The sequence below is a fragment of the Pseudohongiella sp. genome (assembly GCF_040877505.1).
Classification (GTDB): Bacteria; Pseudomonadota; Gammaproteobacteria; order Pseudomonadales; family Pseudohongiellaceae; genus Pseudohongiella.
On record NZ_JBBDNQ010000016.1, the window covers coordinates 1 to 105,696 of the forward strand.

Here is a 105,696-nt window from a genome sequence, read left to right on the forward strand (position 1 = left end):
CGCAGCACAATCCAGGCGATGAAGCTGATCAGCAACAACACGATGCTCACCAGTGCGTCGATCCGGAACCAGCCCAGCACGGATGCCGATGCGCCTGTGATCACCGTGGTAATACTCGCTGCCAGGGCTGCCACGAAGGTGAGCGCCATGACAGCCTGGGCCACCCGCCAGCGCCACGAAAATGCACACATGATCAAACCAATAAACGGTGCCAGTAGAATGCCCGCCGCCAGCAGTACTATGCCATTCGCTATCATTTACCCTGCCCCTCAGTTGAAGTGCGGCGATTCTCAGGCATGAGTTAGATTCTGTAAAACATATATATATTTACAAAACATTCTGTATTATAGAACTATCTATATTAACTACCGGCAGCACAGCCATGAGCAGACTCAATTACCACCATCTGTATTATTTCTGGCGGGTCGCCAAACAGGGCAACCTCACGCAGTGTGCACAGCAGCTGCACGTGTCGCAGTCTGCACTGTCGTCGCAGATCAAACAGCTTGAGCAGAGCCTGGACCTGGAGCTGTTCACGCGCGAAGGACGCAAACTGGTGCTGACCGAGTCGGGCCACAAGGCTTATGTTTACGCTGAGGAGATCTTCCGGAAAGGCGACGAACTGCAGTCCTTCCTTCGCAAGGGGGAACGGCAATCAGGCGCAGTACTGCGTATCGGGATGCTGGCGACCATGTCGCGTAATTTTATCGAGAACCTGATTCAGCCTCTGGTCGGTCGGCCACACGTCAAGTACAGTCTGGAGGCCCGCGAGCAGGGCAATCTGCTGGCGGCGCTGGGTAATCATCAGTTGGATCTGGCACTGACCAATATCGCCGTGATCGGCGACGATAAACAGTTATGGCAATGCCAGCTGCTGGCACGTCAGCCCATCGCCATCGTTGGTCCGCCGGGCCTGAAGCTGGGCGAGCGCCTGAATGCAGGTTACAAAAAACAGCGCTGGGTATTGCCCGTGCATGACAGCCCGATACGCTCGGCGTTCGAAGGCATCTGTGCGCAACACCGGTTCAGCCCGGACGTGATAGCCGAGGCCAATGATATGGCCATGTTGCGACTGCTGGCCCGCGATACCGGGGCCATTTCCGTGCTGCCGCTGGTGGTGGTCAAAGATGAGCTGGACACCGGCAAACTGGTGCACTATCTGACGCTGGAAAACGTCTTCGAAAATTTCTATGCGGTGACCATCGCCCGACAGTTTCCCAACGACATGGTCAATGAACTGCTCACCTTGTCGCGTGAGCAGTTCCCTTGATCAGCCATGATTTTATTGGGCGCTGGTCTGCAGCTTGCCACCACCGGCAGACACCATGAGTTGCAGAATGCGCCGGGTGACTTCCGGCTCCAGCCCCTCGGTATGGCCTTTGTCCAGTCTCACCACGTCTGCCACCACGCGGTTATTGGCACACGCAGGATACTCGTAGACATCGGCGGTGCCGGGTGCCACTTCGCGACCCCAGACCGGATAACCGGCGCGCGCACTGTCATACACCCAGCCCGGACGGGTATCAACAACCTGACTGTGGGTACGCGCTTCGCACTGATAACGCTCAGCCCACGGCGAGGTGTCAGGCAAGGACTCAATTTCATATTCGCCAATGGCAAAAATATGCGAAAAGTCACAACCGGGCAGGGTTTCTTCGGCATTGCCACGCGGTCGTGACGGCGGCGGTGAACCATCGGCCAGGGGTGGCCCAAAGTTATCAACAAAGGGCGCCTGCCCGATGCGACCACCGGACAGACTCAACATGCCGTCGACTTTGTCGGCAAAAAACCCGGTGCACACCAGGCGGCGCGATGTCATGCCGCCCTGACTGTGGCCGGCCAGCCAGAACGCACGGATATTGTCCTGGCCAAAGGCATCAATCACCTGACGGGTAATGGCCTGTAAATAGGCATCATCGGTTTGTGGTGCCCACACGCGTACACCATCGCCGGAACCCATGGAGGCAGAACCCTCTGCTGTTGGGGTTGCAACGACGAGCCGATACTCCTCCTTGTGGTCCATGGCCGGAAAATAGTGTCGCTGCCAGTTGCCAATAGAGCCCGCTCCATGGATATTGAGAACAAACACAAGGTCTTCGCCTGGCTGCAGATCACAGGGATAGTCCAGAAAGTACTGTCGGCCGCTTTCCGGCTCCGTGACATTGCCCGGCATGGCAGTCTTGGCGGCGCAATCACCGTCTGCGCAATGCATGGGCGGCGGCGTTTGACAGGCAACACCCAGCACCTCTGCAGCCAACACGAGCTGTCCCGCACACAACATGAACAGGGCCGTCACGCTGAGGCCCAACCGACGTGCTCCAACTATCCAGTCCATAGTATATTCCCCTGAAGTTTATTTATGGTCAGCATTCGGGTTCCACTTTACATAGCTGAGTGCCCGCGTGGCACCAGGAAAACGTCAAACAGGTCATGTTTTGCGACCAGTATAGGAATTGGCCGAATGCTGATTCAGGGTTGGCGGGCAGCAGCAGAATCCTTGCGCACGATGAAACTCCCGATGACCAGGGCATCCAGACCGGTCGAGTAAAAGCAACGGATGGCCTGCTCCGGGGACTCAACAACCGGTTCCCCCATTACGTTAAAACTGGTGTTCAACAGTACCTCGACGCCTGATAAGGTGCCAAATTCGGTCAACAGTTGATGATACAACGGGTTAGTCTCGCGGTTGACAGTCTGAAGCCGGGCGCTGCCATCAACATGCGTTATTGCCGCAAGTCGCTCGCGCCATTCCGGGCGGACATTGCCAACCTTCAGCATGAAGGGATCTTCAACCGGCACTTCGAAATAGTCCCTGAAAGCTTCGGCCGTCGACGACGGTGCAAACGGCCGGTAAGGTTCCCGATACTTGACCTCGGCGTTGATCTTTTGCTTCATGTGAGCCGAGGTCGGATCGGCGAGAATACTCCGACTGCCCAGCGCACGCGGTCCAATTTCCATACGCCCCTGAAACCAGCCGATGATCTGTCCGGAATACAGGATTTTTGCGGCGTCGGCGCACACGTCGCCTGATTTTACGTAGTCGAGTTTGAATACTTTCAGCAAGGCCTCAATCTGTTCATCGCCATACCCGGTACCCAGAAAGGGGTTATCCAGACTGTATCGCGTACGCTTTCCCAGCACTTCGTTCCAGACAACGTATGCCGCGCCGATGGAGGTACCATTGTCTCCGGCAGCCGGCATCACATAGACATCCTTGAAACGTGTCTCACGCAAAATGCGACCGTTCATGACGCTGTTCAGGGAAACGCCACCCGCAATCACAAGGTATTCGGCGGTGGATTTACGCTCGAGCAATCGACACATCTCCAACACTTTTTCCTCCAGCACTTTCTGGAAGGACGCTGCTACATTCTCATGATACTTTTCGAACGGGGCCGTTGGCAGCATCTGTCTCGGCTCGCCCAATACTTCAACAAATTTACGGCTTGTTCTGCGGGGTACAAAAGTCTGATACTCAAACCAGCTGAGATCCATTCGGATCTCACCGTTTGGCAGAATGTCGACCATTTTGTTCACGGTATCAAAAAATGGCTCCGGATCACCAAAAGGCGCCAGCCCCATGGTTTTGCCTTCGTCGTAATTGGTACGAAAACCACAGAATTCGGTTGCCGCCTCATAAAACGCCCCCAGTGAATGCGGAAAGAAGCTTTCGCTGAATTTTACAAACCGGGTGCCATCATACTCGCCCATCCAGTGGGTCGACCACTCGCCTGAACCATCGATGGAAAGCAACGCTGCCTTCTCATAGGGCGAGACAAAAAAACTCCCTGCAATATGCGAGCGGTGGTGGTCGATAAAATGAACTGTCGGCTTGCGGTCCGCATCAGGCCAGTTTTCAGCATACCAGCGCCAGAAGATCTTTTGCTGTCGGTGCGGACGAAGAAACTCGCACTTGAGTAACTCGATGCCCTGCAAGCCAAGCTTCGCGGCATAGACAAGTCTTTTACCAGCATGCAAGCGAGGATCAAACGAGACTGCGATGTGATCAACGTCGGCTGCCTGCACATCTGCAACCTCGAAACAACGGTCAATCGCGTTTCTGGGAAAGTCGGATGTGTGTTTCGATCTGGTAAATCGCTCTTCCTCCAACGCCACCAACAAATTACCATCACTTACGATACAGGCTGATGTGTCGTGATAAACGTAGTTCAGGCCCAGAATTATCATGAAGTCAGATCTACTCGTTTTGAGTTTGGCCCCGGTGTGCGTTTTGAAGCCACATGTCAATTGCGCACCGTTACAATCTGATTTTTACGGCGCCTGTATATTCATAAGCATGAATTAGACGAGAGGCACTGTATGTGCGCTAGCCCTCATAACTTGCGGCGATTCGGGCTATTACCACACGGTCGTGTTAGGCTCCTGACCTGATTGATTGCCCCCCTGGTATACATTGGAGAAAACGGAAAACACATGCGACTCGCAGACTTTATCCTCGCGAATATAGAACCCATCCTTGCTGACTGGGTGAGCTTCGCCCGCACCATCACGCCGGAAAAAGACATTACCATCCTTCGCGATCATGCTGCGGAGATTCTGCAGGCGGCGGCGCTGGATATGAAAACGACTCAAACCAGCGATGAGCGCTCAGAGAAATCCAAAGGTCATGATGACGACGATCCGGAAAGTCAACTCCTGGACTCCGCGTCCGTGGAGCATGCGATCGGTCGGGCGAATACAGGGTTCGACACAATAGAGCTGCTGTCTGAGTACCGTGCGCTGCGGGCTAGCGTGATTCGGTTATGGCGAGAAAGTTTACCGGACACGTTATCGCACGACCTGGACGATCTGACCCGATTCAATGAAGCCATCGATCAGTCGGCGGCAACGGCGGTAGAATCCTACACGGAGCGGGTTGACGAGACCCGGGAAATATTTCTCGCCATACTGGGGCACGACCTGCGCAACCCACTGGCGGCACTGAAACTAGGGGCACAAGTGTTGTCACAGACAGACTATCTCAACACCAACCTGGCAAAGACCGCCGACAAAATGATCGACACCGCCAACCAGATGGATGGTCTGATTCTGGACCTTCTGGATTTTGCCGTCACCCGCATGGGTCATGGCATCCCGATAGTGACAGCAAAAATGAATCTCTCGGATCTGTGTCAGAACGGCGTCACGGAAATTCAGGCGGCACATCCCGAGCGCACAATCCGCTGCGCGTCACACGGCGACCTTGACGGGACCTGGGATGCGCGACGTCTGCGGCAGGTGATATCCAACCTGCTGGGCAATGCAATCCAGTATGGCGCCGTTGACATGCCTGTCGACCTGACCATCACTGGCGAGGCATCCGAGGTGGTGATCAATGTGCACAATGACGGCGAACCCATCCCGCCAGACAGAGTCCTTACGCTGTTTCATCCGATGTCCCGCTGGCTGTATCGTGGCCTGGTGCATCGACCCGGCAATATCGGCCTGGGCTTGTATATCGTGCGCGAAATTGCGACCGCTCACGACGGCTCGGTGCAAGTGACATCCTCACGTGCGGCCGGAACCGATTTCACAGTACGACTGCCGCGCGAACCTGTTTCTGCCTTGCCTGCCTGAGGGTCATGCCATGCCAGCAAGACACAGCTCGAACGCCGAATCTTTCAGCCGCCTGATGGACACATCTGTGCGTTTGCCCGGCGGGTTTCGTATCGGCCTCGACGGGATAATCGGCCTGATCCCGGGGGTCGGGGACACCGCGACTGGCCTGGTGTCTTTGTGGCTGCTCAGAGAAGCACACCGGGAAGGTTTACCCAAAAGTGCTTTGCTTCGCATGGGTGGCAACATTCTGATCGACACCACACTTGGCTCTATTCCACTGGTCGGCGATGTTTTCGATTTCTTCTGGAAGTCCAATATGCGCAATTTGCGTATTATTGACAAATATCGGGAGAAAATGGCTGACGCTGCTGCCGGGACAGGGCAGTAAGTTCAATCTGACTTGAACCGATGGGCACATTTTACTTGACCCATCGTTTAACCTTATCAGATCATACGAATTGATGCTTTGTCGCACAGGCGCCCTTGCGACGCATCCACCCCCCGACAGCTCCTCACATCTGCCTATGGCAGGGAGACTCTGAAAATGAAAATTAGTTATCCGGCGGCGGCGATTCTGGTTTGTGCCGCACTCGTCTCGCTCGGCAGCCAGGCTCAGCAACAGTCAAGAATCATCAACGGCAAACCCGCATCAACTTCAACTTACCCGTGGATGGCCAGCATTTTTATACTTGGCGGAAAAGACAGTGACAACGGCGGTGGCTGCGGCGGCAGCCTGATCGCGCCCAACTGGGTGCTGACCGCAGCGCACTGTTTTCTCAACGAGGCCGGCGATGCGATCGCCGACGATCCGGCCTCACTGACCACAATTACCCTGAATACGGACAATATTGCTGATGTCGGGACTGGCGCCATAGAACGCAGCGCCAGCCGGGTGCTGATTCACCCCAGCTACCAACCCGACCCTGACACCAGCGACAACACTCATGACTTTGACATTGCACTGGTTGAGCTGGAGTCAGCGGTAAGTCTGACCCCGGTCAGGCTCTACACCGGCGCCATGCCCGCGCACCTGCCGACCCTTGGCGCTGGCTGGGGTGCAACTGTCGGCGATGGCACAGCCACATCAGACACCCTGCTGCAGACCCAGTTACTCAGCACAACAACCGACGTATGCGACGCGGCACACGAGGGACTGATCACCTCAAACATGTTCTGCGCCGGCAGTTACACCGATACTGATACGTCGGACACCTGCCAGGGAGACAGTGGCGGCCCGTTATTTGTTAACCTTCTGCAGGGTGCCATGCAGGTCGGTATCACCAGTTTCGGCGGCAGTGAAACCGCCAATTGTGGTACGCCGGGGTCACCCGGGGTTTATGCCAGCATTGCCGCGCTGTTCAGTTTCATCAATGATCACGCGGAAGGTGTCACGGTTGTTAATTCGCTGGGGGATATCCGTTCACTTAAAAATACCTTTGACGGCGCGACTGATCTGGTCACCATACCGAAGGTTTATGTCGACAGTCAGAATTATTCTGTCACGCTGAAACATACCGGCGATCTGAATTTTTTCCTGGCCACAGCCGATGAAAATATGTCGGATGACCCTGATGCCATCCCTGCGTTTTTTGATGGTATCAACAATGTATTGATATTGCCGCAGATAAGAGTCGGACTTGAAACGTTTAATGTCAGGCTAACGCACCAGGGAGACTTCAAGTTCGCAGTCGAGAGCGCAGAGGCGATCCAGGTCAGTCACTGACCTGTCGCTCTGACTGTGTGCAAGGCATAAAAAAAACGGCGACGTTGTTAGCGTCGCCGTTTTTTTAGTCCAGATCCAATCTGACAACTCAGATATCAAAACGATCCAGCGTCATCACTTTGGTCCAGGCGTTAATGAAGTCCTGTACGAACTTCTGCTCACTGCCGTTGACCGCATACACTTCAGCCACTGCGCGCAGCTCGGAGTTGGAACCAAAGATCAGATCTACCGGCGTCGCCGTCCACATCAGATCACCGGTGTCGCGATCGCGACCTTCGTAGATACCCTCGGCCGCATCGGACTGTGACCATACTGTGGACATGTCTACCAGGTTCACAAAGTAGTCATTGCTCAGCGTGCCAGGTCGCTCGGTAAACACACCGTGATCAACGCCGCCAACATTGGCATCCAGCACACGCATGCCACCGACCAGCACCGTCATTTCCGGCACGGTAAGATCCAGCAATGCGGCGCGCTCGATCAAGGCCTCAGTGGGTGAACGTGGGTGACCGGCTTCGATGTAGTTCCGGAAGCCATCAGCGGTTGGCTCCAGCGGCGCAAATGACTCTGCGTCGGTCTGCTCTGCTGTCGCATCGGTACGACCGGCAACAAAAGGCACCTCCACATCATGCCCGGCGCGCTCTGCAGCCTGCTCGATGGCAGCTGCACCACCCAGCACAATCAGATCGGCCAGTGATACCCGCTTGTCACCTGACTGGGCACTGTTGAAATCACTTTGTACGCCTTCCAGCGCATCCAGTACCCGCGCCAGTTCATCGGGCTGGTTAACCGCCCACTGGTTTTGCGGTGCCAGGCGGAGTCGGGCACCGTTGGCACCACCACGCATGTCAGTGCCGCGGTAGGTCGCAGCCGAAGCCCAGGCTGTTCTGATCAACTCGCCGGTTGTCAGGCCGGTCGCAAGAATGTCCGCTTTCAGCGCGGCCACATCGGCATCATTAACCAACGTATGGTCTACCGCGGGAACCGGATCCTGCCAGATCATTTCTTCCTGGGGCGCCAGGTTGCCTAGATAGCGTGACGCTGGTCCCATGTCACGGTGAGTCAACTTGAACCAGGCCTTGGCAAATGCGACTTCAAACTCTTCCGGGTTCTCCAGCCAGCGCATGGTGATCTCGCGATAGGCCGGGTCTTCTTTCAGTGCCAGGTCAGTGGTGAACATGATAGGTGCATGTCGCTTGGACGGGTCATGAGCATCTGGCACCAGGTTGGACGCTTCGCCGTCCGCCGGGATCCACTGTATGGCACCGGCAGGGCTTCGGGTCTGTACCCATTCGTAGCCGTACAGGTTTTCCAGATAATTGTGCGTCCAGGCCGCCGGGTTGACCGTCCAGGCACCCTCAAGACCACTGGTGATGGTGTCAGCACCACTGCCGCTGCCATAGCTGTTTTGCCAGCCCAGACCCTGTTCTTCGATGCCGGCGGCTGCCGGCTCACGACCGACATTGCCCTCGGGACGGGCGGCGCCGTGCGCCTTGCCAAAGGTGTGACCACCGGCGATCAGCGCAACTGTTTCTTCATCGTTCATCGCCATGCGACCAAATGTGCGACGAATCTCCTCAGCCGCCGCCAATGGATCAGGGTTGCCGCCCGGGCCTTCCGGGTTGACGTAGATCAGACCCATCTGGCTTGCGCCCACCGGGCCTGCCAGATCGCCATCTTCTGTGCGGCGATTATCCGCCAGCCACTCGCCTTCCGGTCCCCAGTTGACGGCTTCGGGCTGCCAGGCGTCAACACGACCGCCGGCAAAACCGTAAGTTTCAAAGCCCATGGATTCCATGGCAACAGTACCTGCCAGCACCATCAGATCCGCCCACGAAACGCTGGCGCCATATTTTTCTTTCAGTGGCCACAACAGACGCTGTGCCTTGTCCAGGTTGGCGTTGTCAGGCCAGCTGTTTAATGGTGCAAAGCGTTGCATGCCGCCGTCGGCACCGCCACGACCGTCGGTAATACGATAGGTGCCGGCGCTATGCCAGGCCATACGGATAAAGAATGGGCCATAATGACCGTAGTCCGCTGGCCACCAGTCCTGGGATGTGGTCATCAGTTCTTCCAGGTCGGCTTTCAGCGCTTCAAGATCGACGCTGGCAAACGCTTCAGCGTAGTCAAAATCCGCTCCCAGTGGATTGGCTTGAGCATCGTTGTAGCGCAAGGGCTCCAGGCTCAATTGATCCGGCCACCAGTATTCATTGGTGGGCGGGCCATCCTGGGCTGATGCGGATGTGGTCAGGGCCGCTGACGATACAGCGACGGCCATGACTATCGCGAGAGAGAGTGATTTTTTACGCATTCTAATTTTCCTTTTTGTATGTGAACAGTTTACCCTCCATATACTAAAACGAATATAGATTAAGTTTTAATTGAAATAAATTATGACGGTGATTCGAAAAATGAATACCTGCCCAAACCGGGCATCAGGGGGCTGATTAGCTGGCTGTTGATTCCCGCTGTTGGTGTTGCCAGTACGGCGCCTGCCAGGTCGACGCCTTACTCGGCGGCAACACGGGTTTGCCCAGGATATGATCGGCGGCTTTCTCACCAATCATGATGGTAGGTGCATTGATATTGCCATTGGTCAGCACTGGCATCACTGATGAATCTACCACCCGCAGATTCGCTACCCCATGCACACGGCACTCATTGTCGACCACGGCCAGCGCATCTTTGCCCATACGGCAGCTGCCGCACGGATGATAGGCAGTCGCGGCAGTTTCGGCCACCCAGGCATCAATCTCTGCATCTGTCTGCACCGCAGCGCCGGGTGACACTTCTTCACCCAGGTAATCAGCGAACGCTGGTTGCGCAAATATCTCCCGGGTCAGTCGCAGACCATCACGGTAAGCCTGTCTGTCCGCCTCTTCATGCAGATAATTAAACACAATATCCGGTGGTGCCAGCGGGTCGCTGGACGATAATTGTACGCGCCCGCGACTCAGGGGTTTGTTGGCACCCAGGTGGACCTGGAACCCATGTCCTTCTAACGCGCTTGAGCCATCGTAGGCGATGGCGCCCGCCAGGAAATGGTATTGCAGATCCGGATACTGCAAACCAGCCCGGCTGCGGATGTAGGCATTGGATTCGAAATGGTTGGTTGCGCCCAGACCGCTTTTGAACAGCAGCCAGCGCGCGCCGATAAGCAGCTTGCCCAGCGGGTTCAACCAGCCATTAAGTGTGCCTGCCTTGCGACTGGCATGTTGTACCCACACCTCAAGATGATCCTGCAGATTCTGACCCACGCCGGGCAGATCATGCACAACATCAATGCCCATGTCCTGCAGATGTGCCTTGGGCCCGATGCCCGAGAGCATCAACAGTTTCGGTGAATTGAAGGCACTGGCACACAGAATGACCTCGCGCCGCGCCCTCACTTTAATCACGCGATCCTGATAGCGGTATTCCACGCCCACTGCCCGCTTGCCTTCCAGCAGAATTCGCGTGGTCAGCGCATGAGTCTGCAAGGTCAGGTTGACGCGATTCTTCAGCGCCGGCTTTAGGTAAGCATTGGCGGTGGAACATCGCACGCCATTGCGCACCGTCATGTCCATGCGACCAAAGCCTTCCTGACGAAAACCGTTGTAGTCGTCAGTGACACCATAACCCGCTTCGCGCCCGGCCTCGATAAAAACCCGGTACAGGGGGTTACGCATGTTGTTGCCATTACAAATGCCAACTGGCCCGTCAATACCACGATAGTCATCGGCGCCATACAGACAGTCTTCGGCACGCTGAAAATACGGCAACACATCAGCGTAGCTCCAGCCCTCGGCGCCCATTGCTGACCATTGCTCAAAATCACCGGCACTTCCGCGCACATAGACCATGCCATTGATCGAGGAGGAACCTCCGATGACTTTGCCGCGCGCCTGATGCACGCAGCGGCCACCCAGCCCGGGCTCGGCCTGTGTATGCAGGCCCCAGTCGTACTTTTCGCTGCTCATCGGAATCGACAGCGCCGTCGGCATCTGGATAAAGATGGAGTTGTCCATGCCGCCAAACTCCAGCACCAACACCTCGTGCTGCCCGTCGGCACTGAGCCTGTCGGCCAGCACACAACCAGCCGAACCGGCGCCAACGATAACAAAATCGGCACTGCGGTCGAACTCTGATTCGCTCATGTTTCTATTTCCTGCTTTAAAGCCTTGTACAAAGAAAACATCATCAGGAACAGGACAATGGCAAAAGGCAGCCCCATGATCACCACCGCGCCCTGCAAGGTCGTCAGCCCATCGGCCAGCAGCAATGACAGGGTCAGCACACCAATGACAATCGCCCAGAAAATACGCAGCCAGGACGCCGGGTCCGGCTGTCGCACTTTACCTGCCAGGCCGCGACCATCAATGACCGGATGCCTGACAGTGAGATTGGACAGCACCAGGGAACCCGAATCTCCCGAGGTCACAAAAAACACAATGGCCAGTATACTGACAACGATGGTGGTGATGTCCGCCCAGGGCAGGGTTTCCAGAAACAGATAGATGGAGGAGCCCGGGTGGTCGATGGCCTGCTCGGCAAACTCACTGCCAGCTGCCCCGGTCATGGCCAGATCAATGGCGCTGTTGCCGATGACCGACATCCATACCATCATGAAACACAGCGGCAGTATCAAGGTACCGGCGACGAACTCACGAATAGTGCGGTCACGGGAGATACGCGCCAGAAACAGCCCCACAAACGGCCCCCAGGCAATCCACCAGGCCCAGAAAAACACCGTCCAGGCATTCAGCCAGTCGACCGGACGATCAAAGGCGTAGGTATCGGTGGAGAGCTGGAAAAAATCGCCCAGGTAATCGCCAACGTTGGTGACCATCACGTTGAGCAGGAAAATGGTTTTGCCACTGAACAGCACAAACAACACCAGCAACAAAGCCAGTGCCATATTGAACTCGGACAGGCGGCGTATACCACGGTCAACACCGGTGACGGCAGAGATCGCGGCAAACACCACAATCAGCACCGCCAGCGACGCCTGCACAACCAGCCCTTCGGGCAGGTCAAACATGTAATTCAGACCGAAGTTGAGCTGAATGATACCAATACCCAGGCTGGTAGCGATGCCAAACACCGTGCCCAGTACAGCGGCGATATCCACCGTATGCCCCACCATACCATTGATGTGTCTACCAAAAATCGGGTACAGGGCAGAACGGATGGTCAGCGGCAGACCAAGCCGGTAGCAGAAGAATGCCAGCGACATGCCGACCAGGGTATAAACCCCCCAACCTGACAGCCCCCAGTGCAGAAAGGTCAGCTCCATGGCATGGCGCGCCGCTTCGACACTGCCGGGCGTCTGCTCCAGCGGCATCAGAAAGTGAAACAGGGGCTCGGACACACTGAAGAACAACAGATCGATACCAATGTCGGCCGCAAACAGCATGCTGGCCCAGCTCAGCAAGGAAAATTCAGGCCTGGAGCCGTCCGGTCCCAGCCTGATATCGCCGAAGCGTGATACAGCAATGGCGATGACAAACAGCAGATAGACCAGCACCGCGAGGAAATAGAACCAGCCAAAGCTGCGTGAGACCTGCTCTAACACGGCGTTGATTACACCGGTGGCCTGCTCGGCGAACAGCAGCGCCCACAATGCAAACAGCAGAATACCGACGGCAGAGCCGACCATCACCACCGGATTTACCTGCGTGGCAGAGCGTCGGCCTGCACTATCTTCCTGAGTTTGCGGGATGTCGTCTTGCTGTCGTGACGAATCAGACAAAACAGCCTCCTCCGGACTTTATCGAGGGGCTATTAAAGGCAGCTGGCGCTGCGAAGTCAACCGGTGCAGACTCTTTCGACGTGAGCGCCGTCGATCCGCACCGGTCAGATTATCGCGGAACTATCGCACTACTACCGCAGTGCCCTTGAAACAGCACTCAACGCTTGACGCGTGACTTGTACTCGCCGGTGCGTGTGTCGATTTCCACGGAGTCGCCAATTTCACAGAACGATGATACCGACAGTTCATAACCGCTGTTCAGGCGGGCAGTTTTCATCACTTTGCCGGAGGTATCGCCACGCGCCGACGGTTCAGTATAGGCGATTTCCCGGACGATCGAGTTAGGCAGATCAATGGAGATCACTTTGCCGTTGTAGAACACGGCCTGGCAGATATCTTCCATGCCATCTTCGATATAATCGATGACGTTGTCCAGGTCGTCCTTTTCGATTTCGATCTGTTCATAGTCCGTGTCAACAAACACATACATGGGGTCGGCAAAGTAGGAGTAAGTCACTTCCTTTTGCTCCAGCACCACGTTCTCGAGTTTGTCATCGGCCTTGAAAACCGTCTCAGTCGCCACGCCGTTCAGCAGGTTCTTCAGCTTCATTTTACAGACGGCGGAGTTACGGCCGGATTTGTTAAACTCGGTCTTCTGCACTTTCCAGGGCGACCCGCCGACCATGATGACCTGACCGGCACGGATTTCTTGTGCGATTTTCATGAATGAGTACTCAATATAATAGGGTAACGGCTATGGCCGGTTACGGTAGAACTGCATCAGACTGCTTGCCAGATCAGGCAATTCAGCCAGTTTTTGCTGCCAGTTCCGGGCCCCGTGGATCAGGTCCGGGAGTTGCGGGCGCAGATCATGCCACAATTTTCCGCAGTCTGCATCAAGATTCCAGAACCGGTTGAATTCAAGCAGCACTTCACGGCTATCTGCGCCCCCGTTGGTATCACCATAACGGGCCAGAAAAGCGTCCAGTTTCACCCTGTGGGCATCGTCCTGCTGCGGGTAGATATGCCAGACCAGAGGTTTGGCTGCCCACTGGGCACGAACAAAAGAATCCTCGCCGCGCACCAGATTAAGATCACACACGCTGAGCAGACGATCGTAATCATCCATTGGCAAAAACGGGATGACAACAACACTCAGCGACCCCATGGTCATCACATCTCCGACGGATGGAATCAGCGTTCGCCCTAGGGCACCTGCGACATCAGCCAACAGATCTCCCGCTGGCACCAGGCACAAGGCCGGTTCGCCGCCTTCCGCCATGGCTGCGAACCAGCTGCTCAGGGCACGGCTTCCGGCAGGCCGGGTATAGGCAAACAGCGACACCAGCAAATTCGCACTGTGCCACCCTTCGGCCAGATCTTGTGCGTTAATGCCCAGCGCCTGCAGCAATTCGGCCCGGGTCTGCCGCTGATCCGTCTGCCAGTGTTGATGTTGTGCCAGCAGATTGCACTCTCGCAACAACCCACCCGTCGCGGCCGTAAAGCCGGGAAAGAAGAAGGTTTTGCTCAGGGCTGTGGAGGTAAGCGATGACTGTCGGTGATAGCTCTCCACCCAGGGTTCAGCGCTGAGGTACTCCAGGTTCAGCCAGCATGGCCCGGCGTTTCCTGTGCCGGTTTTGGTTGCCATGCCGGTGATCGCGGTATCGGGCAGCGCACAGCCAAAGGCTTCGATAACAAGTGACGAGCCCGACAATTCCGCCTGCCAGTCTACGGCATCATGCCAATGACATAACCGGACACCCTGCTCCTGGGTTTGTGACAACAAACCGGCATCCAGCCGGCCCAGGAAGCTCAGCGTCTTTTCCCAATCATCAACAAACAGGTTTACCGACAGACCATGCTCGTGAACCAGCTGCCTGGCCAGTCGCCAGCACACACCGATATCACCATAATTGTCCACCGCGGCACAGAATATCGTCCACTCGTCGTGGTCAGGCCATGCTGGCAGGGTGACCCCGGATGTTGATGGTTTTGACACTTATATGACCGACGCGCCACCGGCGCTGCAAAGCAAAACAGATACTCCAGCATACCCCAAGTTCTGCGCCGCCACCAAACCGGACGCAGATCACATTTTAATCTCTCAGGTCATTGAGATAGCCATTCAGGTACTGTTGTGTGGCACATAATTATGGGACGATTAGGCAAGGTGCAGACTCAGGACAAAACACGTTCAAATGCCAAAGTCGCCGGATTCAATGATTCAGGGTCAAACGAAACGCAGATTCCGTCGTTCCCGACTGCAATCGCGGGCCTGGCGTATTGCTGGCGTGTACGCAATCATTGCCACACTGTGGATCGTGTTCTCCGATCAGGTCATGGCCTTTTTTGTGTCCGACCCGGCCCTGCTGGTACGCTGGAGCTCTTACAAGGGCCTTGCGTTTGTTGCCTTCACATCCCTGCTGCTGCTGCTCATGATGCGACGCGCATTTGGTGCCATTGAAGCCGGTTACGCCACCCTTAAAGCCCACAAGCGTGAGATTGAGCGCGGCAACCGACTGTACAGCGCACTCAGTCAGATCAATCAGTCCATCGTGATGGCTGCCAACCGTGACGAGTTATTCAAAAAGGTAAGCCAGTCGCTGGTTAATCACGGCGGCTTCCGTATGGCCTGGATAGGCTGGCACCAGCCCGAGCAGCCAACACTGGAACCGCTGGCGTGGTACGGCAACGGAACCGACTACATCGATCATATTATCCAGCAAACTGAGGGAGACCTGCACGGCCATGGCCCCTGGGATACTGTCATTACGGACGGGCTGCCCTACGTTTGCAATGACGTGCTTTTTGACCCGCTGTCGCAGCGCTGGCGGCACGAAGCCATCAAACACGACCTGCAGGCCTTCGCTGCACTGCCGCTGCGGGTCAACGGCAAGGTCTGCGGCGTGCTCAGTGTTTACGCCAGCGAGCCGGACTTCTTTCGCGAGCGTGAGATAAACCTGCTGGAAGAAGCTGCACTGGATGTCTCATTTGCACTGGACAGCTTTACCCTGGCTGACGAACGGCGCGTAGCCGAATCCGCGGCGCACGAAGAGAGTCTGTTCTCGCAGGCCATGATCGACAGCATGCCCGGCATTGTCTATTTTTATGACGATCAGGGGCGATTTCTGCGCTGGAACAAAAACTTTGAAATTGTGTCCGGTTACAGCCACGAAGAAGTTGCCGGCATGCACCCTCTGCAGTTTTTCGACGATACGCATCAACCCTTGCTGGAGGACAGTATCGCCCGCGTTTTCAGCGATGGCGAAGCATCTGTCGAGGCGCCTTTTGTGTCCAAAGATGGCACCAGGACGCCACACTTCTTTACTGGCCGCAGTGTGATTTACGAAGGCAGGACATGCCTGGTTGGCGTCGGCATCGACGTTTCGGATCGCAGAAAGGCCGAAGATGCCCTACGCGAGATGAACGAGAATCTGGAACAGATGATATCGGAGCGTACCTCGGAGCTGCAGGCAGCGGTGATCCGGGCAGAGGCCGCCGATCGTATCAAATCCGCCTTCCTGGCCACGATGTCGCACGAACTGCGCACACCCCTGAACTCCATAATCGGTTTCACCGGTATTGTGCTGCAGGAACTGGCGGGACCATTGACCACTGAGCAGAGCAAGCAACTGGGCATGGTTCAGGGCAGCGCACGGCATCTGCTGGAGCTGATCAATGATGTACTGGATCTGTCCAAAATTGAAGCAGGGCAACTGGAAGTACGGTCTGAAATCTTCGACATCAGACATTCTGTGTCGCAAATCATGGAATCGCTGAAACCCATGGCCGACAAAAAACAACTCGACCTGAGCTGCACTATCGAACCCGATGTACCCGATCGGATGCTGGGTGACAAGCGACGTACGGAGCAGATCCTGATCAATCTGCTCAACAACGCTATCAAATTTACTGACACAGGTTCCGTTACATTGACCGTCTCCGTTTCTGCCACACCCGGATTGTCCGGCAACGCTGATAACGGCCCCGCTGTAAGCTTGAGTGTTAACGACACCGGGATAGGAATCAAGCCGGAAGACCTTTCCAGCCTGTTCCAGCCATTCCGGCAGCTTGATTCGGGCCTGACCCGACAACACGATGGCACTGGCCTGGGCCTCACCATTTGCCGACGACTGACCGACCTGATGGGCGGCCGCATGACTGCCACCAGTGAGTGGTCTGTCGGCAGTTGTTTCACCGCTATCATTCCGATACGCAGCCCGGACCAACCATGAACAAGACCATACTTTTGATTGAAGACAATGAGCAGAATCGATACCTGACCACCTTTCTGCTGGAACGGCACGGATATAAGGTCATTTCAGCGGCAGATGGCATGCGTGGCCTCGAACTTGCACGCAACGAAGCCCCGGCCATCATTCTGCTGGATATTCAGCTCCCAACCATGGACGGCTACGCCGTAGCGCAGGCACTGCGCGCATTTGATCACTTGAGCCAGGTACCGATCGTCGCCGTCACGTCCTACGCCATGGTAGGCGATCGGGAGAAAACCCTGTCTGCCGGCTGCAACGGTTATATCGAAAAACCCATTAATCCCGATACTTTTGTCAGCGAAATCGAACAGTTTCTGCCCGATGCGCACAAAACCGGCGACGTTTCATAAGGATGCCATGAAACAGATACTGCTTGTTGATGACAACGAAGACAATCTGTACTACCTGGAAACCCTGCTAGGCGGCCACGGGTATCAGACCATCACCGCCCGGCACGGTGCCGAGGCGCTGGTCAAGGCCCGCAAGCGAGCACCGGACATACTGATATCGGATCTGCTGATGCCGGTGATGGACGGGTATACCCTGCTGCGCCACTGGAAGCATGACCCGGCATTGAGCGGAATACCATTCATTGTCTACACCGCGACCTACACCGAACCGGAGGATGAGGAACTGGCTGTCAGCCTGGGTGCTGACGCCTTTGTCCTGAAACCGGCAGAGCCCGACGTTTTTATGAGCAAGCTGCACGCCGTTGAAAAACGCGTTGTCGAAGATTGCCTGAATACACCGGCACAACCTGCGGGCGACCAGCAGGAGTTGCTCAAGGTCTACAGTGAAACGCTGATCCGCAAGCTGGAAGAAAAGATGTTGCAACTTGAGGAGGCCAACCGTGAGCTACAGTTGGACATTGCCCGGCGCAAAGAAGCGGAAGACAAGATCGAGCAACTGGCCTTTTACGACCCCCTGACCGGCCTGCCCAATCGCCGCCTGATGCAGGATCGCCTGCAGCACAGTATCGCCGCCAGCTCGCGATTGCAGCGCTATGGTGCGCTACTGTTCATTGACCTGGACGATTTCAAAACCCTGAACGATACCCGAGGACACAATGTTGGCGACAAATTGCTGATGATGGCCGCTCAGCGCCTGGACGGCTGTGTTCGCGAGGGCGACACTGTGGCGCGTTTTGGCGGTGACGAATTTGTCGTCATTCTGGAGGCGCTCAGCGAGCACGTTGATCAGGCTGCTACCAGGGCAGAAGTGGCCGGCGAAAAAATCCTGCGCGCCATGAGCCAGCCCTACCCACTGCAGGGGGAGGATTACCACGGCAGCGCCAGCGTTGGTGTCAGTCTGTTCTGTGACCGGGATATCAGTGCCGAGGAATTAATCCGGCGCGCCGATACTGCCATGTACCAGGCCAAACGCAGCGGCCGGAACACCCTCTATTTTTACGATCCAGCGATGCAGGCAGCCCTGGAAGCACGCTTGCAAATGGAAACCGACCTGCGCCGTGCACTGGAGGAAAAACAATTCTGCCTGTATTACCAATCCCAGGTAGACAGCGACGTCAATGTGATCGGTGCGGAGGCATTGATCCGCTGGATCTCACCACAGAAAGGCCTGATCTCGCCCGGCGATTTTATTTCACTGGCCGAGGAGACAGGACTGATAGTGCCCATCGGCAACTGGGTGCTAAACGCGGCCTGCCGTAAGCTCAAGATCTGGGAAAACAGCGCACAAACTGCGGGCCTGCAGTTAGCGGTCAACGTCAGTGCCAGACAATTTCATCAGGACGACTTTGTTGATCAGGTGCTCAACGCCGTCAACAGCAACAGGATCCGTCCTGACCGTCTGAAACTGGAATTGACAGAGAGCCTGATCATGGACAATGTCGATTCAGCGGTCGAAAAAATGAATGCTCTGGGCGACGCCGGGGTGCGTTTTTCCATGGATGATTTTGGCACTGGCTACTCATCACTGTCGTACCTGACTCAACTGCCACTGCATCAGTTAAAGATTGATCAATCGTTTGTACACAAGATGCACGATAAGCCAGTCAACGCCGTCATTGTGCAGACCATCATCGGCATGGCCGGGAACCTGGATATAGAAGTGATTGCCGAGGGTGTAGAAACACACAAACAGTTTCAGTTTTTGAAAGACCATGGCTGCCCGCTGTTTCAGGGTTTCCATTTTGGCAAGCCGGTTCCTGAAACAGCGTTTGAGAAGGCATTGAACAAGTAATATCTGATTTACTATAAGGCTGTTGAAAAACGTTATCAAGGCAGCCAGTGCGAGGCAAAAACGGGCGAATAAGCGGAGTTTACACGGAGTAAATGAGCATTATGAGCCAGTTTTTAACGAAGCAATGGCAACGTAGATAGTTTTTCATCGGCCTGCTAGTTAGACGCGGCGCTGCTGATCGTATGCCCAAAAAATACCGCGTTCATGAACAGCCGCGTGGTGCCGAACCAGAATGCACGGAAGTTGGGGTTATCAGTCATCGCAATGACTCGGCCCGAGCCGTGCGCACTGACCACTATCGCCGCCGTGCCCGCCATCCTGTCAATATTTTCCTGCGACACGTAACCACTCGCCAAGGGTTCGCTGGTGTACTGCAAGGGCGTTGCATAAGGATTCTCTGCACGTTCCATGAACAGTGTGCTGTCGCGGAACACTCGCAACAGGGAATTGTTGTAGCCATAACCCAGAGGGTGAGTCAGATCCAGTGTGGTATTGAATATGCTGCCACCGATGAGCTGCTCACCACGATCACGTGTCATCTCCGCGTAGGCCAATGTGGTCTCACTTTCGAGCTCGGTGTTGTCGAGCAATGTAATATTGGCCAGTTCGTTCTCAGCAGCCCAGTTCAGCGCAGTTTTATAAACGATCAAGGTACCACCGGCCTCGACCCACTGCCTGATCCTGTCGGTCTGCAGCTCTGAATAACTGCCGCTGGCCATGATCAGGACGTTGTAGCGGTTAAGATCTGCCTGCCGCATACGCGATTGCGTCAGCAGGGTAATGGGTATGTGGAACTTCTGGTCAAAGGTATGCCAGGCCTCGCCGACCTCGGACGAGCGCGTGCCTTCACCGGCAACCAGGGCGATACTGGGACGGCGCAGATCACTGAAGCTCGGACTGCCCAGATCGATACCCGCTGATGACAAACCGGTGCCCATGGCGTAAACCGTGATGGCATCTTCCTCGCTGGCCTGCCGCATCAGGGCGCGGATCTCTTCTGCCGACACTTCCTGTGGGCCAACCGGCACCATAATCGTGCCGTAGTCGAATTCCCGCGGCCCGTCCGCAGTGAGCGCAGTAAACGGTTCGGTGGCTACCTTGGCGCGTATGCCTGCGTCCAGTAGACGGTACATGGCGCGTGAGGCATAGAACTCATCCCATTCAAACAGGTAGGCATAGGCATTGTCTCCACCTACAAACTCGCCCGCCGGGAATTCACCATACTCAACCATTGCGCCGAGCAGGCCGGTGCCAAACTGACGGCTATCGAGCTCTGCAAACGGCGTGTTGAACGCGTACGGGAAGGTCCAGGTGGACACGTCATAAAACAGGGTGTCGGGAAACTCGGTGCGACGTTCAAAAATCGATTCTATCAGACGATGTTGCCCCTGGTTGCCGGGAACAACATAAGCCTGCCCGCGCTGAAAGCTCTGCTCACCAATCTCCAGATCTTCATCCAGCACATGCACTGCAATCTGGTGCTGACGCAGAATCTCGGCCATACGAAACGCGCTGCCGCTATCGTCCGCATCACCAAACACGTAAGCCTTGGTATCTGCGTCATCGGCCATCTCAAGCGCCTGCTGATAGAACTCGCGCTGATAGTCCAGCAACTCCGTACGCAGTGACAAGGCGCCTTCCAGCGTTGACAGTGAACTCAGGAACTGATTCTGGATGGTGAACGGGAATCGCAGTACACCGTGTGCCGTGTCACGGGCATGACCGCGTGAACTGGCCTGCTCGAAAAGAATGCCTATGGCGCCATTGATGTCCGGGTAGGTAGAGCCTTTGCCGTAGTAGAAATCATCAAAACTTTCGCGCGCATAATACAGTCGCTGATCCGAATCCAGCGCCCGTGCATGAAACTGCGCAATATTTTCGGTCAAGGTCTGATTGCGCTCCGGTGTCATGGGATGCGTGCGCGAGGGAATGCCGGGCTGGAAGAAAAATGTGTTATCCGATCCCATTTCATGATGATCGGTTAGCACATTCGGGCGCCAGCGATAGAAATTCTGCAACCGGGCCCGGCTCTCCGGGTGTCGAAGAGGCAACCAGTCACGGTTCAGGTCAAACCAGTAGTGGTTGGTGCGACCGCCGGGCCAGGGTTCATTGTGTTCCATGTTATTGGGATCAGTAGACAGCGTCATGGCACGACGGCTGTTGGCCCATTGCGCAAACCGGTCCAGACCGTCCGGGTTGAACGATGGATCGACCTGAATGATGGCATTGGCCAATGCTTCTTCTATCTCCGGTCCCTGCGCAGCCGCCAGGTGATACACGTACAACAAGGCAGCATTGGCGCCACTGGGTTCGTTGCCGTGTACGCTATAACCCTGATACAGAACCACCGGCATATCGTCAGTTGTCAGCTCACCGGCACGCGCAGGATCACTTAGCGCCAGGTGCTGCTGACGAATCTCCTCAAGGCGACTGTGGTTCTCAGGCGAGGTGATGGTCAGTACCAGTAAAGGCCGGTTTTCATAGGAGCTGCCAAAGCGTTCAATGCTGACGCGATCAGACGCTTCCGCGACCGCATACATGTAGTTGACCAGTTGATCGTGACGCACATGCCACTCACCTGGCACCGTACCCAACACCTGCTCCGGTGTGGGAATCGCCGGGTCATAACTGACGCCTGCGGGCAAATAGTAATCCATACTTGCGACGGCATCGGCCGGGTTTTGCGCACGGGTCAGCGGTGCGTGCAGCCCCGCCAGTAATGTCAGCAGCAGAAAAAAACTGGGCAGCTTGGATCGGACAGTAGTCATAATTGGGCCAGCCTCATCATGGTTGAATGGTTGGTTTCCGAACATTGCATCAATATCCTCAGAATATAGGCTTGCGCCAGCGATGGCTATACGGAGTTTGTCCCCTGTTGACGACGGGTATCCCGGATCAGATCATAGGCACTGGCGATATCACGCGTCTTGCGTTCAGCGATTTCACGCATGCTGTCCGGCAAGCCCTGGCTGGCCAGTTTGTCCGGATGATTCTCGTTCATCAGCTTGCGATAGGTTCGCTTAAGTTCGGTGTCACTGACGCTCGCGGGCACGCCCAGTACCTGATAGGCATCAGCCAGTTGTTGATCCGTTGAGCGTGCACTGCCGCCGCGCTGGCCACCGCGCAGCATGGCCTCCAGTTGTTCCACCTGTGATTCCGGCAGGCCCAGGCCGCGCGCGATATGCAGCAACATTTTGTGCTCGGCAGGGTGGATCTGGCCATCAGCGGCCACCGCACTGATCTGGATCTGCAGGAACATGCGCATCATGGCCGGGTGACCACGACTGACCTGCCGAAAACGAAGCAGTTCGGCGTCCAGATCAAAATCATCGGTCTTGCCGCGATTAAAGGCAGCGATGGCCATCTCGCGCTGCTGGCCCGACAACCGCAACTGGGCAAAGACAGTTTCTGCAGCCTGCACTTCATTTTTACTGACAACGCCATCGGCTTTGCACAAGGCACCCATGACGGCAAACATGGAGTCCAGAAAACCGGACTGCACCCTGGCCAGGCCTGAGACCGCCTGCTTTTTAAGGTAGCCTGACAGAAACCAGCCAGCCAGCGCACCGAGCACAAACCCCAGCGGGCCACCCATAAGAGAGCCTACAAAACCACCCAGCAATACTGCAAACAAAATGTCACTCCTGTGGCCTGCCCGGCCATCACAATGTAATCAGTTCAGACTTTTACCAGCCGCCGTGAGCGCTCATCAAACCACAAGCGTCCGACCGGTACCGCAGCCTCATGCACACGGTTATTGACGATATCAAATACGTCACCATTTTTCCCCTGCAAACACACCGGCACCCCGGCAGCCTGCGCAATATTGGCATTGCAACGCATATGTCGCGCTTCCCCATGCACAGGAATCGCAATCCGCGGCTTTACCCACTGGTACATCTGCGTCAATTCATCCGCATAAGGATGCCCCGATGCATGCAGGTCCCGGGTACTCAGATCCGCATGGGTCACTTTGATGTTGCGTGCCTCAAACCCCGCGATCAGGCGCTCAACATCGGCCTCATTGCCGGGAATGGTTTTGGCACTGAAAATAATGTGATCACCGGCAGCCAGATTGACGTCAGGATGACTGTCCATTGCCAACCGGTGCAGCGCGGCGCCGGCTTCGCCCTGACTGCCGGTAGCAAGCAGCAGCATTTCCTGCGGCTGCAGGTAACCCAGATCGGCATTCGCTACCAAGGTAAAATTATCCTGCAGATAACCAGCCGCACGCGCGCAGGCGGTCATATTGTGCAGCGAGCGCCCGATCACGCCCAGATAGCGTTTTGACATAAACGCCACGTTGCCCAGCGTCTGCAGGCGCGCAATATTGCTGGCAAAACAGGCAACAACAACACGCCCTTCGCTTTCCCTGACCGTTGTCAGCAGGTCTTCAAACAACGCTGACTCCGACAGGGAACTGCCCGCGTGGGTTGCATTGGTCGAGTCACAAACAATGGCGTCGATACGTGATTTTCCGACGGACTGAAACAAACCAGGGTCAATGGCATCACCCACCACCGGCGCCGAATCGATCTTCCAGTCTGCGGTATGCAATACCCGTGCAACCGGTGTCGTGATCAGCAGGGCGTTGGTTTCCGGTGTTGAGTGCGTGATCGGCAGCCAGCGCAGGGTGAACGGCCCCAGCGCCAGCGCCTCGCCCGGATGAACGGTGACCAGCGGCGCATCGATACCGGCCTGACTCAACTTGCGCTGTAAAACCTGGCGGGTGAACGGTGTGGTGTAAATCGGGCAACGAAACTGCTCCCAGAGGTGGGGAATGGCACCTATGTGATCTTCATGCGCATGGGTCGCCACGATTCCCAGCAGGGCTTCATTGCGATTGGCGATAAAAACCGGATCCGGCATTTCCACCCGGTTACCGGACAGGGGCTGGTCATCCACTTTCCCGAACGTCACGCCACAGTCGACCATCAACCACTGCCCGGCATGTCCGTACATGTTCAGGTTCATGCCAATTTCGCCACAACCGCCGAGCGGCACAAACCAGAAATCTTTGTGGCCCGGACTGTTAAACGAACTGGTGGCTGACACAAATACCAAGCCTTGAATATCTATTGAATCGGAAAATCAAAATACTGATCCGGAAAAGGTTCGTCACGCAGGGTGTAATGCCACCACTCCTGGTCATAGTTCACAAACCCGGCAGCCTCCATCAGCCCGCGCAGCAGGTGACGATTGACCAATACCTCTTCACCCACAGCGGGGTTATCGGTATGCGAGCGGGCATCAAAACAATCGTAGCTGGTCCCCATGTCAATGCTGTTATCCGGGAACCGCTGTTCTTCGCTGCCACGACAATCGTAGCGCCCCATCGGGTCCGCCTGTGGCTGCGTGGACCCCAGTCGCACCAGAGTCAGATCAACCGTGCTGCCCCGGCTGTGCCCGGAGCGCTCGGCAATGTAGCCACGCGAGAACAGCTCGTCTTTGGGCACATCGGGATAGAATGCGGCTTTCATTTTTTCATCATCCGCATCGGCTGCCCAGGCGACAAAATGGTCAACAGCGCGTTGCGGACGGAAGCAATCGTAAACCTTGAGAGAATAGCCCTGCAGATTGGCTTGTGCCTGCACCTGTGCCAGCGCTGATGCAGCGGGTGTCGTCAGCACGCAGGCCGATTCCTCGTAACCGGTGATGGGCTCACCAACAAAATTATTGCTGCCGGTATAACGCATGTCCAGTTCAATGGAATCGTCCACCAGCGCCAGGGTACTGAATCCGGTCGGCAGGTTCTGATCAACAGTTGTTGCCGTGCAATGCCCAAGCAGCAAAGTGGCTGTCGCTAAAAACAGTGTCGATCTAAAGTTCATTGGGGGGCTCCGCGGCCGTGCTTTGTCCGCGACGCTGCAGCTGAACGGCTTTCAGAAAATTGCGCAGAATCTGGTCTTTGCATTCCCGATAGTGTTTGTGTCCGGGCTTTCGAAACAGGGCCGTCAGCTCATGCTGGCTCAGACTCATGCCCACACTCTCCAGCATGGCCAGCACATCGTCTGACTTCAGATTCAGGGCAATGCGCAGCTTCATGAAAATCATGTTATTGCTCAGCTCCTGTTCCGGCTCTGGCTGCGGGCCATCTTTTTTGCCGCGCAGGGCATTAATCAGTCCGTTCAGGAAAATAGCCAGTGTGGTGTCATCACAAAATACAAAATCGGGGTCTTCATCGGCTTTCAGCCAGTTGCACACCTGGTCCCGTGTCACGCTGCAGTCAGCCCGGGCAAAAACATCCATCATCTGCTGGTCGCTGTAGTCAAAGGCATAACGCAGGCGCCGCAGCACATCATTATTGATCATGAGTCACCCCCGGCAAATACGATACGCATTCTGTGACCGGCAAATTCAATCACATCACCGGTCACAATTTTTTTGCGCTTCTGCGTCTCTATCACATCATTGACCAGCACCATGCCGTCGGCGACCACCGACTTGGCTTCAGCGCCACTGCCGACCAGGCCTTCGAATTTAAGAATTTTGTATAACTCAACGGGTACCGTATTGACTTCAACATCAGCCGTCACCTGTTCGGATTGCTCTTGCCTGGACATAATTTTCCACTTCAATGAATTGTTTGCTTCAAGCCTCTGTGCACAGTTGAATGCCATCCGGACGAAGGTCTATCACACCCTGTTTGTACAAACGGCCGATACTTTTTTTGAACGCTGCTTTGCTGATGCCAAACACCCTGAATATATCTTCAGGCGATGACTTGTCATGAACCGGTGCAAAGCCACCCTGTTTTTTCAGGTAGGCGACAATCACTGCACCATGCTCATCCACTACCTCAACCGCCGGACGCAGTGAAAGGTCAATACGACCATCGGGCCTGACATGGCGGATATAACCTTTGATGCTTTGCCCGAAACTCAGGCGCTGGGAAACGTCCGCACTGTGCAGCACGCCCCAGTGGCTGTGATTGACAATAGCCTTGAAGCCCAGATCAGTGCTGTTGGCGATAATCAGATCAACCGGTTGCCCGGTGTTGAAGCGATGAGGTTTATCGTCATCGAGAAATTTGTCGATTTTGGACGATGCCACGATACGGCTGTGTACTTTGTCCACATAGATATAAACCAGATAGGAACGTCCTTCTTCCATCGGCCGGTGCTGCTCCATGAAAGGCACCAGCAGGTCTTTCTCCAGGCCCCAGTCCAGAAACGCACCCACCGCATTGCGATCCACCACCGGCAGAAAAGCAAATTGCCCCACCGTGGCTGTCGGCATCCTGGTGGTTGCCACGGGCCGGTCCTCACTGTCGAGATACAAAAACACCCGCAGGCTATCACCAATGGCCGCACCCTCGGGTACATGCCGCCGGGGCAACAACACCCGCTCCGCATCACTGGCACTGGGACTGGCACCCAGATACACACCAAAATCAGCAAATTCAATAACTTGTAAGGTATAAACCTTGCCCAACTGCAACATGTCACGCTCAAATAATCAGGTTTTGGCAATTATACAGAGAAATGCCCGGCAAACCTTGTTCATTTCCGCGACTCGCTCACCGATCAGTTGCCGGTATAGTAAGTCGCAGCGCCGGGCCCGACCGGCAAACCCAGCAGGAAAACCCAGACATAAAACAGCATGACCCAGAAGATGAAAAAGAAGATCGAAAACGGCAACATGGTTGCGATCATGGTGCCAATACCCATATCTTTGTTGTAGCGCGTAGCCCAGGCCAGAATCAGGCCAAAATAACTCATCATCGGGGTGATGATATTGGTCGTTGAATCACCTATGCGGTACGCCGCCTGTATCAACTCAGGCGCATATCCCACCAGCATCAGCATGGGCACAAACACCGGCGCAGTTACCGCCCACTGCGCTGACGCCGACCCCAGCATCAGATTAACAAAACAACACATGATGATGAAAAACACGAACACCACGGGTCCGGTCAGCTCCGCGCTGATCAGAAACTCGGCACCGGTCACGGCTGTTATGACACCCAGGTTGGTCCAGCCAAAGAACGCGACAAACTGCGCGGCAAAAAACACCAGTACGACATAAAGACCCAGGGTCGACACTGCCGAGGCCATGGCATCAATCACATCGCGGTCATTCCGCATGCTGCCAGTGACACGGCCATACGCAAAGCCAGTGACCAGGAAAAACAGAAAGATGAAGGCCACGATACTGCGGAAAAAAGGCCCGGCGCCGCCATCAACCGGATCGCGCAAAGGCGCGCCCTGAGGCACTGCCAGCAGCGCTATCAAACCCAGCACCAGAACAGCGGCCACACCCGCAATCAGCAGGCCCCTGCGCTCAACCGGTTTCAGCCTTTCCATGCTTTTTCCATCAAGCACGCTCGGGTCGGCGTTGCTGTCGTCGTACTCGCCCAGCTTGGGCTCAACGATATAAATTGTCACCAGAGACCCGACGATCGTAATCATGAAGGTGCTGACTGCCATGAGATACCAGTTGGCGGTGGCGTAAACTTCATATGACGGATCGATCAATCGCGCCGCTTCCTGGGTAATGCCAGCCAACAGCGGATCCACTGTCCCTATTAGCAGATTGGCACTGTAACCACCTGATACGCCAGCAAAAGCCGCTGCCATACCAGCCAGGGGATGGCGTCCCAGCGCCAGAAAGATGGCACCTGCAAGCGGGACCAGCACAACGTAACCCATTTCCGAAGCGGTGTTGGAAATGACGCCGGCGAACACGATCGCCACCGTTACCACATGGCGAGGCGCACTCAATACAATGCCGCGCACCATCGCAGACAGCAACCCGGATTTCTCGGCGATACCAACTCCAAGCATGGCAACGAGCACCACGCCCAATGGCGCGAAGTTGACAAAGTTGCTGACCAGGTTGCCCAGAATCAGTCGCAGCCCCTCCGCATTGAGCAGACTGACCGCCTCAATCATGGTGCCTTCGGCTGCCGATGGGCGAGGATCCGGCACCGACACGCCAAGCGCACCAAACAATCCGGACAGCAGCACCATGCCGAAGGCCAGCAATGCAAATAGAGTAACCGGATGCGGCAGCAGGTTGCCAAGCCACTCAACACTGTCCAGAAAGCGGGTAAACCACCCGCGCCGGCCAGAGGTCCCTGTGCTGCCGTTAGTCATTGCAGATCCTCGTTTTACGTTTTTCTCTGAACGGAGCTGTTACCAATTGACACAAAACAGAAAAGTTTTTTCTAAAGCTTTCGGATTTGCTGCCGTTTACTGTCTTGCAGCGCCCCCCTTATGCCTGGACCCGGCAGTGCAGCTGTAATCTGCCGACAGGCGACATTAACAAATATTTATATTTAGAGAAAGCTCATGAAAACGATTTTGACTCCTACACTGATACGCCGATGTCTGATGATCGGTTTACTGTCGGCCGTTGCCGCGACTTCGGCCCAGGCACAACAAGGCCAGATCGCCAAAAGCGATGGTGGCAGTGACGCCATCGCCCGCTTCGTAATGAATTTCGGGCGTTTCATCGACTGGCCAGATGCTGCATTCGCCAGTGCGGACGGTGATCTGCGTGTCTGCGTCCTGGGCGAAAACGAGCTCGGCAACTCTCTTAACCAGATCGTCAACGGCAAACGTGCTGGCGATCGCACCATTGCTGTCAGCAACCTGGCCGGCAGTGATGTGGCTGCTGCCCGCGATTGCCATATCGTTTACGTCAGCTCCAGCGAAACCGGCCGCACCGCCGAAATCACCGGCGCAGTTGCCGGTTCGCACGCATTGACTGTCAGTGAAATTGTCAATTTCCCGGAAGACGGTGGCATGATCGGCCTGAGTGGTGAGCGCGGTGACCGTATCGCGATCCGCATGAACCGGGCTCTCATTGAGCAGACCGGCCTGAACGTTCGCGAACAATTGATGCGCGCCATTCAGTGATGGTGTAAACCACACTACTGCCGCCGGAGGACCAAACCGTGTTAAATATGAACTGGACCCTGAAATGGAAAGTGCTGACGGGTGTCACGCTGACCAGCACTGTGGCGGTAGTGATATCGACTGCTATTTTTGTCGCCGTTGAATTGCAGCGCCTTGATCAGCGACTGGCAACCCAGGCACTGACCACCGCGCGCCTGATTGGTGCCAACACCACCGGGGCGCTGGCGTTTTTTGATGACGCCTCGGCCACCGAAACGCTCAGCGCACTGGACCTGAACGAAAGCATCATGGCTGCTGTCCTGTTCGACGATAGCGGCAGCAATTTCGCTGAGTTTGTCGCCGATGGCCAGAGCAGTGGTCCGCTGCCGCAGAGTCCGGGCACGCAGGACGTGGTGCAACGACCAGAGCTTGGGTACCTTGAACTGTTTGAGCCGGTTACCATGGATGGCGATGTGATCGGTACTCTGTACATGCGCGTCAGCCTGGCCGAGCGCCAGCAGGTTGTCAGCACTTACACTCTGTCGTTTATTCTCATCGTTCTTGGCGTGGCAGCACTGGCTCTGGCCATTTCTTTTCTGATCCAGCGCTCTATCGTGCGGCCGGTCACCGAAGTGGTCAATGCGCTTCGCGACATGGCGGAAGGAGACGGCGACCTGACCAAGCGCATCCACGTGTCCAGCAAGGATGAAGTGGGCGAACTGGCACACTGGTTCAATCTGTTTGCTGCACGCGTCCACGATGTGGTCGGCAAATTCAAGGAATCGGCCATCAACCTCAGCGCCGCCGCAGAACAGTTGTCGGGCACGATTACCAAAACCTCAGCGGGCGCCCTGCGTCAGCAGAGCGAAATCGAGCACGTGGCCAAAGCCATGTCCGAAATGTCGAGCACGGTTGAAGAAGTCGCGCGCAACGTCGGCATGGCTGCCAATGATGCGCAACAGGCCGATGACGAATCCACCAAGGGCGCGGACGTTGTTACCCAGACCATGGGCGCCATCAATGCCCTGGCTCGCGATATTGACCAGGCTTCCGAGGTCATCACCAACCTGCAGAAAGAAACCGACAGTATCGGTTCGGTACTTGACGTGATTCGTGGCATCGCCGAGCAGACCAACCTGCTGGCATTGAACGCGGCGATTGAAGCAGCGCGCGCCGGCGAGCAGGGCCGGGGCTTTGCGGTTGTTGCCGACGAGGTTCGTACCCTGGCCAGTCGCACCCAGGCATCAACTGAAGAAATCCAGAACATGATCACCAAGCTGCAGACTGGCGCCAACCAGGCCGTACAGGTCATGGTCAAAGGCAAGGATCAGGCAGCAACCAGCGTGGATCACGCCAGCCGCGCCGGACAATCTCTGCAGAACATCACGCGCGCGGTGTCAGTGATCAAGGATATGAGCAATCAGATCGCCAGCGCATCGGAAGAGCAATCTGCGGTGAGCCTGGAGATCAACCGCAATATCAACAACATCTCCGATGTTGCCAACGAAACCGCAACTGGCTCACGCGAAATCAGTACCGGTGCCAGCGAACTGGCCAGGCTTGCCGCCGAGCTGCAAACGCTGGTCGGTCACTTCAAGTGTGATATGCCAGGCCAGCACCGGGCCTGACCGGTCACGGAGCCGCAGTCGCGAACTGCGGCTGCTGATAGGCATCCAGTTCACGCTCAAGCTCGGCCGCCAGGCCGAGCAGCGTGGGTTCGGACCAGGGCAGCCCCACCACACTGATCCCCAATGGCAAGATTCCGCTGAACGTCCCCGGTAGTGTAATAGAAGGGTAACCGGAAATCGCTGCCGGCCCGGACGTACCAAAACCGAAACCGTCTCCGCTGTCAGGGTCTATTGGCCAGGCTTTGCCATAAGAGGGCAGGATAATGGCATCGGCGCCCTGCGCCTGCAGATATTCATTCAACATGGCTTCGGCCAGCGCCCGGCTGCTTGCCAGTGCCTGTTGATAGGATGCACGATCCTCTACCAGATCAACCGCCGCAGCCTGTTCCAGATATTCCTGCCCGAATGCCCCCAACGCCTCCTCCCCGCGCGCTGCATTAAATGCAACCAGCTCGGCAAAACTGTTCACCTCTTCGGCCACACCGTAGTCCAGTAACCACTGTTCCAGGTCGCGCCGGAACTCGTAGATCAACACCTCAAATTCGGCAGCACCCATCTCCCGCGGCGCCTGCCACTCGGCAAGTTCCACCACTTCGACGCCGCGAGACTCGAACATCTCGGCCAGTTGCTCAAACAACGGCACCAGCGCCGGCTCCCGCTCATCGTAGGCCCTGACCAGAACCACCTTCTGCAGATCCGGCGCCTGATCTATGCTGTAGGTCAACGGCTCATCAAAGCGACTGCGGGCTTCCGGTGTCAACATGCCGTCCAGCAGCAGTGCCGCATCAAACACATTGCGCGCCATGGGTCCGGCGATATCCTGAGCACTGGCTATCGGTATGATACCTTCGCCTGACACACTGCCGCGTGTGGGTTTGATACCAACGATGCCATTGATCGCGGCAGGGCACATGATCGACCCGTCAGTCTCGGTGCCGACCGCCAGCAGGGTCATGTCGGCCGCCACGGCGACCGCGGAACCCGCGCTGGAACCACAGGGTGTATGCGTCAGCAAATGGGGATTGCGGGTCTGCCCGCCCAGCGCCGACCAGCCGCTGATTGAATCCTCACCACGAAAATTCGCCCATTCTGACAGATTGGCCTTGGCCAGGATGATGGCACCGGCGTCACGCAACTGGGTCACAAAGGCGGCATCCCTGTCAGTCAGATGCCCCTGCAGCGCCAACGCGCCCGCCGTTGTTGGCATGTTATCGGCAGTCGCGATGTTGGCTTTTAATACCACCGGCATGCCGTGCAGGGCGGACCTGACGGTGCCTGCCGCACGCTCCGCGTCCAGGGCCTGTGCTTGCGACAAGGCATCCTGGTTGACATCGATAATGGCATTCAGGCCATGTCCCTGCCGGTTGTGCTGTGCAATTCTGTCCAGGTAATAACTCACCAGCGTGGCACTGCTCAGTTCGCCACCAGCCATGCTACTCAGGGCAGTGCGCGCATCCATCCACGTCGGCTGATCTGCCGGTTCTTCGCTGCATGCCGACAGCGCGGCCAGGGTCAACACCAAGGGAAAACTCGCAGACATTAATCGTCGGGACAACAACATTCCGTCACTCCTGTTAGAGCAGATTGATAAAAGAGGGTAGCGCAGCAATATGTGTTTGATCATAGAGAGCTTTTGCGATTGTTGCCAGCTCGTTTCCCATTCCTGCCCTCATACGTTATCCTCGACCGTATAAAAATAAGGCAGGTAACCAGGTAAGTAGCTATGCGGTTAACGACCAATGCAGTTGACAGCAAAGACAGGCCAGTGAATCCGTTGTTTGCGACCAACCCAATGTTTGCTGCTCAGCGTCTGCCCCGCCGACACCGGGTACTCCTGGTCTTGCTGCTATTTGGCTGTCTGCTCAGCGTTTCACGACAGACTCATGCTCATGGCAGCGTGGTCGACGAAGGTGATGCCTGTGTCATTCAGTTCGGTTTCTACAGCGCCCATTTCTCCATTTTCCAACCCGGCACCTCGGACCACGACAGCTTTTGCGAAGACATACCCAGCGCAGGAGAAAGTGTTTTTATCATGGAGTACCGGCACGACTCCATGCGTCAGGTTCCACTTGAGTTTCGCATCATGCACAACACCAGCGAACTCGGCCGGTTTGTGCGCTGGCAGGACATTGAGGCCATGTCGACGGAGCAACTGAGGGCCGATACCGTATTTTTGCAATCCCTTCCCCCTCAAACTGATGGCGTCACCCGGGTCATGCACAACTTTGACGCAACAGGGGACTACATTGGCGTTGTCAGCATACCCCACCCCAGCGAAGAAATTCTCTATCACGCGGTCTTCCCGTTCAGGGTCGGCACTTCTGCGTGGTCTAACTGGTTCTGGGGTTTGCCGGTACTGGCGCTGATCCTGTTCGTTATTCGTCGGACGCGCGGCAATGCCTTGAAAAGCGGAGCGAGCCATGAAAATGCCTGATTATTTTCACGCTATCGGCGCAAGTCTGGGTTTAGCGGCCATGTTCGTGACAGCCATCTCAACGACCAGCGCAGCAACAGAAGCTCTGTCGGCAATGAGCCAGCCAGCCGGTTTACACGTACAAATGCAAAGCGAGCTGGAACCTCTGGCCATCAATCAGATGCACAGCTGGGTTATTCGTGTGCAGGACTCGCAAGGCGATCCGGTTACTGATGCCCGGATCAGCGTAGACGGTGGCATGCCCGCGCACAACCATGGTCTGGCAACCAGCCCCCAGGTCACCGAGAACCTCGGCGAGGGTCGCTACCGTCTTGAGGGTGTACGATTTCACATGAATGGCGAGTGGGAGCTCAGACTGCAGATCGAATCAGCCGACGTGCCCTACCGGGCCATATTTACCTTGACGCTGTAACCACTATTTATGCACTGGATCAGATCAACAGCACTGATATTTGCCCTGAGCCTGCTTTCAATACTGGGATACCTGGCCTGGCAGCACGTGCCCGCGCCCTTGCCGGCCCAATGGAATCAGCAGGAACTGGCGCTACTGGAATCTTTATCACTGCAGAATCTACCGCCGCTGCCCGATGATCCGGGCAATGCGGTGGCAGATGATCCGGACGCTGCCGAGTTCGGTCATCATCTGTTTTTCGACACACGGCTGAGTGCAGATGGCAGCGTCTCCTGCGCCAAATGTCATCAGCCTGAGCATCATTTTACTGATCAGTTGCCGGTGGGTGTCGGCGTGGCCGCCGGTGACCGCAACACCATGAGCCTGGTGGGCGCGGCATACAGCCCGTGGCTGTTCTGGGACGGGCGCAAGGACAGTTTGTGGGCGCAGGCACTGGAGCCTCTGGAGAACCCCCTGGAACACGGTTTCGAGCGCAGTGAAATTGCTGCTTTGATCAAATCCGACAAAGACTATCAACAGCGCTATGCACAGGTTTTTGGTCCGCTTCCGGACCAGCACTCAACCGATCAGATTTTTGCCAATGTCGGCAAAGCGCTGTCAGCGTACCAGCGTCATTTGTTGCCGGGACCAACCCGGTTTGATGACTATGTGGCAAGCCTGGACGACAGTGGCGACCTGACCCCAGGCGTGACAACAGGCGACGCAATGACCAACGAAGAACTCGCCGGATTAAGACTGTTCATCGACAAGGCGGAATGCGTGGACTGCCACAACGGACCTTTATTTACCAATAATTCGTTCCATAACACCGCCATCCTGTCTGCTCCCGGCATGCTGCCGGCGCTGGGCCGGGCAGAAGGCCTGAGACGGGCGCAGGCAGATCCGTTTAACTGCCTTGGCAGGTTCAGCGACGCTGATCCGGGTGACTGCGCCGAGCTGCGCTTTGCCCGGGGCGGCGATGAGATGATAGGTGCTCAGCGCACAGGCAGTCTGCGGGATCTGAGCAAAACAGCACCCTATATGCATGCAGGTCAAATGACAAACCTTGCTGAAGTCATTGAGCACTACAACAAGGCCGAGCTGTCGATGATAGGCCACAACGAAGCCAAGCCCCTGGGCTTGCGCGCCGTCGAGAAGAAACAACTGGAAAGTTTTTTAAGAACGCTTAATGGCCCGATGGCGACTGCGCCGCACTGGCTAAAACCTCCGGCAACGCTGCCTCCGCACGCAGTGCTTATGTCGACCACTGACAACAGGCGAGAACAGAAATAGACACTTTTATCCTGGCGTGGCTGGAACGCAATCGCGAATTTGCCATTTTTCTCATTCCTGTTTTTGCCTTTGCCGAAGCCTGCATCGGCATCGGGCTGCTGATCTCCGGCGCCTTTCTGGTAGCCGTGGGTTCGGTACTGCTCGCCAATGAGATCGCCACTCTCGCCCAGATCGTCCCGCTCGCCCTGGGCGGCGCGTTGCTTGGCGATCATGTTGGTTTTTACAGCGGACGCTGGATAGTTCCGCGCTTTCATCACTTCGCGTTCGCACAGAAACACCGGGCAAAACTGCAAAAATCTGAGCTCATGATAATCAAATACGGCCCTTACGCCATTTTCATCGGTCGTTTTATACCGGCCATCCGTAGCCTTGTTCCGGCACTGCTGGGCATCAGTGGCTTCAACGCCAGACGCTATTCCCTGCTTGATCTGGCCGCGTGCCTGCTGTGGTCTGTTTGTCTCGGCCTGATACTTTGGGCGATACAAAACGTGGTAGGCTAAGCGTCAACAGAATGTCAGAATTGAGCACATGGACCATCCCAAACGCATATTGATCATTTATACCGGTGGTACCATCGGTATGCAGCAGACGCCCGAAGGGCTGGCACCTGCGGCTGACCTGGCGGCAGATATCAGGCATATGCCGGAGCTTGGACAGGCATTCCAGACCCACCCGCCCGTCATCGAAACCCTGAGTTACGATCCGCTGCTGGACAGTTCCGACATGACGCCCGGCCACTGGGTACGCATAGCCAGCGACATCCTGCAGCGCTACCAGCGCTTTGATGGTTTTGTAGTACTGCACGGCACCGACACGCTGGCATACACTGCCTCTGCGCTGAGCTTTTTCCTTGAACGCTCCGACAAACCTGTCGTTATTACCGGCGCCCAGCTGCCCTATGCCTACCCGCGCAGCGATGCGCGCAATAACCTGATCTCGGCGCTGGAAGTGGCGGCCAATATGCCGGAAGCCATGACGCAGGTCTGTGTGGTATTCGGATCCCGGATCCTGCGTGGCAACCGTGCCACCAAAGTATCGGCCAAGGCCTATGATGCATTTGATTCGCCGCGCTACCCGCATCTGGGGGCCATCGGCATTGATGTCGAATACAATCGAAGGCGTCGTTTTCCGTTGGCGTTTGGCAACTTCACCAAACACGGACAGTTGCCACCCGATGATGCCGTGGCACTGGTGCGACTGTTCCCAGGTTTCAGTGCTGAGACGTTGCGCGCCGTTTGTAGCAGCAGCCAGCTTCGCGGCATTGTTCTGGAAGCCTATGGTGCCGGCAATGGCCCCAGCAAGAACCAGGCATTCCAGGATGCGATTCGCGATGCCGTACGCAATGGCATTGTCGTGGTTGTGGTGTCGCAGCCGCTTGACGGCATTGTCCGCATGAGCAGTTACGCTGCCGGCAGCGCTCTGGCCCGGGCCGGCGCTATCAGCGGCCGGGACCTGACCACGGAGGCGGCGGTAGCCAAACTGTACTACCTGATCGCGCTGGGATACAGTGCTGACATGATTGCCAAAAAGATCAAAACACCCATCGCGGGTGAAATGCGCCGCTAGCGGCCACACTGACTTATCGAGGTGTTTATGAAGAACAAACTGAGTACTGCGAATCCTCTTAGGTTGTTGGTCCCGGGACTGTTACTCCTGACCCTGGGCTGTTCGCCGGCCGATGAAGCAGCGCCGACACCGGTCACCGACACCCCGCCGACAGCCACAACCGGGGCGGAGGCACAGACAGCACAAGCGCCAGCATCAATAGATGCGTTCTTCTCCGAATTCACCGCTGACTGGGTACGCGCCAATCCCAATCAGGCTATCAGTGCCGGGTTTTTCGAAGGGGAAGAACAGAATCAACTGGAACAACAGGTCACTCCACTGACGCTGGAACAAGAGCAGCGCATCATCACCCTGGCACGCGAGGGACTGGCGCAACTGGATAACTACGACCTGGATCAGGAAAGCGACACGACCCGTATTTCAGCCGATGTCATGCGCTGGTCCTTGCAACGCGTCGTTGACAATGAGCCCTTTCTCGATTTCGATTTTCCGCTGCAGCAGATGAACGGGGCCAACGTCGGTCTGGTTAACCAACTGACAGTCGTGCACCCTCTGCGCTCAGCCAATGACACCGACAACTACCTGACCCGTCTGCAATTAATGGATGAGCGCATGCGCGAAGCAACCGCAGAGGCGGCACGACGCTCTGCAACCGGCATTCGTCCGCCTACATTCATTCTACAGACCACCATTGATCAGATGGACCGTTTCATCTCCGACGAGCCGCGCGACAACCCGCTGGCTACGACTTTGTTCAACAAAACCGAAGACGTTGACGGCCTGACTGAAGACCAGCGTATCCAGCTACTCGAGCGCGCGGCAGGCATCGTTGCCGACGAAGTGTATCCGGCCTGGCGCGATGCCATTGCCGAACTGCAGGCGCAGTTGCCACTGTCTACAAATGATGCCGGCCTGTGGAGTCTGGAAGGCGGCGATGCGTACTACGAAGCCCAGCTGCGACGCTTCACCACCACTGACCTGAGCGCCGATGAAATCCATGAGATCGGTCTGCGCGAGGTGGCACGTATCGAAGCGCAGATGGATACCCTGATGCGCCAGATCGGACTTGAAGAAGGCAGCGTGGAAGAGCGCTCTGCCATTTTGCACGAACGTCTCGCCTATGAAGACTCCGATGCAGGCCGAGCTGCCCTGATGGCCGATATCGAAACCTACCTGCGTGATGCCGAAGCCCGCGCTGAAAGCCTGTTTGATAACCGCCCCACGACGCCAGTCATTGCCCAGCCCTACCCCGAGTTCCGCTGGGCGAATGCGGCCGCATCTTACACCTCGCCACCGCTGGACGGATCCCGTCCCGGCATTTTCCAGATGCCGCTGCGCCTGGACAGGCTAAGCAACTTCACGCTGCGCACCCTGGTTTATCATGAAACCGTGCCAGGTCATCATTTTCAGATTGCGCTGATTACCGAAAATACAGAACTGCCCCGTTTCATGCAGATTCGCGCCTTCGGCGGCATCTCGGCCAGCTCTGAAGGCTGGGCGCTGTACGCCGAACGACTGGCCGCCGAAGAAGGCTGGTACGAAGATGATATCGAAGGCCTGCTGGGGCAGCTGGACTCCGAGTTGTTCCGCGCCCGCCGCCTGGTGGTCGATACGGGTTTGCACGCCAAGCAGTGGACGCGCCAGCAGGCCATCGACTACGGCATTCCGCCCAGCGAAGTTGACCGCTACGTTGTATTCCCCGGCCAGGCAACGTCATACATGATTGGTCAATTGCGCATCATCGAACTGCGGGACCGGGCGCGCGAAGCGCTGGGTGACGATTTTTCCATGCAGGAATTCCATAACGTTGTGCTCAACCTGGGCGTGGTACCGTTGACGGTGCTGGAGCGCGAAGTTGATGCTTACATTGCTGCTAAAACAGAGGTCTGACTATGAAACTCATTACCCCGGGCATGATCGTCGGCACGATCGTCGGTACTGCCGCCGGCACCCTGCTGTCGGCAGCGAACGCCGATGAACAGGCGCTGCATGACATTGCAACGGCCACATCGGCGCAACGACTGCAGCAGGACATCACCACGCTGGCCGGCTTTGGTACGCGTCACACGCTGTCTGAAACGGACTCCGATACCCGTGGCATCGGTGCTGCCCGGCGCTGGATCAAGGCCGAATTTGACAAGATTTCAGCGGAATGTGGCGGCTGTCTTGACGTGTTTTACGTCAGCGACATAGTCTCCGGCACGGCTCGCGTGCCAGACCCGGTCGAGGTGGTCAATGTCATCGCCATCCAGCGCGGCAGCGACAACCCTGACCGATTTGTGATGATGAGCGGTGATATCGACAGCCGTGTCAGCGACATCATGAATTCGACCAGCGACTCGCCCGGCGCCAATGACAATGCAACAGGAATGGCAGGCACCATAGAGGCGGCCCGCGTGCTGAGCCAGTACACCTTCCCCGGTTCCATCATCTATGCCGGGCTGTCAGGCGAAGAGCAGGGGTTGAACGGCGGCGCCATCCTCGCTGCCCATGCTCGCCAAAACAACTGGGACATCAAGGCCGTCATCAATAATGACATGATCGGCAATATCCGTGGTATCAACGGCGTCATCAACAACACCACAGCGCGGGTTTTCTCTGAAGGCACACGCTATGTGGAAACCGAAGAGGAAGCGCGGCAACGACGCTTCCAGGGCGGTGAGGTCGATTCTGCGTCACGCAATATGGCACGTTATATTGACGACATCGCCGACCAGTATATCCCCAACCTTGATGTGATGATGGTCTACCGACTGGATCGATTCGGCCGTGGCGGTCATCACCGCCCGTTCAACGAAGCCGGATTCCCGGCGGTGCGCATCATGGAAACCAACGAGAACTATAACTGGCAGCATCAGGATATCCGGGTCGAAGACGGCATCGCCTACGGTGATGTGCTGGAACATGTCGACTTTGATTATGCTGCCAAACTTACCGCCCTGAATGCGGTGACCATGGCCGCCATGTCATGGGCGCCGGCACCACCCGACAATGTCAGTATCAGCGGTCAGGTCAGCCCTGACACCACGCTGAGCTGGGACAAGGTGCCTGGTGCAACGCAATACAGACTGCACTGGCGTCTGACTACCGATGCCCAGTGGACGCACTCCCGCACCGTAGGTGATGTAGATGAGTTCACGCTGGAGAATGTTGTCATCGACAACTACTACTTTGGTGTCTCCAGCGTTTCTGCCACTGGCGTGCAGAGCCCGGTCGTATTTCCCGGCCCTGCTGGCGCCTTCTGACATGGCTGTTTTATGAAGCTTACTCACCCGGGTGGTAGGTGCGCACCGCCCGGGCGTCGACATCCTCACGGTAATAGGCGACATCCTTGAATTCACGGTCCACGTAGCGCTGCGCCTGGTCATCAAAGTGTGGCGAAGCCGGATCGGAGCTTTGTCCGCCGGCGAGCAGGCTTTTGGCACGGACCCGTTCACCGAACTCAACCACCGCAATAAAACTGTTGCCGGATGACCCGTAAATGCGATTGGTGCCCGGATAGGCGCGCGCACCGAAGGAGGCCAGCGCCCCCCAGCGCGAAGACGCCATGCCTACCGGCAGGCTTGGGGCGTTGTCGCTGTAAGGATGATCAATGTCCCCGGTGATACGCTGATACCGGTTAACGTCTCCCCAGGGCGTATTCCAGGTGCCAAATGCCTCATTCAACTGTAGCAAGGTGGCGCTGAACACTGACAGTCTGTCTACCGCGTCACTGTCCGTGCCCAGCCAGTTGATCTGTTCCATCTGGCTCAGCCCGTCCGGCGTGTCAATTTCCTGCGCGGCATTCATCCCGTAGAAGTGTGCCAGGGTCATACCCACCGAATCCGTGCTGACCCGATAGTCCCAACTGCGCAGCGCTTCGATGGCCTGCTCCAGATCGGGCCAGTCCGGCTCCAGCGCTTCCCAGGCACTGATCAAACCCGGCACCAGGTATTCAAAGCCGTTGATGTAGGGATCGTAGGCCAGCTCAATCAGGGAGTCGATGGTCATATCCGATGTATCCTGCAACAGCCTGACTGCCTGCAGACCACGGAAATTTTCCGCATCTGGCGCCATATACACCGGATAATCCTCGCGCAGAGGGCTGTTGGCGCCCGCCATGGTAAATGGCGTAGCGTTGGTATTCTGCAACCAGCCGTTGGGCGGATTCACCATCATCACAGTTTCATCCACCTCGTGCACGCCCTGCCAGTCTGTCGCGGGATTGCTGCCGTCTACTGGTCGAGAATAATCAAACTGCGAGTCACGACGGGGCATAAAGTTGCCATGAAAGTAGGCGATATTTCCTTCAGCATCCGCGAACACAGTATTGTTTGAAGAGTTGGTGCGAATATCCATCATCTCCATGAACTCATCGTAGTTCGCCGTTTTCATACGCAGGTAGGACTGCCGCAGCGCATCGACCGAGTTCCAGTTGATGCGGGTTACCGCCCACTGATCGCCCACCATGTGTGTCACCGGCCCCTGATGCGTCATGTAGCGGGGAAAGCTGCGCTCCTGCATGGCGCCACTGTCATCGCGGTAACTGAGTGTGATATTTGATACCGCAATGGGTCGCAGGTCATCACCATAGCGATAGAACAGGTCATCACCCTCCTGCACCACGTCATGCAAGAACTCATCCATAAAGTCAGCGCCGGTGGATGTATGCATCCAGCCCGTGGTTTCATTAAAGCCCTGATAGATAAAAAACTGGCCCCAGGTGGCAGCACCATAAGCATTCAGGCCCTCATCGCTGACAATATGATATTCGCCTCGGAAAAAGAAACTGGTATGCGGATTGATCAACAGCATGGCATCACCAGAGGCTGTGCGTGAACCCGCCAGCGCGAAACCGTTGGATCCGACGGGCTCATCGTGAATCGACTGCGCCAGCGTTTCCGGCTCAACACTGGCGAGCGCGACCGGTTCGGCCCCCGAATAAAATGCCTCAATGCCGCGCAGGGGTATTTGTTCTATGTCACCACCAATGGAGCCTTCAAAAAAATAGAACGGCATCCAGGACTCAAAGCGCGTCAGCAATTTTGGTTGCACCTCTGGATGGGTCGCCAGGTAGTAATTCAATCCATCCGCAAACGCATCGCTCAGTTCCCGCAGCCAGCCAGGTGCAGATGCATAGGCAGCACGCGCCTCTTCCTCGCTCATGTAGAGCTTTGCTCGCAGATCACTGAACAGGGCTGACTCGCCTTCGACTTCCGCCAGCCGACCAATGGCCCAGGTATAATTACGTTCGATACGCGGAAAGTCATCCTCCGCCTGGGCATACAGAAAACCGAACACCGCATCAGCATCGGTTTCTGCGTAGATGTGCGCCACGCCGTAGTCATCACGCTTGATGGTCACCCGCTCAGCAATGTTCTGCAGCCGCTGCAGCTCGGAACCAACGGTATCGGATTCCGGCGCCGAGCAGGCAGTGAGCACCACAAACAGGATGAGCAGCAGATATTGATGTGTCGAGCGCATACAACCAGTGAAGCGGAACATGATGTATCTCCGTTATTCTTGTTTTGCAACAGGATCAATAGTGGGGGCCGAAAATTTTTCGGTAAACAAATAACTGACAAAACCCAGCGCGATAATCACCGCAGCCACACCTGCCTCTTGTGGCCGATTGAAGGCAATGAAACTCAGCGTCCAGATCATGATGGCACTGTAGATCAACGGTGGCAACGGGAACAGCCAGGTGCGGTAGCTGCCAGCTTGTTTGTCTACTCCTTTTCTGAAGCGCAATACAAATACGCCCAGTACTGTAGCCAGAGAACTCAGGCCCAGAATAAAACCGGAGAAAACCAGTACCGACTCAAATGTCGACGTGACAATAAACAGAATGGTCAGACCACCCTGCGTGTAGACTGCTGCTCTCGGCACACCGCTGCTGTTACGCATGGCGAGCCGACGGAACAGTCGAAAGTCTTCACCCATCACCTGCAGTACACGAGGGCCCGCCATCAACATGGCGCTGACCGTTGAAATCAACAGCAGGGACAACACTCCCCCCATTACCAACGCGCCGGTACTGCCAAAAGTCGCCTGCGCCACGACGACGCCTACCTCCAGCCGACCTTCCAGCTCAGCCATTGGCACCGCATACAGAAACGCAGCATTAAGTGCCAGATACAACAGTATCACGATTGACGTACCGCCAATCAGCACCAGCGGTACTGATCGCGCCGGATTCTCTATTTCACCGGTAATATAGGTGGCAGCGTTCCAGCCCGTATAGGCATAATTCACGTAGATCAGGGAAATGGCAAAGGCACTGCTCATCAGTAGCGTGCCATCACCGTCGCGTGGCAGAACATGCACCTGCTGTGGCGCATCCACGGTTGTACCTACCAGCAAGACAAAACCGATAATCAACAACACCTTGAGGACGGTAAACCAGTTCTGCAACCCCCCGCTGGCTTTGTGATTCTGCCCGTGCACAAAGGTTACCACGGCAACCAGGGCGAGTGCTGCCGTCATTCTGTTGATGGAAAACAGGTGGCTGACCGACGAATCAAGGTAGGCGGCAAAGGTCATCGCGGCAAGCGCGGTCGGAGCCGCAAAGCCTACGGTCAGCGAAACCCAGCCCGAGACAAAACCAAGCGAAGGGTGGTACAGCTGACTCAGGAAATTGTATTCGCCACCAGAGCGCGGCAGACGACTGGCCAGCTCGGCATAGGTCAGTGCGCCGCACAGTGCAGCTAATCCACCGACCAGCCATAACATCAGCAGCACGAAGGTCGATTTGATATCGATGATCTGATAACCCAGACTGGTAAAGACGCCGGTGCCAACCATATTCGCTACCACCACCGCAATGGCAGTCGCCGGTGTATACTTGGCGGACGTTTGCGTCCGTGGGTCCACAGACGTGTCTGGTTGAGCATTCGGCTGAACACGTGTTTTTATCAACAGTCGGACCTCGTTGGCGATTTTCGGGCAAAATTCCCGTCAAAGCCTCATAATATGACTGAAGCCTGCGCAGGGAAAGCTGAAATTGTACGCGACTGTCCTGCGCACCATAAGGATGGATTGAATGATAGAAAACATACAAACGTCGCTGGCAAATTTTGTAGTCCCCGATTCCATGTTGAGCCTGCTGATCAGCACTGGCTTGCTGATTTTAAGTATTCTGGTAATCCGGGCACTGGTGTCGCGCTTTATCAAGCGCCAGGTCGATTCGCTGGAACTGCGTCGACGCTGGCTGGTGCAATCACGCAACGGCCTCATCCTGCTGATGCTGCTGGGCCTGGTACTGATCTGGGGCGAAGAGCTGCGCACACTGGCCCTGTCGATCGTCGCTATTGCTGTTGCGTTTGTGGTCGCTACCAAAGAGCTCATCATGTGTATTACCGGGTCCATTCTCAAAGCCGGTGCGGGGTCTTTCAGTATTGGCGACCGGATTCAGATCAAGGAGTTCCGCGGTGATGTCATCGACCAGAATCTGCTGGCAACAACCATTCTGGAAGTGGGTCCGGGCAAACTGACGCACCAGCGCACAGGGCGCATGGCGGTGATACCGAACGCGCTGTTTGTATCCGAACCCGTCATTAATGAAAGCTTTACCCATGACTATGTACTGCACGTGTTCACCGTGCCATTCAGGCGCGACGATGACTGGCGCGGAGCGCAGCAGGCCATTGTGGAGTCGGCCCGCAAGCAGTGCGCGCCCTTTCTGGAGGAGGTCCGTCGTTACATGAACCGCATCAGCGTTACCCGCGGTCTTGAACCACCGTCGGTCGATCCACGGGTGACCCTGCAAGTACCGGTGGCTGGCGAAATTCATTTGATTGTGCGCGTGCCCGCCAAATCCGGACAACGCGGCTTTATTGAACAGGCTATCATGGCGGAGGTGTTCCAGAATAACGACTATCTGCCCAGGCATCCGGCGGCTGTCACCCCTGATACCCGCGATGCCGGGCACTCCGATGCCAGCCCTTCATGAGGCTGGCGGTGAAGCCGGAGACACCTTCTCGGCCGCCTCGCCCACCAGAATGGACAGAGCACCATCGCAGGTGACGTTGCAGGCAGTACCAAAGCTGTCCTGCGCCATGTACAGCGCTATCATCAGCGCGACAGCGGTTTCGCTGAAGCCGAGCATGCTTCCCAACAGTCCTACCGCCGCCACGACCGCGCCACCAGGCACGCCGGGGGCTGCCAGCATGACAATGCCTAGGGTCAGAATAAACGGTACTATGATAGTCAGTGACGGTATGTCCAGACCATTGTAAATTGACATCACTGCCACCGCGCAACTGACTATGGTGATGGTTGAACCTGACAGGTGAACCGTGGCAAACAGCGGCACTGTGAAATCAGCCACATCCGGCTTGACCCCGTTATTTTTGCTCGCCTGCAGCGACACCGGGATGGTGGCCGCGCTCGACATGGTGCCCAAGGCGGTAAAATACGCCGGCAGCATGTTCTTGATCAGGCTGATGGGTGACTTGCCAACCTTGATACCTGCCAGGGTGAACAACACCACGATCCAGGCCCAATGCAACACCAGGGCCATGACTAAAACCACACCGAAGGTGCGCAAGGTGCCGAACACCGTGCCGGCCGCCGCCAGTTCAGCAAATACACCCGCGATATAGAGTGGCAGCAACGGAATAATAATTTTTACCAGCAAACGCTGAATGATATCGCGGCCCTGATCAGACAGCTCTTTCAGCTGCATTGACCGGGTAGCGGCGATACCAACGCCGAAGATGAAGGCCAGCGCCAGTGCCGTCATGACATCAAACACCGGCGGTATGGTGAGCTCAACATACGGCGCCAGTGTTACCTGTCCGGTTGCGACCGTTGCCGACCCGGGCGACGTCAACAAGGGCACCAGGATCGCTGCCACCACAAAGGCCACGGTACCCGCCACCAGAGTAGACAGATACGCCAGACCCAGAGAACGTCCCAGCAGGCGTCCGGCGTTTCGTGGCAGGGCTGCAATGCCGCTGGTAATAAAGAACAGAATCAGCAGGGGAATGGTGAAGAAGAGCAACTCGCCGAACAGGGCTTTGAAGGTAATCAAAACCTGCGTTAGCGCATAAGGGGCAAAAAGTCCGATTAGTATGCCGGCCACAATGCCCGCAATCAGTTTTAATATCAGTTGCATGACGTGCTCTCGTGATAATGTCTGGCTTGGGTAACTGACAGCAAAAATACACAGTCAGGCGTTAAATTACCAGCAACGGCGGAGGGTAAATAGCACAACAAATCGCATTATCCTGTGTTCCGGTTATCGTACCTTGCGTCAAATTGACTCATATCTGGCGCTAACGCATAATCGGGACAGTCTTACGGCTCCTGCACCGGAGCCTGTCCGTTACTTAAAACCCGTTTTCAAGAACGACTATAAGAACAACACCGAGGTTATTCACCCATGAAACTGACTCTCCATACTCTCCATACAACCGCAGCCCATACAACCGCAGCGGCCGCCCTGCTGCTGGCGGGCTCCCTCACGGCCATGGCCGATGACAGCTCCATCAACATGAAAGACCCCGCAACATTTGGCATTGATCAGGCGGAAATTGCAGGTATCCGGTCGCAAATGCAGGCTGCGGTTGATGGCGATCACATTGCCGGCGCTCTGCTCCTGGTCGGCAACAACGACGGTGTCGGTTTGCTGGAAACTGTCGGTACTCAGGGCCCCGGCGACGCCACAGCCGTTGATGAACAGACCATTTTCCGCATTTATTCAATGACCAAACCCATTATCAGTGTCGCCGCCATGTCCATGGTAGAGGACGGTCTGCTCAGCATTGACGATCCGGTTGGCAAATACATTCCGGCCTTCAATGAGCTGGAAATCATCAACCAGGAAACCGGTGACACCCGTCCGGCGCAGAATGTGATGACCGTAGCGCACCTGTTGACACACAAATCCGGCCTGGTGCAATCCATCTTCGCCATGGGCACGACCCTGGGTGGTATGTACGAAGCCAACGTGCCGTCTGATGGCAGCGCCACCGCCCGCGAAGTCGCTGACAGTCTTGGCAACTTGCCGTTGCTGTTTGAGCCTGGCACGGCCTGGCACTACGGCCACTCCACCGACGTGCTCGGCGCTGTCCTGGAAGTCGCCGCCGGTCAGACCCTGGATGTGATTCTGAGTGAACGCATTTTTGAACCCCTGGGTATGGACGAAACCACCTTCTATGTGCCAACAGACAAGGCATCACGTATCGCGGAACCGGTGTACGGCACCATGAGCGACAACACCATCGTGCGCCCGATGCTGTCCGGCGGTGGCGGGCTGAATTCGACCACAGAAGACTATGTGCGGTTCGCCCAGATGTTACTTAATGATGGTGAATATAACGGTACGCGTATTCTCGAGGAGGAAACGCTGGCGCTGATGCAGGAAGAGCAGATCACCGACGATGTATCACGGGAGTACTTTTTCTATGGCGATCGCGGCGGCTGGAGCCTGGGTTTCCATCTGCAGCCGGTTGATGCATCCGACCCCGAAGGTCCGAGCAACTTTGGCTGGCGCGGTATTGGCGGCACCTTGCTCCTGGTTGATCCGGCAAACGACTTCTTCATGATTTACATGGAACAGAAACGTGGTGGTCCACGCGGCGCGCCGTTTGACAATAACGTCGCTCAGCGTGTGGTTTACGAGGCCATTGATTGATTCAGGCATCCAGCCTGGATCCAAAAAATCCTCTGATTCCGCAACTTCATATCCAGACAAAAAAGCCGACTGCACAGTCGGCTTTTTTGTTTATCCTGCTTTAATCTGCACCTGCCAGCCCTGCCCGTTTTGATCGGTTAATTTTAAAACGTTTTAGTATTCTTCACCAATCCTCGCCCGTATTCACCAATATAGATGGCGCCCGGCGGTGCGCCCGGCCTTCATACAGGCATGCTATCCGACTGTTTTTAAAGATCTATTTATTTATTTTTCAGCTTGGCCCCAATTTTGCTAATCCAGGTGGCTGTCTTGTTTTTTCAGCCTGGTTTTTTACGGTCTGGTTTTTTCCGGGCAGCTATTTTACTGAGGGCTTTAAACCTTGACCGCCAAAGCTACGTCTCAACATGACGGACGTCCGACAATGCGCCGTCGCCAATCTAACGTTTAATTGTATCGGTACAAAAATGAAAATCAGCGATACCTCTTCTCAGGATGTAGCCATCACCCCGACCAACAGCCGCAGAAAAGTTCTTGTTGTTACCGTTGCTGTCGCTCTCGTTATGTTACTCGCCTGGATCAGTGTGCCCGCGATACAGCGCTGGACACAGGCAGAGCAATCAGTTGCCGCTGAACGCCTGCGCTTTTCCCAGGTCGCGTACGGCGATTTTGTTCGTGATGTGACCGTACAGGGCCGTGTTGTCGCGGCTGTCAGTCCGACTTTGTTTGCCAGTCAGGCCGGCACCATCACGTTCTCCGTCGACGCAGGCGATGCGGTTATTGAGGGCCAGGTACTGGCAACCATCGACAGCCCCGAAATGCAGAATCTGCTGTTACAGGAACGGTCCCGCCTGATGTCCCTGCAGATTGAATATGACCGCCAGCGTATCGCCAATCAGCAGGAAATACTTGAGAACACCCGCGCATTCGACTCCGCGACGATCTCATTAAAGGCCGCGCAACGCGAACTGACCCGATCGGAACTGGCGCGCGCGCAAGGTGCCATCACCGCAGTGGATTACGAACGTGCGCGCGACAACCTGGAGACCGCCCAGGTCATGCACAAACACGCGGAATTGAATACCGAGCTGGACAACGAACGTCTGGCATTCGAGTTGCAGACCCGGCAACTGGCAGTGGAGCAACAGGAACTGCTGGTACAGGACCTTGCCCGGCAGGTTGACGAACTGGCTATCCTGTCGCCTGTCAGCGGCATCGTCGGCAATCTGCTGGTGGATCAGAAAACCAGCGTCGCCCGTAACCAGGCGGTGCTAAGCGTCGTTGATCTGTCTGCCTTCGAGATTGAAGTACAGGTACCGGAAAACTATGTCGGAGACCTGGCTATTGGCATGCTTGCAGAAGTCCGGGCCGGGGCACAGGTGCAGAGCGCTACGCTGGTCGCGGTGTCCCCCGAAATCGTGGACAACCAGGTATCTGCCCGACTGCGTTTTGATGGTCCGGTACCCGACGGACTGCGACAAAATCAGCGCCTGACCACACGCATCCTGCTCGAGGAAAAAAAGGGTGTGCTCATGGTTCAGCGCGGACAATTTCTGGAGAGCGGCAGCGGAAGACTGGCGTACCGGGTCGTCGATGGTATCGCTTACCGCACACCTATTGTCATCGGTGCCACCAGCCTGTCATCCGTTGAAATTCTTGACGGCCTAAGTCCTGGCGACACCATCATCGTGTCGGGCACCGATGCCTTCGACGATGCTGAAACTGTATTGATAAACAACTGACAACAGGGAGAATCCAAATGTTAAAAATGACACACATACGCAAGGTATTCCACACCGACCTGGTTGAGACGCATGCCCTGCGTGATATCTCACTGGACGTCGCCGAGGGTGAATTTATTACCATCACAGGGCCCTCTGGTTGCGGCAAGACCACATTTCTCAATATTGCCGGGCTGCTGGAAACCTGGACCGACGGTCAGTATCTGCTGGACGGTGAAGACGTCGCCAAACTGGGTGACTATCAACGTGCCAAATTGCGCAACCAGAAAATCGGCTTCATTTTCCAGAGCTTTAATCTGATGCCCGACCTGAACCTGTTCGATAACGTTGATGTGCCTTTGCGTTATCGCGGTATGAAGGCGGCAGAACGCAGAGACCGCATCGACCGCGCGCTGGATTCAGTGGGCCTGTTGTCGCGCAAAAAACATTTGCCTTCACAGCTATCGGGCGGACAACAACAGCGAGTGGCAATTGCCCGTGCGCTGGTAGGCGAGCCACGTTTCTTACTGGCTGACGAACCCACCGGAAACCTGGATTCCAATACCGCCGAAGGCGTCATGGAATTGCTGCAAACCATCAATGCCGCCGGTACCACGATTATCATGGTGACACATGACCCGTCACTGGCCAGCCGTAGCGCCCGAAATATTCACTTCCTGGACGGTCGCATTGCCGATCCAGACCACTTAAACACTGCTGCCCAGCTCCACATAGCCAGCTGACAGGGAGATACCACATGTTCATTTACTATATCCGACTGGCGCTGCTGAGCTACCGGCGCAACCCTGTGCTCAGCTCGCTGATGGTGCTGGCAGTGGCGATTGGCATTGGCGCTTACATGGTCATCTTCACACTCAACTATTTTATGGGCGGTGATCCTATACCACATAAAAGCAAGCAATTGTTTCATGTCCAGCTCGACTACGGTGACCCTGCCTTCGCCGACTTCGATCCACCCCCGCAGCTGACCTACATCGACGCCACCGCATTGCTTGATCTGACCAGCGCGTATCCCAGAACAGCAAGCTCAAAATTTGTGGGCGTCGTGGAACCACAAAATCGGGAAATACGTCCGTTCTCGGTCAATGGCCGTGGCAATTTCAGTGATTTTTTTACCATGTTCGACATCCCGTTTCAGTACGGCAGCGGCTGGGACCGCAGCGCTGACGAGAATCGCCAACAGGTCATTGTGCTGTCCAGCGAGTTGAACAACCAGCTGTTCGGCGGTGCCAACTCGGTGGGTGAAACCGTGCATTTACATGGCTTTAATTTTACCGTTGTCGGCGTGATGGACAGCTGGTCTCCCGTACCCAAATTCTATGATGTCAATAATGGGCCTTTTGACCCCATTGAAGAAGCCTATATACCCTGGCACCTGATTATCTCCCTGCGCATGGACAGGTCCGGCAATACCAACTGCTGGGCAGCGCCCGAAGGCGATGGTTTTCAGGCGTTCCTGAATGCCGAATGTGCCTGGATACAGTTCTGGGTAGAATTACGGGACAACGCAGCCCACGAGGATTACCTGACTCTGATAAACAACTACGCAGCAGAACAAAAGTCATTCGGTCGTTTGCAACAACCGGTGGATAAACGCCTGTTTGATGTAAATGAATGGCTGATCGAGCAGGAAGTGGTACCGGATGAAACCCGCATTCTGTCGGCGCTGGCTGCCATGCTGTTGGCCGTTTGCCTGCTCAATACCGTGGGATTGCTGTTATCCAAATTCCTGGGCAAAGCCCCCGAAATCGGAGTTCGCCAGGCACTGGGTGCGCACAAGGGGTCATTGTTTATCCAGCACGTGATTGAGGCAGGTGTCATTGGCGCCGTGGGCGGCGTGCTCGGCCTGGGGGTCGCTGCGCTAGGCCTGGAAGGCATCAAGGTCTTGCTGGGAGATCTGATGGTGTCCGACTGGATGCATCTCAACGTGACCGTGGTTGTGATCACGATAGCGTTGGCCATTGTCTGTACGGTGATTGCAGGTCTTTATCCGATCTGGCGGGCCTGCACAATCAATCCTGCCATCCACCTTAAAATGCAGTAGGAGAAACGTATGGAATTCGGACCCATTCTGCGCGCACTGTCGCGCAACAAACTCGGTGTCATCCTGATTGCGTTACAGATCGCATTCACCATGACCGTCATCGTCAACGCCGTTTTTATTATCAATCAGCGAGGTGAATTGATGCAGCGACCAAGCGGGCTTGACGAGGCCAGTCTGTTCCACCTTCGCAGCATCGGATTCGGACAGAATTTTAATGAGGAAACCAGTGTTGCCGATGATCTGTCACGCCTGCGACAGACACCCGGCATTGTTGACGCCACCGTGATCAATGCCCTGCCGGTCAGTGACAGTGGATCTTCATCCGGCTTCACCCTGGATCCGGGCAATCTTGAGTCGGTCGTACCCTCGGCCATCTATTATGCCGACCACCGAAGCCTGAACACCATGGGCCTGGAGTTGATTGCCGGCGTCGATTTTGAGGTATCAGATGTACTGGTACGTGAGTCATCCAGCAATACCAATGCCGATTCTGTCATCATTACCCAGGCGCTGGCAGAACAGTTGTTTCCCGATGGCTGGCAGTCTGCTGTCGGACAATCCATTTATACGCCCTCCCAGCAGGCCATTCGTATCATCGGTATCGTACGCCGTCTACAGGCCCCCTGGCCGCAATGGTCCGACATAGAAAATTCAGCGATATTCCCTGAAATTGTGATAGATGGCTCTTCCTTGTACCTGATTCGTACCGAGCCAGGAGAACAGGACAGATTAATGCCAGCCGTTGAGGAAATGCTTGCCGCCAGTAATCCGCAGCGCATACTGCGTCAAATGCGCACGATGGCGGAGACTCGTGAAGAGAGCTATCGCATCGACAGCGTGATGACTCGTATTCTGACTGTAGTCATCGCCACGCTGGTGTTTATTACCGCCATGGGTATCGTGGGTCTGGCCGTGTTCAGCATTAACCGGCGCAGAAAACAAATTGGTACCCGGCGGGCACTGGGCGCAACCCGTGGTGCAATTCTGCGCTATTTCCTGCTGGAAAACGTGATGATTTCCAGCATGGGAGTCGTGTTTGGTGCAGTCCTCACCATCGGTTTCAACATGTTTCTGGTACAGACTTTCAATATGCCGAGAATCGACTGGTACTACACACCCGCAGGCATGCTCGCGCTGATTCTGGTTGGTCTGTTGGCGGTGATAGGACCCTCACGGGCAGCGGCGCGTATTACGCCCGCGCTGGCCACACGCTCAGTCTGACAATCAGACCGGTGTTTTACACGGGGATATTGCAATGCGATGAAAAGCGGAGCAATATCAACCCGTTCCGGTTCTCGCATGCATTCTTGCGAACCGGATAAAACAACAATAAAAAGGAACTCACATGAGCACTGATTCTCACTCTGCCGATCAGGTAGCTGACACCTCTGCGGCTGCCACTGCCACCATGCGCAAGGTCGCACTCACCTCCCTCGCCGGTACCAGCATTGAGTGGTATGACTTTTTCCTGTACGGCACTGCCGCAGCACTGGTGTTTCCCATTGTGTTTTTCCCGTCCGACATGCCGGTCATGGTCGCGTTGATTGCGTCTTTCAGTACCTTTGCCGTCGGTTTTGTTGCGCGACCGCTGGGCGGTATCATCTTTGGCCATTTTGGCGACCGGCTGGGCCGCAAAAAAATGCTGGTCATTGCATTAATGATGATGGGTGTTGGCACCACGCTGATCGGACTCTTGCCGGGTTACGCGACGGCCGGGGCCGCTGCGCCCATCATGCTGGTGATTCTGCGCTTTGTGCAGGGGCTGGCCATTGGCGGTCAATGGGGCGGCGCCATGTTGCTGGTCACGGAAACCGCGCCGCCGGAAAAAAGAGGCTGGTACGGCGCATTTGCGCAGGCCGGCGCCCCCATCGGTGTCATTCTCGCCAACCTCGCCTTTCTGATCATCAGTTACTCGGTGTCCGAGGAGGCCTTCATGAGCTGGGGCTGGCGCATCCCTTTTATCGCCAGTGTGATTCTGATCGGCATCAGCATGTATGTGCAGCTACACCTTGAAGATACACCGGCGTTCAAGGAGCTGGAGAGAATCAAACAACTCAAGCATCACGGTGAAGATGTCATGGCGCCCGAAGAAGCCTTCAGTAAAGTGGCTGCTGACAGCTCTGTGGTCAATATGAAGCGGTCTCCGGTGCTGGAAGCCTTGCGTTTGTACCCCGGCAGAATATGCCTGGCGGCTGGCGCCTTTTTGTCCATCCAGGTGACGTTCTATATCATGATCGCGTTTGTTGTCGCCTACGGCAGCAGCGCAGAGGGGGTCGGCCTGTCGCGCAATACCCTGCTGGCGGCGGTCCTAATTGCGTCGGCCATTCAGGTACCGTTTCAGTTCTGGGCAGCAGGTTACTCGGACCGACACGGTCGTCGCGGCATCTTCATGCTGGGCGCGGTACTGACTGGTGCCTGGGCGTTTGCCCTGTTTCCCATGGTGGAGACCGGTAACTTCTATCTGATCACACTGGCCATCACTATGGGGCTGGGTTTCATGGGTCTGCAGTATGGCCCCCAGGCGGCGTTCTTCACTGAACTGTTCTCTACCCATGTGCGTTACTCGGGAGCCTCGCTGGGTTACCAGATAGGTGCCATTGTTGGCGGTGCACTGGCGCCGACCATTGCTGTTCTGTTGTGGAATCAGTATGGGATCGTTTATGTATCGGTGTACATGGCGATTGCATCGGCACTGACGCTCTGGTCGGTGTGGATGCTAACAGAGACACATGGCACTGACATCCACGCAGTCGGTTGACTATCACGGGTGGTTACGGCTGACCCGGTGCCGGGTCAGCCGAACGTTTGATCAGCAAAGACATTACTTTTGTTCGTAATGCCCCATTAACATGCCTGTTGCCAGAATGTGACCATCTATGGCTTCCAGCAGGTCGGTCTTGTTGAGACCTGCCGGCAGATCAAGCGCTGCGTCCAGTGCATAAATGCGGAAATGGTAGGCATGCAGTTTGCCATCGGCAGGCGGGCGAGGACCAAAGTAGCCTGTCATTCGGGCGCCGTTGACACCATTGATCATGCCCTCCAGCGCGGGAATACCGCTAACCTCGGCATCCTTGCTCAGACCTTCCGGCAACTCCGATGCATCGGCGGGGATATTGTAGGCTACCCAATGTACAAAGGGCTGCGGTGTTGGTGCTATCGGATCGTCCATGACCAGCGCCAGCTGTTCAGTGCCTTCCGGCAGATTGCTCCAGCTGATCTGCGGTACGGTATTGTCACCGTAGGCCGAGTACGCCAGTGGCACCATGCCGTGGTGGTCAAATGCAGTGCTGCTGACGGTGATGGTATCTTCCATTTCTGCTGCCGACAACAATGCCGGCAGGGCAAACAGGCTGAGGGCAATCGCCCCTATTGTGAGTTTAAGTGTTTTCATTATCCGGACTCCAGGGTGATTTAAAACGGTTCTGACTTCGCTGATCAGAATAGAGCAGGTGTCAGCGTAACTCAACGCGTAAAGCTGGCATTTGCGACGACACTATTGTCTGGCTCGGTGTAGCGTGACAGACTGCGGGACTGACTACACAAGATGTGCGACCGATATGACAAATGCATCACCCGACAAGGCTGGCATCAGCAGCTTGCTGCAGGCAGCCCGTTTTGTTTTACCGTACAAAAAGCAGATTCTGCTGGCCGCCGTTGCGCTGTTATTCACGGCAGGGCTGACGCTGGGCCTGGTGCAGTATGTGCGCATCATTGTCGACTCCGGTTTTGTCGCCGGTTCCGCGCAGTCGTTGAGCGGCGCCATCCTGGGCTTCCTGGTCGTAGCCATATTGCAGGCACTGGGTACCTTCGCACGCTTCTACTGGGTATCCTGGCTCGGTGAACGGGTCACCGCGGATATTCGCAAAGCCGTGTTTGATCATTTGCTGACCATGCACCCGGCGTATTTCGAGGATAATATCAGCGGCGAAATACAGTCGCGCATCACCACAGACACCACACTGCTGCAAACCGTCATCGGCTCCTCGGCCTCCATCGCCTTGCGTAATACCCTGTTGCTGATCGGCGGTGTCATTTTTCTGTTCATTACCAACCCACGTCTGACCAGTGTGGTGCTGCTGTGCATCCCTTTGGTCATTGGCCCTATCATTATTTTCGGGCGACGGGTGCGTAACCTGTCAAGACGCACACAGGATCAGATCGCCAACGTGGGGGCCTATGTCGGGGAAAGCATTCAGCAGATCAAGACGGTGCAGGCTTACAATCATCAGAGCGAAGATCAGCGCCTGTTTGCCGGCCACGTAGAGAATGCGTTTAATGTAGCACTATCACAGATCCGCTCACGATCGTTGCTGATCGCAATTGTGATGACACTTGTTTTTGTTGCCATGGCCGCCATGATCTGGGTCGGCGGGCAGGATGTCATCAACGGTCGCATGAGCGCCGGGGAGCTGACTGCGTTTGTGGTTTATGCGGTGATGGTTGCGTCCGCTGTAGGCGCCATCAGCCAGGTGTTTGGCGACCTGCAGCGCGCCGCCGGGGCGACCGAACGCCTGATTGAACTATTGAACGCAGAGTCTGCTATCAGCGCGCCGCTGACACCCGAACCGCTGCCCGCAAACGTGCAGGGAAGGCTGCAGTTCCGGGCACTACGCTTTTGTTATCCGACGCGCCCGGACACGCCGGCGCTGGATGGTTTTGAACTCGACATCGAGGCTGGCAGCAGTCTTGCTCTGGTGGGTCCGTCCGGCGCAGGAAAATCCACTCTGTTTGATCTGCTGCTGCGTTTTTACGACCCCCTGAGCGGCCGGATTCTACTTGACGGAGTTGACATTCGGGCGTTGGACCCAACCGAATTGCGACGGCATTTTGCCCTGGTCAGTCAGCAGCCCACTATTTTTACCGGTACGGTTGCGGACAATATCCGATATGGCTGCCCTGATGCCAGTGACGATGAAGTGCACGCCGCTGCCGATGCTGCTTTTGCCAGCGAGTTCATTACACGCCTGCCGGACACCTGGGACAGTCAGCTTGGCGAAGCAGGTATACGTCTGTCCGGCGGACAGAAGCAGCGCCTGGCCATTGCCCGGGCAATACTGAAGGACCCAAAAATTCTGCTGCTGGATGAAGCCACCAGTGCTCTGGATGCTGAAAGCGAACGTACTGTTCAGGTAGCGCTGGAGAAGTTAATGCAGGGGCGCACTACGTTGATCATTGCTCATCGTCTGGCAACGGTGCGCAATGTCGACCGTATCGCTGTCATGGAAGCGGGTCGATTGATTGCCACCGGCAGTCACGACGAACTGCTGAACACCAGTCCCCTGTATGCTCGTCTCTCGGCCTTGCAATTTGATACGCACCTTTGAGTATTGATGACCTACACAAGGCGGAAACAATGACCACACCACAGACCCGCGCGCACGCCGCGCTCAGAGCCCTGTTTGTCGGCGACGCCCTTGCCATGCCGGTGCATTGGTATTATCGCCCGGCGGACATTTTCCAGCAGTTCCCCGGTGGTGTGCAGACGTTTCACGACGCGCCGTCATTCCATCCGTCCTCCATCATGTCACTGCATTCGACCTCGCAGGGTGGGCGCCAGGGCGCGACAAAGAATCCCGGACAAAAGAGCGGTCGAGACATCGTCGGCGATGTCATTCTGAAAGGCAAGCGTCAATACTGGGACGTTCCCAATCAGCACTACCACCAAGGCATGCGGGCCGGCGAGAACACCCTGAACGCTCATTGTGCCCGCGCCGTGATGCGCGCGATCACAGCCAATGCGGGGCAGTACGACGCCGGCATGTTTGTTGAACACTACATCAGTTTGATGACTGCAGATCCACCCGAGCACCCCGACACTTATGCTGAATCCTGTCACCGCGGTTTTTTTGCCAATCTGGATCAAGGCAAAGCGCCATTGCTTTGCGCGGCGGTAACACATGACACACCGTCCATTGGTGGCCTGGTCACCATCGCACCCATCGTTTTTGCTGAGCGCCTGCGAGGCCGTTCGCTGGAAATTGTGCAGGAACTTTGCCAGCAGCACCTGTTCCTGACTCATCCCGATGATGGGATGGCCAGGATATGCCGGTCTTACGTTACGCTGCTCGACAGTCTGTTGTTCCGCCCCGAACACGCGGATGTGATGCCACTACTGGCCCAGGCAGCCAGAGACAGTGTGGGACTGGACCTGCCCCGCCTGCTTGCTCAGACCCGTGACGATAGCGACGTACTGGGACGCAAATACTCCATTGCCTGCCACATCGACGGTGCCTGGCCGGGGATTCTTTACCTGGCTGCCCGCTACATGAATGACAGTATGCAGGCGCTGATCGCCAACACCAATCTGGGTGGTGACAATGTCCACAGAGGCGCCGTGCTGGGTGTCATTGCGGCGCTTTGCGACGCATCACCGCAAGTGGACATGCTTTTTCAGAGGCTGGCAGATCATCGGCCGCTAAGCCAGGAAATCGACCACATCGCGGCATCACGGAATTGACGCCTGCCCCGGCGACAATACGGCCGCTACTTCACCTTGTTGGTCGACAGGCGTATGATCGGCATAACAATCATTGAGCGGAATTCAATTGGATATCATGACCACAGACCACGATGCCAAACATGTCCGAATGAGCACCCTTCTTGCCGGCCTTGGCGCTTTGCCTTTTCTGGTCAGCAGCCTGCTGCTCACCCTGGGCGTTTACAACCTGCCCTTGCTGGGCAGCACTGTCGAGATATTACGCAGTTATAGTCTGGCCATTGCTGTGTTCATGTGTGGCATTCACTGGGGTCAGTATCTGCAGGACACACAGGCCAGAAATCTTAATCTGTTGATGGTCAGCAATGTATTGACCCTGATTTGCTGGCTGGCGTATCTGGTCGCGTCATTCGTGGTTTATTTTGTTATCGTTATTGCGGTTTTTCTGGCGCTACTGTGGGTTGATTATCGTTTGCACAAAGCGGGGAGGATCACAGCGCGCTACTTCAGAATGAGGCTGGCGGTGACGGCGGTTGTTTGTGTTTCACTCGCTCTGCCACTGAATTTTTGACAATAGCAGCGCTTGCCCCCAAGCGTCCATCAAGGCGCACGGTTCAGCTCGTAGAGGCACATATTGACGGCTGCAGCCACGTTCAATGACTCGATATCGCCAGCGCCGGGGATCGTGAAGGCCTGCGCGCCTGTTTCCGCCAGCAGCTCTCCGGGCACACCCCGCGCTTCGTTGCCAAACACCAGGCACTGTGCCTGATGGAAAGCATCGGATGTCAACTTGCTGCCATGCATGTCGAGGCTGGCGATATGCGTATAGCGCCTGGCAAGGGTGGGCACATCGACATCAAGTTCAATGGCCACATGAAAAATTGCACCCATGCTGGCACGCACAACTTTGGCGTTGAACGGATCAACACAACCGGGACTGAGCAGACACGAACAGCCACCGAACCAGGCCAGCGTGCGCAGAATGGTGCCCAGGTTGCCCGGATCCCGGATTTCAAAAAGATAGATGGCACGTTGTAGCGCTTCGGCAGGCATCGACGCCGCCTGCCCCGAATGCCTGAGCGCCGCCAACGGCACGCAGGCGATGATGCCTTGTGGTGATCGGGTGTCTGACAATTGCGCCATCAGTTTCTCGTTGATGACGTTTTTTTTCAGCGGGCCCGACCAGTTTTCGTAGGATGCCGTCACATAGAGCTCGCTGTCCAGCAGAGCGGGATTGGTCACCGCCGCCTTTTGCAATTCCAGCACCAGATGCTCGCCTTCCGCCAGAAAACAGCCAAACTGTTGACGATACTTTTTCTGATGCAGCTTTTTTATATCGTCCGTTCTAAGGCCTGTCATGAACTACCCCTCCACAACCATCGCCTGCCGGCAGGTCTGCCAGTATCGCCAGCGCCAGCGCTTCACCTACCCTGATACCATCAACACCGGCAGACAGAATCCCTCCGGCATAACCCGCGCCCTCACCCGCCGGATACAGTCCCCGGGTATTGAGGCTTTGCAGACTTTGCGCATCACGGGTTATGCGCACCGGTGACGAGGTACGGGTCTCTATGCCGGTCAGCACGGCGTCGTCACGGTCAAAGCCACGAATCTGCCGGCCAAACGCAGGCAACGCTTCGCGGATGGCTTCAATGGCGTATTCAGGCAACGATGAGGCCAGGTCACCCAATTTGACACCTGGTTTGTATGACGGCGTTACCTTGCCCAGTTGACGCGAGGCTCTGCCACGCACAAAGTCGCCTACCAGCTGACCGGGCGCACAATAGTCGCGGCCGCCCAGCTCAAACGCATGTGACTCCAGTTGCTCCTGCAAGGCGACACCGGCAAGCGGATCACCCGGGAAGTCCTGCTCCGGGCTTATACCCACTACAATGCCGGCATTGGCATTACGTTCATTACGCGAGTACTGACTCATGCCATTGGTGACAACACGACCCTCTTCCGACGTCGCGGCAACCACGGTGCCACCCGGGCACATGCAGAAACTGTAAACCGCACGACCATTGCTGGCATGGTGTACCAGCTTGTAGTCAGCAGCACCAAGCGCCGGATGACCCGCGTACTTTCCCAACCGCGCCTTGTCTACCAGAGACTGCGGATGCTCAATGCGGAAACCGATAGCAAACGGTTTAGCTTCAACGAACACGCCACGATGATGCAACATGCGAAAGGTATCGCGCGAGCTGTGACCCAGCGCCAGTACGACATAACGGGTTAATATTTCCTCACCACTGGCAAGTGTCACACCTGATATCCGGTTATCTTTTATAGTGACATCTGTCACTTTACTTTCAAATCGAATGTCACCACCCAGCGCTTTGATCTCTTCCCGCATGGCAGACACCACACCGGTCAGACGAAAAGTACCGATATGGGGTTTATTCACGAACATGATTTCATCCGGCGCACCGGCTCTGACAAACTCATGCATGACCTTGCGGCCATAGAATTTCGGATCCTTGATCTGACTGTAAAGCTTGCCATCGGAAAACAAACCGGCACCACCTTCACCGAACTGCACGTTCGATTCCGGCGTCAGTTTGTTCTTGCGCCAAAGCGCCCAGGTATCCTGGGTACGGCTGCGCACATCCTTGCCGCGCTCCAGCACAATGGGCCGGAACCCCATCTGCGCCAATATCAGGGCCGCGAACAGACCACAAGGGCCAAAACCAATGATTACCGGCCGCTCTGTCAGGCCTGCCGGGGCCTGTGCAACGGGGTGATAGCGTGTATCAGGCGCCGGGCGGACATGCTGGTCGGCAGCAAGGCGTTGCAGCACCCCTGCCTCAACAGTGTCGTCAGCCAGCGTTGCGTGGACAATATAGACGAAGGTGATTTCGCTGTTCTTTTTGCGGGCATCGTAGCTGCGTTTGAACACAGTGAATGCCTGCAGTTCGTGATCTGAAATCTGCAGGCGCGTCACGATAGCGGCGCGCAAAGCTTCGGGCGGGTGGTCCAGTGGCAAAACAACTTCAGTCAGGCGAATCATGGTCAGGCCCCGGCCGGTGACCCCGGCAAAAGGTGAAGAAGCGCAGCCGGTCTTGTGCCCGGTACTGCTCAATAGGCGACTATGCTATGCTTTCACCCCGAAAAAGTCATCATCAGCATACCCGGCAGGACCATGGCCCGATCAAAAAGCAGCAAGCGCTGGCTCGACGAACACGTCAACGATCCTTACGTAAAAAAGGCTCAGATTGACGGGTTCCGCTCACGCGCCAGCTATAAATTGCTGGAAGTAAACAACAAGGACAAACTTATCCGGCCCGGCATGCTGGTGCTGGACCTGGGTTCGGCGCCCGGTGGCTGGTCGCAGGTGGCCGCCCCCATCGTCGAGCCCAAGGGTCGTGTCATCGCCTCCGATATCCTGCCGATGGACTCAATTGCTGATGTCGACTTCATTCAGGGCGATTTCACGGAACAGGAGGTGTTTGATCAGATCATGGATGCGCTGGGCGGGGCGCCTGTTGATCTGGTGATGTCCGATATGGCGCCCAACATCAGTGGCGTCGATGCTGCCGATCAGGCTGCGTCCATGTATCTGGTGGAACTGGCGCTGGACATGGCGCGTCAGACTCTCAAGCCCGGCGGCAATTTTCTGGCCAAGGTATTCCATGGCGAAGGCTACGACGACTACGTAAAGGACCTGCGCAGCAGTTTCGATAAAGTCGTCACCCGCAAACCTGATGCCTCACGGGCACGCTCTCGAGAGGTCTACCTGGTCGGTAAAGGATTCAGGCCTTGAGATGTGCGGGCGGTCGGCCGCTACTTGCCCGCAGCCTCCGCTAGCAGACTTTCGATGTACAAACGTCTGAGCTTACTGGTCACCGGCCCCGGTTTGCCGTCTGCTATGTCTTTGCCGTCGATACTGACCACCGGCAGGACCAGCGTCGTCGCGCTGCTCAGAAATGCCTCGTCGGCAGCCATGGCTTCTTCCAGACTGAAACTGCGCTCGACCAGCGTCATGTCTGTCTGCCCGGCCAGCTCCAGAATCACACGACGACGAATACCCGGCAAAATGGCGTTGGACAGCGCACGGGTGATGATGGTGTTGTCCTTGATAATGAATGCTGACGACGATGCCCCTTCGGTGACCATACCGTCTTCCAGCATCCAGGCCTCGAACGCACCCCGGGATGCTGCCTGCTGCTTGGCCATGCATTGGCCCAGCAGATTCAGCGACTTGATATCCCGGCGCTGCCAGCGCAGATCGGGCACCGACACAACCTTGACGCCGTTCTCCGCAGCCGGGTTGTCAAGCAACTTGCGCGGGGTCGCGTATGCCATGATCGTACTTTTAATATGTGGCGGGTAGGCAAAGTCACGTTCGGCAATGCCGCGGGTGATTTGCACGTAAACGCTGCCTTCGGTCACAGCATCGCGTTTCACCAGTTCTCGCAGCATCGCGAGATAATCAGCCTCGCTGCATGGCCAGGCGATTTCTACCGCACTCAGGCTACGGCGCAATCGCTCAACAGAATAATCCTCGTCCACCAGTTTGCCCATGACAACCGGTATCACTTCGTACACACCGTCGCCAAATAAAAACCCGCGATCAAACACGGAGACGGCAGCGTTTTCTGCTGGCAAATATTCACCGTTTAAAAAGACCGTTTTGCTCAAAGCACATCCTTTTTTGAGTAAGACATCGGGCTGCTGAAAGCGTAATCGAGGCAGTCAGTGCGAGGCAAGAACAGGCGAAAAAGCAGAGTTTACGAGTAGTAAATGAGCATTTTGAGTCTGTTCTTAACGAAGCAATGGCAACGCAGATAGCTTCTCATCGACCTGATTAATTGGACATTAAAAAAGGGAGCCTTAGCTCCCTTTCCGTGATGCTGGCTCCAATGGAACCTTCTCTGAGATCAGAGAGGGGTGTTATCAAACCACCAGGCAGTTACTCCCGGTTTTATTAATCGCACCAACATCCATTGAAACCTTAGCTGAATCACTCGACATTGGATCACCTCCTTTTTATTTCTCAATTGAACATGGCCTGAGAGTAATCTTGAAGCCGCAACAGTGTCAACAAAATAATGTCAGTTTTTTTTCACACTGCTCAACAGCCCGATTCCCAGGGTCGCCATGGCAATGGAGATCAGCGGATTGAGATAATTGAGAAATGCGTACGGCAGATAGTCCAGTACTGGCACACCCAGCGTGGCTGCATAAAACGCCCCGGCCGTGGTCCATGGAATCAGGCCCGTACTCATGGTCGCGCCCTCTTCTACCGAACGCGACAGCACAGCGTTGTCGATGCCCTTTTTCTCGAAGGCCTGGCGAAACAACTGGCTGTTGAGAATGATGGTGATGTAGGCCTCACCCATACCCATGTTGCCAAGGATGCCCGCCCCGATGGTACTGGCGACAAGACTGACAGTGCTTTTAAGCCGGGCTATAAGCCCTTGCAGCAACGCCTGCAGGAATCCTGCCGCAAACAGCATGCCGCCCAGGGCCAGAGCCATCAGCGACAACAACAGCGTCCAGCTCATGCTGAGCATGCCGCCACGGCCCAGCAACTCATCCAGACTGGTGATGCCAGTCGTGCCAGTCTGGTTGCTCCACAGGTTGTTGAGGACGGTGACCGGACTCTGGCCCTGATACAGGGTGGCGATCAGCACCGCAACAACAATGCTGGCCGTCATGCTGACTTCGGCCGAGAAGCGCCGCAGACTGAGCGTAAGCATCACCAGCAAGGGCAACAGTGTCATCAGCAGATTCAGGTTATAGCTTGACAACAAGGCCTGCTGGATCTCGACAATGGCGGCCGTGGGCAGGGCATTACCGGCGTAACGCAGACCCAGCACCGTGAATATCAGCAGGCTGAGCACAAATGCCGGCACCGTGGTGTACAGCATCGAGCCGATATGGCGAAACAGCGAGGTGCCCGCACTCATGGCCGCCAGATTGGTGGTATCTGACACCGGCGACAGCTTGTCACCAAACGTCGCGCCGCAGACGATCATGCCGGCCACCAGAGGCAGCGGTATCCCCATCGCTCCGCCAATGCCGATCAGGACCACGCCCAGCGTGCCCGCCGTCCCCCATGAGGTGCCGGTGGCCACTGACATCAGGCTGCACAGCACCAGGCCGGCGACCAGAAACCACATCGGGCTGAGCAGATCCAGGCCATAATAGATCAGCGCGGCCACCGTCCCGCTTTGCATGAAAGCAGCGATCACCAGACCAATCAGCAGGAAGATGTAGATCGCGGGCAGCGCGCGACTGATGCCATCGCTCATCATGCCGCGAATGGCGGGAAAATCGTATCCCAGCAATCGACTGTGCACGCCCGTCCAGATCAGACAGGCAAACAACAGAATATGCAGGCTGACACCAAAGACAAACAGGCCCAGTGCGATAAGCGCCAGGTTACCACCAAAACACAGGGCACCGTGTGCTGCACTCGGGCGCTTTATGCTGACCGGCTCATCCGGACCGTTGGCATCTGGCCGCATCGTCAGTCGTCACTCAGATAAGTTTCTACCGCATTGAAAAAACTGTCTCTGTGGGCAGAAAATTCAGCACCGGTTGCCTGCGGCCACGCACCCTGTACCACAATCACCAGGTCTTCATCAGGATTAAAATAAATGCCCTGACCAAAAATACCGCTGGCCCGGAACGTGCCGTCACCGTTCAGCCACCACAGATAGCCATAGTTGTCGCTACCTGGCGAAGGCTGGGTGGACTCAGCAATCCAGCCCTCGGGCACCACACGTGTGCCATCGTGCAATACCCCGTCATTCATCACCAGCAGCGCCAGGCGTCCCCAGTCGCGTAGTACCGGGGACAGGCAGCAACCGCCCAGTTCGCCGCCATAGGGGCCGTGACTGATCCAGGTGGCATCACTTTCCATGCCCCAGGGTTGCCAGATTTTCTGCGTCAGATAGGCCGCCAGGTTATTGCCTATGGCAGCCCGCAAAATGGCGCCCACCAGATTGGTTTCGCCGGTATTGTAATTGAAGCGTTCACCAGGTTCGGCAACACGCGCCTTTTCGCCCATAAACTGCATCAATGCCAACATGTCATTGGGTGAGGTGGCAACATCGGAAGCCGGATCAGCGTAGTCCTCGTTCCAGTCCGTGCCCGAGGCCATCTGCAACACGTGGCGGATACTGACTCCGTCGTAGGAACTGCCACGCAATTGCGGCAGGTAATCGGTCACCGGGTCATCGACGCTGCCGATGTAACCATCGGTCAGCGCCGCCCCGATCAGCATGGAAACCACGGATTTGGTCATGGAGAACGACACCCATTGCGTGCTTTCGTCATTGCCCAGACCATACTGCTCCAGCATGACGCCACCGTTTTTAAGCACCAGCAGGCCACCGACATGGTTGTGCTGCATGTAGTCCGTCAGCACAAACGTTTCCCCATTGACCTGGTATTGCAAGGCAGAGAAGTCGCGCTCGGCGCGTGGCAAGGGCATGACATTGTCGCTGCGGGAAACATGTCGGACCGGGCTGAGCAGGGGGATATTGCGGAAACCAGCGATCTGTTCGTCACCTGCCCAGAACAGGATGCCGCCGTTCGCAGGCAGATTTTGTGCATCATCGGCAGGATCCAGCCAACGCGGCGGAACGTCAGTTTGTGCCAGTGCCAGCGATGGCGACACACAAATCAGGAATAACAACGGTTTTAGCAGGCCGGACAGTTTCATGACCGTCATCCTCTCATATTATTGTTGATGTACCGTGATGCAGCGTACCTCACCACACCATCAAACAACAGTGGGTGAGGCGCTCTGACAGCCTTGAGTCACATCAAGGTTGACAGCCAACGGCCACGCCCCGGGCCGCCAGCGCCAGACCCAACTTGCCGGTGTCGTTGCCATCACACAAAAGCGTGCCCAGATCATCACGCGCCACAGCGTGCAGTCTGCCCAGCGCATCGGGACGCTGCCCCTGTGGCCCCACAGATACATCATCAGGCAGCGCCAGCAGATGTTCACTCAGGCGCTCCAGCCACAGCAGGTATGATTCGGCCGAGTCCAGCGCTGGTGGTTGCAGATGAGCATATTGACGCAGTTGCTGCGCCCAGTAAAACTCAACAAAAGGAATCGCCGGATCAGGCTTTTCCCACACCAGGTCACGCAGAAAATACATGGCACCACGCCAGACGTCATTGCCCAGGAAATTCCGCCCCAGTTGCGCTGGCAACTGCGACGGGGCTACTGCAGCGCCGTCCGCATCCTGCAACCAGGTCAGTTTGTTATCCTGCATCCATTGCCAGAAAACCTCCGGCGCCAATGCTGACTGATCATGGGTCACCCGCACAGGCACTTCAAACCGGGGACCGGTTTCGTCAAAATCATGAAATGTGCTGAAAGTATGGTGACCGTCTGTCAGATAGTACTGCCCCTGAGGACCCAGAACAGCCGTTTTCATGGTCCCCGGAGCAAAACCGGTTTCGTCACTGAGCCGACACGAAAACGACGTAAGATCCTGTGGCGCAGATGCGTCAGTGATTACGGCACGGTCGCCACGACCATACACTTCGCACAGGTCATCAAACAGTTTACGGCGGTCCACAAGATACCGGTGTAGCTTGTAATTTACCTGATCATGCGCGATAAATGCCTGTGTCGGCTTCAGATCACCGATGGCTACCATCGCTATGTCGTCTGCAGCATGCGTTTGGCTGACACCGGCCAGCATCAGCACTAGCAGTAGCCTGTGCGCGCAGACGGCAATCGTTTTAAGCGTTGTGCAGGACATGAAACTCCGGACTTGTTGCCTGATACGACAGATATTTAAGTTTAACAATATCTTAGTTTGACGGAAGTACATGACAACTGTGTTACAAAACTGTCTTGATCAGCAATCCAGTGAACTTGCCGCCTTCATCCGCGCCAATGCACCGGTATTGGTCCTCACCGGCGCAGGCATCAGCACTGACTCCGGCATTCCCGACTACCGCGACAGCAATGGCAACTGGAAGCGCAAACAACCTGTGCAACACCAGGATTTCATGCGCTGCGCCGCGACACGGCAACGCTACTGGGCGCGCAGCCTGGTGGGCTGGCCCATCATGCAGCAGGCACAGCCCAATCCGGCTCATCACAAAGTCGCTGAGCTGGAAAGCCAGGGCCTGCTGTCAATAATTGTGACCCAGAATGTCGACCGCCTGCATCAGAAGGCCGGCAGCGAGGCTGTTGTTGATCTGCATGGCCGCGCCGACGAACTGATTTGCATGTCCTGCGACCACCGTGAGCACCGGTCGCTGATGCATGCGCGCTGTGCCACGCTCAATCCGTCATTGAACAACGTGTTTGCCACTGCCGCGCCGGACGGTGATGCTGACCTGGAGATGGATTTCTCCACTTTCAAGGTGCCAGGTTGTCCTCAATGTGATGGCATCATGAAACCAGACGTGGTGTTCTTCGGCGATAATGTGCCACGACCTCGTGTCGACAAAGTCTTTGATACCCTTGCACATAGTCGCGGCTTGCTGGTGATCGGTTCATCGCTGATGGTGTTTTCCGGTTTCCGCTTTGCCCGCCAGGCGCATCAGGTCGGCACCCCTATCGCAATCCTCACCCAGGGACGCACACGCGCTGATGACCTCGCCAGCGTCAAGTTCGATGCACCGATTGCGCCCCTGCTGGCCTCTATCTGACCGATCCACCTGTCACACCCTGTCATTTAACCGACACTAAAACTTCGCTGCACGGTCACAAACTCTCTGTATCCTGCCACAACAGCTCGCACGAAATTGTTACGCGCTTTTATACCGCAACATGATGCGACTCATGCCCCTACCGTCAAACTAGCCACAGAGATGTCATCCTATGAACGCCGTAATCAATCTTCGCTTCGCAGTAACCGCCATCACGGCAGGGCTTCTAGCCATTCCAGTGTCTCCGGTTAGCGCACAAAACGATGCCGCAATCGAAAGTATGATCGTCACTGGTACGCGTGCTGCCAACCGTACTGCTTTCGATACCCTGGCCCCCATAGATGTATTAGCGGGCACGGCCATTGAAAGCACGGTTTCATCGGATTTGTCTGATTCACTGGCACAGCTGATACCATCGTTTACCGTTCAGCGACTGCCGATGGCTGACGGCCAGGTTTTTGTGCGGCCAGCACAATTGCGTGGTTTATCTCCGGATCAGACATTGGTGCTGGTTAACGGTAAACGTCGGCACCGGTCGGCGCACCTCACCGGCAGGGGTTCGCAAGCGGCCGATCTTGCGCAGATTCCATCATCCAGTATTCAGCGGGTGGAGGTTCTGCGCGACGGCGCCTCAGCACAATACGGTTCCGATGCGATTGCGGGTGTCATCAATATCATTCTGGATGACTCCGTCGGCTTCTCCAGCTTTGCTCAGGCATCAGAATATTATGAAGGCGATGGCCGCCAGTATCAGTTCGGCGGCCGGGCTGGTTTTGATTTCGGTGACGAAGGCGTTTTCGCACTTTTCGCCGAATACACTGACGCAAGCATAACATCACGTTCGCGCCAACGTCCGGATGCGATTGCCTTTCAGAATGCCAACCCGAATCTGAACGTACCAGACCCGGTACAGAACTGGGGCAAACCTGAGCGCGAAGCTGTACGCGCGGGATTCAACATGCATTCAGCGTTAAGCGCCCAGACCGAGTTATATGCGTTCGGTACTTACGGCCAAGGTGAAGGTGTCTCTGACTTCAACTGGCGGAATCCCGTGAGCACCAGTGCCTACAACACAACACCACTGGATCCCGACTATGATCTGAGTGAGATTTTTCCGGTGGGTTTTTCACCCAAGTTCGGGCAAGACGATCAGGACATGAGCGTAGTAGCCGGCGTTCGCAGTGCTGCCGATGCTGCTCTGCTTTGGGACTTCAGCTTTGGCACCGGCGGCAATGAAATTGATTACTTTATCCGCGAAACCATCAATGCGTCTTTGGGCTCTCAGAGCCCGACCTCGTTCCGCGCGGGTGTGCTGTCCCAGCGGGACCTGAACCTTAACGCCGATGCCGCTTATGCCTGGGAGGTTAGCGGCCTGGCTGCGCCAGTCAACGTTGCCTTCGGTGCTGAGCGACGTGAAGAAACTTACAAAATCCGCGCCGGCGATCGTGCCTCTTATGAGGTCGGACCACTGGCTGTTGTTGGCCTGCCCTCCGGGTCCAACGGATTTCCCGGGTACAGTGATCAACAAGCAGGTGAGTTCGATCAGGAAAGCTGGGCAGTTTATATTGATGTCGAAGCGCCGCTGACCCGTCAATTGACCGTAGGTACCGCCCTCCGGTTCGAAGACTACTCTGACTTCGGCAATACGACGGATTACAAGCTGTCCGCGCGTTACGCGATTACCCCTGATCTCGCGTTGCGCGGCACGTTGTCAACCGGTTTCCGGGCACCCACACCCGGACAGTTGGAGTCAGAACGTACCAGTCAGGGTCTCAATACGACAACACTGAACCTGGTAACCAACGGACGGTTCAACCCCACCGGCCCGGTCGCGGACATAATCAATTCACGACCGGCTGGCCAAGGGATCATGCCGTTGCAGCCAGAGACATCCGATAACCTCTCCTTTGGATTGACCTACCGCACGGATTCCGGATTTGTTGCCACCGTGGATGCTTACCGCATTGATGTCCAGGACCGGTTCTCGTCCCGCGGAGGATTCACCCTGACTGACGCCGACCGCCAGACACTGACGGCACTGGGCATCCCCGGTGGTGAAAGCATAACCAACGTTGCCTTCTTCCAGAATGTGTTCGACACACGGACAGAAGGCCTGGATGTTGTGCTCAGTTATACAGCAGACCTGGGCGCCGGCCGGCTCGCACTGAGCGGCGCGCTTAACCTGAACAATACGGAAGTGACGCGCGAACGTGTTGCCGGTGTTTTCAATGACGTTTCGCGCAGCATTTTTGAAGAATCCAACCCGGCCAGAAACGCTACCGCAGGCGCTGAGTACGATGTCGGTCCCTGGTCATTTGTGACCAGGGCGCGCTACTATGGCAGCTGGACAGACACTGACGATAGCGCAGATGTGATATTTCAGGACTTCGGTGCGGAGATATTTATTGATGCAGCAGTTGGTTATCAGTTCAGCCAGGCCCTGTCCCTGAGAGTGGGTGCTGAAAATATTTTCGACAGCTACCCTGATGAGTCACGAAAGCAGGCAAATCGAGGGCTGATATATTCCCGCAACTCCCCCTATGATACCGACGGGGGTAAGTACTATCTGCGCCTGGACTGGAGTCTGTAAGCTGATGCCTCAAGATCTGGATAAACAGCCCGGCGGATGCCCGACCCTGAACCGGAGGCGCCTGCTTAAAGCAGGGGCTGCCGGTCTGGCCGCAGCCACCACCACGCTGATGGCACGGGACGCATGGTCACAGGCAACCGACGGTATGCCCACAACGGCGATGCTGCCCGACACGTCAAACGATATACAAACGGCTGCTGCTGATAACAATTATTGGCATTCGGTCCGCAGTTTGTACGATGTGCCGACTGACCTTATTCACCTGGAGCACGGCAATTGGGGGATGATGACAAAAAGCGTGCATGCAACGTACCTGGAAGAATTGACCAAGGTCAATCGCCATACCTCCTACTACGGTCGCGAGCTGTTTGCTGAAGAGCAGACCCGGGTGATGCAACAGGTAGCGGACGTGCTGGATGTCAGCACCGATGAAATTGCGCCCGTGCGCAATGCCACCGAAGCACTGACGGCGCTGATTGGCGGTTATCGCAAACTGAAGCCCGGTGATGGTGTCCTTTATGCAGACCTGGATTACCCATCCATGCAGGGCGCCATGCGCTGGCTCGTCGAGCGTCGAGGCGTAAGCGTGCACACGGTCAACCTGCCCGAGCCGGCGAGCATGGACAGCATTATTTCAACGTATGAAAGCGCTCTTAAATCCAATCGTCATATCCGGTTGCTGTTGGTCACGCATATCAGCCATCGCACCGGTCTGCTGCTACCGGTGCGTGACATCATTGCTATGGCTCGCCGGTATGATGTCGATGTCATTCTGGATTCTGCACACGCATGGGGTCAGGTCGACTTCGCATTGCCAGATACCGGCGCTGATTTTGTTGGCTTGAATCTGCACAAATGGATGGGTGCGCCGCTGGGACTGGGGCTGATCTATATCAAGCGATCCAGACTGGGTGATATAGAGCGGCATATGGTCCGTGGTGGCGGCAGTGACACTGACAGTATTTATGCTCGTACCGGTATCGGCACCAACAACCTGGCGGCTCAATTGACTATTCCTGCTGCGCTGAACGTACATCAGACTATTGGGCCGGCATTAAAAAACGCTCGCTTACGCAGACTTCGCGATCTGTGGGCGGAGCGATTGCGCGAGCATCCGCGCATCGAGATTTTAACACCGGCAGATCCGTCACTATACGCGGGCATCACGTCTTTTCGGATCAAAGGTCAGACCAGCACTGCGGCTAATACCGCCCTGGCAAAAAAACTGTGGCAGCAGCACCGAATTTTTGTGGTGCAACGCGACGGACTTGCCAGTGGCTCCTGCGTACGTGTAACGCCTGCAGTGTACACGCTCGAATCCGAAGTCGACGCGCTGGCCGACGCGCTTGAAACGATTGCCTGACCCCGGCGCAGGAGGCGCTGATACAGTGGCGTTCCGCGCCCCCTTGCCTCGTTGCTAAGGCGCCTGCACCGGCTCCGGCGCCAGCCCGCAATTCTGGCACATCACATTCTGCACCGGCTCACCGGTGGCCAGGTCGGTCAGCCAGTCCACAAAGCGCACACCTTCGACCTCGTAGCTGTAAACTTCAGGACGCAACAAAATGGTATGCATGGACCCTCCCGCCACGTAGTAACGGAAGTCAGGTATTGCGTCACTGATCTCGTTCAGGTTGGTTTCCAGCAGCGGCAACAGGGACTCGGTAGGCGTACCGCCCAGCGCCAGAAACTGTTTCTGCACGTCGTCCTCAGCGGTATCGTATGAGGCAAAACGAATACTGGATCGCGTCTGTGCAGCGCCGATATACAGGTGATGAAAACTGAACTCATCCGCCGGTATATCACTGACATGTTCCAGTTCACCAACAACTTCATCCGTGGCCCAAACATCATAGGGGTTGAAGTTGGCGAAACCACGATAGCCACCAGAGGCATCTCCAAGCTGGACGATGTCAGCGCGTGGATACTGCTGCGCCAGTTTCACTGCGTAAAAGGGTGACGGGATGGATCCGGCACTGGAACCGGTGACAAAGATCTGTCGCGGCACCAGCACATGGTCGAACACCCATTGCATCGCCGCTGTGGCGTTGACCAGGCCGCGATGCTGAATATTAACCTCGTGCGACGAATGGCCTTCAATGTCGGGCGCCACATGATTCTGTACCGAGTTGCCGAGATGCACGTCAGCGGAGCAGTACGGCGCATACACAATAGTGTAGTCAGCAAACGGGTTTTCCGGATGATCAAAGGCAAGGATGCCATGGGCATTACCCGGATCAGTCGCGGCCAGATTGATCTGATAGCTGGGCTGCAAATCCGGATCGCAATTGGCGCCATCCCAACACGCGCCGCCGCCTTCAAGATAAAACATCAGCTTGTCAGGCTCGCCCTGCTTAACAAAAAAACGGTAGTCTGAACCATCAGAGCAGACCGTGTCGCCGCCCGGCTCGAACGCGTTCCAGCCCGGTTCCAGACCAGAGAAATCCGCGTAGGTCGGTTGCCCTGCGTCAACCGCAGGTGCGCTGAGAGCTGGCGGCGTTTCCGCCACCGTCGGTGGTTCGGGTTCACTGCAGGCGGCCAGCGCGGTCATGACCAGCAGTAGCATGGCCGCCAGCCGGGGCGGGATACGAGAGAATACGGGGTTCTTGTTGTTCATACGCCTGATCTCTTGATTATTATATGCTCGATTTCTATATGGATGAGATATAGCCTGGTCCATGTTGTATCACAAACCGTAATAACATACGATTCGATGCAAGAAAAGTACACTCTATTCAGAGGCTTCCAATGATTGATGTTTACAGCTCGGCCACGCCTAACGGTTACAAGGTTACCGTGATGCTGGAAGAGATTGGCGCTGAATACACCCTGCATCCGGTCAACCTCTCTGCCGGTGACCAGAAAACACCGGAATTCCTTGCCATGAACCCAAATGGTCGCATTCCTGTGATCGTGGACAGGGACAACAGCGATTTTACCGTGTTCGAATCCGGCGCCATCATGATCTATCTGGGCGAAAAATTTGGCCAACTCTATCCGGAAGACCCCGCTGCAAGGTCACTGACATTGCAATGGCTGATGTTCCAGATGGGAGGCATCGGCCCCATGATGGGTCAGGCCAATGTCTTCTACCGCTATTTTCCGGAAAAAATTCAGGCCGCCATTGATCGTTATCAAAACGAGTGCCGACGCCTGTTTCAGGTACTTGACAGTCGCCTGTCAGCAGCCGAGTATCTCGCCGGTGACACCTATACCATCGCCGACATCGCGAACTGGTGCTGGGTGCGAACGCATAACTGGTCTGGCGTCAGCGTTGACGGCCTGCCTCACCTGCAGCGCTGGCTCGACCTCCTGTATCAGCGACCCGCCTGCCAGCGCGGCATCAAACAGCCTGAGCGCAATCGCACGCCGGATGACATCGTCAAAGGCGCACAAAGTATTGTTGTGCGCTGACAATCCACCGAGACCAAGAGTCAGATTAATCATGCCCCGAATAACTTATATAGAACATAACGGTACAGAACATATTATCGACGCCGCCAATGGCGAATCGGTCATGGAGGCGGCCATCAACAATCTGGTCCCCGGCATTGATGCCGACTGCGGCGGCGCCTGTTCCTGCGGCACCTGTCACGTGTTTGTTGATGACGCATGGGTACAAGTGGTCGGTGAGCCCGGCGAGTTTGAAGAACCCATGCTCGACATCAACCCGGAGCGCGGGCCCAACTCCAGGCTGTCCTGCCAGATCGATATCAGCGAGGACCTTGATGGACTGGTGGTACGCCTGCCTGAGTATCAGTTTTAAACCGGGAGAATCCAAATGCCTGATACCAAAGACACCGGTACCAAACGCAACCGCAGTCTGGCCGGGCGCGATCCCTGGAGCACGCCATTGGATGAAATCGACCTGGCACATCCGGGCATCTGGCAAGCCAACGAATTCCTGCCCTTCCTGGCGCGCCTGCGCCGCGACGACCCGGTGCATTATTGCGCGGACTCCCCGCTGGGCCCCTACTGGTCGGTGATGAAGTACAAAGACATCATGACGATGGAAGCGGCGCCGCACATCTTTTCATCCGAACCCACCATTGGCATTGTCGATGTGATACCCGAATTCAGCCTGCCAATGTTTATAGCCATGGATCCGCCCAAGCACGAAGAGCAACGCAAAACCGTGCAGGGCGTGGTCGCTCCGACAAATCTGAAAAACCTGGAAGGCCTGATCCGGCAACGCGTCATCACCATCCTGGACGGGTTGCCACGGGATGAACCTTTTAACTGGGTAGATCTTGTGTCGCGCGACCTGACCACACAAATGCTGGCAACGCTGTTTGACTTTCCCTTCGAGGACAGACACAAACTGACCTATTGGTCCGATGTTGCCACCGCGATTCCCGGCGCCGGGCTTATCGACAGTTACGAGGAAGGGTTCGAGATACTAAAAGAATGCCTTGCCTATTTCACCCGACTCTGGCGCGAAAGGGCCGGCAAGGCGCCTGGCGATGACCTTATCTCCATGCTTGCACACGGCGAGGCAACGCGTAACATGCCACCCATGGAGTTTCTCGGCAACCTGATACTGCTGATCGTGGGTGGCAACGACACCACACGCAACTCCATCAGCGGTGGCGTGCTGGCACTGAACGAAAACCCACAGGAGTACCAGAAGCTGCGTGACAACCCTGTGCTGATTCCCTCCATGGTCTCCGAGATTATTCGCTGGCAGACACCACTGGCCTACATGCGCCGTACTGCAAAAGTGGACACCGAGCTGGGCGGAAAGACGATTCGCGCGGGCGACAAGGTGTTGATGTGGTACGCCTCAGCCAACCGTGACCCGGACGCCATCGACAGGCCCGATGAGTTTATCATCGACCGTCCCCGGGCGCGCCAGCACCTGAGCTTTGGTTTCGGCATCCATCGCTGCATGGGCAACCGATTGGCGGAGATGCAGTTGCGCATTCTGTGGGAAGAAATCAGTCACCGCTTTGACAAAGTCGAAGTCGTGGGAGAACCGGTACGCATCTATTCCAGCTTTGTTAAAGGCTACACGGAATTGCCCGTGATCATTCGTTCCTCTGCCGTCAAAGCAGCCTGAGCTTGCGTGCGCTTCACCTGGCGCAGCGACGGTTAAAATAGTAAGGCAGCACCGTCATTGCCAACAACAAAAGCACGGCAGCGGATACGGTCAGTACAGGATGCATTTCAAGCGTATTGCCAAGGCCCGCGAAAACCACAGTCATGGGCAGCATGCCCACAAAGCTGGCAAGGGCAAATTGCCAGGCCCGGATACTGGTGACGCCGGCCGCATAGCTGACCAGGGCAAAGGAGAACAGCGGAATGAGGCGGGTCATGAATATCGCCCAGAACAACAGCCACTGCGACTGCTGCCTGGCAAAAAGCGGATTGCCCGGAAGGTAGCGACAGATCACGTCACGCCCCAGCAGACGGGCCGTCCAGAATGCAATCATGGCACCCAGCAGAGCCCCGACGGCAGCGACCAGGGTGCCACCCACAAGCCCGAATGCCAGTCCCGAGGCGGCACTGATCGGCAGGGTGGGAATCGGCCCCACCACCACAGCAATGATCATCATTGCAGACAACAGCAGAGGACCCCGATAACCAAGTCCGTTCAGCCAGTCAGCGATCGCAGGAGCGGACAGTGTCTGGGGCATGCCTTGGTCACGCAACAGCAGCCAAAGTAGCAAAATCAGGATAACTACAATGGCAGAAGCCGACGCCTTGACCTTCCAGCCAGGTGGTGGCGCGATCACAGGGTCGAACGCGTCGGTCTGCTCTTCTGGCGTGTTATGTTGTTTCAATTAACGCTCGTATTGACCGACCAGGCGGTTCATTCGCTGACAGGCTCAAGCCTTGAAGTCTACCTCAGTGGCAACATCTGCCTCATAATCCACATCACTGCGCTCGAAGCCAAACAGCTTGAGGAACTCATGCTTGTATCCTGCGTAGTCAGTTAACTGGAACAGATTGTCATTATTGACGCGCTGCCAAAGCTCTTTGCATTCAGCCTGCACATCGTCACGCAACTCCTTGTCATCCATACGCAGCCGGTCCGCTTCGTCCATATCGTACGGCTTGCCATCTTCGCGATAAAGCTGTTCACGGAACAGGCGGTTAAGTTGCTCTATGGTCCCTTCGTGCAGACCTTTTTCTTTCATCACTTTGTATACCAGCGCGATATACAATGGCATGACCGGTATGGCAGCTGACGCCTGCGTGACAACCGACTTGAGTACCGCAACATTGGCACTGCCGCCGTATTTCGTTTCCAGTCTGGTGTTGAGCACTGACGCCGCGCGATCCAGATCTTCCTTGGCTTTGCCCAGCGCGCCGTGCCAGTAGATGGGCCAGGTCATCTCGGTGCCAATGTAACTGAACGCGACGGTTTTCGCGCCACCGGCCAGAACGCCGGCCTGATCCAGCGCCTCCATCCACAGCTCCCAGTCTTCACCACCCATCACGGTAATGGTATCGGCAATTTCTTCATCAGTGGCCGGTTCAACTTCGGCGTGAATGATCTGATCCTTGTTGGTGTCAATGGCGGTGGACTGATACACCTCGCCAATCGGCTTGAGTACGGAGCGTTTGACTTCACCGGTATCCGGCATCTTGCGAACCGGCGACGCCAACGAATACACCACCAGATCGACCTCGCCCAGATCCTGCTTGATCAGGTCAATGGCCTGCGCGCGCACTTCATGGGAAAACGCGTCACCATTGATGGATTTTGCGTACAAGCCTGCTTTTTTGGCTTCTTCTTCAAATGCCCAGGAGTTGTACCAGCCAGCCGTACCCGGTTTGGTTTCAGTGGCGGGCTTTTCAAAGAAGACACCAATGGTGGCTGCCTGATAACCAAACGCCGCGGTGATTCTTGCTGCCAGGCCGTACCCGCTGGAGGCGCCAATAACCAAAACCTTTCTGGGACCATTGCTGTGCACACCCTGTTGCCGGGTGACCTCGATCTGGTCTTTGACGTTGTTATGGCAGCCGGTGGGATGCGTCGTGGTACAGATAAATCCGCGATATTTTGGTTTTATAATCATGTATTTTCCCCTATCTCCGCCAATAATGGCGCTTTCTGACTGACAACCTCGTTCGTCATCGGTCAGCCTTGTCAGTGATGGACGTTATTTTACCTCAACCGCCCCGGTGGACACATCCATGATCATGCGTGCGAGCAGATACAGACGTGGCTCAATCGAATCCAGCAGCACATATTCGTCGTTATTTGAATGCGCGCCAAAACCCTGCAGACCAAAACGCTCTATGACCGGTGCCTCGGTCTCCAATGCGGCAAACGCAGCGTCTGTGCCACCACCCTCAGCCTGGTCGTTGACCACCAGCGTCATGCCCAGTTCCTCATAAATCTGCTGGCCATGCGCCGCCAGGGCGCGCGAAGCATCTGTCGCCTGCAACGGTGGTCGACGATTTTCAAAACGCAGGCTGATTTCGGTATCGGGTATCAGTCGATTACTGATCCTCTCCTCAATGCGCGATTCCAGCCGTTCAAAATCTTCCAGTCGCAGCATGCGAACATCGGCCGTGGCCACTGCATCGGCCGGAATCACGTTACGATTGGTGCCCACCTGGGCCAGGGTCCAGTTGACCTTGAACCCCACGTCCGGATCTGACAGATCATCCAGTTGCAGCAGCTGATGCGCCATTTCGTACAGGGCGTTACGCCCCATCTCCGGCGCCGCACCGGCATGCGATGCGCGCCCTTTGACCAACATGGTTACCGCACCGATGCCACTGGTCGCCAGTGACAGGGAATCATTGTCTATGCGCGTCGGTTCCACAGAGAACACCGCATCGTGCTCTGTTCCAAGACGTGTCAGCACCGCACGCGAACCCGGCGAACTGATTTCTTCGTCGCCGTTGATCAACACAGTGAGCGTTCCATAATCATCAAAATCCAGTGCCTGTAACATGGCAATGACATGTATGATCAGGGCAACACCTTGTTTGTCATCGGAGATACCCAGGCCGTATGCACGATTGCCGTCAATGCGAAACGGCTGCTCCGCTATCATGCCACGCAGGTAGACCGTGTCCATGTGTGCAATCAGCAGAATGTTCTTGTCACCGGAGCCCATAAATCTGGCATGCACCATCGGACCCAGCTGCTCCGGGGTATCGAACATACGATACACATCATCACCCGCTTCCAGTAACTCGACCTCACCGCCGAGCGCCTGCAGTTCACTGGCAACCAGGGCTGCGATCTCTTCAAGACCTTCACGATCACCGCTACCGGACTCTATCGATACCAGCTTTGCCATGGTCGCCACCATCGCTTCCTTTTGTGCGGTAGCGGATTCGAATACAGTGGTATCAAGCTGCGCGTAAGACACCTGGCACATTAGCACCAGAGACAACAACGCAACACTCAGTTTTAATCTGCTGACCATAAATTACTCCGGAAAGTGACGATCCGCCACGGGTTACTGCACTCATCAGTTCCTGAGATACGATGCACCATTGGCGTCAATGATGGCACCGGTCAGGTATTCAGTTTCATTACCGGCCAGAAAAGCCACCAGATGACCAATTTCAGAAGGCCGCCCGATACGCCCCAGCGGGCTTTGCGCTGCCACATCATCCCAGCCCTGATTGCGGATCCGGGGAGAAGCAGCTGGTGTTTCTGTCCAGCCCGGCGCTATCGCATACACGCAGATACCGTGACCACCAAGCGCCAGCGCCAGCGACTGTGTTGCCGAATTCAGGCCTGACTTGCTGGCGCCGTATGCGGGGGCAGTGGGTTCGCCTCTAAAGGCGCCGCGTGACGTTATATTGATGATTTTGCCCGCGCCCTGTTTTATCATCGGTTTCGCGGCCAGAAAGGCGAGGTTCAGTGGCGCCAGCAGGTTGAGTTCAAGGCTATATTGCCAGGCGCTCTGCCACGCCGCAAAGTCCTCACTTTTGACATCCTGTGGCGTGAATTGCCCGGCAGCATTAACCAGAACATCCAGGCGCTGATAGACACCAAGCACCTCATCGACGAGCCTGGCAGCATCCTGGGCATTGGCGACATCGGCACAGAATGCCTGATGGCCATCACCGTCCAATTCTTTTAGAAGCGCCAGCGTCTCATTTTTTTTGCTGCGGTAGTTGGCCGCAATGGTAAATCCGGCAGCGGCCAGCGCCACCGCACTGGCACGACCGATTCCTGTCGCCGCCCCGGTAACCAGGGCGACTTTCTGGACTGACATAAAGACTCCTGCGGGAAATGTTGAGACTGAGCGTTAACGGCCGGCCTTGAGCAGATCCCTGATTTCGGTTAACAACTTTTCTTCGGCTGACGGTTCCAGCGGCGGCGCCGGCACTACCGGCACCGGAGGCGGGTTGCGCTTGAGCCGGTTGATGAACCTGATCGCCATGAAAATGACAAAGGCGATGATGGTAAAATCAATTACCGTCTGAATAAAGCGGCCATAGGAAATCACAACAGCCGGGGCCTCCTCGCCTACCGCCTCACGGAGGGTGTAGACAAGATCAGAGAAATCGACACCACCCAGCAACACGCCGATCGGCGGCATCACTACATCGGACACGAACGACGACACGATGCGACCAAACGCGGTGCCAATGATGACACCAACGGCCATGTCGATAACGTTGCCCTTGACTGCAAATTCCCTGAATTCCTGAAGCATTTTCACGGCAGCAATCCTCATAAGTGTTGGTCGAACCAGCCTTTTAACGCGCTGGCTGCGGTTACGCCATCATCGCCGGTGAACAGACCATGGCCAGCGCCTTCAATTACTACAAAATCTCTGACAATGTCAGCCGATTCCAGGGCTTCATACATATTCTCACTGTGGCTGATACTCACCAACTCGTCAGCATCACCGTGCACCAGCAATACCGGAGGATCACCCGCGCTGGCAAAATCGATAGGGGATACAGTAGGCGCCAGATTGTCATCAAAGTTCAGCGCCGGGAAATTATCGTTCGGGCCGGTCATGCCGCGCAGATCGGTGGGCGGCATATAGGCCACAACGGCCGCCGGGCGATGCGGCTGATCATCAGTGGACAGACCCAGCATCAATGACAGATGGCCACCTGCGCTGATACCGGACACCCCGATACGGGCCGGATCGACGCCGTAGCTTCCGGCATTGTCACCGATAAACTGGAACGCCCGGGATACATCACTCCATGCTTCCAGTACGTTGTACCTGGGGCTGCTGCCGTGGCGAACGGCAAATACCGTATAACCGGCATCGACCAGAGGCACAAACATGGATTCGTAGGCATTCTGCATCATCGGGCTGGACATCCAGCCACCGCTGATCATGTAGGCTACGGCTGCGCCATTGGCATTGGCATCCGGCTGATAAACATCCATCACCATGGCCAGACCGTCTTTTTGACCATACACGACATTGCGCAGGGTGTCGGCTTGCGCCGGTGCTGCCAGCGCCATCATCAGCCCCAGCGAGGAGGCCATGAATAACAGGGGTTTTGTTGCAGTAGCAAAGGACAGTATAGGCATGGAACACTCCGGGCCCGCAGCGTATGCAGGCAAAGTTGAAATCGTAGGCCAGATTAGCCCCACCCTGACAGCGAGTCAACCTGGCAGCAGAATCTGCCAATAGCCTACGTCCAGCCACTGGCCGGACTTGTAGCCGACCTCCTTCAGGTGCGCAATTTTCACGAATCCGAGCCGCTCATGCAATGCCACGCTGGCAACATTGGGCAAAGCAATGCCGCCCATGACACTGTGTACAGACGTCCGCCGCAATTCTTCCAGCAACACCGTGTACAACGCGGTACCAAAGCCTTTGCCGCCCGAACCCGGTGCAAGATAGACCGAACTTTCTACCGAATAGCGGTAAGCGCTTCGACTCTTCCAGGGTGTCGCGTAGGCATAACCGACCACAGCAACCTGTCCATCGACTTCCGACTCACCGACCAGCCAGGGCAGCGACGCCGTCAATACACCTTGGATACGGCCCGCCATCTCCACCGGCGCTACCGTCACCTCTTCAAAAGTCACTACCGTATTTTCTATGTAATGGTTGTAAATATCTGCAATTATCTGTGCGTCAGCCTGGCCGACGGGCCTGATTGTCATGCTCATAACAGGGTCCATAGTTGTTTTTTTGTGCTGCGTTAGTACTGTGCCCGGTCTGTTTCTGCCGGACTGCAGTGACCCGTTGGCTGCTAACCGGCTCTCATCCTGTAGATTGCCCTTTGCTGAATTGAGCAAACACATCGCTTGCTGTCAGCCAGGAACAGATTAAAAACACAGTCGGCGAATTCATGGCCTTTTTTGTTGAACAGATCGGTAATGGTCATTTCACTGATCAGCGCTGTATTCAGGGGCACAGCCTGGAAGTTCTGCGCGCGAATTTCCAGGTGTATCCAGGGGCTCATGCGGGCGACGGCGGCAAAGTGGCGATTGGCGCAGCCCAACAGAAACGACATATTGGCGTAACCGCTGTCATTCTGTTTGTCGTCGGCAACCGCCTGTGTTCGCAACAGAGCGGGCATGTCTGCCTGTTGTCTAAGATAAGCTGCCATTTCATGTTCTGCCGACCACATAAATGGTTTTGCCGGGCAGCCCTGGTCGCGCAACTCTTCCATGACCTGACGGCTCGCCTTTTGCGGTTGCCAGTAGTCGCTCATGACCTCACAACCCTGGTACTCCGGCTCGACTTCCAGCGCATCCGGCAACCAGACTTCAGCCGTAGCACACAAACGGTTCTCACTGAAAAGCTCTGCATGGTAACGATCGTCACCTCCCGGCAGCGCTACCTCAACCGCGAATTCGCGCTCGTCATACAGCGGAGACTTGATGGTCGCGTGCACAGCACCTCGCGTCAGCCAGTGCAGACCCCAGGCTTCCACCGCAGGCTGAATCAGATACGATGAAACTGTGACGCCCGGCACCAATGCACCGGTAAACCCGTACGCTTGTGCAATCTCATCAGAGTGGATACGGTTATCTGAATCGGGCACTTGATTGAATGCCTCGCCACGCCAGGACCTGATTGACTGCATCGCTATTTCAGACCCCAGATGCGCGCAACCGCAGTGTCGCTGCCAAGTGTCGCCACAATCAGGCTGACCACACTGACCACAAAAAAGACAATAACAGGAATCACCGCGCCCAACTGACCTGCCGACAGTGCAAAATACACTGACACACAGAACAGAATCAGAAACAGCGTGGCAGCAGCCAACAGGATCATCCGGTGTGAAGGGCGGTAGCTGGCAGCCGGCTCACCTTTTTCGAAGAACGCCAGCACCGGGCGACATAATTTGCGTAACGCATCTTTCATGGTTCGGTTTCCGTTTGTGTTGTTTTTCGCAAAGTGACAAGCCCAACGTCGATTGTAACTGACAGGGATGTCAGTGCCGCCGCACGAGCGCGCCCCTCGGCATTGGCCCGGTACAAATGCGGTGTCATGGTCAACAGGTCCTGTACCAGCCCGGCATTCCTAATATCACAGACATATCGTATCGATTCGGTTGCCACCCGCTCGAATCCGGCAGGCGGATCGCTCTTGTTTTCGCGCGCAGGCCTCAGGCTTGGGTAAATGATTTCGCGCAATTCCCGCAAATGTTCCGAACCCGGATCCAGCTGGACCACTAACCCGCCATCACGCAATACGCGGGCAAACTCACTGTATACCGGGAAACCGAACATGCACAAGACCCGGTCCAGTGAGCCCGAAAGCACAGGCAGATTGGCGTTGCTGCCCACTGCCCAGCACACATGGTGATCCTGTTTTGCGGCGGACTGTACAGCCCATTTGGAGATATCCAGACCCATCAGCGCCAGGCGATCCGGTCTTTGTGCGGCGACGGCCAATTGCCTCAGGTAGTAACCCTCGCCGCAACCGGCGTCCAGAAAACCGGCCATCTTGTCGGTAGCCAGATCCGCCAGCAAGGCCTTGTTGATTGCCGCAGCTACCGGTGCATAGTGACCCGCCGCCAGAAAGCGCTGCCGCGCGGCCACCATGTCCTTGCTGTCGCCCGGATCGCGAGAGCGCTTTTTCTGCACCGGCAACAGATTCACGTAGCCTTGCCGCGCCACATCAAAACTGTGCCCGTGCTCGCAGCGCCAGCTACCATCTCGGGCGGTCAACGCCGCTCCGTCCAACGGGCATGCCAACCCTGAAAAGGGGACGGTGGGATTATTCTTCTGCACGGAGTGTCAATACTTCGCAGCCGGTTTCCGTCACCAGCACCGTGTGCTCCCATTGCGCAGACAGGCCACCATCGCGCGTGACAACAGTCCAGCCATCCTTTTTCGATTTGGTTCTTGCGCCGCGCTGATTGATCATGGGCTCAATGGTAAACGTCATGCCGCTGACCAGGCGCTGCCCGGCACCTGGTTTGCCATAGTGCAGAACCTGAGGCTCTTCATGCATCTCCCGGCCAATACCGTGGCCGCAGTACTCCCGGACTACGCTGTATCCAGACGCCTCTGCATGTTGCTGAATGGCGTGACCAACGTCACCCAGAGTGGCGCCTGCTTTTACCGCATGTATGCCTTTCCACATGGCTTCGTTGCTTATCCTGACCAGTTTTCTGGCTTCAGGTCCCGCATCGGGCATCACGTACATTTTGCTGGAATCGGCGATAAAACCGTCCTTTTCCAGTGTTATGTCAAGGTTGACAATATCAGCGCCCTTGAGTCTGTAGTTGCTGGGCAAACCGTGGCACACCACGTCATTGACCGACGCATTGAGCACATACAGATAATCATACTGTCCCTTGCTGGCGGGGCGAGAGTGCAGGGTATTCACGATGAAATCTTCGACAAAGTCATTTATCTCCATCGTTGTTTTGCCAACGCACACAACATCATCCAGGGCCGCAAATACTTGCGCCAGTAACTGCCCGGCCTTACGCATCAGGGCAATTTCGTTGTCGTCTTTAATCATTGGTTGTCACATTGATTATTTACAGGAAAAGTTTTATCTGCGCCAAAAACAGTCATTTCTTACCTCTATTTTAGAGCACTTTCATATCACCAACCAGTTGCGGGTACCATTATTTCGGCGGTATTGGTATTCTGAACGATCAGGATTGAGGCGAACTTGTTTCGCCATTTATCCCTAGACGGGTAAAGCACAAAAGATGCCGAACACCTACCACCATGAAAACCAGCGAATTTCCACCACAACAGCCCTGATCTGTGCGCTGACCGTTGTTATTGCAGCTGTATGTGCGTTCGCGGCCACCTGGCTATGGACTCATGACATTGGCGTTACGCATGAGAATCGTATCATCGAAAATACCCAGGTGTTTTTTCTGTTGCTGGCGCTGGCGACCCATGCGCTGCAGGCAGGACGACAGCCAGTCAGCTCAACAAGCCTCCGACTTTGCCACCTGGTGCTGGCCATGCTGTGCCTGTCCATCATGGTGCGCGAGATCGATATCGACAAACTGGGCTCACAACCGGGCTGGGAGCTCGCGGAGAACCTGATAAGACTGACAGGGGGCGCCGGATGGATCTGGTTATTGACGCATGTCTATCGCAACCGCCGGCCTTTGTGGCAATGCAAAACCGGCATCCTTTTGACCTCAGCCAGCCTGCTGACAGGACTCGGCGTGTTGTTCTACATGGCATCCTGGTTGTTTGACAAATCTGTAGTGCCTCTGCCTGCCGAACGAAGCCAGCTCTGGGAAGAGACACTGCAGTTGAGCGGCACCATATTTCTGTTCACCGCGGCGCTGCGCCCGATACACATAAAACCATTTCGGACGTCTCTCCTGACAAGCTCCTGAAAAGCTCCTGAAAACGACTAACCGAGTTTATCCTGTGTGTGCGTATCAAAATCGCTGGCGTCATGTCGCTCACGCAGTTGCTCATGTAATTCGCCCCAGGACCGATTGACCATCGTGCCACGCTTCACGGCAGGGCGCTGTTCCAACTCCTGTGTCCAGCGAACCACGTTCCTGTATGTATGGGCCTGCAGGAACTCTGCAGCGTCATAGACCTTATTGTTTACCAGCGCGCCGTACCACGGCCAGATTGCCATGTCGGCTATAGTGTACTCGTCACCCGCAATATACTGATTTGTCGCCAGCTGACGATCCAGCACATCAAGCTGCCGCTTGACCTCCATGGTGTAGCGGTTTATCGCGTATTCATATTTTTCCGGCGCGTAGGCGTAGAAGTGGCCAAAACCGCCGCCGAGAAAGGGGGCACTGCCCATCTGCCAGAACAACCAGGACAAACACTCGGCACGCCCGGCGACATCGCCGGGGATAAAGACATCAAATTTTTCCGCCAGGTAGAGCAACATCGCGCCAGACTCAAAGATCCGGACCGGGGGTGACACACTGCGATCAACCATGGCGGGTATTTTTGAATTAGGATTTACGTTGACGAATCCGCTGCTGAACTGTTCACCCTCCATAATATTAACCAGGAATGCATCGTATTCGGCATCGGTGTAACCCAGGGCGAGCAGCTCTTCCAGCAAAATAGTGACTTTGACTCCATTGGGCGTTGCCAGCGAGTATAGCTGAATCGGATGCTTGCCAACGGGCAGTTCTTTATCATGCGTTGGGCCGGCAACGGGGCGATTGATACTGGCGAATCTGCCACCACTGGTTTCTTCCGGGCTCCAGACTGCTGGTGGGACATAGCTTTTTTCGTTCATGCATACTCCTTGAGTATTCGAATTTTTCAGTTGTTGGCTGTCTTCATTGGTCGCTTGTAGCAGGGCGGGCAGAATATTTAAAATATCATTCAATATTTAGCTATCTATTAATGCAATTGCGCGTATAGTGACCTAGACGAGATAACTCACTCTCAGAACGCAGCGCTTTCAAAGCCAAGCTGCCACGTTCAGCCCTTCCTCCTCTTTGCTTTTCTAATTGTATTCAACCGATACAACAGACCCCTTTGCGCCCGGAAATACCCGTGGCACATCCAAGGGCTGCTAGCCCACTGCTAAACCTATCAGGTATTTCACCATGAAAACCACAAAAAGTTCGTTTTCGATAATAATGCAATCTGCCGCGCTCACTGTTGCAGTGTTTGCAGGCAGCATCACCACCACCGCGTTTGCGCAGAGCATTCCTGATCTTGGCGAAGCCGCCCAGTTCTCTGTGCTGGCAGGCTCAACGGTCACCAATACCGGATCCACTGTGGTTACCGGCGAACTCGGCGTCAGCCCCGGCACCGCAATCACCGGCTTTCCACCTGGCATCGTACAGGAAGGGCAGATTCGTTCCAACGATGCGGTAGCGGCACAAGCCGTTGCCGACCTGCTGGTGGCCTATAACAATCTGGCCGGACAACCTGTGACCACCGAACAGGCGGCCGCACTGGGCATGGGCATGGTTCTGGCCCCGGGCGTGTATCACTTTACCGATGCCGCTGACATTACCGGGGAACTGGTGCTTGACGCCCAGAGCAACTCAAGCGCAGTGTTTGTGTTCCAGGTTGAAGAGGCCCTTACTGTCAATAACAACGCGGCGATCAAATTGATCAACGGTGCAAAAGCCAGTAACGTGTTCTGGCAGATCGGCACCTCAGCCACGCTAGGCACCAATGCCAGCTTCCACGGCAGTATTCTTGCCGGCGCAGGCGTCACCCTGAACACCGGCGCCACCCTGGTCGGGCGCGCACTGGCACAAACGGCGGTCACGCTGGACAGCAACACGGTTACGCTGGCGGCCGCAACCGATACCACGCCCAACCCTGCACCGACGCCCGACCCTACACCAGTGCCGGACACCGACCTGCCGACCGTCGACAAGGTGATAGATTCGAACGGCCAGACTTCCAGTGCCACTATTAAAGCTGGAGCAACATCAAATGGTGGCGCCAGTTACACCAACAGTTTCTCGACCAGCGATCAAATCGTGGTCAGTGGTGAGCTGTTTCCCGAAGCCTCGGATGTTGGCAAAGCAATTGACGTATTTGTGGTCATCAAATACACCTCAGCCGCCGGCGTAGACCAATGGTTGATGGAAAATGGTGACGGTGATTTCTTTGTCTGGGACCAGAACATTGAAAGTCTGATATCTTTTTATAGCAGCGCCAATTCGAGTGCCAGCATAGCCGGACAGCTTTTCAGTGGCACACTGGACGCGGGTAACTATGAAATCTTCATCGGATACGCAGCCCAGGGCGGATCACTTATCTACAGCGAAACACCAATGACATTTGTTGTCACCCAGCTTTAACAGGCTGATTTAAAAAAGGCGCCCAGGGGCGCCTTTTTTTTTGCTTCGAATTCAGCATCGAGAGCATTATTGTTCTAAGTCAGAGCTATCTGATTGCAATCGGATTCACCACCACCTGAACCGCACCCTTGAATTTTGGCTGGCCCAGCACAAACATGAACTCACTGACACCATCGACAGCCAGTTCAGCCGTATTCATGCTTTCCAGTATATAAACGCCTTCTTTGGCCAGCAGGGTTTGATGTACCGCAAAAACGCGCTGTGGATTTTCAAAGGGAATCACTTCGAGTGCCGGCGTGTCAGCACCGATAGCCACCACACCCTGCTCGGCAAGGTACTCGGCGCCCTCCACTCCCACGCCCGGTTGACCGGAAATGAACCGGTCGTTGTCAACACCCAACAGTTGCATCCAGCCAGTGTGGAATAAAACCACGTCACCAGACTGAATCCGGATATCCTGCGCACTGGCGGCCGCTTCTATCTCTGCCTGATTAAACGCAGTTCCTGCGCTCACCATGTCGACGCCGAAGTGCCGGGTCATATCCAGTAACACACCGCGCGTGACAATCGGCGGTATGGTATGAGTTCCCAGTTCAGCCAGCCCCTCGTCACTTACAATATCTGACGCAGTCAGTCCATTGTAGTACTGATTGCCTATACCCAGGTGTCCCAGGCCATCAATCTGCGAACCGATACCAAAACTTGTCGTGACTCGCTCATCGTTGGATGTCACTACATCGGCACCCACTTCCACACCGCTACCGGACGCTATAATGTCAATATCGTAGGTGCGGCCACCATAAGCAGGTGCACCTTCTTCAGTATCAATGCCCAGTGAATAGACTTTGCCCGCGCTGATCAATTGCGCTGCCTGCAGAACCCGCTCGGCACTCAGGTTGTTCGCGGCGCCAATACGATCCTCCGCGCCATAACGCGACGGCACCCATTCCTGAGCGCTGAGCAATCCACAACTACTGCCACAGATGATTCCAACGACGACAACATTCTTCAGTTTCTTATACATTATTATGCCCTTTTATTTTGTAGTCGTATGTTCCAGAAATTTGCATATCCAGCTGCCTACCAATTCTCCATCATGCGGCGTGGCAAAACTGGACTCAACACGCGCAATCATCTCTGGCGTCAGTTGGTCGGCGCGCAGATTCAACAAAGCCCTGGCATAATCAACACTGAACTCCGGATGCCCCTGTATTGCCAGCACCTTGCCAGGAATATAAAACGCGGCGTTGGGGCAAAAGTCATTGCTCAGCAAGCGCTGGGCGCCATCGGGAAGCACCAGCACCTGATCCCGGTGACTGACGATCAGGTTGACCGATTTGCGGGAATCAACAAACGGCGGATGCCGATCCAGTTGGTACTGCATCACACCCAGGCCCCAGCCAGCATCCGAACGCCCGGCCTGCCCACCGAGTGCGTGCGCCAACAACTGGTGTCCGAAACACACACCCACCACCGGTCGCCCGGTGCGATACAGCATACGGGCATACTGCCGAAGAGCCTCGATCCAGTCGTCATCGGCAAAGCTGTCAAATTTGCTACCGGTGATCAGGAAAGCATCATAGCCGGACGGATCCAACGGATACTGGCCGTCGATTACCCGATAGATTGACATATCCCAGTCTTTGCCGGACTGGCCAAGCAGGCGCTCGAACATCACGCCATAGCTCAGGTAGCGTGTCCGCAGGGAATCATGAAGTGTATCGGCGTCAAGGATGGCGAGCTTCATGGAGATGTTGCGCGCCTGGCCTGACTATTCGTCTGTAAATTCATCTGCACACTGGCTTTCATAGAAAATATCTATCGTACTGGTTGATAAATCATCATTCCTCGGTCAATTGGACATGATGTATAGTCGATGATCAAGAATAAATTTCCCCACCCCATCAATAATTGGAGACAGACATGGACAACAACAATGGCAACACTGCAGGCAAATGCCCGGTAATGCACGGCTCCCGCACAAAAATTGGGGGTAGTGGTACCGCAAATCAGCACTGGTGGCCAAACCAGCTGAACCTGAATATCCTGCATCAGCATTCAGCAAAGTCGAACCCACTGGGGGAAGACTTCAATTACGCGGAAGCGTTCAAAAAACTGGACCTGGCCGCAGTAAAAAAAGATCTGGCAGAGCTGATGACAGACTCCAAGGACTGGTGGCCGGCAGACTATGGCCACTATGGCCCGTTTTTCATCCGTATGGCCTGGCATAGCGCAGGCACATACCGTATGGGCGATGGCCGCGGTGGTGCCGGTGCTGGTGATCAACGCTTTGCGCCGCTAAACAGTTGGCCGGACAATGGCAACCTGGACAAGTCGCGTCGCCTGCTGTGGCCAATCAAGAAGAAGTACGGCAACAGCCTGTCCTGGGCCGACCTGTACATCCTGACCGGCAATGTGGCGCTGGAAACCATGGGTTTTAAAACCTTCGGTTTCGCCGGTGGCCGTGAAGATGTGTATCAACCCGAAGAAGATATTTACTGGGGCGCTGAAGAAGAATGGCTGGCGACCAGCGACAAGCCCAACAGTCGCTATTCAGGTGAACGCGATCTGGAGAATCCTCTGGCAGCCGTGCAGATGGGTTTGATCTACGTGAACCCGGAAGGTCCCGATGGCAATCCGGACCCACTGCTATCGGCCAGGGACATTCGCGAAACGTTTGCCCGCATGGCGATGAATGACTATGAGACCGTCGCGCTGACCGCCGGTGGGCACACGTTTGGTAAAACCCACGGGGCCGCCGACCCGAACCAATATGTCGGTCCCGAGCCTGAAGCAGCACCGATTGAGCAGATGGGTCTGGGCTGGAAGAACAGCTACGGCAGCGGCAAAGGTCGTGACACCATTACCAGTGGTCTCGAGGGTGCATGGACACCAACACCCACCCAGTGGGACATGTCATATTTCGATGTTCTGTTCGGCTATGAGTGGGAGTTGACCAAAAGCCCGGCTGGCGCCAATCAGTGGCAAGCCAAAGGACTGGCCGACAAAGACCACGCACCGGATGCAGAAGATGCGTCAAAGCGCGTGCATATCATGATGTCCACGGCTGACATGGCCATGCGCGAAGACCCGGCCTATCGCAAGATCTCCGAACACTTCCACAAAAACCCGGAAGAATTCGCCGATGCCTTCGCGCGTGCCTGGTTCAAACTAACCCATCGAGATATGGGACCCAAGTCCCGCTACCTCGGTCCGGAAGTGCCCGCTGAAGACCTGATCTGGCAGGACCCCGTGCCGCTTGCAGATCACGAGCTGGTGAACGCGCAGGATATTGCTGACCTTAAGGGCAAGATCCTGGCCTCTGGCCTGTCTGTCTCCGAGTTGGTATACACAGCGTGGTCATCTGCCTCCACATTCCGCGGCTCCGACATGCGTGGTGGTGCCAATGGCGCCCGCATCAGGCTTGCGCCGCAGAAGGACTGGGAAGCGAACCAGCCAGCGCAGCTGGCAAAGGTATTAAAGACTCTGGAGGGCATTCAACAGAACTTCAACAGTGCACAGTCCGGCAACAAGCGGGTGTCCGTTGCCGATCTGATTGTGCTGGCTGGCAGCGCCGCTGTCGAGAAAGCGGCTAAAGATGCTGGCCACGATGTGACTGTGCCATTTTCACCCGGCCGCACCGATGCGACGCAGGAGCAGACCGACGCCGAGTCGTTCGAGCCACTGCAACCGGAAGCAGACGGCTTCCGCAACTATCGCCGCGCCGCATTCACGGTGTCGGACGAGGAGATGCTGATCGACAAGGCGCAACTGCTGACCCTCAGCGCGCCGGAGATGACCGTGCTCGTCGGTGGTCTGCGAGTGTTGAACGCCAACTATAAACAGGCCAGCCACGGAGTATTCACCAGAACGCCGGGCAAACTGACGAACGACTTCTTCGTTAATCTCACGGATCTGGACACAGAGTGGAAGCCGACCTCGGCTGACGCAGACGTGTTCGAGGGCCGTGATCGCAAGAGCGGCGCTGTCAAATGGACGGGGACCCGAGTTGATCTCGTGTTTGGTTCCAATTCGCAGCTGCGCGCGTTGTCCGAGGTTTACGCTCAGGATGATGCCGGTGAAAAGTTCGTCAAGGACTTTGTAGCTGCCTGGACCAAGGTCATGAACGCGGATCGCTTCGATCTGGCCTGATCCCTTCGTAACACCCAACGTCCGGGGGCAAGCTGCAACAGCTTGCCCCCGGTGCTATGGCTCTCCTTCCCTTTACGCCCCGTAACAGTGCGCAGCTGTTATCGACGCCCCAAGACTTCCCTATTCTGCAAACAGGCGGTGCGAACACCTCCACCTCAGTCGTTTAACGCATCGAAACCGGACAACCCCTGTTATATAAAGGGTCATCGCAATTCATCTGGACACTTTCCCGATGACGTTTGCCTATGGCACCCAAATTGCTTAATCCAACTATCTGAAAATTGATCAGGTCAGGAGCAACGCCGCATGTCCAGTACGATACGTACGCCCGACTTTTGCAAAATCAATTGCAAAACCAGTCGCAAAACCAATCACAAAACCAATGCCAAAACCACACAGACGTCCCGACGCCTGCCCATGCTCACAACGCTGGCGGTCGGCGCGCTACTCTGCACCGGACTGGCGTTTGGTGCGGAGAACTGGCAACTGCCAGAGGAACTCAGTGACAAGCTGGCAGGTCTGCAATCCAGCGAACGCAATTTTGTTACCAATGGCAGCTTCCTGCCATTTATGCCCGCACGGCAAATGGAACTGGAACTGGCCAATCGCGACGCCGCCAGCATTCAATCGCTAATTTCCGATTTGATTGCCGTCGCCGGCGAAATGGGCTACGACCCAAGCCGCGACATGGGCGCCATGCCGCTTAATGTGACAGCCAATGGTTTCAACACCGTGCTGCTGCCGTCCATTTTGCGCGACGACAAACGCGAACCAGGCCCTTTCAGTGTCCATCGCTACATGTTCCCGGAGTCCGGCATTCCCACGTTTGCGGGTGCCCCGGTTGCCGTATGGCCTGAAGACCTGACCGCAGGCAACGTTGATGTCGCCATTGTCGGTATTCCCAGTGATATGAGCAGTGGCCGCCGCAATGCAGAAGCCGGTCCAAACGTCATGCGCTCACTGGACACCATCGCCGAGCTTGATATCCAGACGCTGGTAGATCCCATGACTGTGCTGACTGTTGTCGACTACGGTGATTTCCGCGTTGATAACATGAGCATCGAGCGCTCCGTTGAACACGTGACCAGTATGGTCGCCGAAACCGCTGGTACCAATGCCACGCCCATGATGGTGGGTGGTGACACTTCCATATTGTATCCGGCCGTTAAAGGGGTTGCCCAGACACATGGCAACGGCAGTTTCGGGCTCGTCCACTTCAGCGCCCATCCTGATGCCAGACGCGACGCCGTGCATACCATCTCGGACGACCAGGCCCTGTTCATGCTGCTGGACGAAGGCATTATCAACGGCTCTGACCTGATCACCGTAGGTTTGCGCGGAAACGCCGCCACGGAAACCACGCTGCAGTGGCTGCAGGACAACGGCGTGCGCTATCACACAATGGCGGAGGTCAATCGTACCGGCTACAACGCGGTAATGGAACGGGTAGTAAACGAACTTTCGGCGCTACCGGAACAACTCTTTGTCTCAATTGATGTCAGTGTCATAGACCCCGGCGACATGATTGCCGCCGGACGCGTGGCCGCCAACGGCCTTAGCATTCAGGATGTCACATCAACGGTGCGCTACCTGTGCGCAGCACGCGACATCGTCGGATTCGAAATAACCGACATGGCACCCGTACTGGACTTGTCCAGGCTCTCTGCCCTGAACTCCAATGCCGTGCTCAATGCCTGCCTCGTAGGTATGGCATCGCGCAAGGCCGGCTTCGCGCCTGACGCAGTCCACCCGCTGGCGCTTGATCATGGGCAGGACTGAACCATGACTGGAAACCGTCAACTCAAACGCGACCTCAATATTGCACAGACGACTGGAAACTGTATGATGAAAATCCCGACAACACAATCGTTCGCAAAAGCCAGACTGCTGCCGCTGGCCGCCGCCATCATGATGGGCGGGCTGGCAAGTGGCCACATCGCAGCGCAACCGGCCCCTGCCCCTGATACGCCCGAGCACGTCACTGGCACCAATCCCTATCCTTATGAAACCGAGGATGCTCGCGAGGAAGAACGCCCCGGTATCGAACTGCCGGACACAGTCTCCGATAAACTTGCATTGCTCAGTGAAGAACAGGTGGCATTTCTGGAAAGTTCCGATGCCGGACGTTTCCGCGGCAATCTGGAAAAAACCGTTGAGTATCTTGAAGAGAACACGCCTGAGCACATTCTGACCTGGGTTGAAGCCATGCAAAGCGTGGTAAGCGCCCAGCGCTACCAGGAGGGTCGGGACGCACCCAATATCGCGCTGAACACAGATTCACCCATATTCAATGCCTGGCGCCTGCGTCGGCCCGCATCCATGGACCCGGAACGCGAACCCGGCACGATTTCGCTCGGCCGCTACAACGGCGGTGGTGGGCCACCCACATTTGGTGGTTTTCCGCTGGCGCTGACACCTGAAGACCTGGAAGCCGCAGAAGTTGACGTTGCTATTGTCGGCGCGCCGCTGAACATGGGCTCGGGCTGGCGCGATTCGGGCGCCCAGGCAACTACCGACATGCGGGTACGAGGACGCGCACTCGGTGGCATGGATCAGTACGTACAGGTCAATCCGGGCAGCGTGCTCAATATTGTCGACTACGGCGATATTGCAATCGATAACGCCAGCACCGAACGCTCAATGCAGCATATTCGTGAAGTTGTCCGCGAGATCGGCAACACTGGCGCCGTGCCGGTCATTGTCGGCGGCGATCACTCGCTGTCCTATCCCAACGTGGCAGCAATGGCTGATGTTTATGGCAAGGAAAAAGTTTCTGTCATACATTTTGACTCTCACTACGACGCCTGGTGGGGCAGCCCCCACCTGATCAGCCACGGTGCGCCTGTATATCGCCTGCTCAATGAAGGGCACGTGCGCATAGAAGACTATATTCAGGTTGGTCTGCGCTCCAGCGGCCCCGACGAAGCCGCCTTTAAATGGATGCGCGAGAACGGCATGCGTTATCACACCATGGCTGAAGTAGAACAGCGAGGCTGGGATGCGACGCTCGAGCGCGTGGTCGCCGAAGCCAGTGAAGAAGGACGCAAACTCTACATTTCATTTGATATCGACGTCATTGATCCGGCATTTGCAGTGGCGACCGGCACACCGGTGTCCGGTGGCCTTGATATGCGTGAATCGATCACCATTGTGCGTCGGTTATGTGCGGAAGCCAATGTTGTCGGCTTTGAGCTGGTAGAACTGCACCCTTATCTGGACCCGACCTACATGACGACGCTGAACAGTGCGCACGTTATCAAGGCCTGCCTGACAGGTCTGGCCATGCGCGAAGAGGGCCTGACCGAATCGTTCTACCTCAGCCCCGTAGCATCGGAACATGCGATTGATGATTACTACGGTGATCAAGCTGATTTCCTGCGTCACACGGAAGCGCTCGAGAGGAAGGGCGAGGAAAGTGATGAAGGCGAAGGAGACGAAGAAAGCGAAGAGGAGTAAGATAAAACTCGCAACAGGGCAATCCGTGAGAGCCGATGCTGGACCAGGACACAGAGCCCGGTTCAGCATCGGCATTTTCATGGTGTCAGATGCCGCTCTACACAACCCTGTGCAAGGCACAAAGTTTGTTGCCAGCCGGATCACGCAAGTACGCCAGATACAATTTAACGCCAGCGCCTTCACGAATACCGGGTGGATCTTCGCAGGCCGTGCCGCCGTTGGCCAGTCCAGCCTGATGCCACGCATCAGCCGCTTCCGGACTTTCCGCCGCGAACCCTATGGTGCTGCCGTTACCATTGCAGGCGGGCTCCCCGTTGATCGGTTTGCTCAGTGCAAAAACCCCGGTCTTGGTGCGGTAGAAACACCGCCCTTTGGCATCGATGGCGCCAGGATTGACGCCGAGGGCACCCAGCGTTGCATCATAAAACTTTTTTGATTTCTCTAGATCATTTGTACCCAGCATGATGTGGCTGAACATTCCTGCTCTCCTCGTTGTTGGCCGCCCCAAGAAGGCAACCTGATTGTGTGCTTATTATATGGGCTTTTCGTATCGGATTCTCGTGTAGGCTTGAAGCCAATTGGCATGCCCGCATGGTACCTTAGTTCAACATTTCAATCATAACCGTAGCAGCACCCTGAAAACCTATGCCTGAAAACAACTACGCAGCAGTTTCCCTGATGGATTTTAGCGATCCGGCCTGCGCAGCCAAGTGGCACGCCATCAACGACGGCGTTATGGGCGGGCAGTCCCGTGGCGGCCCACATGTCATTGACGGCCAACTGCATTTTACCGGCTGCATTTCTCTGGCAAACAACGGCGGATTTGCTTCGATTCGTGCCAGGCAGCAACATCATGATCTCAGTAGCGCAGACAGCGTTCTGTTGCGCGTTAAGGGCGATGGACGCAGCTACCAGTTCAGGCTCTACACCAGCGCCCACGTCGGGAGCTCCCGCATTGCTTACGCCACAACCTTCAAATCCATTGACAATGCATGGCTGGAGCTACGGCTGGGCTTCAGCCAGCTCAAACCCACGATCCGAGGCCGCACCCTGTCAGGCCCCGCCTTCAATCCGGCCGGGGTTGAGGAAATCGGATTCCTGCTGGCTGACAAAAGCGAAGGGGATTTCCATCTGTGTATTGACTGGATAAAAACGATTTAGCCTGCAACCAGCAAAAGACGTTGTCTTAGCATGAGCGGTGGAGTAGCCTAAGGAGCATTGGCAAGCGCGCCCGGGAGCGAAAGTTCCAAAGTCGCATGCCCCGGCTATTGCATTTTGGCATCAGGAGGATGGTATCAATGGATATTCAGGTAACAGGTATTCTCGGCGTACTCTGGTTGATTGTGGTCATCTGGGCAATTATTCAGGTCGCCCAGAGCTCCGCCAGCGGGACCGCAAAATTGTTGTGGATATTACTGATGCTGTTTCTGCCCGTCGCCGGTGTGATCATATGGTTTTTGCTCGGACCAAAATCATCATAAGGCAGTTGGATCATCACACCCGCATTTACTTCAGTAGAGGCCTCAGATCCTCAAGCCTGTCGAACAGATGCCAGATATAATTGCTCGTACCATTGACGCGATGGGGATGAAGCGCTGCCAGGGCGGGATCATTGCGATAGCTCTCAAACGCCTCCATTGAGGCCCACTCTACAACAATCATAACTGAGCGAGGCTTTATATCGCCAACGGCACTGACACGAAACTTGCCAAGTGCAACAACACGGCCACCGTGAGCCTGCACTTCCTTTGCCGACTGGCGTGAATACGCCAGATACTCCTCTTTGTCAGAGACATCAAATAGATTCAACGCATAAACGGGCTCAGACATCTTATCCTCCTGTTGTCGCCTGATAACGTGGTTCTCAGTACTTTTTCTGCAGATTTATACCCAGTTCCTGTTTTTTCTTTCTGGAAAGACCAAGGCTTACCAGACGATAGGACTCGGCCAGATAGTACCGTAACTCTTCATCCAGCCTCCCTGACGCCTCGGTTTGCTGTATCCATTTCATGCCACGGTTGGCAAAGTACGGCGCTGGTCTGTATCCATCATGGTGACTCAGATAATCGAAGTTCAGGTCAGACGCTTTGAATGTAAAAGCAGCCCTGTCGTTCTGACTCCAGCCCCCAATCGCAAATACTTTCCCGCCAACTTTCCAGACATGGGAGTTACCCCATTGTACAACATGTGTGGTTGCGGGAAAGGAGCCGCAATACTGATTGAACTCATCGTAATTCATGGTCACTTGCCAGATGGTGCATTCTGGCATTTCCAACACACATCAAAGCTTCCGTCATTCTCTTCGCCACAACCACTGCAAGTCCATGCATCTTTTGGATTCTGGTTTTCAATCTCACTTTCAATGATCGCGGCAGCTTTTTCATCATCCCGGTCATCCCGGAGCCAGAGTTCAAGGAATGTATTGTTGATGCCATGATTGGCGCCAACCGGAATTGTATGTTCATTTTTGACAAATGATTCTATTCCATTTAATGCAAGAATATTTTTTACAGAATGCAAAACCACAATATTGTCGTGCGTATAAATAAGTTTCATGGTCGATCCCTGGTTTGAAGTGCCTTGACGTAAAGTGATTGGCCGTAACATGACCTGTCACAACTCTGTATTAAATCATCCGGCGGAAGATGCCATCCTTGCGGATCATATGACGGAAAGCCGCCGTGATGTGACCAGCAACCAGAACGCCCAGGCTGATGGCAAGTGCGCCGTGTATGGCAAACAAGCGGGCCGCCAGCTGATCGCCCTGCGGGACAAAAGGCATGGCCGGCAGGTGGTAACCGCCCAGCGTCACCAACGCCGGATACGCCGTCACGCCCGCCCAACCGAACAGGGGCGTCAGCACCAGCAGCACGTACATTAAATGATGCAAACCCTTGGCTGCCATCTGCAGTTTGCGCGGCATCTCATCCGGATAAGGCGGCCCTTTCAACCAGATTTTTACCGATATCCGCACGATCATCAACAGCAGTACAGCAAAACCAACGGCTTTGTGGGAACTGTACAGAGTGTCTGTCAGTCGCCCCCAGATATCGGCTTCCGCTCGTGCCGTCATCCACAGCCCGATGGGTATCAAGGTCAGTACCATCAGCGCCATCAACCAGTGCAATAAACGCCAGCCTGCCGGATATTTCTGAACCTGTGACATCTGCCTTCCTCACTTTCTGCCTGTCGCGTTTTTACTCGCCCCGGCGCTTCCATTTATTCTTGCTTACGAGGTCGGATATGCTGTGCAGGGTTTCTCTTTCGCGAGCAAAGTGGATGCCAAACAGGTACCCACCGTATGCCGTGATGACCCATGCGACGATCGCACCACCGCCATCTTCTGGCCAGTATGCAAACCAAAGCAGCGCTGTGATGATATTGCCGAACTGGGACACGATAACATTCAGTACCAGCGAGAGGACCCCATCAGCAAACCATGCAGCCAAATCAAAATTGGCAATAAGCCCTACCAGCTCCCCAACTTCTATTACCAGCAAAGTCCACAGAACAGCCAGCCCATAGAACCCACCGCCAAAAAACAACCACTGCTTGTACAGATAGTTGCCGTTTTTGCTTTTGTGCGTTTTGTGGCGTTTTCTAAGGAACGTCAGATGTTCGCGAATAGCTTTGTGACCCGCTTCACGCGGCAGTTGCCCGGCGCCGTACAGCCAATTGAACATAAGCCAGCTTATGACTGCCATTGGCACACCCAGTTGGATCAATGCGACGAGCCAGACGTAAATTGACATTATCAGGATTCCGCGTGAAGGCTGGGAACTGCGTCAGTGTCGCCAGCGTATGTTGCTACATTTGTATAAGATCAGCCATGGCACGGCTGTGCGCTTCCGTACCAGCTTCCAACCCTGCTTTAACACCTGCCCGGTTCCGCTCCGGTTGATTCTGACTTGCTTTCAGTTTGCCTGTCAGCGTCTCGATTTCTATCTCTACACCAACAATAGCCTTTACCAAACGCTCTGTATACTCCGCAGGCGCGTCATCCACAGACCAGGGAGACTCCATTTTCGACTCATGCTGGTCTGTCAGTTGACGGAGATGTTGCTGCAGCCATGCCGGATCCTGAATAATCCGGGCGCTGCCTTCAGCATGGACAGCCAGATAGTTCCACGTGGGTACAACACGGCCTGTTTCTGCCTTGGTTTGATACCACGAGGGCGAAACGTAGGCATCTGGCCCCTGAAATACCGCAAGAACCTGCGCGCCTTTCTGCAAACGTTGCCAGACCGGATTGCTTCTGGCCAGATGGCAGTGCAAATACCCAGGTGCATGGTCGTTGCCCGGGCTCAGATGAAAGGGGACGTGGTTTACGTCAATTCCCATATTGTCAGCGACAATCAGCATCCCAAAACCATACTCACGTATATACAGTTGAAGCGTGTTTCTGTCTTCTTGCTTAAAGTGGTCCGGGACATACATGCTGAATAACTCCTGTCAGAGATCATTGCCCAGCAAACGTCTGAAGAAACGCCTGGACGAATTCGGAGCGCTGCACCTCGGCCCGGTCCAGTGGATTATCCCACCAGATACCCTCACTGTTCGCCAACAGGATAAAGCTGAGGTCCAGCGCCGGCATCTTCAGGTACAAGGCGGAATAAGCATCCTCCCACCAACCCGAATGCCATACAAGCGTGTATCCCTGGTATTCCTGCACAAACCACCCCAACCCGTACGGAAGCACTTCACCGCTGCCTGACATCGTTGGCGCCATCATTTCTGCTCGCGACTCCGCTGAGACCAGCGTTCCCTGATCGAATGCGATGTCGAACCTGGCAAGATCCAGCACTGTCGTGACGACGCCACCCGCAGCACCGTCCCCCTGTGGCGAGAGATTCGGTGCACGCAGGATTGTACCGGCACTGTCAACTTGATAAGGCGGGGCCAGGCGCTGGCTCAAATCCTCGCGCAACGGAAGATCCCGGTGTTTACGGGCCGATGTGCCCATGCCCGCTGGCATGAAGACATGCTCTTCGACAAGGTTCGAGAATGAAGCATCAGCGGCAGCCATTATCGGGCGCGATGCCCAGGAGTAAAGGACGGGGTTGTACGAGAACCGGATACCCGCCGTCCCCGTTGCCGTGTGCGACAGCAGGTGTCGAAGCGTGTGATCTGCCGGCTGACAGCGCAGATCCCGGGCGAAGATGGAAGGTTGTTCGCTGAAGTCTGTGCAGAAGTCACCCCAATCGCTGTAACCCACCATCGGTACATCAAGATCAAGTACACCTGTCTCCATCAGTCTCAGGGCCACGACAGCAGAAAGCGGCTTGGCGAGCGAAGCGACGTCGTAGGCGGTCTCGGCGGTTGCGGGAACACCGTTTTCGATATCAGCGTAACCCAGCCCTGCCGCCAGAACTATCGCCTGATCTTTCACGACAGCAACGGACAACCCCGGGATGCTGGCCTCTTCGCGCAGAGATTCGAGCCGCTGGACAAAAGCGGCGACATCATGGGGTCCCGCGCCCATGTGAACCGGGTCCTGTGCGGCCAACCCGCTTGAGTGGGAGGCCAGCAACACTTGCAGAATGACGAGTTTCTTCATTGATCCCTGACCTCTTTCACCAAACGTTCTGATCAGCCTGGCTGCCTGGGCAGCCACAATTAAAGAAGTACATTTACTGGTTTCAAGTATACTCCCAGGTCGCCCGTATTTCCCTGATCAACCTCTGCTTGTCTTTTGCAATGCGCTCCAGGAATGCCTGAGATGCGCTGGTTTGCGCGTCGTACTTGCCACTCCATTCAGTGAGCTCAAGCATTATCGGTAGCAGATCCAGACCTTTCTGTGTGAGGGAATAGATTACTCTGGAGCGATTGGACTCATTCACCTCCTTCATCACAATACCCAGCTCTTCGAGCCGCTTCAGACGGTCGGCCAGGATATTGGTGGAAATTTTTTCGCTGGATGTCAGGAAGTCACCATACGACTGCTTAGCCTTAAACATCAGGTCGCGAATTATAAGCAAAGTCCATTTGTCACCAAACGACTCTACCGCGTAGTTGATCGGACAGTTGGATCGGCTGGGGAATGTATCGGTCATAAGGTATTCCAGTACAAGAACTTGCTTTATGCAAGCACTATTTTGCCTGTCGTGCGCACTGTGAGCTAATCGCGCTTACACCAAAGAGCAAGATGCTACGAATCCCATGAACATCCGACCATCGTTCGGCCCGAGTGATACGTATCATCAGGTGGTTTTGCGAGTCAGCACCCATATTTCATCTATCTCACTGAACCCCAGGTACTGAGCCAGGAAAGCCGTATTGTTTGCGATTGCTAAGGAGCATTGACCACGTAGCGCTGGACAATCTCTCCGCCATCATTCACTTCCGATTCCAGGGTGCCACCATTGGCTTTTACCATCTTTGCCGAAGGCTCATTGTGTTTGTGACAATGAATATGGATTTCACGAATTCCGTGTTCAATGGCTTTCTCGATAGTGAGCTTCATAAGTTCATTACCAAGCCCCCTGCCCCGGCTGGAAGGCCGTATGCCGAGCCCTATGTGGCCTCCCACGTGCCGTATCCTGTCGTTGAGGTAGTGCCTGAGATTGGACACTCCGAGTATTTCGCCTTCGTCTACCAGCCAGTAAGTAGACGACGGAACAAAACCCTCTGGTAGGTCAACCCCGTGTCTGAATTGTTCCAATTTTGCCAGCAGCCCTGCAAAATCAATATGATCAAAATCCAGGGGGAATGGATAGCGCTCTTCGGCACCCAGTTCTTCAATGTACTCTCGGTAGCTTCTCTCAAAGTCTGAGTTCGGAAGTATCAACTGCACTGGGATAACGGGTGCTATGTGCCGGACCAAAGCTCTTAACCTTTAGGTAACGTTTCAGGGCGGATATATGGAAACATGTGCGCTACGTAGTCAGCTTTCCCAAGCTCGATATTCTCGCTGCGCAATATTGAATAGGCGATCATTATATGGAAATAAAATTGGGCTAATGCCCAATCGCGGGCATATTGCTCGGCGGTCAAATCAAGAATCATACCATTCGGAAGCTCGTGCACAAGTGGCATATCCGGTTTTACATCCAGGGCGTCGGAGGCCAGGATACCCAGTAAAGCAATAGTTTCATCAATCCGAGTTTGAGCATCTGCGAGCGAACCAGGTCGCTCGCCTGCATTTCGCCCTTCTTCAAGCAGCTCACCGATAGATTTCGGGAAAGCCTCTCCTTTAAGTCGGAATATTGCCTCTTGAGCCTGCACGCAGGCAAACCTAATCTGAGTCGATAGAGGAAACATGTCCGGCGCGAGACGCTTGGATAACAGCGCTTCCGCGTCTGCTTTCGGCATTTGTTCCTGTGCCTTCTTCAACCAATTTGAGAGCGCTCCAAGCATTTGCGTATGGGTTGGGACAAGTAGCTTCGTTAATGACATAGTTTCTTTTCCTTCAAAATTTATACATTTCCCGCAATGACCTTTGTATTAAAACCTTCATCTGGTGTGGGCGCTACGAAGTGCTTTGTAATCTGATCAAACATCGCCTCCGTATCAGTCGCTGCCCTCTCAGGCTGTTCGATTCTCCGTTTACCGATCTGATCTAAGCAAACACTGTTTGGCAGGTCGATATAAACCAATTCGTGGGGGGCCTGGATCTCTGAAAAAATGCTTCTAAACCAATTTCTTTGCGCAATAGTATTCGCAGGGAAGTCCATCACCACGTCTGTTCCTGCGGCTAATACAGATTGAACCAATTTCTTCATTTGAGGTTTAAGCCGCGCAGAGTATTTCATGTAATCTTCCAGAGACTCAATACTATTCGGATATATTGCCCCAAGCCACTCGTCTTCTGAAATCAAGACAGCATTCTGTTTCTGAGCAATTTCACGCGATTTCGTAGTTTTCCCCGCACCCATTTTTCCACTGAAAAATGTCAGTGTTCCTTTCTTCATTTATTACCTCTAAGCTTGATTGCCAGTTACCAGCGTATAATGCTCGACGGTTGGAAAAGGATCATAAAAATGGTGTAGCAACGCGCGCCACCTCTGATACTCTTCCGAACCACGAAAACCAATGGTATGGTCCTCCAAGGTCTCCCAGTTGACCAGGAGAATATACCGGTTGGTGTTTTCCAGACATCTTTGTAGCTGATGGGACTGATACCCGCTCATGCCGACGATGATCATTTGAGCCTCTTTAAACGCAGACTCAAATTCATCAGTCTGGCCGGGCTTCACGTCTAGTATCGCTACCTCAAGTATCACTGAACTCTCCTATGCCTCAAAACGCCCTTCATCAGCGGGGCAACCGTTTGTTACAAGCAGCCATTCAATCCGCCCACAGACTTCGTCAGCCACCAAACCATCCTGGCTATCTATCCAAGCTCCTTCAAGGTGGGTCTCCTCTCGTCGTAACGATTGCAAGCGCTGGTTATGTGCCGGTCGCCGCAATACTATTTCATTAGCTTTCTTAGAATCCCAGCGAGAATCTTGTCGCCTTCAGATTTCTTAGATTTGTACTGGGTCCAATAGCCCCCAACAACCAGAACTGCCCCTGCGAAAATTCCCGGCATTAGTACAGAACCGATGGTTTCTATGCTCAGATTCGAAGCGGTTATGAAACACGCCGATGCTATGAGAAAGCCGCCAAGCCCGAATGAAACCCAGGCGCCCCAGCTCGGCCACAAAACAGGATCGGTTTCCTTAGAGCTCTTCATCAGATTCTCGATATATCTTCTTTCTTTGTTAGTAAACATTTTTTCCATCCTTTGTTCCTTAATAAAGGTTCGACTTTTGGCAGTCTGAGTGCGCTCTGCTTGGTTTGGTTATGCGACTCTACTCGTATGCCTTAAGCGTGTTGAATATTTCCTGTGACAGTGCTCCAAATACACTGTGAATAGATTCAAATAGCTCTGTAATATTGTCGAAATCCGGTTTGGCCAGAAGTGTAACTTCAAAAATTGAATATTCTGGCATTTCTTCAGGATTTATCCACGCTACGCCTTTTAGCTTTCCCCAGTAACGAATTTGTACATCTTTCGTTTGTCCGAGCAACCACAGCTCGAAGTGTGCCTGCTGGTGGTTGAAAACAATGGCAAACTTAAGCTTGTTCCTTTTTAGATAGTCATTTTGCAAATAGAAGTAGGTATAGTCGATGTAGCCATGCAATACGTTTGCTACTGAGAACTCGTCGTTGTATTTCTTTGAAAATTCAGTTCGAAGGCCTTGAACAATGCCGACAAGATTTTGGTAGATTTCCTGGATTTCTCCACTAGCAAGAACCTCTTTGTAAATGGATACTCGGGCGTTTAGGTTATTACCTGACATAATCCGTGCCCTCTGACTTTAACTGATACATAACGCCCTGGCATCAGCCGCGCAGCTTAGCCGCGTTGGCCTGACTGTCATTGTTAGCCATATACTTTCATTCACGTTCGTTTTTAAGCAGCGCTTTCCAACGTCGCTGTCGATGTCGATAGAACACCTGAGCGAATAACCAGACGAAAGGGGTTAACAACCCTGCCTGAAATTCGATTCTATCGATATATCTGAGCAAACCTGGCTTTATCTCATCGAAAGAGATGTCGTGATTCCAGACTGGTGCCAGTAACCCCCTCTCGCGGCTTGAGATGATGTTTTGCTTTCTGTCGATTTTCACAAGTTGAATAGTGTGCAACCTCAGGTTGCATCCGGCGCCGAAGGCGCATGTAATGGTTATGTGTGGTCACGATATCAGTTGCGCACTCATGATCATTGGAGGAATCCATACCGCGCAGCAGAGAAGCATGGAGCTCGCCAGGACCAGACACAGGCTACTAACAGTCGCGTGCGGAACGAAGACCCGCGGCTCAAAAAGGTATAGCTCTGCAACCAACGCAGCAGTCTCAGCTATATGCTGGATGAAGGCTGAAAGCCTGAGCGATAGGACTCGAAACCAATACTTCCCGCTAGCAGCTAGAAAGACAATCAGCGCTTCCAGTCCCATGAGGTCGGCTACTATGACGAACTCCAGTGCAAATGGGACGAAATACGGTGCTGCGATGAGCACTGCTATCACTATCCCTACTTTTACCCAAGTTGACCAGCTAAAGTCGATCTTCATCTCTTTCCTCTGAGCACGTAACGCCCGTATTCACGCGCCAGCGCAGCTGGTCGCGTGCAATTGATGGCTATGGAACATATCGTTTGCCCGTTAGTCGATAAAGACAATGCTGCCTGAGTGGGCTTTCCTTTGGCAACGCTGGATGTTCAAAGACTTCGGTCATGGTCATTCCGATTCGTTTCATTACCGCCTGAGACTTAAGATTGCCTAGTGTTGTAAAGGATACAATTTCATCCAGCAGCAGCTGTTGAAAGCCAACATTCAGCGCTGTCAACGCCGCTTCGGTAGCGTAACCTTTTCCCCAGTGCTCATAGGCCAGCCGCCAACCAATCTCCACACATGGTGAGAATGGCAAGTCATCAGAGGGCACATGTAGTCCAACAAAACCGATAAAGCGTTTCGATTCCTTCAGCTCGGCTGCCCAAAACCCCCAACCCCTATCCGCAATCAGCGACTTGCAACGGTCAGCGACAGAATCGCTTTCAGATTTGCTCAGTATCGACGGAAAATACTCCATGACCCTCGGATCCGCATTAAGTGCAGAGAACGGCTCTTTATCGCTATCACGCCATTGCCGAAGCAATAGACGATCTGTCTCAGGTTCAATTAGTGTCATCTGCTACTGGCACTCTGTCGGGTTTGCCGCATAACGCCCGTATTCACGCGCCAATGTAGCTGGTCGCGTGCAATCGATTGTTATGCAGCGGTAAGTTCAACTTTTTGCACCCTATCCAGTTTGAGACTCCTGCCAGCATGCCACAGATCATAGGCATCCTGCATGGCAAGCCAACTCTCAGGACTCCGTCCGATTGCCTTGGAAAGTCGAAGCGCCATTTCCGGGCTTACTCCGCTCTGAGGCTTAAGTATCCGGTTCAATGTAGACGGAGAAACATCCAACTTATCAGCCAAGAATCGGCAGCTAAGACCGAATGGCTCCATGTAAGTTGCCATTATGAATTCGCCGGGATGCGGTGGGTTGTACATAGCCATTAGTGGTAATCCTCATAATCAAGCAGATACACATGCCCATCACGGAACTCAAAGGTCAGCCGCCAGTTGCCACTAACAGATATGGCCCAAATGCCTTTGCGATCACCTTTTAGCGGATGCAGTTTGTATCCAGGAATGTCGAGATCCGAGACTTCCATTGCGCTATCCAAAGCAGCTAGCTGCATTCGTAGGCG

At 55.4% G+C, this 105,696-nt stretch carries 100 protein-coding genes; 40 read left to right on the forward strand and 60 right to left on the reverse strand.

Features of this window, described 5'->3' with window-relative positions:
* Window positions 1-257 (reverse strand): hypothetical protein (locus tag WD071_RS06030; protein ID WP_368047451.1); only part of this gene is annotated, 257 nt, incomplete at its 3' end.
* 125 nt (window positions 258-382) lie between these two features.
* Here WD071_RS06030 and WD071_RS06035 point away from each other — a divergent pair.
* Window positions 383-1,270, forward strand: coding sequence for a LysR family transcriptional regulator (locus WD071_RS06035; protein WP_368047452.1), 888 nt, complete (start codon window positions 383-385; stop codon window positions 1,268-1,270).
* Between the two features lie 12 nt (window positions 1,271-1,282).
* Here the strand turns inward: WD071_RS06035 and WD071_RS06040 are convergent, their stop codons facing one another.
* On the reverse strand, window positions 1,283-2,335 hold the full coding sequence (locus WD071_RS06040) for a hypothetical protein (RefSeq protein WP_368047453.1): 1,053 nt from the start codon (window positions 2,333-2,335) through the stop codon (window positions 1,283-1,285).
* 134 nt (window positions 2,336-2,469) lie between these two features.
* A complete protein-coding gene (locus WD071_RS06045; RefSeq protein WP_368047454.1) occupies window positions 2,470-4,188 on the reverse strand; it encodes a carbamoyltransferase in 1,719 nt (572 codons plus the stop codon).
* A gap of 246 nt (window positions 4,189-4,434) precedes the next feature.
* On the opposite strand from WD071_RS06045, the gene WD071_RS06050 reads away from it, so the two are divergent.
* The 3 genes from WD071_RS06050 (at window position 4,435) to WD071_RS06060 (ending at window position 7,282) form a co-directional block, all read left to right on the forward strand.
* Window positions 4,435-5,577: an ATP-binding protein gene (locus WD071_RS06050; protein ID WP_368047455.1), complete on the forward strand. Its 1,143-nt coding sequence runs from the start codon at window positions 4,435-4,437 to the stop codon at window positions 5,575-5,577.
* Between the two features lie 10 nt (window positions 5,578-5,587).
* Entirely contained in the window at window positions 5,588-5,947 is a 360-nt protein-coding gene (locus WD071_RS06055; protein WP_368047456.1) for a DUF4112 domain-containing protein, read from the forward strand.
* A gap of 156 nt (window positions 5,948-6,103) precedes the next feature.
* Window positions 6,104-7,282 carry a trypsin-like serine protease gene (locus tag WD071_RS06060; RefSeq protein ID WP_368047457.1) on the forward strand — a complete coding sequence of 393 codons (1,179 nt, stop codon included), beginning with the start codon at window positions 6,104-6,106 and terminating at the stop codon, window positions 7,280-7,282.
* Between the two features lie 88 nt (window positions 7,283-7,370).
* On the opposite strand, the gene katG (WD071_RS06065) is transcribed toward WD071_RS06060, so the two are convergent.
* The 5 genes from katG (WD071_RS06065) to earP all read right to left on the reverse strand — a co-directional run bounded on the left by katG (WD071_RS06065) (window position 7,371) and on the right by earP (window position 15,012).
* Window positions 7,371-9,593 carry a catalase/peroxidase HPI gene (gene katG, locus WD071_RS06065; protein WP_368047458.1) on the reverse strand — a complete coding sequence of 741 codons (2,223 nt, stop codon included), beginning with the start codon at window positions 9,591-9,593 and terminating at the stop codon, window positions 7,371-7,373.
* Window positions 9,594-9,729: 136 nt separating this feature from the next.
* Complete coding sequence (betA, locus tag WD071_RS06070; protein WP_368047459.1) at window positions 9,730-11,418, reverse strand: choline dehydrogenase; 1,689 nt, start codon at window positions 11,416-11,418, stop codon at window positions 9,730-9,732.
* A complete protein-coding gene (betT, locus tag WD071_RS06075; protein WP_368047460.1) occupies window positions 11,415-13,013 on the reverse strand; it encodes a choline BCCT transporter BetT in 1,599 nt (532 codons plus the stop codon). The genes betA and betT overlap by 4 nt, the downstream gene beginning before the upstream one ends.
* Before the next feature lie 157 nt (window positions 13,014-13,170).
* Window positions 13,171-13,737 (reverse strand): elongation factor P, encoded by a 567-nt coding sequence (gene efp, locus WD071_RS06080; protein ID WP_368047461.1) that lies wholly within the window; start codon window positions 13,735-13,737, stop codon window positions 13,171-13,173.
* 30 nt (window positions 13,738-13,767) lie between these two features.
* Window positions 13,768-15,012: an elongation factor P maturation arginine rhamnosyltransferase EarP gene (gene earP, locus WD071_RS06085; protein WP_368047462.1), complete on the reverse strand. Its 1,245-nt coding sequence runs from the start codon at window positions 15,010-15,012 to the stop codon at window positions 13,768-13,770.
* A gap of 199 nt (window positions 15,013-15,211) precedes the next feature.
* Between earP and WD071_RS06090 the strand changes: the two genes are divergently transcribed.
* The 3 genes from WD071_RS06090 to WD071_RS06100 are packed head-to-tail and all read left to right on the forward strand — an operon-like array spanning window position 15,212 to window position 19,489.
* Window positions 15,212-17,248, forward strand: a complete 2,037-nt coding sequence (locus WD071_RS06090) for an ATP-binding protein (protein WP_368047463.1) — start codon at window positions 15,212-15,214, stop codon at window positions 17,246-17,248.
* Window positions 17,245-17,637 (forward strand): response regulator, encoded by a 393-nt coding sequence (locus WD071_RS06095; RefSeq protein ID WP_368047464.1) that lies wholly within the window; start codon window positions 17,245-17,247, stop codon window positions 17,635-17,637. Before WD071_RS06090 ends, WD071_RS06095 begins: the two co-directional genes overlap by 4 nt.
* Before the next feature lie 7 nt (window positions 17,638-17,644).
* Window positions 17,645-19,489 carry an EAL domain-containing protein gene (locus WD071_RS06100; RefSeq protein ID WP_368047465.1) on the forward strand — a complete coding sequence of 615 codons (1,845 nt, stop codon included), beginning with the start codon at window positions 17,645-17,647 and terminating at the stop codon, window positions 19,487-19,489.
* Between the two features lie 155 nt (window positions 19,490-19,644).
* On the opposite strand, the gene WD071_RS06105 is transcribed toward WD071_RS06100, so the two are convergent.
* The 8 genes from WD071_RS06105 to WD071_RS06140 all read right to left on the reverse strand — a co-directional run bounded on the left by WD071_RS06105 (window position 19,645) and on the right by WD071_RS06140 (window position 28,587).
* Entirely contained in the window at window positions 19,645-22,257 is a 2,613-nt protein-coding gene (locus WD071_RS06105; RefSeq protein ID WP_368047466.1) for a M14 metallopeptidase family protein, read from the reverse strand.
* Window positions 22,258-22,343: 86 nt separating this feature from the next.
* A complete protein-coding gene (gene djlA, locus WD071_RS06110; protein ID WP_368047548.1) occupies window positions 22,344-23,126 on the reverse strand; it encodes a co-chaperone DjlA in 783 nt (260 codons plus the stop codon).
* 41 nt (window positions 23,127-23,167) lie between these two features.
* Window positions 23,168-24,544: a ribonuclease J gene (locus WD071_RS06115; protein ID WP_368047467.1), complete on the reverse strand. Its 1,377-nt coding sequence runs from the start codon at window positions 24,542-24,544 to the stop codon at window positions 23,168-23,170.
* Window positions 24,545-24,564: 20 nt separating this feature from the next.
* Window positions 24,565-25,320: a M15 family metallopeptidase gene (locus WD071_RS06120; RefSeq protein ID WP_368047468.1), complete on the reverse strand. Its 756-nt coding sequence runs from the start codon at window positions 25,318-25,320 to the stop codon at window positions 24,565-24,567.
* Window positions 25,310-25,801 (reverse strand): DUF1456 family protein, encoded by a 492-nt coding sequence (locus WD071_RS06125; protein ID WP_368047469.1) that lies wholly within the window; start codon window positions 25,799-25,801, stop codon window positions 25,310-25,312. The genes WD071_RS06120 and WD071_RS06125 overlap by 11 nt, the downstream gene beginning before the upstream one ends.
* Window positions 25,798-26,052, reverse strand: coding sequence for an RNA-binding S4 domain-containing protein (locus tag WD071_RS06130; protein ID WP_368047470.1), 255 nt, complete (start codon window positions 26,050-26,052; stop codon window positions 25,798-25,800). Before WD071_RS06130 ends, WD071_RS06125 begins: the two co-directional genes overlap by 4 nt.
* 28 nt (window positions 26,053-26,080) lie before the next feature.
* Window positions 26,081-26,932, reverse strand: a complete 852-nt coding sequence (locus WD071_RS06135) for a S1 RNA-binding domain-containing protein (RefSeq protein WP_368047471.1) — start codon at window positions 26,930-26,932, stop codon at window positions 26,081-26,083.
* 83 nt (window positions 26,933-27,015) lie between these two features.
* Window positions 27,016-28,587, reverse strand: coding sequence for an AbgT family transporter (locus WD071_RS06140; RefSeq protein WP_368047472.1), 1,572 nt, complete (start codon window positions 28,585-28,587; stop codon window positions 27,016-27,018).
* A 195-nt stretch (window positions 28,588-28,782) separates the two neighbouring features.
* Between WD071_RS06140 and WD071_RS06145 the strand changes: the two genes are divergently transcribed.
* Window positions 28,783-29,352 carry a YfiR family protein gene (locus WD071_RS06145; RefSeq protein WP_368047473.1) on the forward strand — a complete coding sequence of 190 codons (570 nt, stop codon included), beginning with the start codon at window positions 28,783-28,785 and terminating at the stop codon, window positions 29,350-29,352.
* Window positions 29,353-29,399: 47 nt separating this feature from the next.
* A complete protein-coding gene (locus tag WD071_RS06150) occupies window positions 29,400-30,959 on the forward strand; it encodes a methyl-accepting chemotaxis protein (protein WP_368047549.1) in 1,560 nt (519 codons plus the stop codon).
* Between the two features lie 4 nt (window positions 30,960-30,963).
* On the opposite strand, the gene WD071_RS06155 is transcribed toward WD071_RS06150, so the two are convergent.
* Window positions 30,964-32,520, reverse strand: a complete 1,557-nt coding sequence (locus tag WD071_RS06155; RefSeq protein ID WP_368047474.1) for an amidase family protein — start codon at window positions 32,518-32,520, stop codon at window positions 30,964-30,966.
* 162 nt (window positions 32,521-32,682) lie between these two features.
* On the opposite strand from WD071_RS06155, the gene WD071_RS06160 reads away from it, so the two are divergent.
* The 7 genes from WD071_RS06160 (at window position 32,683) to WD071_RS06190 (ending at window position 39,888) form a co-directional block, all read left to right on the forward strand.
* Window positions 32,683-33,393, forward strand: coding sequence for a hypothetical protein (locus WD071_RS06160; RefSeq protein ID WP_368047475.1), 711 nt, complete (start codon window positions 32,683-32,685; stop codon window positions 33,391-33,393).
* Entirely contained in the window at window positions 33,380-33,805 is a 426-nt protein-coding gene (locus tag WD071_RS06165) for a FixH family protein (RefSeq protein ID WP_368047476.1), read from the forward strand. Before WD071_RS06160 ends, WD071_RS06165 begins: the two co-directional genes overlap by 14 nt.
* Before the next feature lie 9 nt (window positions 33,806-33,814).
* Window positions 33,815-35,077: a cytochrome-c peroxidase gene (locus WD071_RS06170; RefSeq protein ID WP_368047477.1), complete on the forward strand. Its 1,263-nt coding sequence runs from the start codon at window positions 33,815-33,817 to the stop codon at window positions 35,075-35,077.
* A 116-nt stretch (window positions 35,078-35,193) separates the two neighbouring features.
* Window positions 35,194-35,577, forward strand: coding sequence for a DedA family protein (locus WD071_RS06175; protein ID WP_368047550.1), 384 nt, complete (start codon window positions 35,194-35,196; stop codon window positions 35,575-35,577).
* Window positions 35,578-35,605: 28 nt separating this feature from the next.
* A complete protein-coding gene (locus WD071_RS06180) occupies window positions 35,606-36,643 on the forward strand; it encodes an asparaginase (RefSeq protein WP_368047478.1) in 1,038 nt (345 codons plus the stop codon).
* Between the two features lie 27 nt (window positions 36,644-36,670).
* A complete protein-coding gene (locus tag WD071_RS06185) occupies window positions 36,671-38,533 on the forward strand; it encodes a DUF885 family protein (RefSeq protein WP_368047479.1) in 1,863 nt (620 codons plus the stop codon).
* A 2-nt stretch (window positions 38,534-38,535) separates the two neighbouring features.
* Window positions 38,536-39,888: a M28 family metallopeptidase gene (locus WD071_RS06190; RefSeq protein WP_368047480.1), complete on the forward strand. Its 1,353-nt coding sequence runs from the start codon at window positions 38,536-38,538 to the stop codon at window positions 39,886-39,888.
* Window positions 39,889-39,907: 19 nt separating this feature from the next.
* Here WD071_RS06190 and WD071_RS06195 read toward each other — a convergent pair whose 3' ends face one another.
* Window positions 39,908-42,127 (reverse strand): penicillin acylase family protein, encoded by a 2,220-nt coding sequence (locus tag WD071_RS06195; RefSeq protein ID WP_368047481.1) that lies wholly within the window; start codon window positions 42,125-42,127, stop codon window positions 39,908-39,910.
* A 12-nt stretch (window positions 42,128-42,139) separates the two neighbouring features.
* On the reverse strand, window positions 42,140-43,495 hold the full coding sequence (locus tag WD071_RS06200) for an APC family permease (RefSeq protein ID WP_368047482.1): 1,356 nt from the start codon (window positions 43,493-43,495) through the stop codon (window positions 42,140-42,142).
* 169 nt (window positions 43,496-43,664) lie between these two features.
* Here WD071_RS06200 and WD071_RS06205 point away from each other — a divergent pair, with 169 nt between their 5' ends.
* Entirely contained in the window at window positions 43,665-44,573 is a 909-nt protein-coding gene (locus WD071_RS06205; RefSeq protein ID WP_368047483.1) for a mechanosensitive ion channel domain-containing protein, read from the forward strand.
* Here WD071_RS06205 and WD071_RS06210 read toward each other — a convergent pair.
* Window positions 44,568-45,740, reverse strand: a complete 1,173-nt coding sequence (locus WD071_RS06210) for a dicarboxylate/amino acid:cation symporter (protein WP_368047484.1) — start codon at window positions 45,738-45,740, stop codon at window positions 44,568-44,570. The genes WD071_RS06205 and WD071_RS06210 overlap by 6 nt on opposite strands.
* 267 nt (window positions 45,741-46,007) lie before the next feature.
* On the opposite strand from WD071_RS06210, the gene WD071_RS06215 reads away from it, so the two are divergent.
* The 6 genes from WD071_RS06215 to WD071_RS06240 all read left to right on the forward strand — a co-directional run bounded on the left by WD071_RS06215 (window position 46,008) and on the right by WD071_RS06240 (window position 53,802).
* Window positions 46,008-47,261, forward strand: coding sequence for a serine hydrolase domain-containing protein (locus WD071_RS06215; RefSeq protein WP_368047486.1), 1,254 nt, complete (start codon window positions 46,008-46,010; stop codon window positions 47,259-47,261).
* Between the two features lie 464 nt (window positions 47,262-47,725).
* Window positions 47,726-49,000: an efflux RND transporter periplasmic adaptor subunit gene (locus tag WD071_RS06220; protein ID WP_368047487.1), complete on the forward strand. Its 1,275-nt coding sequence runs from the start codon at window positions 47,726-47,728 to the stop codon at window positions 48,998-49,000.
* 17 nt (window positions 49,001-49,017) lie between these two features.
* Entirely contained in the window at window positions 49,018-49,722 is a 705-nt protein-coding gene (locus WD071_RS06225; RefSeq protein WP_368047488.1) for an ABC transporter ATP-binding protein, read from the forward strand.
* 14 nt (window positions 49,723-49,736) lie between these two features.
* Window positions 49,737-51,044 (forward strand): ABC transporter permease, encoded by a 1,308-nt coding sequence (locus WD071_RS06230; protein WP_368047489.1) that lies wholly within the window; start codon window positions 49,737-49,739, stop codon window positions 51,042-51,044.
* 9 nt (window positions 51,045-51,053) lie between these two features.
* On the forward strand, window positions 51,054-52,265 hold the full coding sequence (locus WD071_RS06235) for an ABC transporter permease (protein WP_368047490.1): 1,212 nt from the start codon (window positions 51,054-51,056) through the stop codon (window positions 52,263-52,265).
* 124 nt (window positions 52,266-52,389) lie between these two features.
* Window positions 52,390-53,802, forward strand: coding sequence for an MFS transporter (locus WD071_RS06240; RefSeq protein WP_368047491.1), 1,413 nt, complete (start codon window positions 52,390-52,392; stop codon window positions 53,800-53,802).
* A 63-nt stretch (window positions 53,803-53,865) separates the two neighbouring features.
* Here WD071_RS06240 and WD071_RS06245 read toward each other — a convergent pair whose 3' ends face one another.
* Window positions 53,866-54,435 (reverse strand): YbhB/YbcL family Raf kinase inhibitor-like protein, encoded by a 570-nt coding sequence (locus WD071_RS06245; protein WP_368047492.1) that lies wholly within the window; start codon window positions 54,433-54,435, stop codon window positions 53,866-53,868.
* Window positions 54,436-54,601: 166 nt separating this feature from the next.
* Between WD071_RS06245 and WD071_RS06250 the strand changes: the two genes are divergently transcribed.
* The 3 genes from WD071_RS06250 (at window position 54,602) to WD071_RS06260 (ending at window position 58,051) form a co-directional block, all read left to right on the forward strand.
* Window positions 54,602-56,368 carry an ABC transporter transmembrane domain-containing protein gene (locus WD071_RS06250; RefSeq protein ID WP_368047493.1) on the forward strand — a complete coding sequence of 589 codons (1,767 nt, stop codon included), beginning with the start codon at window positions 54,602-54,604 and terminating at the stop codon, window positions 56,366-56,368.
* Between the two features lie 29 nt (window positions 56,369-56,397).
* Window positions 56,398-57,501, forward strand: a complete 1,104-nt coding sequence (locus tag WD071_RS06255; RefSeq protein ID WP_368047494.1) for an ADP-ribosylglycohydrolase family protein — start codon at window positions 56,398-56,400, stop codon at window positions 57,499-57,501.
* Between the two features lie 130 nt (window positions 57,502-57,631).
* Window positions 57,632-58,051, forward strand: coding sequence for a DUF3429 domain-containing protein (locus WD071_RS06260; RefSeq protein ID WP_368047495.1), 420 nt, complete (start codon window positions 57,632-57,634; stop codon window positions 58,049-58,051).
* A 29-nt stretch (window positions 58,052-58,080) separates the two neighbouring features.
* On the opposite strand, the gene WD071_RS06265 is transcribed toward WD071_RS06260, so the two are convergent.
* Window positions 58,081-58,839 carry a TrmH family RNA methyltransferase gene (locus WD071_RS06265; protein WP_368047496.1) on the reverse strand — a complete coding sequence of 253 codons (759 nt, stop codon included), beginning with the start codon at window positions 58,837-58,839 and terminating at the stop codon, window positions 58,081-58,083.
* Window positions 58,826-60,490 carry an NAD(P)/FAD-dependent oxidoreductase gene (locus WD071_RS06270; protein ID WP_368047497.1) on the reverse strand — a complete coding sequence of 555 codons (1,665 nt, stop codon included), beginning with the start codon at window positions 60,488-60,490 and terminating at the stop codon, window positions 58,826-58,828. Before WD071_RS06270 ends, WD071_RS06265 begins: the two co-directional genes overlap by 14 nt.
* A 132-nt stretch (window positions 60,491-60,622) precedes the next feature.
* Between WD071_RS06270 and rlmE the strand changes: the two genes are divergently transcribed.
* Window positions 60,623-61,243: a 23S rRNA (uridine(2552)-2'-O)-methyltransferase RlmE gene (rlmE, locus tag WD071_RS06275; RefSeq protein ID WP_368047498.1), complete on the forward strand. Its 621-nt coding sequence runs from the start codon at window positions 60,623-60,625 to the stop codon at window positions 61,241-61,243.
* 20 nt (window positions 61,244-61,263) lie between these two features.
* Here the strand turns inward: rlmE and WD071_RS06280 are convergent, their stop codons facing one another.
* From WD071_RS06280 to WD071_RS06295, 4 genes are all read right to left on the reverse strand, one after another.
* On the reverse strand, window positions 61,264-62,121 hold the full coding sequence (locus WD071_RS06280; protein WP_368047499.1) for a D-amino-acid transaminase: 858 nt from the start codon (window positions 62,119-62,121) through the stop codon (window positions 61,264-61,266).
* A gap of 413 nt (window positions 62,122-62,534) precedes the next feature.
* A complete protein-coding gene (gene nhaC / locus WD071_RS06285; protein ID WP_368047500.1) occupies window positions 62,535-63,953 on the reverse strand; it encodes a Na+/H+ antiporter NhaC in 1,419 nt (472 codons plus the stop codon).
* A gap of 2 nt (window positions 63,954-63,955) precedes the next feature.
* Complete coding sequence (locus tag WD071_RS06290) at window positions 63,956-65,155, reverse strand: serine hydrolase domain-containing protein (RefSeq protein ID WP_368047501.1); 1,200 nt, start codon at window positions 65,153-65,155, stop codon at window positions 63,956-63,958.
* Between the two features lie 103 nt (window positions 65,156-65,258).
* On the reverse strand, window positions 65,259-66,212 hold the full coding sequence (locus WD071_RS06295) for a ParB/Srx family N-terminal domain-containing protein (RefSeq protein ID WP_368047502.1): 954 nt from the start codon (window positions 66,210-66,212) through the stop codon (window positions 65,259-65,261).
* Between the two features lie 70 nt (window positions 66,213-66,282).
* On the opposite strand from WD071_RS06295, the gene WD071_RS06300 reads away from it, so the two are divergent.
* The 3 genes from WD071_RS06300 to WD071_RS06310 all read left to right on the forward strand — a co-directional run bounded on the left by WD071_RS06300 (window position 66,283) and on the right by WD071_RS06310 (window position 71,066).
* Window positions 66,283-67,113, forward strand: a complete 831-nt coding sequence (locus WD071_RS06300; RefSeq protein WP_368047503.1) for an NAD-dependent protein deacetylase — start codon at window positions 66,283-66,285, stop codon at window positions 67,111-67,113.
* A gap of 172 nt (window positions 67,114-67,285) precedes the next feature.
* A complete protein-coding gene (locus tag WD071_RS06305) occupies window positions 67,286-69,703 on the forward strand; it encodes a TonB-dependent receptor plug domain-containing protein (protein ID WP_368047504.1) in 2,418 nt (805 codons plus the stop codon).
* A 4-nt stretch (window positions 69,704-69,707) separates the two neighbouring features.
* The gene (locus WD071_RS06310) at window positions 69,708-71,066 is read left to right on the forward strand and encodes an aminotransferase class V-fold PLP-dependent enzyme (RefSeq protein WP_368047505.1); all 1,359 of its coding nucleotides are present in this window, start codon (window positions 69,708-69,710) and stop codon (window positions 71,064-71,066) included.
* A gap of 54 nt (window positions 71,067-71,120) precedes the next feature.
* Here WD071_RS06310 and WD071_RS06315 read toward each other — a convergent pair whose 3' ends face one another.
* A complete protein-coding gene (locus WD071_RS06315; RefSeq protein WP_368047506.1) occupies window positions 71,121-72,317 on the reverse strand; it encodes a pectin acetylesterase-family hydrolase in 1,197 nt (398 codons plus the stop codon).
* Between the two features lie 131 nt (window positions 72,318-72,448).
* Here WD071_RS06315 and WD071_RS06320 point away from each other — a divergent pair, with 131 nt between their 5' ends.
* From WD071_RS06320 to WD071_RS06330, 3 genes are read left to right on the forward strand one after another with little or no spacing between them, the layout of a single operon-like run.
* Window positions 72,449-73,114, forward strand: a complete 666-nt coding sequence (locus WD071_RS06320) for a glutathione S-transferase family protein (protein ID WP_368047507.1) — start codon at window positions 72,449-72,451, stop codon at window positions 73,112-73,114.
* 31 nt (window positions 73,115-73,145) lie between these two features.
* Window positions 73,146-73,466 carry a 2Fe-2S iron-sulfur cluster-binding protein gene (locus WD071_RS06325; protein WP_368047508.1) on the forward strand — a complete coding sequence of 107 codons (321 nt, stop codon included), beginning with the start codon at window positions 73,146-73,148 and terminating at the stop codon, window positions 73,464-73,466.
* Between the two features lie 15 nt (window positions 73,467-73,481).
* The gene (locus WD071_RS06330) at window positions 73,482-74,759 is read left to right on the forward strand and encodes a cytochrome P450 (RefSeq protein ID WP_368047509.1); all 1,278 of its coding nucleotides are present in this window, start codon (window positions 73,482-73,484) and stop codon (window positions 74,757-74,759) included.
* Window positions 74,760-74,772: 13 nt separating this feature from the next.
* On the opposite strand, the gene WD071_RS06335 is transcribed toward WD071_RS06330, so the two are convergent.
* From WD071_RS06335 to map, 11 genes are all read right to left on the reverse strand, one after another.
* A complete protein-coding gene (locus WD071_RS06335; RefSeq protein WP_368047510.1) occupies window positions 74,773-75,483 on the reverse strand; it encodes a TVP38/TMEM64 family protein in 711 nt (236 codons plus the stop codon).
* A gap of 45 nt (window positions 75,484-75,528) precedes the next feature.
* On the reverse strand, window positions 75,529-76,725 hold the full coding sequence (fabV, locus tag WD071_RS06340) for an enoyl-ACP reductase FabV (protein WP_368047511.1): 1,197 nt from the start codon (window positions 76,723-76,725) through the stop codon (window positions 75,529-75,531).
* Window positions 76,726-76,809: 84 nt separating this feature from the next.
* The gene (locus WD071_RS06345) at window positions 76,810-78,093 is read right to left on the reverse strand and encodes a M20/M25/M40 family metallo-hydrolase (RefSeq protein ID WP_368047512.1); all 1,284 of its coding nucleotides are present in this window, start codon (window positions 78,091-78,093) and stop codon (window positions 76,810-76,812) included.
* Window positions 78,094-78,138: 45 nt separating this feature from the next.
* The gene (locus tag WD071_RS06350) at window positions 78,139-78,894 is read right to left on the reverse strand and encodes an SDR family NAD(P)-dependent oxidoreductase (RefSeq protein ID WP_368047513.1); all 756 of its coding nucleotides are present in this window, start codon (window positions 78,892-78,894) and stop codon (window positions 78,139-78,141) included.
* Window positions 78,895-78,927: 33 nt separating this feature from the next.
* Window positions 78,928-79,344 carry a large-conductance mechanosensitive channel protein MscL gene (gene mscL / locus WD071_RS06355; protein ID WP_368047514.1) on the reverse strand — a complete coding sequence of 139 codons (417 nt, stop codon included), beginning with the start codon at window positions 79,342-79,344 and terminating at the stop codon, window positions 78,928-78,930.
* Window positions 79,345-79,355: 11 nt separating this feature from the next.
* Entirely contained in the window at window positions 79,356-80,180 is an 825-nt protein-coding gene (locus WD071_RS06360) for an alpha/beta hydrolase (protein WP_368047515.1), read from the reverse strand.
* Between the two features lie 75 nt (window positions 80,181-80,255).
* Complete coding sequence (locus WD071_RS06365; RefSeq protein WP_368047516.1) at window positions 80,256-80,768, reverse strand: N-acetyltransferase family protein; 513 nt, start codon at window positions 80,766-80,768, stop codon at window positions 80,256-80,258.
* An 83-nt stretch (window positions 80,769-80,851) separates the two neighbouring features.
* Complete coding sequence (locus tag WD071_RS06370) at window positions 80,852-81,691, reverse strand: hypothetical protein (RefSeq protein ID WP_368047517.1); 840 nt, start codon at window positions 81,689-81,691, stop codon at window positions 80,852-80,854.
* Window positions 81,692-81,693: 2 nt separating this feature from the next.
* Window positions 81,694-81,972 carry a hypothetical protein gene (locus WD071_RS06375; RefSeq protein ID WP_368047518.1) on the reverse strand — a complete coding sequence of 93 codons (279 nt, stop codon included), beginning with the start codon at window positions 81,970-81,972 and terminating at the stop codon, window positions 81,694-81,696.
* Window positions 81,969-82,844: a putative RNA methyltransferase gene (locus WD071_RS06380; protein WP_368047519.1), complete on the reverse strand. Its 876-nt coding sequence runs from the start codon at window positions 82,842-82,844 to the stop codon at window positions 81,969-81,971. The genes WD071_RS06375 and WD071_RS06380 overlap by 4 nt, the downstream gene beginning before the upstream one ends.
* Window positions 82,831-83,583 (reverse strand): type I methionyl aminopeptidase, encoded by a 753-nt coding sequence (gene map / locus WD071_RS06385; RefSeq protein WP_368047520.1) that lies wholly within the window; start codon window positions 83,581-83,583, stop codon window positions 82,831-82,833. Before map ends, WD071_RS06380 begins: the two co-directional genes overlap by 14 nt.
* 196 nt (window positions 83,584-83,779) lie before the next feature.
* Here map and WD071_RS06390 point away from each other — a divergent pair, with 196 nt between their 5' ends.
* Window positions 83,780-84,430 carry a hypothetical protein gene (locus tag WD071_RS06390; RefSeq protein ID WP_368047521.1) on the forward strand — a complete coding sequence of 217 codons (651 nt, stop codon included), beginning with the start codon at window positions 83,780-83,782 and terminating at the stop codon, window positions 84,428-84,430.
* A 17-nt stretch (window positions 84,431-84,447) separates the two neighbouring features.
* On the opposite strand, the gene yghU is transcribed toward WD071_RS06390, so the two are convergent.
* Complete coding sequence (yghU, locus tag WD071_RS06395) at window positions 84,448-85,311, reverse strand: glutathione-dependent disulfide-bond oxidoreductase (RefSeq protein ID WP_368047522.1); 864 nt, start codon at window positions 85,309-85,311, stop codon at window positions 84,448-84,450.
* A 316-nt stretch (window positions 85,312-85,627) separates the two neighbouring features.
* Here yghU and WD071_RS06400 point away from each other — a divergent pair, with 316 nt between their 5' ends.
* A complete protein-coding gene (locus tag WD071_RS06400; protein ID WP_368047523.1) occupies window positions 85,628-86,845 on the forward strand; it encodes an ice-binding family protein in 1,218 nt (405 codons plus the stop codon).
* An 85-nt stretch (window positions 86,846-86,930) separates the two neighbouring features.
* On the opposite strand, the gene WD071_RS06405 is transcribed toward WD071_RS06400, so the two are convergent.
* Window positions 86,931-87,869 (reverse strand): cyclase family protein, encoded by a 939-nt coding sequence (locus WD071_RS06405; protein ID WP_368047524.1) that lies wholly within the window; start codon window positions 87,867-87,869, stop codon window positions 86,931-86,933.
* 12 nt (window positions 87,870-87,881) lie between these two features.
* On the reverse strand, window positions 87,882-88,592 hold the full coding sequence (locus tag WD071_RS06410) for an amidotransferase (RefSeq protein WP_368047525.1): 711 nt from the start codon (window positions 88,590-88,592) through the stop codon (window positions 87,882-87,884).
* A gap of 176 nt (window positions 88,593-88,768) precedes the next feature.
* Between WD071_RS06410 and katG (WD071_RS06415) the strand changes: the two genes are divergently transcribed.
* The 3 genes from katG (WD071_RS06415) to WD071_RS06425 all read left to right on the forward strand — a co-directional run bounded on the left by katG (WD071_RS06415) (window position 88,769) and on the right by WD071_RS06425 (window position 94,453).
* Window positions 88,769-90,997 (forward strand): catalase/peroxidase HPI, encoded by a 2,229-nt coding sequence (gene katG, locus WD071_RS06415; RefSeq protein WP_368047526.1) that lies wholly within the window; start codon window positions 88,769-88,771, stop codon window positions 90,995-90,997.
* A gap of 306 nt (window positions 90,998-91,303) precedes the next feature.
* Complete coding sequence (locus WD071_RS06420; RefSeq protein WP_368047527.1) at window positions 91,304-92,776, forward strand: arginase family protein; 1,473 nt, start codon at window positions 91,304-91,306, stop codon at window positions 92,774-92,776.
* Between the two features lie 63 nt (window positions 92,777-92,839).
* Entirely contained in the window at window positions 92,840-94,453 is a 1,614-nt protein-coding gene (locus tag WD071_RS06425) for an agmatinase family protein (RefSeq protein WP_368047528.1), read from the forward strand.
* 97 nt (window positions 94,454-94,550) lie between these two features.
* Here WD071_RS06425 and WD071_RS06430 read toward each other — a convergent pair whose 3' ends face one another.
* Window positions 94,551-94,931 (reverse strand): VOC family protein, encoded by a 381-nt coding sequence (locus tag WD071_RS06430; protein ID WP_368047529.1) that lies wholly within the window; start codon window positions 94,929-94,931, stop codon window positions 94,551-94,553.
* A 167-nt stretch (window positions 94,932-95,098) separates the two neighbouring features.
* On the opposite strand from WD071_RS06430, the gene WD071_RS06435 reads away from it, so the two are divergent.
* Together WD071_RS06435 and WD071_RS06440 are read left to right on the forward strand one after the other, a co-directional pair.
* Window positions 95,099-95,614, forward strand: a complete 516-nt coding sequence (locus WD071_RS06435; RefSeq protein WP_368047530.1) for a CIA30 family protein — start codon at window positions 95,099-95,101, stop codon at window positions 95,612-95,614.
* Window positions 95,615-95,751: 137 nt separating this feature from the next.
* A complete protein-coding gene (locus tag WD071_RS06440) occupies window positions 95,752-95,934 on the forward strand; it encodes a PLDc N-terminal domain-containing protein (protein WP_368047531.1) in 183 nt (60 codons plus the stop codon).
* Window positions 95,935-95,959: 25 nt separating this feature from the next.
* Here WD071_RS06440 and WD071_RS06445 read toward each other — a convergent pair whose 3' ends face one another.
* The 17 genes from WD071_RS06445 to WD071_RS06525 all read right to left on the reverse strand — a co-directional run.
* On the reverse strand, window positions 95,960-96,283 hold the full coding sequence (locus WD071_RS06445; protein ID WP_368047532.1) for a DUF1330 domain-containing protein: 324 nt from the start codon (window positions 96,281-96,283) through the stop codon (window positions 95,960-95,962).
* 34 nt (window positions 96,284-96,317) lie between these two features.
* Window positions 96,318-96,722 (reverse strand): MmcQ/YjbR family DNA-binding protein, encoded by a 405-nt coding sequence (locus tag WD071_RS06450; RefSeq protein ID WP_368047551.1) that lies wholly within the window; start codon window positions 96,720-96,722, stop codon window positions 96,318-96,320.
* Window positions 96,695-97,009, reverse strand: a complete 315-nt coding sequence (locus WD071_RS06455; protein WP_368047533.1) for a DUF2007 domain-containing protein — start codon at window positions 97,007-97,009, stop codon at window positions 96,695-96,697. The genes WD071_RS06450 and WD071_RS06455 overlap by 28 nt, the downstream gene beginning before the upstream one ends.
* A gap of 70 nt (window positions 97,010-97,079) precedes the next feature.
* Complete coding sequence (locus WD071_RS06460) at window positions 97,080-97,619, reverse strand: cytochrome b (RefSeq protein WP_368047534.1); 540 nt, start codon at window positions 97,617-97,619, stop codon at window positions 97,080-97,082.
* 31 nt (window positions 97,620-97,650) lie between these two features.
* Window positions 97,651-98,205, reverse strand: coding sequence for a hypothetical protein (locus WD071_RS06465; protein ID WP_368047535.1), 555 nt, complete (start codon window positions 98,203-98,205; stop codon window positions 97,651-97,653).
* A 55-nt stretch (window positions 98,206-98,260) separates the two neighbouring features.
* On the reverse strand, window positions 98,261-98,890 hold the full coding sequence (locus tag WD071_RS06470; protein ID WP_368047536.1) for an FMN-binding negative transcriptional regulator: 630 nt from the start codon (window positions 98,888-98,890) through the stop codon (window positions 98,261-98,263).
* 22 nt (window positions 98,891-98,912) lie between these two features.
* Complete coding sequence (locus tag WD071_RS06475; RefSeq protein ID WP_368047537.1) at window positions 98,913-100,010, reverse strand: serine hydrolase domain-containing protein; 1,098 nt, start codon at window positions 100,008-100,010, stop codon at window positions 98,913-98,915.
* Window positions 100,011-100,092: 82 nt separating this feature from the next.
* A complete protein-coding gene (locus WD071_RS06480; RefSeq protein WP_368047538.1) occupies window positions 100,093-100,506 on the reverse strand; it encodes a winged helix-turn-helix transcriptional regulator in 414 nt (137 codons plus the stop codon).
* A gap of 236 nt (window positions 100,507-100,742) precedes the next feature.
* On the reverse strand, window positions 100,743-101,276 hold the full coding sequence (locus tag WD071_RS06485; protein ID WP_368047539.1) for a GNAT family N-acetyltransferase: 534 nt from the start codon (window positions 101,274-101,276) through the stop codon (window positions 100,743-100,745).
* 5 nt (window positions 101,277-101,281) lie between these two features.
* A complete protein-coding gene (locus WD071_RS06490) occupies window positions 101,282-101,848 on the reverse strand; it encodes a DUF1993 family protein (protein ID WP_368047540.1) in 567 nt (188 codons plus the stop codon).
* A gap of 20 nt (window positions 101,849-101,868) precedes the next feature.
* Window positions 101,869-102,363 carry an AAA family ATPase gene (locus WD071_RS06495; protein WP_368047541.1) on the reverse strand — a complete coding sequence of 165 codons (495 nt, stop codon included), beginning with the start codon at window positions 102,361-102,363 and terminating at the stop codon, window positions 101,869-101,871.
* 9 nt (window positions 102,364-102,372) lie between these two features.
* Window positions 102,373-102,675, reverse strand: a complete 303-nt coding sequence (locus WD071_RS06500) for an antibiotic biosynthesis monooxygenase (RefSeq protein WP_368047542.1) — start codon at window positions 102,673-102,675, stop codon at window positions 102,373-102,375.
* A gap of 188 nt (window positions 102,676-102,863) precedes the next feature.
* The gene (locus tag WD071_RS06505) at window positions 102,864-103,175 is read right to left on the reverse strand and encodes a hypothetical protein (protein WP_368047543.1); all 312 of its coding nucleotides are present in this window, start codon (window positions 103,173-103,175) and stop codon (window positions 102,864-102,866) included.
* A gap of 70 nt (window positions 103,176-103,245) precedes the next feature.
* Window positions 103,246-103,737, reverse strand: a complete 492-nt coding sequence (locus tag WD071_RS06510) for a hypothetical protein (protein ID WP_368047544.1) — start codon at window positions 103,735-103,737, stop codon at window positions 103,246-103,248.
* Between the two features lie 842 nt (window positions 103,738-104,579).
* Window positions 104,580-105,128: a GNAT family N-acetyltransferase gene (locus WD071_RS06515; RefSeq protein WP_368047545.1), complete on the reverse strand. Its 549-nt coding sequence runs from the start codon at window positions 105,126-105,128 to the stop codon at window positions 104,580-104,582.
* A gap of 80 nt (window positions 105,129-105,208) precedes the next feature.
* Complete coding sequence (locus tag WD071_RS06520) at window positions 105,209-105,502, reverse strand: HigA family addiction module antitoxin (protein WP_368047546.1); 294 nt, start codon at window positions 105,500-105,502, stop codon at window positions 105,209-105,211.
* A partial coding sequence (locus WD071_RS06525) for a type II toxin-antitoxin system RelE/ParE family toxin (RefSeq protein WP_368047547.1) occupies window positions 105,502-105,696 on the reverse strand: 195 nt, incomplete at its 5' end. The genes WD071_RS06525 and WD071_RS06520, both read right to left, overlap by 1 nt.

Bases quoted from the DNA above. Each gene is read 5' to 3' on its own strand.
- WD071_RS06265 (WP_368047496.1), bottom strand. From the start codon at position 58,839: ATGACAGGCCTTAGAACGGACGATATAAAAAAGCTGCATCAGAAAAAG.
- WD071_RS06445 (WP_368047532.1), bottom strand. From the start codon at position 96,283: ATGTCTGAGCCCGTTTATGCGTTGAATCTATTTGATGTCTCTGACAAA.
- WD071_RS06490 (WP_368047540.1), bottom strand. From the start codon at position 101,848: ATGTCATTAACGAAGCTACTTGTCCCAACCCATACGCAAATGCTTGGA.
- WD071_RS06210 (WP_368047484.1), bottom strand. From the start codon at position 45,740: ATGCAACTGATATTAAAACTGATTGCGGGCATTGTGGCCGGCATACTA.
- WD071_RS06465 (WP_368047535.1), bottom strand. From the start codon at position 98,205: ATGTCAATTTACGTCTGGCTCGTCGCATTGATCCAACTGGGTGTGCCA.
- WD071_RS06315 (WP_368047506.1), bottom strand. From the start codon at position 72,317: ATGAACAACAAGAACCCCGTATTCTCTCGTATCCCGCCCCGGCTGGCG.
- WD071_RS06365 (WP_368047516.1), bottom strand. From the start codon at position 80,768: ATGAGCATGACAATCAGGCCCGTCGGCCAGGCTGACGCACAGATAATT.
- WD071_RS06305 (WP_368047504.1), top strand. From the start codon at position 67,286: ATGAACGCCGTAATCAATCTTCGCTTCGCAGTAACCGCCATCACGGCA.
- fabV (WP_368047511.1), bottom strand. From the start codon at position 76,725: ATGATTATAAAACCAAAATATCGCGGATTTATCTGTACCACGACGCAT.
- WD071_RS06330 (WP_368047509.1), top strand. From the start codon at position 73,482: ATGCCTGATACCAAAGACACCGGTACCAAACGCAACCGCAGTCTGGCC.
- nhaC (WP_368047500.1), bottom strand. From the start codon at position 63,953: ATGCGGCCAGATGCCAACGGTCCGGATGAGCCGGTCAGCATAAAGCGC.
- WD071_RS06460 (WP_368047534.1), bottom strand. From the start codon at position 97,619: ATGTCACAGGTTCAGAAATATCCGGCAGGCTGGCGTTTATTGCACTGG.
- WD071_RS06055 (WP_368047456.1), top strand. From the start codon at position 5,588: ATGCCAGCAAGACACAGCTCGAACGCCGAATCTTTCAGCCGCCTGATG.
- WD071_RS06480 (WP_368047538.1), bottom strand. From the start codon at position 100,506: ATGACCGATACATTCCCCAGCCGATCCAACTGTCCGATCAACTACGCG.
- WD071_RS06345 (WP_368047512.1), bottom strand. From the start codon at position 78,093: ATGGTCAGCAGATTAAAACTGAGTGTTGCGTTGTTGTCTCTGGTGCTA.
- WD071_RS06215 (WP_368047486.1), top strand. From the start codon at position 46,008: ATGAAACTGACTCTCCATACTCTCCATACAACCGCAGCCCATACAACC.
- WD071_RS06150 (WP_368047549.1), top strand. From the start codon at position 29,400: ATGAACTGGACCCTGAAATGGAAAGTGCTGACGGGTGTCACGCTGACC.
- yghU (WP_368047522.1), bottom strand. From the start codon at position 85,311: ATGAACGAAAAAAGCTATGTCCCACCAGCAGTCTGGAGCCCGGAAGAA.
- WD071_RS06295 (WP_368047502.1), bottom strand. From the start codon at position 66,212: ATGTCCTGCACAACGCTTAAAACGATTGCCGTCTGCGCGCACAGGCTA.
- WD071_RS06390 (WP_368047521.1), top strand. From the start codon at position 83,780: ATGCCGAACACCTACCACCATGAAAACCAGCGAATTTCCACCACAACA.
- WD071_RS06270 (WP_368047497.1), bottom strand. From the start codon at position 60,490: ATGATTCGCCTGACTGAAGTTGTTTTGCCACTGGACCACCCGCCCGAA.
- WD071_RS06185 (WP_368047479.1), top strand. From the start codon at position 36,671: ATGAAGAACAAACTGAGTACTGCGAATCCTCTTAGGTTGTTGGTCCCG.
- betA (WP_368047459.1), bottom strand. From the start codon at position 11,418: ATGAGCGAATCAGAGTTCGACCGCAGTGCCGATTTTGTTATCGTTGGC.
- WD071_RS06450 (WP_368047551.1), bottom strand. From the start codon at position 96,722: ATGCCAGAATGCACCATCTGGCAAGTGACCATGAATTACGATGAGTTC.
- WD071_RS06165 (WP_368047476.1), top strand. From the start codon at position 33,380: ATGAAAATGCCTGATTATTTTCACGCTATCGGCGCAAGTCTGGGTTTA.
- efp (WP_368047461.1), bottom strand. From the start codon at position 13,737: ATGAAAATCGCACAAGAAATCCGTGCCGGTCAGGTCATCATGGTCGGC.
- WD071_RS06245 (WP_368047492.1), bottom strand. From the start codon at position 54,435: ATGAAAACACTTAAACTCACAATAGGGGCGATTGCCCTCAGCCTGTTT.
- WD071_RS06105 (WP_368047466.1), bottom strand. From the start codon at position 22,257: ATGACTACTGTCCGATCCAAGCTGCCCAGTTTTTTTCTGCTGCTGACA.
- WD071_RS06130 (WP_368047470.1), bottom strand. From the start codon at position 26,052: ATGTCCAGGCAAGAGCAATCCGAACAGGTGACGGCTGATGTTGAAGTC.
- WD071_RS06060 (WP_368047457.1), top strand. From the start codon at position 6,104: ATGAAAATTAGTTATCCGGCGGCGGCGATTCTGGTTTGTGCCGCACTC.
- map (WP_368047520.1), bottom strand. From the start codon at position 83,583: ATGATTAAAGACGACAACGAAATTGCCCTGATGCGTAAGGCCGGGCAG.
- WD071_RS06220 (WP_368047487.1), top strand. From the start codon at position 47,726: ATGAAAATCAGCGATACCTCTTCTCAGGATGTAGCCATCACCCCGACC.
- WD071_RS06495 (WP_368047541.1), bottom strand. From the start codon at position 102,363: ATGAAGAAAGGAACACTGACATTTTTCAGTGGAAAAATGGGTGCGGGG.
- WD071_RS06435 (WP_368047530.1), top strand. From the start codon at position 95,099: ATGCCTGAAAACAACTACGCAGCAGTTTCCCTGATGGATTTTAGCGAT.
- WD071_RS06405 (WP_368047524.1), bottom strand. From the start codon at position 87,869: ATGTATAAGAAACTGAAGAATGTTGTCGTCGTTGGAATCATCTGTGGC.
- WD071_RS06470 (WP_368047536.1), bottom strand. From the start codon at position 98,890: ATGTATGTCCCGGACCACTTTAAGCAAGAAGACAGAAACACGCTTCAA.
- WD071_RS06350 (WP_368047513.1), bottom strand. From the start codon at position 78,894: ATGTCAGTCCAGAAAGTCGCCCTGGTTACCGGGGCGGCGACAGGAATC.
- WD071_RS06255 (WP_368047494.1), top strand. From the start codon at position 56,398: ATGACCACACCACAGACCCGCGCGCACGCCGCGCTCAGAGCCCTGTTT.
- WD071_RS06375 (WP_368047518.1), bottom strand. From the start codon at position 81,972: ATGAAAGATGCGTTACGCAAATTATGTCGCCCGGTGCTGGCGTTCTTC.
- WD071_RS06045 (WP_368047454.1), bottom strand. From the start codon at position 4,188: ATGATAATTCTGGGCCTGAACTACGTTTATCACGACACATCAGCCTGT.
- WD071_RS06120 (WP_368047468.1), bottom strand. From the start codon at position 25,320: ATGAACTTTAGATCGACACTGTTTTTAGCGACAGCCACTTTGCTGCTT.
- WD071_RS06455 (WP_368047533.1), bottom strand. From the start codon at position 97,009: ATGAAACTTATTTATACGCACGACAATATTGTGGTTTTGCATTCTGTA.
- WD071_RS06180 (WP_368047478.1), top strand. From the start codon at position 35,606: ATGGACCATCCCAAACGCATATTGATCATTTATACCGGTGGTACCATC.
- WD071_RS06135 (WP_368047471.1), bottom strand. From the start codon at position 26,932: ATGTTGCAGTTGGGCAAGGTTTATACCTTACAAGTTATTGAATTTGCT.
- WD071_RS06300 (WP_368047503.1), top strand. From the start codon at position 66,283: ATGACAACTGTGTTACAAAACTGTCTTGATCAGCAATCCAGTGAACTT.
- WD071_RS06430 (WP_368047529.1), bottom strand. From the start codon at position 94,931: ATGTTCAGCCACATCATGCTGGGTACAAATGATCTAGAGAAATCAAAA.
- WD071_RS06515 (WP_368047545.1), bottom strand. From the start codon at position 105,128: ATGACACTAATTGAACCTGAGACAGATCGTCTATTGCTTCGGCAATGG.
- WD071_RS06090 (WP_368047463.1), top strand. From the start codon at position 15,212: ATGCCAAAGTCGCCGGATTCAATGATTCAGGGTCAAACGAAACGCAGA.
- katG (WP_368047458.1), bottom strand. From the start codon at position 9,593: ATGCGTAAAAAATCACTCTCTCTCGCGATAGTCATGGCCGTCGCTGTA.
- WD071_RS06360 (WP_368047515.1), bottom strand. From the start codon at position 80,180: ATGCCTATACTGTCCTTTGCTACTGCAACAAAACCCCTGTTATTCATG.
- WD071_RS06425 (WP_368047528.1), top strand. From the start codon at position 92,840: ATGATGAAAATCCCGACAACACAATCGTTCGCAAAAGCCAGACTGCTG.
- WD071_RS06370 (WP_368047517.1), bottom strand. From the start codon at position 81,691: ATGCAGTCAATCAGGTCCTGGCGTGGCGAGGCATTCAATCAAGTGCCC.
- WD071_RS06240 (WP_368047491.1), top strand. From the start codon at position 52,390: ATGAGCACTGATTCTCACTCTGCCGATCAGGTAGCTGACACCTCTGCG.
- WD071_RS06225 (WP_368047488.1), top strand. From the start codon at position 49,018: ATGTTAAAAATGACACACATACGCAAGGTATTCCACACCGACCTGGTT.
- WD071_RS06155 (WP_368047474.1), bottom strand. From the start codon at position 32,520: ATGTTGTTGTCCCGACGATTAATGTCTGCGAGTTTTCCCTTGGTGTTG.
- WD071_RS06320 (WP_368047507.1), top strand. From the start codon at position 72,449: ATGATTGATGTTTACAGCTCGGCCACGCCTAACGGTTACAAGGTTACC.
- WD071_RS06505 (WP_368047543.1), bottom strand. From the start codon at position 103,175: ATGGAAAAAATGTTTACTAACAAAGAAAGAAGATATATCGAGAATCTG.
- WD071_RS06420 (WP_368047527.1), top strand. From the start codon at position 91,304: ATGTCCAGTACGATACGTACGCCCGACTTTTGCAAAATCAATTGCAAA.
- WD071_RS06100 (WP_368047465.1), top strand. From the start codon at position 17,645: ATGAAACAGATACTGCTTGTTGATGACAACGAAGACAATCTGTACTAC.
- WD071_RS06520 (WP_368047546.1), bottom strand. From the start codon at position 105,502: ATGGCTATGTACAACCCACCGCATCCCGGCGAATTCATAATGGCAACT.
- WD071_RS06310 (WP_368047505.1), top strand. From the start codon at position 69,708: ATGCCTCAAGATCTGGATAAACAGCCCGGCGGATGCCCGACCCTGAAC.
- WD071_RS06440 (WP_368047531.1), top strand. From the start codon at position 95,752: ATGGATATTCAGGTAACAGGTATTCTCGGCGTACTCTGGTTGATTGTG.
- rlmE (WP_368047498.1), top strand. From the start codon at position 60,623: ATGGCCCGATCAAAAAGCAGCAAGCGCTGGCTCGACGAACACGTCAAC.
- WD071_RS06040 (WP_368047453.1), bottom strand. From the start codon at position 2,335: ATGGACTGGATAGTTGGAGCACGTCGGTTGGGCCTCAGCGTGACGGCC.
- WD071_RS06140 (WP_368047472.1), bottom strand. From the start codon at position 28,587: ATGACTAACGGCAGCACAGGGACCTCTGGCCGGCGCGGGTGGTTTACC.
- WD071_RS06190 (WP_368047480.1), top strand. From the start codon at position 38,536: ATGAAACTCATTACCCCGGGCATGATCGTCGGCACGATCGTCGGTACT.
- WD071_RS06325 (WP_368047508.1), top strand. From the start codon at position 73,146: ATGCCCCGAATAACTTATATAGAACATAACGGTACAGAACATATTATC.
- WD071_RS06510 (WP_368047544.1), bottom strand. From the start codon at position 103,737: ATGTCAGGTAATAACCTAAACGCCCGAGTATCCATTTACAAAGAGGTT.
- WD071_RS06260 (WP_368047495.1), top strand. From the start codon at position 57,632: ATGAGCACCCTTCTTGCCGGCCTTGGCGCTTTGCCTTTTCTGGTCAGC.
- WD071_RS06145 (WP_368047473.1), top strand. From the start codon at position 28,783: ATGAAAACGATTTTGACTCCTACACTGATACGCCGATGTCTGATGATC.
- WD071_RS06160 (WP_368047475.1), top strand. From the start codon at position 32,683: ATGCGGTTAACGACCAATGCAGTTGACAGCAAAGACAGGCCAGTGAAT.
- WD071_RS06230 (WP_368047489.1), top strand. From the start codon at position 49,737: ATGTTCATTTACTATATCCGACTGGCGCTGCTGAGCTACCGGCGCAAC.
- WD071_RS06400 (WP_368047523.1), top strand. From the start codon at position 85,628: ATGAAAACCACAAAAAGTTCGTTTTCGATAATAATGCAATCTGCCGCG.
- WD071_RS06170 (WP_368047477.1), top strand. From the start codon at position 33,815: ATGCACTGGATCAGATCAACAGCACTGATATTTGCCCTGAGCCTGCTT.
- WD071_RS06410 (WP_368047525.1), bottom strand. From the start codon at position 88,592: ATGAAGCTCGCCATCCTTGACGCCGATACACTTCATGATTCCCTGCGG.
- WD071_RS06125 (WP_368047469.1), bottom strand. From the start codon at position 25,801: ATGATCAATAATGATGTGCTGCGGCGCCTGCGTTATGCCTTTGACTAC.
- WD071_RS06035 (WP_368047452.1), top strand. From the start codon at position 383: ATGAGCAGACTCAATTACCACCATCTGTATTATTTCTGGCGGGTCGCC.
- WD071_RS06235 (WP_368047490.1), top strand. From the start codon at position 51,054: ATGGAATTCGGACCCATTCTGCGCGCACTGTCGCGCAACAAACTCGGT.
- WD071_RS06195 (WP_368047481.1), bottom strand. From the start codon at position 42,127: ATGTTCCGCTTCACTGGTTGTATGCGCTCGACACATCAATATCTGCTG.
- WD071_RS06475 (WP_368047537.1), bottom strand. From the start codon at position 100,010: ATGAAGAAACTCGTCATTCTGCAAGTGTTGCTGGCCTCCCACTCAAGC.
- WD071_RS06050 (WP_368047455.1), top strand. From the start codon at position 4,435: ATGCGACTCGCAGACTTTATCCTCGCGAATATAGAACCCATCCTTGCT.
- WD071_RS06290 (WP_368047501.1), bottom strand. From the start codon at position 65,155: ATGAAACTGTCCGGCCTGCTAAAACCGTTGTTATTCCTGATTTGTGTG.
- WD071_RS06250 (WP_368047493.1), top strand. From the start codon at position 54,602: ATGACAAATGCATCACCCGACAAGGCTGGCATCAGCAGCTTGCTGCAG.
- WD071_RS06095 (WP_368047464.1), top strand. From the start codon at position 17,245: ATGAACAAGACCATACTTTTGATTGAAGACAATGAGCAGAATCGATAC.
- WD071_RS06205 (WP_368047483.1), top strand. From the start codon at position 43,665: ATGATAGAAAACATACAAACGTCGCTGGCAAATTTTGTAGTCCCCGAT.
- katG (WP_368047526.1), top strand. From the start codon at position 88,769: ATGGACAACAACAATGGCAACACTGCAGGCAAATGCCCGGTAATGCAC.